The sequence below is a fragment of the Silanimonas lenta DSM 16282 genome, assembly GCF_000429065.1.
GTDB classification, from domain to species: domain Bacteria; phylum Pseudomonadota; class Gammaproteobacteria; order Xanthomonadales; family Xanthomonadaceae; genus Silanimonas; species Silanimonas lenta.
Map to the genome: position 1 here is coordinate 205,103 of NZ_KE386845.1, position 84,670 is coordinate 289,772.

The following is an 84,670-nucleotide window of genomic DNA, read 5'->3' on the forward strand; positions in this document are numbered from 1 at the left end:
ATCATCTCCTCCAGCGTGTGCGGCCCCGGGGCCATGGTGGTATTGGTCATGCGCGGCATGGGCAGGTGGGCGAAGCTCTCGCGGCGGCCGTTGCCGGTGCGCGCCACGCCCATCAGCCGGGCATTGAGGCTGTCCTGCATGTAGCCCTTGAGGATGCCGTCCTCGATCAGCACGGTGCGCTGGGTGGGCTCACCCTCGTCGTCGATGTTGAGCGAGCCGCGGCGTGCGTCCAGCGTGCCGTCATCGATCACGGTGACGCCCGGCGCGGCGACGCGCTCGCCGATGCAGCCAGAATAGATGGACGTGCCCTTGCGGTTGAAATCGCCCTCGAGGCCATGGCCCACGGCCTCGTGCAGCAGCACGCCGGGCCAGCCGGGGCCGAGCACCACCGGCATGGCGCCGGCCGGGGCCTCGATGGCCTCGAGGTTCACCAGCGCCTGGCGCAGCGCCTCCTTCGCGAGGCCTTCCGCGCGCCCCCCCGCGAACAGCTCGCGGTAATCGAAGCGCCCGCCGCCGCCGGCATAGCCGGATTCACGGCGCCCACCCTGCTCGACGATCACCTGCACATTGAAGCGCACCAGCGGCCGCACGTCGGCGGCGAGGGTGCCGTCGCCGCGGGCCACCAGCACGGTGTCCACCGTGGCCGAGAGCGAGACGCTGACCTGCACCACCCGCGGGTCGGCGGCCCGCACCCAGGCCTCGATCTCGCGCAGCTTCGAGAGCTTGGCCTCGGGACCGAGCCCTTCGATGGGGTCGATGGCCGGGTACAGCGCATGCCCGGCCACCACGATGCGCTGGCCGCGCACGGCCTCGGGGCCGCCGCGGCTGATGGCGCGGGCGGCGCGGGCCGATTCGCGCAGGGCCGGCAGCTCGAGCTCGTCGGTGTAGGCGAAGCCGGTCTTCTCGCCACTGATGGCGCGCACGCCCACGCCCTGCTCGATGCTGTGGGCGCCGTCCTTGACGATGCCGTCCTCCACCGTCCAGCTCTCGCGTCGGCTGTGCTGGAAATAGAGGTCGGCCTCGTCCACTCCCGGCCCCATCAGCTCGGCCAGCACCCGCTCGACATCGTCGAGGCCGAGGCCGGTGGGGGCGAGCAGGGTGCGTTCGGCAATGGCGAGACTGGACATGGCGGGAACCGCAGGCGACCGGACTGGCAAGGTGGGGGCGAAACCGCGCCCGGGCAAGCCCGGGCACGGCAAGGCTAGCGCGGGGCGCCGGGCGGCGGGCCTTCCGGCCCTTCGGCCGGACGCCGCGGGCCGCGCTCGACCACCGTCACCTCGGGCTGGGCCCAGGGGCCGTTCACCGCGTACACGGTGCGCGAGGCCTGCTTCAGCGGTGTCTGGAACACCGCCTGGGCCACGGCGCCGAGGGCCGCGCCGGCCGGGCCGCCGGTCACCGCGCCCAGGGCCGGCAGCACGCCGCCGGTCTTGGGCAGCACCTCGATGCGCTGCTCGTACTGCCGGGTGCCGAGGGCGGTGGTACCGCTCACCTGGATTTCGGCCGCCGGGCCGTCGATGCGCAGGTTGCGGGTGGTGGCCGCGCCGCCGGCGAAACTGAAATCGCCGTTCATGGCATTGAAGGCGAAGCCCTTGGCGAAAAAATCGCTGAAGTCGAGGCTCAGGCGCCGCGGCACCTCGGCGATGGAGACGAGGCCGAGCAGGCGGCCGGTGCCGGGCTCCACTTCCAGCAGGCGGCCCTTGCCCACGTCGAGGCGCAGGCTGCCGTCGAAGCGGTCGAGACGGAAGCTGCCGGGCGAACCGGGCCAGTCGCCGGCCATCCGGGCCTTGACCGGGCCATCCTCCACCATGCCGGCGAAGCCCAGGGCATCGAGCATGCTGCCGAGGCTGGGCGCGCTGAAGTCGAGATTGAAGCGCGAGCGGGTCTGGCCGCCGATGCGCGACCAGTGGCCACGGGCCAGCAGCGTGAGCGCCGGCGATTCGGTGCTGAAGCGGTCGACACGCAGGCCCTCGGGGGTGGGAAAGGCAATGAGTTCGGCGCGACCCAGGCGGGCCTCGCCGAGGCGGAAATCGTCGATGCGGAAGCGCAGGGGCGGCAGGCGGGTGGGATCGGTCTGGTCCACTGCCGGGGCCGCCTCCTCACTCCCGGTCATCGCCCGGGCATCCACCGGCGGCCAGTGCAGGCGGGCGAAACGCCCCTGCACCTCGCCGCCCTCGGCCTTGGGCACCCGGACTTCGCCGGCGATGGCCGGGCCGTCGAAGGCGAGGCGCAGGGCCTCCCCGCCACGCTCGAGGCGTACCCGGCCCTCGCCGAAGCTGCGGTCGAGCACATCGATGGCGCCCACCGCGACATCGACCGAGGCAAGCCCCCCCGCCCCTTCGCCGCCGCCCGCCGCCGCGGCCACCCAGCCGCCCACGTCGAGGCTGGGCAGGCGTCCGACCACGGCAATGCCGCTGGACGGCAGGGCAGGCGGGGCATCCTCGACCGCGCCGAACTCGGCCACCCCGGCAAACGGCCGCTCGCCCTCGGCGAGACGCCCACGCAGGCGCATCAGCCGGCCCAGGGCCAGGTCGAGCGTGCCGCCCGGCGCGTCGAGCGGCAGTTCCAGGCGCAGGGGCAGCGGAGTGGCGGCGCTCTTGCGCAGCGGCGCGGGCAGGCCGATCCGGGTGCCCACGAGATCGGAGCCGAGCCGAAGCCGCGGCCGCCCGCCCGCCGCCTTCGGCACATCGAGCCGCAGGTCCCAGAGGCTCTGGCCGCCAAGCCAGGGCTCCAGCCAGGCCACCCCCGGGGCACGCTCCAGCAACTGGGCCGGCCGGAGTTCCGCCTCCAGCCGCACTTCGGCCTGGTGGGCCGCGTCGCGCACCTGGTCGCCCACCCGCAGGGTGAAGACCGCCGGGGCATCGCCGATCCTGGCCGGCAGGGCATCGACGAGGAAGCCGCGCTCGGTGAACGGCACGCTGCCGCTCAGGCCCTCCAGCGTAAGGTCCCAGCGGCGGTCGCTGGCGCGGGTGCCGTCGATGGCCAGCACCCCTTCCACCCGGCGCTCGCCGATGCCGGCCTTGAGCGGCAGTTGCAGGCGAAGGTCGAGGGCCGCCGCGCCAGAAAGATCGATGGCATCGATGTGCGCCTTGTGCGCGGCATACAGCGGGCTTCGCGCCACCAGCCGGCGCAGGCCGCCGGCATCGCCGCCACCGCGGATCTCGAGCTCGAGCCGGGGCTCGCGGAAATCGGCGATCCGCCCCGAGGCCGCACTCACCCGGGCTTCCAGAAGCTGCCCGGAGAGGCCCTCGAGCACCATGCCCGGCCCGGTGAAGACGGCCTCGCCCCCCAGGCCGGTGGCCGCCGGCCAGCCCGGATGGAAGGCCAGTTCCAGCTCCGAGAGCTCGACCCGGGCATCGAACACGCCCTCGCCCCGGCGGAAAGGCCAGTCGTCGAGGTCGCCGCCGATCGCCACCCGGCCGTGGCGGCCCCGGCCCGATACCAGGGCCTCGTCCAGCCAGCGCTGCACCGGCTTTGGCATGGTGGTGCGTGGCCAGTAGCGCTTGGCGGCCACCACCTCGAAATCGTCCAGCGCGGCGGCGAGATCGAGTCGCGGGCGGCTGCCGTCGGCCTCGAGGGCCAGGCTGAAGCGGGTTTGCAGGGCCAGCCCCGGGCCGCGCAGGGCCAGGGCCTCGCTGCCCAGCACCCAGTTCTCCTCCTCGCGCCAGAGCACGAGCTCGCCGGTGAGGGAAAGCGGCAGGCGCTCGCCGAACTCGGGCGGCCAGTCGAAGCCGAGCGCCGGCGCCTCCAGCGCCAGCACCGCGCCCTGCGGGTCGAACTCGAGCCGGCCGGCCAGCCCGGACAGGCCGGGCCGGCGCCCGACCGGCGCGAAGCCCACCTCGCGCAGCAGGGCCGAGCCCCTGGCCTCACCGGCCGGGGCGAGCGGCACCTCGAGCCCGAGCACCGTGCCCTCCGGCCGCGCCTCGGCCAGCCAGGCGGCAAGGCCATCGGGCAGGCGGTTGCTCAGCGCCGCCAGCGCCAGCAGCGGGCCCATGTCGATCCGTCCGGCCTCGATGGCGAGGGACTCGCCGCCGGCCATCCAGAAATCTTCCACCCGCTGCCGCCGCGGGCCCTCGAGGAATTCGCCGGCCGGCACCGAGACCTGCCAGCCCTCGCCGCCGAGCTGCCAGCGGGCATCGAAACGGGCGCGGTCGAAACGCAGCGGCGGCAGGGCGGTGCCGGCGCGGCGCAGGCGCAGGGCCTGCAGCCGGGCATCCAGCTGCACCTCGACGATCCGCCGGTCGGCAAGGCGGGCCCAGGCCCCGAAGCCGCCGCCGCCCTCCAGCGCCTCTACGCCCAGCGTAGCGAGCAGGGGGGCCCAGGCCGGCAGCTCCACCTGTTCGCTGCCCAGCCACAGCCGGCCTTCGCCGCCATCGCGGGCCAGTTCCGCCACCAGGTCGAGCGGCGCCTGCCCGGCCTCGCTCCACAGCCGGGCGCCACCGCGCACGCGGGCGCCGTCCACCCGCATGCGGGCGTCGATGCGCGGCAGGGTATGGTCGATGCCCCAGCGCTCGGCCTCGATGCGCAGGCGCGCGTCCTGCACCCGAAGCTCGCCGAAACCCTCGAGCAGGTCGAAGGGGTCGCCCCCGTCCGCAGCCACGGCGCGCGGCAGGCCGCGCAAGCTCCAGCGCCCTTCGGCGTCCTGGTGCAGGGCCAGGGTGAGGCCATCCACGCTGAGCTCGGTGAGCGGCATGCCCGGGAACAGGCCGGAATAGATCGAGACCTGCAGGTCGGCGCGCTCGATGTGCAGGGTGCGCTCGCCCTCGCCGATGGCGAGCCGGCGCAGCGCGAAGCGCGGCCCGGCCCGCGACCAGCGCGCCTCCAGGCCGTCGAAGGCGATCGGCTGGCCGACCCGTGCCGACAGCCAGCGCGCCACCTCCTCCGGATGGCGCTCCACCACCGGCAGGAGCTGGCTCGCCAGGCCCACCAGGGTGGCGAGCAGGATCAGCGCCAGGAGCGCCCCGTAGCCAAGGCTGCGGCGCAGGCGGCGCAGGGAGCGGCGCTGGGGCGCCTGCATGGCTTCAGCCCCGGCTCACAGCAAGACCACGTCGTACTGTTCCTGGCCGTACTGCTCGTCGGCCTGGAAGCGCACCGACTTGCCGAGGAACTCCTCCAGCTCGGCCACCGCCACCGACTCTTCCTCGGTGATGCGGGTGACCACCGCCGGGGCGGCGATCACCAGGAGCCGCTCGGCCTCGAACTGCCGCACCGCCCGGGTCACCTCGCGGAAGATCTCGTAGCAGATCGTCTCGAGCGACTTCAGCACGCCCCGGCCGCTGCAGGTCGGGCAGGGCTCGCATAGCAGGCGCTCGAGGCTCTCGGTGGTGCGCTTGCGGGTCATTTCCACCAGCCCCAGCGGCGAGAAGTCGTAGACCGTGGTCTTGGCATGGTCGCGCGCCAGCGCCTTTTCCAGCGTGCGCAGCACCTGGCGGCGGTGGTCGGCATCGTGCATATCGATGAAGTCGATGATGATGATGCCGCCCAGGTTACGCAGCCTAAGTTGCCGGGCCACCGCCTGGGCGGCCTCGAGATTGGTGCGGAAGGCGGTCTCCTCGAGATTGCGCTGACCGAGGAAGGAGCCAGTGTTCACGTCCACCGTCGTCATCGCCTCGGTCTGGTCCACCACGAGGTAGCCCCCCGATTTCAGCGGCACTTCCTTCTGCAGCGCGCGGGAGATCTCGTCCTCCACGCCGTTCAGATCGAACAGCGGCCTCTCACCGGCGTAATGCTCGATCCGCGAGGCCAAATCAGGCATGAACTGGCCGGCGAAGCGCAGCAGCCGTTCATGGGTCTCGCGGGAATCCACCAGCACCCGCTCGATCTGCGCGCTCATCATGTCGCGCAGGGCGCGCATCGGCAGCGAGAGATCCTCGTAGATGCGCTCGCCCACCGCGGTGCTGGCGCTGGCCTCGCGGATCAGCTGCCAGGCGAGCCGCAGGTAGGCCACGTCGGCTTCCAGCGCCGGGCGCTCCAGGCCCTCGGCATTGGTACGGACGATGAAGCCCATGCCGGTGCCCTCGGCCAGTTCCGCCACCAGGGCCTTGAGGCGGGCGCGCTCGGCCTCGTCCTCGATCCGGGCGGAGACGCCGATCACCTTCGAATACGGCAGCAGCACGAGGTAGCGCGAGGGAATGCTCACCTGGGTGGTGAGCCGCGCCCCCTTGCTGCCGATCGGGTCCTTCACCACCTGCACCACGATCTCCTGGCCCTCGTGCACCAGGGAGGTGATCGAGGGCGGCGGCGCCGGCGATGCCAGTTCCTCGCCCTCGGCAGGCGGCACCTGCGGCAGACGCACGATGTCGGAAGCGTGGAGGAAGGCCGCGCGCTCGAGGCCGATGTCGACGAAGGCGGCCTGCATGCCCGGCATCACCCGCTGCACCCGGCCTTTGTAGAGGTTGCCCACCACCCCGCGGCGCAGGCTGCGCTCGATGTGCAGTTCCTGCAGCATGCCCTGCTCCACCAGGGCCACCCGGGTCTCGCGCGGGGTGACGTTGATCAGGATCTCCGCGCTCACGGCAGCAGCCCGGCCTGGCGCAGCAGCCGCGCGGTCTCGTGGAGCGGCAGCCCCATCACCCCGCTGTAGCTGCCGGAGAGGTACTCGATGAAGGTGGCGGCCCGGCCCTGGATGGCATAGGCCCCGGCCTTGCCCTGCCACTCGCCGCTCTCGAGATAGGCCGCGAGCTCGGCCTCGCCGATCTGGGAGAACCGCACTTCGCTGACACAGCAGGCCGAGTGCTCGCCGCCGGCCGAGAGCAGCCAGACCACGGTGGCCACCCGGTGGCTGCGGCCGGAGAGCCGCCGCAGCATGCGTCCGGCATCCGCGGCATCGGCGGGCTTGCCGAACACCTCATCGCCGAGGATCACCTCGGTATCCGCCCCCAGCACCAGGGCGCCGGGCACGGCAGCCACCTGCAGCAGGCCGGCGCCGGCCTTCTCCCGGGCCACCCGGCTCACGTAGTCGAGCGCCGGCTCGCCGGGCTGCCGCTGTTCCGGCACGTCCACGTCGAGGGGGCTGGGATCGAGGCCGATCTGCGCCAGCAGCGCGCGGCGGCGCGGGGATTGGGACGCGAGGAAGAGCATGGCCCAAGCATAGCCGCCCGTGACGACCGGGCGAACCGTGGCCGCAGACGGTCACGCCGGCCCCGGATGGCGGCGCTACCCTAGCCTCATGGCCAGCCCCCGCCGTGCCCGCCCCGCCTGCCCCTGCCCCATCCTGCGGGGCGGGCTGGCGCTCGCCCTGCTGGCCCTGCCCATGCTGGCGCTGGGCCTGAGCGAGCAGCGGCGCTTCAGCGATTTTGCGATCGACCACTGGACGGTGGCCGAGGGCCTGCCGCAGGTGGCGGTCTCGGCCCTGGGCCAGGACGGCGACGGCTATGTCTGGGTGGGCACCCAGAGTGCCGTGGCCCGCTTCGACGGCGTGCGCTTCGAGGTCTTCGACCGCCGGCGCAGCGGCGGCATCGACACCGCGCTCTCGGAAACCGCCTTCCGCGCCAGCGACGGCCATGTCTGGTTCGGCACCCGCAGCGGCGCCCTGCGCCTGCGCCGCGACCGGGTGAGCCACCATGCCGCCACCGGCACTCCGGTGCCAGTGCAGGCGATCGCCGAGTGGCCGGCCGGGCGCCTGCTGTTCGGCACGCCGCGCGGCCTGTACGTGCTGCAGGACGGGCGCCTGGTGCCGGAGGGCCTGGAGGGCACCGACGTGGGCGCCCTGCTGCAGGACGGCAAGCAGCTCTGGGTGGGCACGACCGGCCGCCTGCTGCGCCGGGAAGGCACCCAGCTGCGCAGCTTCGCCCTCGGCGATGGCGAGGCCCGGATAACCCGCCTGCTCAGGCGCGACGGAACCCTGTGGATCGGCACCAGCCGCGGCCTGTGGCGGCAGCAGGGCGATGCCGATCCGGTGCCGGTGGCCGGACCGCCCGAACTCGCGCGCCTGCCGGTCGAGGCCCTGTGCGCCGATGGCGGCGGCAGCCTGTGGGTGGGAACGGCGCCGCGGCTCTACCGGCTGCGCCGCGACGGCACGGTCGAGGCCATCCCCGATGCCCAGTTCGTGCGCAATGCCTGGGTGCGGACCTGCTTCGAGGACCGCGAGGGCAACCTCTGGCTCGGCAGCCAGACGGAGAGCCTGTTCCGCCTCTGGGACGGCCTGGTCTCGCGGCTCACCGAGCTCGACGGCCTTGCCGACCCCTTCGTCTGGTCGCTGGAAGACGATGGCCGCGGCGGGGTCTTCATCGGCAGCAACTCCGGGCTCTCGCATTACCGGGCCGGGCGCGTCACACCCCTGGTGGAAGGCAGCGCCCTGCCCGATGCCGCGGTCTATGAACTCGCCCGCCTGCCCGGCGACCGGCTGTGGCTCGGCACCCGGGGCGGCCTGCGCGAATGGACGGGCGGGCGGCTCTCGCGCCCGGCCGGGGCCGAGGCGCTGGAAGGGGCGCAGATCAATGCCATCGTGGCGGCCGGGCCGGTGACCTGGGTCGGCAGCAGCCGCGGGCTGTTCCGCCACCGTGCGGAGGAAGGCCTGCAGCCGGTGGCGGAAGGCGCCCTCGAGCCGGGGGCGCAGCGCATCCGCGCCCTGCTGCCGCTCGATGCCGAGACCGTGCTGCTCGGCACCGAGGACGGCCTGCGCGAGGTGCGCGGCGACGGGGTGCGGGTGCCGGAATGGGCGCAGGCCCTGCGGGGGCGGATGGTGACCAGCCTGCTCCGGCTGCCGAACGGCAGCCTGCTCGCCGGCACCCTGGATTCCGGCCTGCTCCTGGCCTCCGGCGAGCGCGCCCTGCTGCTCGACGACCGCCACGGCCTGCCCACGCTGAATGCCTGGACCCTGCAGGTCCGCCGCGACTGGCTGTACGTGAGCTCGATGGAAGGGCTCTACCGCCTGCCGCTGCAGGCCCTGCCCGATCCCGCCCGCCCCGGGGCCGAACCCGCCACGCTGGGCGCGAGCTGGGTGGTGTCGATGGCCGGCCGCCGCCAGAGCGGGCAGCGTGCCCGCTGCTGCAATGGCGGCGCGCGCTCGCGGGCCCTGCTCGTGGGCTCCCAGCTCTGGCTGCCGTCCATCTCCGGCGTGCTGCGGGTGGACCTCGAGGCGATCGGCAGCCCCGGCATCGAACCCATCGTACACATCGAGTCCGCCAGTCACGGCGGACGCCGCCTCCTGTCCGGCGACGGCCCCGTGGTGCTGGGCGAAGGCCCGCGCGACCTGCGCTTCGACTTCACCGCCCTCTACTTCCGCAGCCCGCAGGCCATGCGCTTCGAGTACCGGCTGGACGGCTACGACCGCGACTGGGTGGAGGCCGGCGAACGGCGCAGCGCCTTCTACACCAACCTGCCGCCGGGCGATTTCCAGTTCCGGGTGCGGGCCCGCGACGACGCCGGCCACACCGTGCAGTCCGCCGATGTGTTCGCGGTGCGGGTCGAGCCGCGGCTCCTCGAGCGCACCGGGGTCCGGCTGCTGGGCCTGTTCGCCCTGCTGCTCGCCGGCGCCGGCGCCACCCTGCTGGCGATGCGCCGGCAGCGCCGCCACACCGCCCGCCTCGAGGCCCTGGTGGAGGAACGCACCGCCCTGCTGCAGCGCGCCAACGAGCGCCTCGAGCAGGCCAATGAAGTGCTGGCGATGGAAAGCCAGACCGACGCCCTCACCGGCCTGCCGAACCGGCGTGCGGTGTTCCAGCAGATGCCGGCCATGCTGGCCGCGCATCCCGAAGGCGTGGTGCTGGCCCTGATCGACATCGACCATTTCAAGCGGATCAACGACGGCTTCGGCCATGCCGCTGGCGACCTCGTGCTGCGCGACTTCGCTGCCTTCCTGCGCCGCGCCACCCGCGAGGGCGATCTCCTGGCCCGCTGGGGGGGCGAGGAGTTCCTGGTGGTCTTCGCCGGCCTGCCCGACGAGGCGGTGCCGGCCCGCCTGCAACGCCTGCTGGAGGACGGCCGCAGCCTGCAGTTCGAACTCGGGCAGGAGCGGCCCCTGCCGGTGAGCTTCTCGGTGGGCTGGACCCGCCACCCGCTCGGTGGCAGCGCGCCGGGCGACTGGCTGCACACCCTCGAACTCGCCGACGCCGCGCTCTACCAGGCCAAGGCCAATGGCCGGAATACCTGGGTCGGCCTCGTTGCCGGGCCGGCGCTGGGCGATGCCGCGCTCGGCCCCCACCCGGGACGGCGGATCGCCGAACTGGTGGGCGATGGCCGGCTGCACTGGGTGAACCTGAAGGGCCGGCTGGCCGCGGTGCCGCGGGAGTCGCGGGCTCCCTGAAGCCCCGGCGGCCCCGCGGGCAGCACGCGCCGCGAGGCTCAGGCGCGGTGGTAGGGGTGGTTGCCGAGGATCGAACAGGCGCGGTAGAGCTGCTCGGCCACCAGCAGGCGCACCAGCATGTGCGGCAGGGTCAGGGGCCCCAGCGACCAGTGCTCGTCGGCGCGCTGCAGCACGGCCGGGGCATGGCCCTCGGGCCCGCCGACGAGGAAGGCGAGGTCGCGGCCCTGCTGCCGCCAGGCGGCGAGGCGCTGGGCCAGCTGTCCGGAGTCGTAGGCCCTGCCGCGACCATCGAGGGCCACCACCCAGGCGTGCTTCGGCAGGGCGGCGAGCACCCGCTCGCCCTCCTCCTGCATCGCGCGCAGCGGGTCGCGGCCCTTGCCGCGCAGGCCCGGGGGCACTTCCACCAGTTCCAGCGGCAGCTCGCGGGAGAGCCGCTTCAGGTAATCGGCGAAGCCCTCCGCCACCCAGCCGGGCGGCCGCTCACCGACGGCAACCAGCCTCGCCTTCAGGGCCTCAGCCCTCGGGCGGTTCGTCGCCCACCGTCCACAGGCGCTCGAGGGCGTAGAACTCGCGTACCCGCGGCAGCATCACGTGCACCACCACATCGCCGAGGTCCACCAGCACCCACTCGGCCTCGCGCTCGCCCTCCACGCCGAGCGGCTGGAAGCCGGCCTGCTTCGAGGCCTTCACCACCTCGTCGGCCAGCGACTTGACGTGCCGGGTGGAGGTGCCGGAGGCGATCACCATGTAGTCGCAGACCGAGGTCTTGCCGCGCACGTCGATCTCGACGAGATCCTTGGCCTTGATCTCCTCCAGCGCGCCCACGGCGAGCTTCAGCAGGTCGGCGGCGGCCGGAAGCGGGCTCGGGGGCTGGGGCTTGATGACGTGCTGCGGCTGCGACAAAGCGGTGTTCCGGGATGGACCGGCGGCCAGTATACGCCCGGACAGGGCCTCAGCCGCCCGCCGGCCGGCGGTACAGGCCGCGGCGGGCGATGGCCTCGGCCACCACGGGCGGCAGGTCGGCCGGGGCCGCGTCGCCCTCGCCCAGGGCGGCGCGGGCGCGGGTGGCGCTCTCCGGGCGCAGGGGCAGGTCGAGCAGGAACAGGCCACCGGCCGGGGCCGCGTGCAGGCGGGCAGGATGGTCCACCCGGCGCCCGGCGAAGGCCTCGGCCAAGGGCGGGGGCAGGGGCTCCAGCGGGCTGCCGGGGCGCCGGGCGACGATGAAGTGCGTGAGGTCCGGCAGGGCCTGCCACTCGCGCCAGCCGGCAAGCCCGAGGAAGGCATCGGCGCCCAGCACGAAGCCGAGCGGCGCCTCCGCACCATGCCCGCGCCGCCAGTCGCGCAGGGTATCGACGGTGAAGCTGGGGCCGGCGCGGCCGCCCTCGCGGCCGTCCACCCCCCAGCCGCCGTGCTCGGGCGGCGGCTCGGCGGCGAGGGCCAGTTCCAGCAAGGCGAGACGCTCGGCGAAGGGGGCGCCGGGCGGCGCCCGGTGCGGCGGATCGGCGGCCGGCAGGAAATCGAGCCATGCCGCCCCGGTGGCCGCCAGCGCGGCGCGCGCCACCGCGAGGTGCCCGCGGTGCACCGGGTCGAAGGTGCCGCCGTAGAGCAGGACGAGCCGGCTCACTTCGCCAGCAGCGCCGTGGCGGCGCGGGGCCGGGCGATGGCGAGCAGCAGGCGCTCCAGCGCCCGCCACGGGTCGCCCTCGGCGCGGCCCTTGGCCATGCGTTCCACCTCGCCGGCACCGATCGCGAAGCGCTCCCAGGCCGAGGGCGGGTGGCGGTCGAGGGCACGCTTGTACTGCGCCATCTTGGCGTCCCACAGCTTCGCCGCGCGCATCTCCGCCATCAGGTTGCCACCGCTGGCCTGCACCGCGGCGAAGCCGGCCAGGGTGCCGATCTCCTTCATGACGAAACCCAGCAGCCCGGCCACCTGCTCGCCCTCGCCGCGCAGGGCGGCGAGGATGCGCGGCACGCGGGCGGCCTCGCCGGCCAGCGCGGCGTCCACCAGCTTGAACACGTCGTAGCGCGAGCTCTCGGCCACCAGCCGCTCGAGGGTCGCAAGATCGATGGCTCCGGCTCCGGGCGGCAGCAGCAGGGCGAGCTTGTCGATCTCCTGTGCCGCGGCGAGGAGATTCCCCTCCACCCGTTCCACCAGCCGCTCGAGCGCCTCGGGCGTGGCCACGAGGCCGCGGCGGCGCAGCCGGGTGGAGAGCCAGTCGGGCAGTTCGCTGGCCTTGAGCGGCCAGACCGGCACGAGGTGCCCGGCGGCGGCGATGGCCTCGCTCCACTTGCCGGCATGCTGGCGGCTCCAGTCCTGGGCGGTGATCAGCAGCACGGTGTCGGGCGGCGGGTTCGCGCAGTACTCGCGGATCGCCTCGCCGCCCTCCTTGCCGGGCTTGCCACTCGGCAGGCGCAGGTCGAACAGGCGGCGGCTGGCGAACAGGCTGAGCGAGGCCATTCCCTGGGTCAGGCGGTTCCAGTCGAAACCGCCCTCGGCATGCAGCACTTCGCGCTCGGCATAGCCCTCGGCCCGGGCCTTCTCACGCACGGCATCGGCGCATTCCTGCACCACCAGCGGCTCGGCACCGGCCACCAGCACGACGGGCGGCAGGGCTTCGCCGGCCAGCCGGCGCAGGAACTGGTCGGGCCGGAGCTCCACGGGCCTTCAGTCGTCGCGCAGGGCGATGTCGATACGGCGCAGCAACGCGGCCTGCATGTCGCGGCGCAGTTCCTGCTGGATGATCTCCTGCTCGCCCGGGTTGCCGAAGCTTTCCGCGGCCTCGTAGACGTAGTCGCGGGCCAGTTCGATCCGGGCGCCGTCGAGGCGCTTGGCGCCCGCGGCATCCACCAGGTCGAACACCACCGTGTAGCGGGTCTCCACCTCGCGCACGGCCACGAAGGCATCCACCGAGATCGGCCGGGTCTCCCAGCGCTCCTCGCGGATGGCGAGCCTGGCCCCCGCCCCCTCCTCTCCCTCGGCCACCGCCAGCCCGGCGCGGGCGAGATCGCGGCGCAGGCCCTCGACGAGCGGGCTGTAGGGGTCGGCGGCGCTCACGGCCAGCGGGCCGAAGCCCGCCGGCAGTTTCAGCGCCCCGCGCGGGGCAAAGCCGCAGCCGGCAAGCACGAGCGCGGCGAGCAGCGCGGTAGCGGTAAGGCGGCGGGCAGGGCGCATGCAGCTCATCCGACGACGAGGTTGACGATCTTGCCAGGCACGACGACGACCTTCTTCACCGCCTGCCCGTCGATGAACTTCAGCACGTTCGGCTCGGCCAGCGCCAGCGCCTCGATGGCCGCCCTGTCGGCGCCGGCCGGCACCTCGATGGTGCCGCGCAGCTTGCCGTTCACCTGCACGGCCAGGGTCAGGGAGTCGCGCACCAGCGCCGCCGGGTCCACCTGCGGGAACGGCAGGGTCTCGAGCACCGTCTCCGGGTGGCCGAGCCGCTGCCACAGGGCGTGGCTGGTGTGCGGCGTGATGGGGTTGAGCAGCAGGGTCACCGCCTCGAAGGCCTCCTGCCGGAGCGCACGGGCGGCGTCAGTGGCCTCGTCGTACTTCGAGAGCGCGTTGAGCAGCTCCATCACGGCGGCGATCGCAGTATTGAAGCTGTAGCGGCGGCCGTAGTCGTCGGTCACCTTCTGGATGGTCTCGTGCAGCTGCCGGCGCAGGGCCTTGCCGGCGGGCGACAGGGCCGCGGCATCCAGCCCGGAACGCGGCAGGGCCGCCACCGGCCCGCCCTCGGCATGCTTCTGCACCTGGTTCCAGAGGCGGCGCAGGAAGCGCGCCATGCCCTCCACGCCAGACTCGTTCCAGTCCAGCGACTGCTCCGGCGGCGCGGCGAACATCGAGAACAGGCGCACGGTGTCGGCGCCGTAGCGGTCCACCATCACCTGCGGATCGACGCCGTTGTTCTTCGACTTCGACATCTTCTCGGTGCCGCCGATGTGCACCGGCTGGCCGTCGGCGCGCAGCCTGGCGGCCACCACGCGGCCGCGCTCGTCGCGCTCCACCTCGACATCGGCGGGGTTGAACCAGGTCTTCGAGCCGTCGGCCTCCTCGCGGTAGAAGGTCTCGGCCACCACCATGCCCTGGCAGAGGAGGTTGACCGCCGGCTCGTCGCTGTCCACATAGCCGGCATCGCGCAGCAGCTTGTGGAAGAAGCGGAAGTACATGAGGTGCATCACCGCATGCTCGATGCCGCCGATGTACTGGTCGACCGGCAGCCAGTACTTGGCGCGATCGTCGAGCATGTCATTGGCGCCAGGGCAGCAGTAGCGCGCGTAGTACCAGCTCGATTCCATGAAGGTATCGAAGGTGTCGGTCTCGCGCTCGAAGCGCTGGCCGGTGGCAGGATCGACGTATTCGCGCCAGGCCGGATCCTGCTTGATCGGCGAGGCCACGCCCTCGAAGCGCACGTCCTCCGGCAGCACCACCGGCAGCTGCTCCTCCGGTACCGGGTGCGCCCTGCCCTCGGCGTCGTACAGCATCGGGATCGGGCAGCCCCAGTAGCGCTGGCGGGAGACCCCCCAGTCGCGCAGGCGGTAGTTCACCCGCCGGACGGCCCTGTCGCCCAGCAGCTCGGCGGCCTTCTCGAAGGCCGCCTTGTGGTCGAGGCCGTCCATCGGCCCGGAGTTCACCGTGCGCAGGCCCGGCGCGGCCTTGTCGCCATACCAGTCCTGCCAGCGGGCGGGATCGTAGGTCTCGCCCTCGACGGCGATCACCTGCCGGATCGGCAGGCCGTACTTGCTGGCGAACTCGAAGTCGCGCTCGTCGTGGCCGGGCACGGCCATCACCGCGCCGGTGCCATAGCCCATCAGCACGAAGTTGGCCACCCAGACCGGCAGGCGCTCGCCGCTGAGCGGGTGCCGGGCGAACAGGCCGGTGGCGACGCCACGCTTCTCCTGGGTCTCCAGCTCGGCCTCGGAAACTCCGCCGCGCCGGCATTCGGCAACGAAGGCGGCGACCTCGGGATCCAGCGCCGCGGCCTTTGCCGCCAGCGGATGCTCGGCGGCCACGGCGAGGTAGGTCACGCCCATCAGGGTGTCGGGGCGGGTGGTGAACACCCGCAGCGGTTCTTCCGCGCCCTCGACGGCGAAGCTGATCTCCAGCCCCTCCGAGCGGCCGATCCAGTTGCGCTGCATGGTCTTCACCGATTCCGGCCAGCCCGGCAGGCGGTCGAGGCCGTCCAGCAGCTCCTGCGCGTAGTCGGTGATCTTGAGGAACCACTGCGGGATCTCGCGCTTCTCCACGAGGGCGCCGGAGCGCCAGCCGCGGCCGTCCACCACCTGCTCGTTGGCCAGCACGGTCTGGTCCACCGGGTCCCAGTTCACCACGCTGTTCTTGCGGTAGACGAGGCCCTTGGCATAGAGCCGGGTGAAGAACTGCTGCTCCCAGCGGTAGTACTCGGGGCGGCAGGTGGTGACCTCGCGCGACCAGTCGTAGGCATAGCCCAGCGCCTTGAGCTGGGCGCGCATGCGCTCGATGTTGGCGTAGGTCCACTTCGCCGGCGCGGTGTGGTTCTTGATCGCGGCATTCTCGGCCGGCAGGCCGAAGGCATCCCAGCCCATCGGCTGCAGCACGTTGAAGCCCTGCATGCGCTTGAAGCGGCTGATCACATCGCCGATGGTGTAGTTGCGCACATGGCCCATGTGCAGCGCGCCCGAGGGATAGGGCAGCATGCACAGCGCGTAGTACTTCGGCCGCGTGGGGTCCTCGACCACCTCGAAGGCCCGGGTGCGCTCCCAGCAGGCCTGGGCGGCGGCCTCGATGGCCTTGGGATTGAAGGAGCTGTCGGTGCTGGCGGTGTCGGGCTGGCTGGGGGCGTGCATGGGCGTGAGCAGGATTTCGGCCCGGCGCGGCGGGCGCCGGAAAGCCGCTAAGCGTACCGCAAGCCGCCGGCGCCCCTCCCGCTGGCCTTCACTGGCCGCCTGAGGGCGGCGTGGCTACAGTCGGCGCTCCTGACGGGAACGGAGCCCCACGATGCCCCCTGCCCTGCGTGCCCTGGCCGCCACCGGCCTGCTCGCCACCGCCGCGCCGGCCCTGGCCGGCACCACCGTCCTACACTGCGGCGACCTGTTCGATGCCGCCCGTGCCCGCCTCGCCGGGCCGAGCAGCGTGCTCATCGAAGGCGACCGGGTGAAGGAAGTGCGGCCGGGCCGGGTGGAACTGCCCGGAGCCACCACCATCGACCTTTCCGGCCATACCTGCTCGCCGGGCTGGATCGACCTGCACGTGCACGTGGGCAGCGAGTCGAACCCCGACAGCTACTCGGAAGGCTTCCGCCTCGACGATGTCGATCTTGCCCTGCGTGCCACCCGCTACGTGCGCCGCACCCTGGAGGCGGGCTTCACCACCGTGCGCGACCTCGGCGGCACCCTGGCCCCGCACCTGCGCGACGCCATCAATGCCGGCACCCTTCCCGGCCCGCGCATCTATGCGGCCGGCAAATCCATCGCCACTACCGGCGGCCACGCCGACCCCACCAACGGCCTGAACCGCCGCTTCGCCACCCTGGCAGGCCCGCCCGGCCCGACGGAGGGCGTGATCAACGGCGTCGACCAGGCCCGGCAGGCGGTGCGCCAGCGCTACAAGGAAGGCTCGGACACCATCAAGATCACCGCCACCGGCGGGGTGCTGAGCTACGCCCGCAGCGCCGACGCGCCGCAGTTCACCCTCGAGGAGATCCGCGCCATCGTCGAGACGGCGCGCGACTACGGCTACACCGTGGCCGCCCACGCCCACGGCGACGAGGGCATGCGCCGCGCCATCCTCGGCGGCGTCACCAGCATCGAGCATGGCACCTTCATGAGCGAGGCCACGATGCGGCTGATGAAGGAGCGCGGCACCTGGTACGTGCCGACCATCAGCGCCGGCCGCTTCGTCGGCGAGAAGGCCGAGGTGGAAGGCTATTTCCCCGCCATCGTCCGCCCCAAGGCCCGGGCGGTGGGCGTGCAGATCATGGATACCTTCGCCCGCGCCTACCGCATGGGCGTGCCGATCGCCTTCGGCACCGATGCCGGCGTCGGCCCGCATGGCGAGAACGCCCGCGAGTTCGAGTACATGGTGGAGGCCGGCATGCCCCCGGCCGAAGCCCTGCAGACGGCCACGGTGAACGCCGCCAGGGTGCTGGGGGCGGCCGACCTGGGCCAGCTCGCTCCGGGCTTCCGCGCCGACGTGGTGGCCGTGCCGGGCAATCCGCTGGACGACATCTCCGCCACCCGCCGGGTAGCGTTCGTGATGAAGGACGGGGTGGTGGTGAAGGCCCCCGGGGTCGCCGCAGGCTTGTAAAGCCGCCGCGCCGCCTCCATCTCGCGCCCGTCCCGATCCCGAGGGGCCGCCATCCGGCGGCCCCGTCCTGCCGGAGCCCCGCATGATCTCGCTCGACCCCCGTTCGCCCGCCGCTGCCGCGCCCGCCGGCGCCCACGTCTTCGATGCCAGCCTCGAGGGCTTTGAGCAGGAGGTGCTGCTGAAGTCGCGCGAGGTGCCGGTGCTGGTCGACTTCTGGGCCAGTTGGTGCGGCCCCTGCAAGGCGCTGGGGCCGATCCTCGAGAAGCTGGCCGCCGAGTACCGCGGCGCCTTCCTGCTCGCCAAGGTGGACGTGGACAAGGAGCAGCAGCTCGCCGCCTACTTCCAGATCCGCTCGGTGCCCACGGTGATGCTGCTCAAGGGCGGGCAGATCGTGGATGGCTTCCCCGGCGCCCTGCCCGAGGCGCAGCTGCGCCAGTTCCTCAGCCGCCACGGCATCGAACCTGCCGCCGCAGAAGCCGGTGCCGGCCCCGAGGCGACACCCGCCGATCCGGAAGCCGAGGTCATCCGCCTGCGCCAGGCGGTGGCTGCCAAGCCCGAAGACGAGGCGCTCAAGCTCGATCTGGTGCTGGCGCTGCTGAAAGTGGGGGCCGCCGCCGAGGCCGAGGCCCTGCTGGAGGCCCTGCCCGCCAATCTCGCCACCGACGAACGCGCGGTGAAGGCCCGGGCCCGGCTCGGCTTCGCCGCCCTGCTGAAGGAGGCCCCGCCGGCCGCCGTGCTGGAGCAGGCCCTGACCGCCGACCCGAACGACCTCCGGGCCCGCCATCTGCTGGGGGCGCGGAAGCTGGTGGAAGGCGATGCCGAAGGGGCGCTGGAGCAGTTCCTCGAGATGCTGCGGCGCGACCGCGGCTTCGAGGACGGCCTGCCGAAGAAGGCCCTGATCGACGCCTTCCGGGTGGTCGAGGACGAGGACCTGGTGGGCACCTACCGGCGCCGGATGGCCTCGCTGCTGTTCTGAGGCCCCGGGCCCGGGGCGGCGGCCCACTGCCCCCGCACGGGCGCCGCACGCCACCCATACGGCATGGTATGGTCTTTCCATGTCGCCCCGTCTGCTCCGCCACGTCTTCAACCTCTGGCCGCCCTTCCTGTTCTCCGGCATCCACGTCACCCGGCTGGAGGCCGACTGGCGCGGCGCGGAGGTGGAACTGCGCCTGCGCCCCTGGAACCGCAACTACGTCGGCACCCACTTCGGCGGCTCGCTGTTCGCCATGACCGACCCGTTCTGGATGATCCTGGTGATGCGTTCGCTGGGCCCCGATTACCTCGTCTGGGACCGGGCCGCCGAGATCGAGTTCGTGAAGCCGGGGCGCGGCACGGTGCGCTGCCGCTTCCAGCTCGAGGAGGCCCTGCTCGCCGACCTGCGGGAGGCCGCGGCCGGCGGTGGGCGGGTGCTGCGCTGGCTGGACTGCCCGGTGCTGGACGCCGAGGGCGAGCTGGTGGCCCGGGTACGCAAGCAGCTCTACGTGCGCCTGAAGCCGCGGGCCCGCCCCGGGGCCGCGGCCGGCGGGCCGGACCGGACGGCCCGGGCGGCCTGACCCCCGCCGCTGGACACTGCCCCGCCGACGCGAGAAGCTGCCCTCCCGAGCCGCCCAGCCCCCACGCCCACGCGCCGCCATGGCCATCCTTCGATTCACGCCGTCGCCCGACGAGGAGATGTCGCCGGAGGAACTCTCGGCCTTCCTGACCTCGATGATGCCGGACATCCCCGGCTACCGGGTGATGCGCCGCATCGGCAAGGGCGGCATGAGCTACGTCTACCTTGCGGTGCAGGAATCGCTCGACCGCCAGGTGGCGATCAAGATCACCGCGCCGGAGATCCTGCGCGACGAGATCAGCAAGCAGCGCTTCGAGCAGGAGGCGCGCACCATCGCCAAGCTCGAGCACCCCTGCATCGTCGGCATCTACGAGGTGGGGCGCTCGCCGCAGGGCCTGATGTACTACGTCATGCCCTACCTGTCGAAAGGCCACCTCGGCCAGCGCGACCTGCGCCACGACGAGGGCCGCATCATCGACGTGCTGCGCTCGCTGCTCTCGGCCCTCGGCTACGCCCACACCCGCGGCATCGTGCACCGCGACGTGAAGGCCGAGAACGTGCTGTTCGACAACGCCGACCGCCCGGTGCTGGCCGATTTCGGCATCGCCCTGCCCTTCCGCAGCTCCACCCGCATCACCAACACCGGCTTCGCCGTGGGCAGCGCCGCCTACATGGCGCCGGAACAGGCCCGTGGCGACGTGGTGGACGGCCGCGCCGACCTCTACTCGGTGGGCGTGCTGGCCTACGAGATGCTCACCGGCCACCTGCCTTTCCAGGCCAACGACGCCCTGGCCCTGGCGGTGATGCACGCCCACGACCCGATCCCGCCGCTGCCGGCCAACCGCCGCCACTGGCAGCCCTTCATCTCGGTGGCGATGGCGAAGGTGCGCGAGCAGCGCTTCCGCAATGCCGAGCAGATGCTCAATGCGCTGGACGAGCTCGAGCGCAAGCTGCGCCCCGGCGCCGTACCGCCGCCGGCAGCCCCGCTGCCGCCGGCGGCCGAGGCCGAGGCGCCGACACCGCTCGGCATCGAGGCCAGCCGCCGCGGATGGCCGCGCCTGCCCTGGCCCTGGCTGGGCGCGGGGGCGGCCGGCCTGCTGCTGGCCGCGGGCCTCGGCTGGTGGCTGAGCCGCCCGCCCGCGCCACCGGAGTTCTTCGGCGTCGAGCCCGCGGCCGAACGCCCCCCCATCCCCGATCCGATCGGCGCCGTGGCCGTGGCGGCCGGCACCGCGCCTGCCACGGGCGCGGCCCCCGAGGGCGACGCGCCGGCGAGCCCGGCCAGTCCTGCCGCGCCGGTCGCGACGGCAGAGCCCGAGCCCGCGCCGCCGGTGGCCGGCCCGGGCGAGGGCTTCCTCACCCGCGCCCTGCCCTACGACCCGCGGGTACCGGCGGCCCGCGAACTCGCCGCGGCGCAACGGCAGATCGCCCGCCTGCGCCTGAGCACGCCGGCCGGCGACAACGCCGCAGAATCGCTGCTTGCGGCCCGGGCCATCGCCCCGCGCGATCCAGCCCTGCCGGCGCTGGAAACCCGCCTCGTCGAGGCCTTCGGCAGCCAGTTCGGCAAGGCCCTGGAAAGCGGAGACGGCGCCAATGCCACTGCCCTGTGGCAGCGCCTGCGGCGCTTCGTCGAACAGGCCGGCATCGCCGACAACCCGGCCTGGACGGCCCTGCTCGCCGAGCGCGAGGCTGCCGTGCGCCAGCAGCTTGCCGAAGCCGCGCAGCGCCGCGATGCCCGCCTGCTGCGCCGGGCGAACGAGGAGATCGCGGCCTATGGCCTCGATGCCGCGCGCTTCGAGACCGAGGTGCAGGCCGCACGCCTTGCCCTGCTGCCGCGCCCGGGAACACGGCTCGAGGCCCGGGGGCCGGCCATGCGCCTGCTGGTGGCGCCCACCGAGGGCAGGCCGGGCCTCGCCGCCATGGAGACCCCGGTGACCCGCGCCGAGTACGAGGCCTTCGTCCAGGCCACCGGGCGGCCGGTCTCGCGCTGCCGTGGCGGCTTCCTCGAACGCCGCACCTGGCAGTCCCCGGGCTATGCCCAGAGCCCCCGCGATCCGGTGGTCTGCGTGACCCACGACGATGCCCTGGCCTACGCCGCCTGGCGCGGCCAGCGCGAGGGCCAGCGCTACCGCCTGCCCAGCGCCGCGGAATGGCCCCTGCTGGCGCAGGGCGCGGTGGCCGACTGCGCCTCGGCGCGCCTCGCCTGCGACCGCCGCGAGGGCACGGTGCCGGTGGGCGGCGGCAAGGCCACGCCGATGGGCCTGAGCGACATCGGCGGCAACACGCGCGAATGGCTGGCGGGCGGGGCCCAGGCCGGCGGGGCCGGCTGGCGCACCCCGCCGGCGCAGGCGAGGCCGGCCGCGGTGCAGGCCGTGCAGGACCCGCGCGGCGCCGACGACCTCGGCTTCCGGCTGGTGCGCGACGTGGCGCTCGGCGACCTGCTCGGCGAGCCCGCCGCCCGCGCCCGCTGACCGTTCGCCCGCCTTCGCATCCGCCTGCCATGGCAGGACGCTAGGATCGCGGCATGCGCAATCTCCGCACCTGGTTCCTCACCGGCCTGCTCACCCTGCTGCCGCTCTGGCTGGCCTGGCTGGTGGTGAGCTTCCTCTTCGGCCTGCTCGCCGACCTCTCCCGGCCCTGGGTGGGGCCGCTGCTCATCGGCCTGTCCCGGCTCAGCCCCGAGCTGTTCGGCTGGCTGCTCAACCCCTGGGTGCTGCCGGTGGTGGCGCTGGTGGGCACGCTCGCCGTGATCATCGGCGTCGGCGCCCTTACCCGGCGCGTGGTCGGCCAGACCCTGCTCGGCTTCGTCGAGGGCCTGATCGCCCGCGTGCCGCTGGTGAACGTGGTCTATTCCTCGGCGCGCAAGCTGCTCGACCTGCTGCAGCATCCGCCGGGCGGCAAGGGCCAGCGGGTGGTGCTGATCGACTTCCCCAACCGCGACATGAAGGCGGTGGGCTTCGTCACCCGCCTGCTGCGCGAGGAAGGCAGCGGCCGCGAGCTGGCCGCGGTGTACGTGCCCACCACCCCCAACCCCACCTCGGGCTACCTCGAGATCGTGCCGGTGGACCGGCTCACGCCCACCGACTGGAGCTTCGACGAAGCCATGGCCTTCATCATCTCCGGCGGCGCCGTGGCGCCCGAGGCCATCCCCTTCGAACGTCCGCGGGAATGAACCCGGAGGCCCGCGGCCGCCGCACGCCCCGCCGCCGCGACGATGCCGGCATCACCGGCCTGCCGCGGCCGCGCATGCTGCGCATCGACCGCGGCTTCGTGGTCGGGCTGCTGCTGGTGGGGCTCGGCTTCCTCTGGCTGAAAGGCGGCGCGCCGCCGGGCTTCCCCGGCGAACCCGATCTCGCCGGCTACCGCGGCGCGCCGCTGCTGGTGGTGTATGGCGCGCCCTGGTGCCGCGACTGCGAGGCGGAGTGGCGGCGCCTCGAGGCCGCCCTGCCCGAGGGACTGGCGGTGGTGCACCTCGTCACCAGCACCGAGGCCGGTTACGGCCACCCCGCCACGGCGGAAACTGCCGCGGCCTGGGCGGCCAGGCTCGGCGTGCCGCCGGGGCAGGTGCTGCCCGCCGGCCTCACGACGATGCCGCTGCCGGCCCTGTCGCTGCGCGATGGAAGCGGCCGCGAGCGCCTGCGGCTCTCGGGCCGCGCCGACCTCGAACGCCTGCGTGCCGAGTGGCGGCGCCTCGCGCCGCCCCCCGCCAGCGCCGGGGAGCTGGGCCTCAACGCGCCTGCGCCGCCTCGAAGCGGCGGCTGACGGCATTCCAGTCCACCACCTGCCACCAGGCGCCGATGTAGTCGCCGCGGCGGTTCTGGTAGCGCAGGTAGTAGGCATGCTCCCAGACATCGAGGCCGAGGATCGGCGTGCCGCGCACCTCGGCCACGTCCATCAGCGGGTTGTCCTGGTTCGGCGTGGAGGTGATGGCGAGGCTGCCGTCCTCGCGCCGCACCAGCCAGGCCCAGCCGGAGCCGAAGCGGGAGGCCGCGGCCTGCGAGAACTGCTGCTGCATGGCCTCCTGCGAGCCGAAGGCGGCCTCGATGGCCTTGCGCAGGGCCGGCGAGGGCTCGCCGCCCTGGCCCGCCGGGGCCATCACGGTCCAGAACAGGCTGTGGTTGTAGTGGCTGCCGAGGTTGTTGCGCACCGCCGGCGGCAGGGTGGAGATGCGGGCGAGCAGGGGCTCGATCTCGCCCCCGCGCAGCTCCGGCAGCTCGGCGGCGAGCTGGTTGAGCGTGGCCACCGCGCCGCCATGGTGACGCTGGTGGTGCAGGCGCATGGTCTCGGCATCGATCGCCGCCTCCAGCGCGTCCTCGGCGTAGGGCAGCGGCGGCAGGCGGTAGGGCCCCTCGGCCGCCGCGACAAGCCCGGACAGCACGAGGCAGGCCGCGGCCAGCAGGGGGCGGTGCCAGCGGGCACGGGGCGGGGCGATGGGAGCGGTGGCGGTGGGCAGCGAGGACATCGGCGGGCTCCTGTCGAAAGGCAGGCGCGTATCCTCGCACTTCGACCGTGGAGGAGGCATGCCGATGTGGTGGAAGCGCGCCCTGTTCTGGAGCCCGATGCCGCGGACTTGCGAAGGCGCGGTGGCATCATAGGCCGATGGACCTCGCCCACCACCACTTCCACGCCGCGTCCGTGCCCGAGGGCACCACGCTCGTCCTCGACCGTCCCGACGACTGGCACCTGCACCTGCGCGATGGCGAGCAGCTCGCCGCCGTGCTGCCGCACACCGCGGCGCAGTTCGGCCGCGCCATCGTCATGCCGAACCTGAAGCCGCCGGTCACCAGCACCGCGCTGGCCGCCGCCTACCGCAGGCGCATCCTCGAGGCCCGCCCCGAGGGCACCGGCTTCGAGCCGCTGATGACGCTCTACCTCACCGACAATACCCCGGCCGCCGAGATCCGCGAAGCGAAGGCGAGCGGCTTCGTGCATGCGGTGAAGCTCTATCCCGCCGGGGCGACCACCAACTCCGATTCCGGCGTCACCGACCTCAGGCATGCCTACAAGGCACTCGAGGCGATGCAGGAGACGGGCATGGTGCTCGCCATCCATGGCGAGGTGACCGACCGCGACATCGATGTGTTCGACCGCGAGAAAGCCTTCATCGAGCAGAAGCTGATCCCGCTGCGGCGCGATTTCCCGGCCCTGCGGGTGGTCTTCGAGCACATCACCACCCAGGACGCCGCCGACTACGTGCGCGAGGCCGAGGGCGACATCGCCGCCACCCTCACCGCGCACCACCTGCTCTACAACCGCAACGCGCTCTTCCAGGGCGGCATCCGGCCGCACTACTACTGCCTGCCGGTGCTGAAGCGCGAGCCCCACCGCCAGGCCCTGATCGCCGCCGCCACCTCGGGCAATCCGCGCTTCTTCCTCGGCACCGACTCGGCCCCGCACGCCAGGGGCGACAAGGAATCGGACTGCGGCTGCGCGGGCTGCTACACCGCCCTGCACGCGCTCGAGCTCTACGCCACCGCCTTCGAGGCCGCCGGCGCCCTGGACCGGCTGGAAGGGTTTGCCAGCCACTTCGGCGCCGATTTCTACCGCCTGCCGCGCAACACCGGCCGGGTGCGGCTGCGCAAGGAGGCCTGGACCCTGCCCTCCGACCTGCCTTACGGCGAACGGCGCATCGTGCCGCTCGGGGCCGGCGAGCGGCTGGGCTGGCGCTTCCTCGGCCCGGCCTGATCCCCTTCCCGACCCCCGACGCGGAACACCCCCCATGCCCGCCGATGCCAGCCACCTGCCCCTGCCCTTCCGCCAGCTCAAGCTGCGGCCGAAGACCCTGCTGCAGGTGGGACGCGAAGGCGACCCGGCCACGCCCAGTGAATGGCAGTTCTGTGCCGCCATCGAGGGCAAGGGCCTGATGCTGGCGCCGCTGCCCGGCGCCCGCATGCCGGCCCTGCCCCCGGGTGCCGGGCTGCAGGTGCAGGGCTTCACCGGGCAGTACGACTTCCACTTCCAGACCACGGCGCTCGGCACCTTCGAGGTGCCCTTCGCCTATACCCTGCTCGCCTGGCCCGGGGAGGTCAGGGGCCGCCTGGTGCGCCAGGCCCTGCGCGTGCGCACCCTGCTGCCGGCCCAGCTCTCCGCCCTGCCGGGCGGCGGCGAGCCGCGCGCCGCCGCGGTGCTCGACCTCAGCCTGACCGGCGCCCTGGTGGAGACGCCCGCGCCGGTGGGAGCGCTCGGCGAGTCCCTGCGCATCAGCTTCGTGGTCGAGGTCGAGGGCGAGCCCTCGCAGATCACCACCGAGGCGCGGATCTGCCACCACCGCGCCATGGAAGGCCCGAGCCGGGAGCGTCTGGGCCTGAGCTTCCGGGCCCTGCCGCGGCAGGAGCGGCTGGCGCTCGCGGCCTACCTGCACGGGCTGGCAGCGTCGCTCGACGCCTGAGGTCGTTCAGACCTCCACCACGTCGCCGGGACGGGCCAGCGCCACGCGGGCTCCGAAACGCTGGCGCAGGGCCTCGGCCATCGGCCGCCGTGCCTCGTCCTCGCCGTGCACCAGCCACACCGGCGGATGGCCGGGGATGCGCCCGTACCAGTCCAGCAGTCCGGGCTGGTCGGCATGGGCGGAAAGCCCGCCGATGGTATGGCGGCGCGCCCGCACCGCCACCTCGCTGCCGAGGATGCGCACGTAGCCGGCCCCGTCGACCAGGCGGCGGCCGAGGGTGCCGCGCGACTGGTAGCCGACGAAGACCACGTGGTTGCGTTCGACGGGCAGGCGCTGGCGCAGGTGGTGGCGCACCCGGCCGCCGTTGGCCATGCCGGAGCCGGCGATGATGATGGCACCGCGGTCGATGCGGTTGATGGCCATCGACTCCTCCACCGACACCGCGAAATGCAGGTTGGGCAGGCGGAGCGGGTGGGAGCGCTCGGCCCAGAGCCGCTTCGCCTCGGCATCGAACAGATCGGTGTGGCGCTCGTAGACCTCAGTGACCTTCGAGGCCATCGGGCTGTCGAGGAAGATCTGCCAGCGCCCGAGGCCCCAGTCCTCGAAATGCTGGGCGAACCAGTACAGCAGTTCCTGGGTGCGGCCGACGGCGAAGGCCGGGATCACCACATTGCCGCGGCCCTCCCAGGCCTCGCGGAACAGGGCGCCGAGCTCCGCCACGGTGGCGGCGCGCTCGCGGTGGGCGCGGCCGCCGTAGGTGGATTCGAGCAGCACCAGGTCGGCCTGCGGCACCGGAACGGCATCACGCAGGATCGGGGTGCCGCGCGGCCCGAGATCGCCCGAGAACACCAGGCGCCGGGAGCCGGTGGCACCGGCCTCGGCCAGCGCCACCGAGGCCGAGCCGAGGATGTGGCCGGCATCGCGCAGCACCAGCTCGAGGCCCGGAAAGAGCGTGACCGGGCGATCGTATTCCAGGGGCCGCAACTGCTGCGCCACCCGCGCCACGTCGGCGAGGGTGTAGAGCGGCTCCAGGTCCTCGGCATCGAACTCGCGGCCCTCGGCGCGGCGCCGGCGGGCGCGCTCGGCATCGGCCTCGGCGAGCCTCGCCGAGTCCTCCAGCATCACCGGCAGCAGATCGGCCGTGGCGCGGTGGGTGTAGATCGGACCGCGGAACCCGCGCTTCACCAGCAGGGGCAGGCGCCCGCTGTGATCGATGTGGGCATGGCTCAGCACCACGGCATCGAGGCTGGCCGCATCAAAAGGAAAATCCTCGCGGTTGCGGGCCTCGTCCTCGCGGCTGCCCTGGCGCAGGCCGCAGTCCAGCAGCAGCCGCCGGCCGGCCGCCTCCACCTCGTGGAAGGAGCCGGTCACCTCGCCGGCGGCGCCGTGGAAGCGGACCTTCACCGCCTTGCCCTCAGCGGGCCGGGGGCGGGGCCTGCATCTCCTCGAGCAGGGCCGGGGCCGGAAACACGTTCTCCATCACCCAGAGCATGTAGCGCGAGTCCACGGCGATCATGCGGGTCATCTTCGGGTCGAACACCCAGTTCGAGCTCACCGACTCCCAATTGCCATCGAAGGCCAGGCCCACCAGCCGGCCGCGGGCATCGAGCACCGGCGAGCCGGAATTGCCGCCGGTGATGTCGAGGTCGGAGAGGAAGTTCACCGGCACGCTGCCAAGCGCACTGTCCTCACGACCTCGGTACTCCCGCTCGCGGATCAGGTCGAGCTGCACCTGGGGCGAATCGAAGGGCTCCTTGCCGGTGTGCTTGGCGGCGAGCCCCTCCAGCGTGGTGAACGGGGTGTAGGCCACGCCGTCGCGCGGCACGTAGCCGGTCACGTTGCCGAAGGTGATACGCAGGCTGAGGTTGGCATCCGGGTAGACATGCCCGCCCTGCGACTTGCGGTAGGCCTGTACGGCGGCGAGGAAGGCCGGGCGGTGCAGCAGGTTTTCGCCGGCACGCGCCTTGGCCTCGTCCTCCATTGCCATGAAGGTGGGATGCAGGGCCACTACCAGCTTCAGCAGCGGGTCCTCGCTGGCCTCGAGTGCCGCGCGGTCGGCGCCGAGCAGGGCGAGCCGGGCCTCGGTCGATTCCAGCGTGGTCGCGCCGTAGAGCGCCTCGAGCCCGGCGCGGATCGAAGCCTCGCTGCCATCGCCCACCAGGGCATCGAGGGCCGGCACGCGCTGGGCGGCCGGCAGCCTGGCGTATTCGCCGAGCCAGTAGGCCATCAGCTGCAGTTCCATGGCGCGGGCATAGCGGCGCTCGAGCTGGCGCTGGCCGCCTTCGATGGCCGGCAGGTCGCGCTGCTGGAAGCCCGGCGCGCGCTCCAGGTCGGGCTTGGCCTTCTCGATCGAGAGGCGGTAGAGCTGGCGCACGCTGGCCAGCAGGCCGGTGTTGCCGATCTGGCCGAACACCAGGTCGCGCTCGCGGGTGGCCCGGGCCTTGGCGGCAAGCTCCACCAGGGCCCGGTAGGAGGCCAGGGCGGCGCGGGCATCGAGGCCCTCGGCACCGCGGGCGCCGGCGCGCAGCCAGTCGACCACGGCCTGCTCCTCGGCGCGCTTGGCGGCCTCGGCGTCGATACGGGCGAAACCCTCCAGCTGGCCGTCCCAGTTCTTGGTGGCGTTGTTCCAGTTGCGCACCGTGGCGGCGTACTTCACCGCGATGTCGGGATCGGCGGCGCCGGCCTTCTCGACCAGGGCGATCATGGCCTTGAGGTGCCTGCCCACCACCGGGTACTGCCACTCGGCCACGTTACGGAACTCGTCGAGCAGGGCGTAACGGTTGGTGGTGCCGGGGTAGCCCGCCACCATCACGAAGTCGCCCTCGCGCAGCGGCGTATCGGCCAGCTTCAGCCAGTGCTTCGGACGGTAGGGCACGTTGTCCTTCGAGTAGGGCGCGGGCTTGCCGTCCGGGCCGACGTAGGCGCGGTAGAAGGTGAAATCGCCGGTGTGGCGCGGCCACATCCAGTTGTCGATGTCGCCGCCGTAGGCGCCGATGGCATCCGGCGGCGCGTAGGCGAGGCGCACGTCGCGGATCTCGAGCTGGCGGAACAGGCGGAAGGTCTGGCCGCCGAAGAAGGAGTACAGGGTGCAGCGGTAGCCCGGCTCGCTCTCGCATTCGGCGATCAGGGCCTTCTGCTTCGCCTCCACCGCCGCCTGCCGCGACAGGCCATCCTTGGCGCCGCGGATCACCGCCTGCATGTCGGCGGTCACGTCGGTGATGCGGTCCATCACGAACACCCGCGCATTGGGGCCGGCCGACAGTTCATCGGCGCGGCTGGCCGCGTTGAAGCCGAGGGTCATCAGGTTCTTCTCGGCGGTGGAATTGAGCTGGATGGCGCCGTAGGCGCAGTGGTGGTTGGTGGCCACCAGGCCCTCCGGCGAGACGAAGCTGGCGGTGCAGCCGCCCAGCGCCACCACCGCGCCCATCGGGTCGCCGGTGAGGTCGGCGAGCTGCTCCGGCGGGAGCTCCAGCCCGGCGGCCTTCAGCGGGCCGGCGATCTCCGGCAGCTGCTGGGGCACCCACATGCCCTCGCGGGCAAGGCTGGCGGTGGCAAGGAGCGAGGCCGCGACGGCGGCAGCGAGCGGGAGTCGGCGCATGGGCGGTTCCATGGGAGGGGCGGAGGAAAACGGCCCGAGTCTACCCCCGCCCGGGGGCCATCCCCCCTGCCGGAAGTCCCGGGACCGGCTTCACGCCGGCCCGCCTTCCGGGCGGCGGGCGGCATGCCTAGACTGGCCAGGACCCGACCGGAGCCACCGCCCCCGCATGGATACCCTGCAGGTTCTCGTCCTGCTCACGGCCCTGCAGGCGCTGGCGGCCTTCGCCATGGGTGGCATCGCCCTGGCGGTGGGCGGCGAACGCCTGGCCCTCACCAAGTCCCTGGTGGCGCTCGGCTTCGCCGCCCTCGGTGGCTACTTCGCCCTCTCGCTCGCCTCCTTCCTGCTTGCCGGGGCCGGGCCGCAGTGGGCCAATACCCGCACCCTCTCCAGCCTGCTCGCGCAGTTCTCGAACCTGCTGCATCTCGGCCTGCTCGGGCTGGCGCTGTGGATCGCCCGCCACCGCCAGCCCCTGCGCAAGCGCCTCGTCGTCGCCGTGGTCCTGGCCGCCCTGGCGGGCGCGCTCATCCTCACCCTGCCCGGCGCCTTCGACCTGCAGGCCGGGGCCCTGCGCAACCTGCTGCGCCTCGGGGTGCGCTCGCTCATCACCGCGCTGGCCTACGCCGCCATCGCCCTCGTGATCCTGCGCCACCGGCCGCCGGAAGGCCGCAGCCTCGGCTACTGGCTGGTGCTCTGCGCCTTCGGCCTGCTGGCCCTCTTCAATGCCGTCAATGCCAGCCTGTTCTTCGTGCCGGACTGGCTGCCACTGGCCCCCGAGGCCTCGGCCTGGCTGCAGCTCGGGCTGCTGCTCTCCCTGCTGCTGCTCGCTATCGCCATGCTGGTCTGGCTGCAGGAACGCACCCAGGCCGTGGTGGAGGCACGCACCATCACCGCCGAACGCATGGTGCACCTCGACGAAGCGAGCGGCCTTGCCAACCGCAATGGCCTGCTAAAGCGGATCGAGGACAGCACCGGCCCCAATACCCCCCTCACCCTGCTGGTGCTGCACGTGCAGCGCTTCGCCCTGCTGGAACGCACCCTCGGCCCGGCCTGGGCCCTGGAAGCCCTGCGCCGGCTCGGCGAGGCCCTGGGCCGGGGCCGGCCGCACCAGCTGCTCGGCGTGGCCCGGGTCGACAGCGACCGGCTGGCCGTGGCCATCGCCGCCGACGGCTCGCTGGCCGATGCCGACGTGCTGGCCCGGCGCCGCGAGGCCGAGAACACCGCACTCACCCTCGGCCATCCGGTGGCGGTGAGCTTCGGCTATGCCGTGCGCCAGCAGCGCGAGGCCGCCGCCACCCTGCTGGCCTCGGCCTGCCTCGCCCAGGAGAAGGCCGAGGCTTCGGGCATGCGCATGCTGCGCTTCGAGCCCGAGCAGGCCCGCTCCGACGCCGACGAGGTGGAGATCGTCGGGGCGCTCTACCGGGCCCTCGGCGAGGACCAGCTCTTCCTCGAATTCCAGGGCATCTTCGAGGCCGGCAGCGGGGAGCTCGACAGCGTCGAGGCCCTGATCCGCTGGCGCCACCCCAGCCAGGGCCTGCTGCCTCCGGGGCGCTTCCTGCCGGCGGCGGAACGCAACGGCCTGATGGGCGAGATCGACGCCTGGGTGCTCGACCGCGTCTGCCGCCGCCTGCGCGAACGCCGCGAGCAGGGCCTGCCGCTGGTGCCGGTGGCGATGAACCTCTCGGCAGGTTCGCTGCTGGACGCCGGGCTGGTGGCGGCGGTAGAGGCCCAGCTCCGGCGCAACGGCCTGCCGCCTTCGCTGCTGGAGCTGGAGATCACCGAATCGGCGGCCATGCTCGACCCCGGGCGGGCGAGCAGCGTGATCGATGCCCTGCGTGCGCTGGGCGTGCGGGTGGCGCTGGACGACCTCGGCACCGGCTATTCCTCGCTCTCGCACCTGCGCGACCTGCGCAGCGACCGGCTGAAGATCGACCGCAGCTTCATCGGCGATCCCAAGCCCTTCGGCCGCGCCATCGCCGCGGCCATCGCTGCCCTGGGCCGGTCGCTCGGCACCGATGTGGTGGCCGAGGGCGTGGAAACCCCCGAGCAGCTCGCCTTCTGCCGCGCTGCCGGCGTGCCCAAGCTGCAGGGCTGGCTGCTGCATCGCCCCTCGACGGAGTGGCCGCCGCTGCGCGTCGCCCTGCCCGGACAGGCGGCCGGCGGCGACGCCCCCCCGATATAATCCGCGGCATCCGGGCACCGTGCCCGAGGGAGCAGCGAGCCGATGGGCATGATGATGAAGGCGCTGGTGAAGCGCCACGCCGAGAAGGGCATCTGGATGGAGGAGGTGCCGGTGCCGCAGCCCGGGCCCAACGAGGTGCTGATCAAGCTCGAGAAAACCGCCATCTGCGGCACCGATCTGCACATCTACAAGTGGGACGAATGGAGCCAGCGCACCATCCGGCCCGGCCTCGTCATCGGCCACGAGTTCGTCGGCCGCATCGTCGAGCTCGGTCCCGGCGTCACCGGCTACAGGGTGGGCGAGCGCGTCTCGGCCGAGGGCCACATCGTCTGCGGTCACTGCCGCAACTGCCGCGCCGGCCGCCAGCACCTGTGCCCCAATACCGTGGGCATCGGCGTGAACCGCGACGGCGCCTTCGCCGAATACATCGCCATGCCGGCCGCCAATCTCTGGCCGATCCCGGACCAGATCCCGAGCGAGCTCGCCGCCTTCTTCGATCCCTACGGCAACGCCGCGCACTGCGCGCTGGAGTTCGACGTGGTGGGCGAGGACGTGCTGATCACCGGCGCCGGTCCGATCGGCATCATCGCCGCCGGCATCTGCAAGCACATCGGCGCGCGCAACGTGGTGGTCACCGATGTCAACGACTACCGGCTCAAGCTGGCCGCCGACATGGGCGCCACCCGGGTGGTGAACGTCGCCAACCAGAGCATCAGGGACGTGATGAAGGACCTCCACATGGAGGGTTTCGACGTCGGCCTCGAGATGAGCGGCAACCCGCGCGCCTTCAACGACATGCTCGAGTGCATGTACCACGGCGGCAAGATCGCCCTGCTCGGCATCCTGCCCAAGGGCACCGGCGTGGACTGGGACAGGATCATCTTCAAGGGCCTCACCCTGCACGGCATCTACGGCCGGCGCATGTACGAGACCTGGTACAAGATGACCCAGATGGTGCTCACCGGCTTCCCGTTGCAGAAGGTGCTCACCCACCAGATCCACATCGACGACTTCCAGAAGGGCTTCGACCTGATGGAGGCCGGCACCTGCGGCAAGGTGGTCTGCAGCTGGAACTAAAGTCCCGCGGCGGCCCTGCGCCGCCGCTTTCCCACCCCCGGAGGGCCTTGCGCATGTGCCCTGCTTCCACCGTCAGGATCACGGTCGACCCGGACATGGACGGCGAGAAGGCGATGGCGATCCGCGAGATGCTGCGCGACTACAACGCGCGCTTCATCGGCCGCCCGGCCTGGGTACCGCTGGTGCTCACCGCGCTCGACTGCGAGGAGGAACTGGTGGGCGGCCTGGTCGGCGAATACGGCCTGGGCTGGCTGCACATCACCATGCTCGCCGTCGCGCCGGAGCGCCGGCGCACCGGCATCGGCGCCCAACTCATCGAACAGGCCGAGCACTGGGCCCGGGCCCGCGGGGCGCTGGGGGTGAACCTGGAGACCATCGAGTTCCAGGCGCTCGGCTTCTACGAGCGCCTCGGTTACCGGAAGTTCGGGGAGCAAGTGGACAATCCTCCGGGGTACGTCCGCTACTACCTCGAAAAACGTCTCGACTGACGATGCCCTCTGCCCGCCGTTTCCCGCCCGCGGCCTGCGCCGCGGGCCTGCTCCTCGCCGCCTGCCTGTCCGCCGCCCTGCCCATCCCGGCAGGGGCGGCTCCCGGCTGCGCCAGCGACGAGGTCCCCGCCGCCGAGCTGGTGCCCCCGGCCCTGCTCGGCGGCGAGGATTTCCGGGTCGATCCCTGCGCCCGCCTCACCGGCCACATGGCGCGCTTCACCCTGCGCCCTGCCGGCCCCGGCGCCGGGGCGGTGGAGCCGCCGGCCATCGTGGTGGAGAGCATCGACCTTCTGGAACTGCGGGTGCTGGAGATGGAACTGCTGCGCCGGCTGCGTGCCATCGGCCGCGCCAGCGCCGCCGGGCAGGCGGCGATGGGCTCGCTGCAGCAGACCGGCAACGCCGTGGGCAGCGTAGTGAGCCGCCCGGTGGAGAGCGTGGTGGGCCTGCCGGCCGGCGCCCTGCGCTTCTTCGGCCGGCAGGTGGAACGCGCCGGCCGCCAGGTGGCCGATGCCGGCGAACGGGCCTGGGAACACTTCGACACCCCCCTGCCGCCAGAGACCCGGCTGCGCCCGGAGGTGGAGGAAACCCTGCCTGCCGAACCCGAGCCCTGGTGGCGCCGGGGCAGCGGCCTTGCCTTCCAGCTCGGCAAGCGCTGGCTGGGCTATACCGCGGCCCGCCGCGATCTGGCCCGCCGCCTCGGCACCGACCCCTACACCCGCAACCCCTGGCTGGATGCCGAGATGGACCGCCTGGCCTGGGCGGCCCTGGTGGGGCGGCGCGGCGCGGGCTTCGGCCTCGGGCAGATCGGCGGGGCCGCCGGCATCGCCCTGTCGGAGAGCGGCCGCATCCACCGTATGGTCTGGGAACAGCCACCCGAGGAAGTGCGGCGCTGGAACGCCCGGCGCCTGGCCCCGCTCGCCTGCTCTCCCGAGGCCCAGGACGAGTTCTTCGACAACGGCCGCTTCAGCCCCACCCTGCAGACCCAGGCCGTGGATGCCCTGATGGAACTGGTGCCGCAGGCCGGCTGCGATGCCTTCCTGCAGCTCGCGGCCGGCGTCGAGCGCGAGGCCGAGGCACGCTACGTGGTCGACCTGCTGCAGCTCCTGGTGGCCGCACGCCCGCGCTTCCCGGTGCGTTTCGAGCCGGTGGGCAGCGCGCTGGTGCTGCGCGATGGCGAGGAACGGCTGTTCCTCGCCCTGCCGGTGGACAGGCTGCAGTGGACGCCGATGACCCGGGACTTCTTCGCCCAGCCGGGCTTCGCCAGCGCCCCGGACAAGCGCGCCCTGATCGGCCGCGAGGCCAGCCCGGAGGCGCGGGCCGCCCTGCTGGCGGCGGGCTGGAGCGTGTTCGAGCACGCCATCGGGCCGGCGCGCGAAGCCAGCGCCGCTATCGCGGCGCAGCGCGGGGACGGCTGAGGGCGGGGCTTCAGCCTGCGCTGGCCGGCACCTCGTCGGCCTCGTCGCTGCTGGTGCGCACCAGCCGGTAGCCGTGCTGGTAGATGCCCTCCAGCCGCCATTCGCTGTCGCCCTGCAGGCCAAGGCGCTTGCGCAGCCGGCTGACGTAGGTATCGACGCTGCGGGTGGCCACGTTCGGTCCCACCCGCCATACCTGCGAGAGCAGGGTCTCGCGGCTCACCACCTTGCCGCGGCGCTGGAACAGGAAGACCAGCAGGTCGAATTCGCGGTCGGTGAGTTCCACCGGCTCGCCATGCAGGGTGAGGCGGCGGCGCTCGAGGTCGAAGCCGAAGGGTTCGACCCCGTCGATCATGTGCATCTGGCTCGGCGGCGCGGCCCGGCGCAGGGCGGCATTGATGCGCGCCACCAGTTCGGCGGCCCTGGCCGGCTTGACGATGTAGTCGTCGGCCCCGGCCTGCAGCCCGGTGACGATGTCCTCCTCCTGGTCGTTGCCGGTGAGGAAGATCACCGGCAGCGTGGCATTCGACTGCCGCAGTTCCTTCAACAGTTCCAGCCCGGAAACGCCGGGCAGGTTCCAGTCGAGCAGGAGCAGGTCGATCGACTCCGGCCCCATGCGCCGGCGGAAATCCAGCTCGGTGGCGTAGTGGAGGCAATCCATGCCCGCGTTCTGGATCATCGTGGCGATGATCTTCGCCTGGGTGGGATCGTCCTCGACGAGTCCGATTTGGAGTGTGCGCGACATGGTCCCCTTGAGGTGGCCGGAAGAGGGCTCCGGCCCGCAACATGTTTGACAACTGTGAATTGTGTCAAGCATGGCGGCGCAGGGAAAGCCACGGCCCGGGGCGGCCCGTGAAGACCGGCTCGCCCTTCCCCGGCGGCCGGGGGCGATAATGCCCCCCTTTCTGCTACCCACTGCCAGCCCGCCGATGCCGACCCCCGCCCCGCGCTACCCCGCGCAAGCCCGCTATGCCGCCGAGCTCGCCGAGATCCAGTCCGCCGGCCTGTTCAAGGCCGAGCGCATCATCACGAGCCCGCAGTCGGCCGAGATCCGGCTGGCCGACGGGCGCACGGTGCTGAACTTCTGCGCCAACAACTACCTCGGCCTTGCCGACCACCCGGACATCATCGCCGCCGCCAAGGCCGCGCTCGATACCCATGGCTTCGGCATGGCCTCGGTGCGCTTCATCTGCGGCACCCAGGACCTGCACAAGGCCCTGGAGGCGAAGATCGCCCGCTTCTTCGGCACCGAGGACACCATCCTCTACGCCGCCTGCTTCGACGCCAACGGCGGCCTGTTCGAACCGCTGCTGGGCGAACAAGACGCCATCGTCTCGGACAGCCTCAACCACGCCTCGATCATCGACGGTGTGCGCCTGTGCAAGGCCAAGCGCTACCGCTACGCCAACTGCGACATGGCCGACCTCGAGAAGCAGCTGCAGCAGGCCCGCGCCGATGGCGTGCGCGACATCCTGATCACCACCGATGGCGTGTTCTCGATGGACGGCTTCATCGCCCCGCTCGACGAGATCACCACGCTGGCGGCGAAGTACGGGGCGATGGTGCACATCGACGAGTGCCACGCGACCGGCTTCCTTGGGCGCTCAGGCCGCGGCAGCGCCGAGGTGAAGGGCGTGATGGACCGGATCGACATTTTCACCGGCACCCTGGGCAAGGCCATGGGCGGCGCCCTGGGCGGCTTCACCACCGGCCGCAGGGAAGTGATCGAGCTGCTGCGCCAGCGATCGCGGCCTTATCTGTTCAGCAACTCGCTGCCGCCGCACGTGGTGGCCGCGGGCCTCAAGGCCTTCGACATGCTGGACGCCGCTGGCGAGCTGCGCGAGCGCCTCGCCGCCAACACCGCCTATTTCCGCGAACGCATGACCGCCGCCGGCTTCGAGCTCAAGCCGGGTCAGCATCCGATCTGCCCGGTGATGCTCTACGACGCCCCGCTGGCGCAACGCTTCGCCGAGCGCCTGCTGGAGGAAGGCATCTACGCCATCGGCTTCTTCTTCCCGGTGGTGCCCAAGGGCCAGGCCCGCATCCGCACCCAGATGAGCGCCGCGCATACCCGCGAGCACCTCGACCGCGCCATCGCCGCCTTCACCAAGGTCGGCCGCGAGCTCGGCGTCATCCAGGCCTGAGACCGGGCATCGCGCCCGGCTCAGCCGCGCAGCGCCGCCACCTCGCGGGCCTCGAGGTGGCGCCACGCCCCCTTCGGCAAGGTGCCGAGCACGAGCCCGCCGATCGCCACCCGCACGAGGCGGCGCACCGGAAAGCCCGCCGCCGCGGCAAGGCGGCGGATCTGCCGGTTGCGCCCCTCGTCCAGCACCACCTCCAGCCAGGCCGTCCTGCCGCCACTGCGCAACAGGCGCACCGCCTTGGCCGAGAGCCGCTCGCCACGGTCCTCGATACCGTCCTGCATGGCGGCCAGCACGGCCTCGTCCGGCACGCCCTCCACCTGCACGTGGTAGGTCTTGTCCGGCCCGCGGCGAGGATCGGTGATGGCCGCCGCCCAGCCGGGGTCATTGGTGAACAGCAGCAGGCCTTCGCTGGCCTGGTCGAGGCGCCCCACCGGGGCCACCCAGGGCAGGCCGGCGCCCTCGAGGCAGCGGTACACCGTCTCCCGCCCCTGCTCGTCGTCGGCCGTGGTGACGAGGCCACGCGGCTTGTTGAGTGCAAGGTAGACCCGCTCGACCGCGGCCAGCGGCCGGCCATCCACAGCCACGGCGTCCAGACCGGCACGCACCGGATGCTCCGGGTCGCGCACCACCCGCCCGTTCACGCTCACCCGGCCCGCACGCACCCAGGCGGCGGCCACCGTCCGGGAGGCCAGCCCCGCCTTCGAGAGCACCCGCGCTAGGCCATGGCGGGGCGGCAGCGGGGAAAAGGCACGGGCAGGCATGCCGGCATGATCCGAAAACCCCCGCGGCTTGGCTACGCTGTGGCACCTCCACCCACCCGAGGCCTGCCATGTCGGAACACACCGCCACCCTTGCCTGGAGCCGCGGCGATGCCGCGTTCACCTACGAAACCTATTCCCGCGACCACCGCCTGGTGTTCGAGAACGGCCTGGAGACCCTGGCCTCCTCGGCCCCGGCCTACGCCGGCAACCCCAAGGCCCTGAATCCGGAAACCCTGCTGGTCGGGGCACTGGCCTCCTGCCACATGCTCACCTTCCTCGCCGTGTGCGCGAAGCGCGGCTACGTGGTCGACCGCTACGAGGACAGCGCGAGCGGCCGGCTGGACAAGAACGCCGAGGAGCGGATGGCCATCACCCACATCACCCTGCGGCCGAAGGTGGCCTTCTCCGGCGAAAAGCAGCCCACGGCCGAGGAACTGGAACGGCTGCACGAGCGGGCGCATGCCAACTGTTTCATCGCCAACTCCGTGCGCGCCGAAGTCGAGGTGCTGCCCGGCTGAGCCGGGCCGCCCGGTTCACCGGCTTCTCACCGCCGCCCCGCGTAGAGTCGCGCCATGCAAGCCGCTCCCCCTCCCCCCTCGCTCTGGCGCCGGGCCGCCGTCGCCGTGGTCCGCTGGTTCGACACTGCCGCCGACGATCCCCTCGACGCTGCCGAGGCCGCGCGCATCGACTGGCTGCGTGTGCTGCCCTTCATCGGCCTGCACCTTGCCTGCCTCGGCGTGCTCTGGGTGGGGGTGAGCCCCTTCGCGGTGGGCGTGGCCATCGCTCTTTACGTGGTGCGGATGTTCGCCATCACCGGTTTCTACCACCGCTATTTCTCGCACAAGGCCTTCCGCACCTCGCGTCCGGTGCAGTTCCTGTTCGGCGTGCTCGGCGCCAGCAGCGTGCAGCGCGGGCCGCTGTGGTGGGCGGCGCACCACCGCCAGCACCACCGCGCCAGCGACACCGAGGCCGACCCGCATTCGCCGCGGCACAAGGGCTTCTGGTACAGCCACATGGGCTGGTTCCTCACCCGCGGCGCCTTCCGCACCAACCTCGAGGCGGTGAAGGACCTGGCGAAGTTCCCCGAGCTGCGCCTGCTCGACCGCTTCGACATTCTCGTGCCGGTGCTGCTGGCCTGCGGACTGTTCCTGCTCGGCGAGTGGCTGGAGACCGCAGCGCCCGGGCTCGGCACCAACGGCCCGCAACTCCTGGTCTGGGGCTTCTTCATCTCCACCGTGGTGCTGTTCCACGTCACCGTCACCATCAATTCCTTCGCCCACCGCTTCGGCCGCCGCCGCTTCCCCACCCGCGACGACTCGCGCAACAACTGGTTCCTCGCCCTGCTCACCTTCGGCGAGGGCTGGCACAACAACCACCACCACTACCCGGGCTCGGCGCGGCAGGGCTTCCGCTGGTGGGAATACGACTTCACCTACTACGGCTTGAAGCTGATGAGCTGGTGCCGCCTGGTCTGGGACCTCAAGCCGGTGCCCGAAGCCTTCCGCAAGCCGCGCCCGGAGGCCGCGTGAGGGTCGCCGTCGTCGGCAGCGGCATCGCCGGGCTTTCCGCCGCCTGGCTGCTCTCCCGCCAGCACGAGGTAGTGCTGTTCGAGGCCGAGGCGCGGCTGGGCGGCCATACCCACACGCACGAGGTAGAGCAGGCCGGCGTGCGCTACCGCGTGGATACCGGCTTCATCGTCCACAACCCGCACAACTACCCGCTGCTCACACGGCTGTTCGACGAACTCGGCGTGGCCTCGCAGGACACCACCATGAGCTTCGGCGTGCAGGTGGAAGCGACCGGCCTCGAATACAACGCCACCCGCCTCGATACCCTGTTCTGCCAGCGCCGCAACCTGTTCTTGCCGCGCTTCCTCGGCATGGTGCGCGACATCCTGCGCTTCTACCGCGAGGCCGGCGCCCTGCTGCGCGAGCCCGGCCCCGGCCCCTCGCTCGGCGAGTACCTGGAACAGAACCGCTACTCCGCCCTGTTCCGCGAGGCCCACCTGGTCCCGATGGCCTCGGCCCTGTGGTCCTCGCCCTCGGCGAAGATCCTCGAGTTCCCGGCGAAATACCTCGTGCGCTTCATGGACCACCACCGCATGCTGCAGGTGGAGGGCCGGCCGCAGTGGAAGGTGGTGAAGGGCGGCTCCTCAACCTATGTCGAGGCGATGAAGGCGCGCTGGACGGTCGAGACGCGGCTGGCCTGCCCGGTGCAGCGCGTCACCCGCGACGAAGAGGGCGTGCGGGTGAAGCACGTGGCCGGCGAGGACCGCTTCGATGCCATCGTCATCGCTACCCACAGCGACCAGGCGCTGGCCCTGCTGGGCGATGCCGATGCCCTCGAGCGTGAGGTGCTGGGCGCCATTCCCTACCAGCGCAACGAGGTGGTGCTGCATACCGACCGCCGAATGCTGCCGCGCCACCGCAAGGCCTGGGCGGCCTGGAACGCCTTCGTGCCGGCCGCCCCCGGGGCGGAATGCAGCGTGAGCTACTGCATGAACCTGCTGCAGGGCCTCGATTCGCCCGAGCCCTTCGTGGTCACGCTGAACCGCTCGGCGGCCATCGATCCTTCCCGGGTGCTGGCGCGCATGGTCTACCACCACCCGGTCTACACCCACGCCAGCGTCGCGGCCCAGGCCCGGGTGGGCGAGCTCAACGGCCGCCGCCACACCTGGTTCGCCGGAGCCTGGCAGGGCTTCGGCTTCCACGAGGACGGCATGCGCGCCGGCGTGGCGGCCGCCACCGGCCTCGGGGTGGTCTGGTGAGCCCTGGCGACGAACGCCGGGCGCCCGTGGGCGAAGCCCTGCGGAGCGCCGTCTACGAAGGCTGGGTGCGGCACCGGCGCTTCTCGCCAGCCATGCACCAGTTCCGCTACCGGCTCTTCCAGCCCTTCCTCGATCTTTCCGAACTGGACCGGGTATTCCAGGGGCGCTGGCTGTGGTCGGTGGGCCGCCGCAACCTCGCCGAGTTCCGCCGCAGCGACTACTTCGGCGATCCTGCCCTGCCCCTCGAGTCCGCCGTGCGCCGGCGCGTGGAAGCGGAACTGGGCCGCCCGGCGCCGGGGCCGGTCCGCCTGCTCACCCACCTGCGCTACTTCGGCTACGTGCAGAACCCGGTGAGCTTCTACTACGGCTACCGCGAGGACGGCGAAACCCTCGACTGGGTGCTGGCCGAGATCACCAACACGCCCTGGGGCCAGCACCATGCCTACCTGCTGCCGGTGGAGCGGGCCGAGGCACGCGGCCGCAGCCTGCACTTCGGCTTCGACAAGACCTTCCACGTGTCCCCCTTCCTGCCCATGGACCGGCGCTACCACTGGGTGTTCACCCCGCCCGGGGCAGACCTGCACGTGCACATGGAGGTGCTCGCCGGCGAGGCGCGCGAGTTCGACGCCACGCTCACGCTGGAGCGCCGTCCGCTGCAGGGCAACACGCTGGCTTCATGCCTCGCCCGGTATCCCTTCATGACCGCCAAGGTCCTCGCCGGCATCTACTGGCAGGCGCTCCGTCTCACCCTCAAGCGCGTGCCTTTCCACCCCCACCCCGACCCTGCCGCCCGCCTCTGAGCCCATGAGCCTGCCCGCCGACGCCATGCCGACCGACACCGCCCCCGTGTCCGCCAGCCAGCGCTGGCTGCGCGCCCGCCTGCTCGAGCGCCTGGCGCCGATCCGCCACGGCCAGCTGGTCATCGAGGACGCGCTGGGCACGGTGCGCCTCGGCGAGGCCGAGCCGGCCGCCGGAGCCCCGGTGGCCCGCCTGCAGGTGCAGGACCTCGAGACCTATGCCCGCATTGCCACCGGCGGCTCGGTGGGTGCCGCCGAGGCCTACATGGACGGGCTCTGGCGCTGCGCCGAGCTCGTCGACCTGGTGCGCCTGCTGGTGCTCAACCGCGACCTTCTGGACGCCATGGAGGGCGGCACCGCCCGCCTCGGCGGCTGGCTGATGAAGGGCCTGCACGCCCTGCGCCGCAATACCCGGGCCGGGGCGCGGAAGAACATCGCCGCCCACTACGACCTCGGCAACGCGCTGTTCCGGCTCTTCCTCTGCGAGGAGCTGATGTACTCCTCGGCGATCTTCGCCTCCCCCGACGAATCCCTCGAAATCGCCTCGCGGCGCAAGCTCGAGCGCATCGGCCGCAAGCTCGACCTCAAGCCTACCGACCACCTGGTCGAGATCGGCACCGGCTGGGGCGGCATGGCCCTGTATGCCGCGCGCCGCTTCGGCTGCCGGGTCACCACCACCACCATCTCGAAGGAACAGCACGCACTCGCTACCGAGCGGGTGGCGCGGGCCGGGCTCTCCGACCGCGTGACCGTGCTGCTCGAGGACTACCGCGATCTTTCCGGCACCTACGACAAACTGGTGTCGATCGAGATGATCGAGGCCATCGGCCACCAGTACCTCGATACCTACATGGCGAAGTGCGCCTCGCTGCTGAAGCCGGACGGCCTCGCCCTCGTCCAGGCCATCACCATCGAGGACCACCGTTACCCGCAGGCCATGCGCTCGGTGGACTTCATCAAGCGCCACATCTTCCCGGGTAGCTTCATCCCCTCGATCAGCGCCATCACTGGCGCCATGGCGCGCAGCACCGACCTGCGCCTCCTCTCGCAGGAGGATTTCGGGCCGAGCTACGCCCTCACCCTGCGCCACTGGCGCGAGCGTTTCCTCACCCGCCTGCCCGAGGTGCGCGCCCTCGGCTACGACGAGCGCTTCATCCGCATGTGGGAGTTCTATCTCGCCTACTGCGAAGGCGGTTTCCTCGAGCGCTCGATCGGCGTCTCGCAGTTGCTCTTCGCCCGGCCGCTGAACCGCCGCGCCCCCTGGCTCCCCGCCCCCGAGGCCACCTGATGGCCCTCGGGTTCCGCATCGCCAACCTGCTCGGCTTCCAGGCAGTCTGGTTCGCCAGCGTGTTCGGTGCCGGCAGCGGCCGGCCCTGGCTCGGACCGCTCGTCGCATCCGTCTTCGTGGCGGCGCACCTCGCCGCCAGCCCCGACCGCCGCGGCGATCTGCGCCTGCTGGCGCTGGCCCTCGCCCTGGGAGCGGTAGTCGATTCCCTGTTCGCCGCCAGCGGCCTTCTGCGCTACGCCGGGGCCTGGCCCTCCGATGCCCTGGCCCCGGGCTGGATCCTTGCCATGTGGGCCGGTTTCGCCCTCACCCTGCACCATTCCATGGCCTTCCTGCGCGGCCGCCCCGCCGCCGCGGCCGCCTTCGGTCTCGTCGGCGGCCCCCTGGCGTACTGGGCCGCCCAGCGCGGCTTCGGCGCCGTGGCCTTCGAGGCCGGCACCGCCCCGGCGCTGGCCCTCGTCGGCCTTGGCTGGGCTCTGGCCCTGCCCCTGCTCTACGCCACCGGTGCCCGCACTCCGCCCCCCCGGACCCGTGAGGCCACGGCATGAGCCTCTGGAGCATCGTCCTGCTCTGCTGGCTCGGCGCCGCCGTCGGTATGACGGTGGTCTGGCAGGTCTCGATGCGCCTGCGCAACGTCGGCTACGTCGACGTGGCCTGGGCGGGCTTCATGGCACTCGCAGCCCTGTTCGCCGGCCTCGTGGGTGAAGGCAATGTGCTGCCACGCACTCTGGTGGCGCTGATGGGCGGCATCTGGGGCGCCCGCCTCTGCCTGCATCTGCTGCACCGGGTGCTGCGCGAACCCGAAGATGGCCGCTACCAGGCCATGCGCGCCGCCATCGGCGATTCCCCGGCCCGCTGGTTCCTGTTCTTCCAGGCCCAGGCCCTGGTGGTCGGCCTGTTCTCCATCCCCTTCGCTGCCGCAGCCAGCGCCAATGCCGACCTGTTCGAGCCGCTGATGCTCGCCGCCGTGCTGGTCTGGCTGCTGTCGATCGGCGGCGAGACCCTGGCCGACCGCCAGCTCGATGCCTTCCGCGCCAACCCGGCCAACCGTAGCCGCACCTGCCGGGTCGGGCTCTGGGCCTGGTCGCGCCATCCCAACTACTTCTTCGAATGGCTGCACTGGTTCGCCTACCCGCTGCTGGCCTGGTGCGGGCCGGCTTTCGGCTGGAGCCTCATCGGCCCAGTGCTGATGCTGGCCTTCCTCTGGCGCGTCAGCGGCATCCCCTGGACCGAGGCCCAGGCGCTGCGCTCGCGCGGCGAGGACTACCGGCGCTACCAGCGCGAGGTCAGCGCCTTCTTCCCCTGGCCCCCCAAGACCCCGACCCCGGACTGACTCCCGAATGGCGTTGATCGACCTTTGCGAACGCGGCCTCGTGCCCGACGTCCTCACCCGGCTCGGCATCCGCCGCCTGTGCCGCCAGCGCCTCCGCGACGAACACGCCCACGACCTCGAGCGCGCCGATGCCCGCTTCCGCACCCTGCTCTCGGAGCTGCGCGGCAGCCCGATCGCCATCGAGGTGGCCGCCGCGAACGAGCAGCACTACGAGGTGCCGACGCGCTTCTTCGAGCTGTGCCTCGGCCGACGGCTGAAGTACTCGGCCTGCTACTACCCTGAGGGCAACGAGAGCCTCGACGAGGCTGAGGAGAAGATGCTCGCTCTGTACGGCGAGCGCGCCGAGCTGAAGGACGGCCAGCGCATCCTCGAGCTGGGCTGCGGCTGGGGCTCGCTCACCCTGTGGATGGCCGAGCGCTTCCCGAACGCGCGGATCACCGGTGTATCGAACTCACGCACCCAGCGCGAGCACATCCTTGCCCAGGCCACAGCGCGCGGCCTCGCCAACGTCGAGATCCTCACCACCGACGTGAACCGGCTCGACCTGGCCGCCGACACCTTCGACCGCTGCGTGTCGATCGAGATGTTCGAGCACATGCGCAACTACGAGGTGCTGCTCGGCAACATCGCCCGCTGGCTGAAGCCCGGCGGCAAGCTCTTCGTGCACATCTTCTGCCACCGCAGCCTGATGTACCCCTTCGAGACCGAGGGCGAGGACAACTGGATGGGCCGCTATTTCTTCACCGGCGGCCTGATGCCCTCGGCGGATACCCTGCTGCACTTCCAGAACGCCCTGCGCATCGAGCAGCGCTGGCTGCTCTCGGGCGTGCACTACCAGAAGACCGCCGACCACTGGCTGGCGAACCAGGACCTGCACGGCGAGGAAGTGCTGCGGGTGCTGGGCGAGGCCTATGGCGCGAAGGACGCCGCGCGCTGGGCGCAGCGCTGGCGCATGTTCTGGATGGCCTGCGCCGAGCTGTTCGGCTACGCCGGCGGCAGCGAGTGGGGCGTGGCCCACTACCGCTTCGTGCGGCGCTGAGGCCGCATTAGCAGGTGAGGGTAGCGCTCGGCTGGCAGGCCGCCGGCGCCGGGGCGCTGCCCGCCGCAGGCTGGGACGGCGCCGCGGCAGATTCTGCCGGGGCCGGGGTGGCCGGCTTGCCAGTGGCCACGCGAATGCCTCGGGCCTTCATCCAGGCATCGAACTCATCCGCCGTCATGCGGCGGCCGTTCTGCGTCATGTCGAAGCGGTAGGGGCTGTTGTCGTGCGCCGTGCGCGGCACGTAGCCCGCGGCGGGGCTGGCGGCGGCGGGCGCCGCGGCGGCCGGACGGCGGATGCGCTCGAGGAAGCCCTGCAGGGTGACTGGAGCAGCCGAGGCCGGCAGCGTCGGCACGGCGGCGAGTTCCGGGGCCGGAGCCGCCTGTGCCAGCGGGGCGAGGCCGAGGAGGAGGGAGGCGGAAAGCAGGACGGCGCGTCGGGCCACGGGCAGCACCCTTGGGATCAGGAACGTGGCGCCGAGCTTACGCAGCCACATCGCCGGCCACAAGGCGGCGCGGAAAAAAGAGAACGCCCCTTGCGGGGCGTTCTCGGTTGCCGTCAGGGCGAAACGTGTCAGTTCTGGACGTTCAGCTCGGTGCGGCGGTTCTTCTCGCTCTTGCAGGCCGGGAAGGTCTGCGGAGTGGGCTCGAGCGGACGGCTCTCGCCATAACCGATCGGACCCACGAGGCGCGAGGCGTCGATGCCGTTGCTGGTCATGTAGTTGTACACCGTGCGGGCACGGTTCTCCGACAGACGCTGGTTGTAGGCATCGTTACCGCAGAGGTCGGTGTGACCGGCCACTTCCACGCGGAGCTGCGGGTAGCGCTTCAGGATCTCGATGGCCTCGTTCAGCACCGCGACCGCATCCGGGCGCAGGGTGGCCTTGTCGAAGTCGAAGTTCACGCCGCGCAGGTCGATGGTCAGCGGCACCGGGCAGCCGTCCGGGCCCACGGCCGTGCCGGCCGGGGTGTTCGGGCAGCGGTCGACGCAGTTGTTCACGCCATCGCCGTCATCGTCCAGGTCCTCGCAGCGCGGGGCGGCCGGCGCGGGAGCCGGGGCCGGCGGCGCCGGCGGGGCGGCCTTGGCGCCCAGCGGGATCAGGATCGAGGTCTTGATGTAGGCATCATTGAAGTAGTCGCTGCTCGGCGAGACGCGCGACTGGTCGTCCATCGCCGTGCGGATGCCCGCCTCCAGGCGCATGCTGAAGTTCGAGTAGTCGGCCTGCAGACCGCCGCCGAGGTCGATGGCGAGATTGTTGTCCTTGCGCTGGCCGGGCGAGTTCGGGTTCGGGAAGGCGTTGAACTCCTCCTCGGCGCGCTGCATGCCGACGCCACCCTTCAGGTAGGGCCACCAAGTCTCGCCACCATCACGGAAGTGGTAGCGCAGGTCGGCGGCGAAGCCCCACTGGCTGAAGTTGAGGTCGCGGTTGGCGTCGAAGGCCGGGTTGGTCGAATAGACGCCAAAGTCCAGCGACCAGCGCTGGTCGAAGAACCGACCGACGCCAAAGCCGTACTCGCCCTTGTTCACGGTGGCGCGGTCATTGTCCTGCAGGTTCACGCCCACGGTACCCGACAGGTACCAGCGGTCATCGAACTCCTGCGCCATCGCCACATTCGCGAGCGCGGCGGCCGAAATGGCCACACACAGCAGATGCTTCTTCATGGAACGACTCCTCTTAGGGGGTATGGGCTGCCCTGCAGGCCTACCCCAATCCCGGGGGGCCTTGCCGGGGGGATGTTAACACCGCGCTAAGACGTGACAAGCGCCTCGAAGCTGAACGGCTCTCGCTGCCTTCACATCGCGGAATGGCCGTTCAGCCGCCGCCCCTCCGCTTGTGCGCCCGCGCCCGCGGCGGCATGCTGGGAGCTTCACCCTACGCCACCGTATTGACGATGACGGCCCGCTTCCCCCATCTCTTCCGCCCCCTCGACCTCGGCTTTTGCACCCTGCCCAACCGCGTGCTGATGGGCTCGATGCACACCGGCCTCGAGGACCGCTCGCGCGACTTCCCGAAACTGGCGGCCTACTTCGCGGAGCGCGCCCGCGGCGGCGTCGGCCTGATGGTGACGGGCGGCATCGCGCCCAATGTGGTGGGCTGGCTGAAACCCTTCTCCGGCAAGCTCTCCTGGCCCTGGGAAGTGCACAAGCACCGCATCGTCACCCAGGCCGTGCATGCCGAGGGCGGGAAGATCTGCCTGCAGATCCTGCATGCCGGCCGCTATGCCTACCACCCGCTCTCGGTCTCGGCCTCGGCCATCCAGGCGCCGATCAATCCCTTCAAGCCCCGCGCCCTCTCGGCCCGGGGGGTGGAGCGGCAGATCCGGGCCTTCGTCCGCACCGCCCGGCTGGCCCGCGAAGCCGGGTATGACGGCGTCGAGGTGATGGGCTCCGAGGGCTACCTCATCAACCAGTTCCTCTCCGCCCGCACCAACCAGCGCACGGATGAGTGGGGCGGCAGCCCGGAGAAGCGCATGCGCTTCGCGGTGGAGATCGTGCGCCGCATCCGCGAGGCGGTGGGCCCGGACTTCATCCTGATCTACCGGCTCTCGATGCTGGAACTGGTGGACGGCGGCGCGGCCTGGGACGAGATCGTGATGCAGGCCAAGGCCATCGAGGCTGCCGGCGCCACGATCATCAACACCGGCATCGGCTGGCACGAGGCGCGGGTGCCGACCATCGCCACCTCGGTGCCGCGCGCCGCCTTCGCGGGCGTCACCGCCAAGCTACGCCCGCACGTGAGGCTGCCGCTCGTCGCCACCAACCGCATCAACATGCCGGACGTGGCCGAGCGCATCCTCGCCGCGGGCGAGGTCGACCTCGTCTCCATGGCCCGCCCCCTGCTGGCCGACCCGGCCTGGGTGGCCAAGGCCCGCGAGGGCCGGGTGGACGAGATCAACACCTGCATCGCCTGCAACCAGGCCTGCCTCGACCATGTGTTCGAGAACAGGAAGGCGAGCTGCCTCGTGAACCCCCGGGCCTGCGCCGAGACCGAGCTGGTGATCCGCCCGGCCACGCAGAAGAAGCGGGTGGCCGTGGTCGGCGCCGGCCCGGCCGGGCTGGCGGCCGCCACCACTGCCGCCGAGCGCGGGCATGCGGTGACCCTGTTCGACGCCGCCCCGGAGATCGGCGGCCAGTTCAACCTGGCCAAGACCATCCCGGGCAAGGAGGAATTCCACGAGACCCTGCGCTACTTCCGCACCCTGCTGGCGAAACACGGCGTCGAACAGCGCCTTGGCACCCGGGTGGAGGCCGCCGACCTCGCCGGCTTCGACGAGGTGCTGCTGGCCACCGGCATCGTCCCGCGGCGGGTCGGTTTCCCCGGCCACGACCATCCCAAGGTGGTGGGCTATCTCGAGGTGCTCACCGGCCGGGTGCAGGTGGGCCGCAAGGTGGCCATCGTCGGCGCCGGCGGCATCGGCTTCGATGTGGCGGAATACCTCGTGCATGCCGGACCTTCGCCCAGCCTCGATCCGCAGGCCTGGATGGCGGAGTGGGGCGTGGACCCCGACTTCGAGCGCCCTGGCGGCCTTGCCAGGCCCCGCCCGGAGCAGGCGGCACGGGAGGTCTGGCTGCTGCAGCGCTCCCCCGGCCGCCCCGGCGCCCGGCTCGGCAAGACCACCGGCTGGATCCACCGGGCGGCACTGAAGATGAAGGGGGTGAAGGCCTTCGGCGGCGTGGAATACCTCAAGGTGGACGATGCCGGTTTCCATGTCCGGATCGAGGGCAGGGACACCCTGCTCCCGGTGGACCATGTGGTGATCTGTGCGGGCCAGGAACCGCAGCGGGAACTGGCCGACCCCCTGCGTGCGGCCGGGGTGCCGGTGCAGCTCATCGGCGGCGCCGACGTGGCGGCAGAGCTCGACGCCAAGCGGGCAATCGCCCAGGGCACCCGGGTGGCGGCGGCGCTCTAGAGCAAAAGCCCCAAGAAATTCAGTCACTTGGCATTTTCCCGTTCAGCCGGGGTTGGGAAAGCCCCGGGTACGGTTCGCCCCGCCTGCCCAGGCCCCTCGGCCGGGACGGGCAGTTCGTGACTCCCGGGCTCATGGCGCTTCGGGAGCTTCCCGCCCCGCAGGGCGGGAAGGCGGGTCAGGCCCTCTGGACCCGTTCGTCCCCATCACGCCAGGTCATTGGCTCCGCCCGCGCAGTAGAGCGCCCGGGATGCCAAGGACGCAACGGAGCAAGGAACGCCATGGAACTCTCGTTTCTGCTGTGGTTGGCCACCCTGCTGCCCCCGGCCCAGGCCGAGCCGCTCTGCCTCGCCACTACCGTCTATCTCGAGGCCCGCAACCAGTCCGAACTGGGCCAGCGTGCCGTTGCCGAAGTGGCCCTGCGCCGCCGAGATTCCGGCGTCTGGGGCGGGGATGTCTGCCAGGTGGTGAAAGCCCCGAAGCAGTTCGCCCCGTCCCTGCTGCCCCCGTCCACCCGGCTGAAGAACGTGAAAGCCTGGGAGAAGGCGGTGGCCGTGGCCTTCGCCGCCCAGAAGGAATGGAACCGGCCGCGCGGCGAGCGCCGCGAGGTGGTGCCCGGCGCCAGCCATTTCGCCGCCATGGACATCGCCAACCCGGCCTGGGCCCACTACCCGCAGGTGGCCACCATCGATGACCACACCTTCTTCCGGGTGAATCGCCTGCACCCGCGGGAAGACACGGCCGGCGAACGCCACTGACGGCGCCAGCGGGCGGCTGGCCGGACGGCCCCCGCCACTGCACGCGGCAGGGCCGCCGGCTGCAAGGCCGCCCCGGCCGGGGCGGCGCAGGGCGTCAACGACGCTCGATCGGCACGTAGGCCCGGTCCTCCGGGCCGATGTAGTTCGCGCTCGGACGGATGATCTTGCCGTCCTCGCGCTGCTCGATCACGTGCGCGCTCCAGCCCGTGGTGCGGGCGATGACGAACAGCGGGGTGAACATCGGCGTCGGGATGCCCATCATGTGGTAGGCCGAGGCCGAGTACCAGTCGAGATTGGGGAACATCTTCTTCATGTCCCACATCAGGGTCTCGATGCGCTCCGACACCTCGAACAGCACCGGGTTGCCGCCGTCCCGGCACAGGGCGCGCGAGATCTCCTTGATGATCGGGTTGCGCGGGTCGCCGATGGTGTACACCGGATGTCCGAAGCCGATCACGATCTCCTTGCGCTCGACACGGGCGCGGATGTCGGCCTCGGCCTCGTCGGCCGTGCGGTAGCGGGCGATGATGTCCATCGCCACCTCGTTGGCGCCGCCATGCTTCGGGCCGCGCAGGGCGCCGATGGCGCCGGTGATGCAGGAGTAGAGATCGGAGCCCGTGCCGGCGATCACACGGGCGGTGAAGGTACTGGCGTTGAACTCGTGCTCGGCATAAAGGATCAGCGAGCGATCGAGCGAGCGGGCATGCAGGGCGCTCGGCGGCTCGCCGTGCAGCAGGTGCAGGAAGTGCGCCGCGACGGAATCGTCGTCGGTGCGGGTCTCGATGCGGGTGCCATTGCGGGTGAAATGCCACCAGTACAGCAGCATGGAGCCGAAGCTGGCGATCAGCCGGTCGGCGATGTCGCGGGCCTCGGCCGGCGGGTGGCCCTCGCGCTCCGGCAGCACCGTGCCCAGCACCGAGCAGCCGGTGCGCAGCACGTCCATCGGGTGGGCGGCGGCGGGCACCAGCTCGAGGGCGTCGGTGACGATGGCCGGCAGGCCGCGCAGGCGCTTCAGCTTGGTCTTGTAGGCGGCAAGTTGGCTGGCCGTGGGCAGGCTGCCATGCACCAGCAGATGGGCCACCTCCTCGAAGCTGGCCTGCTCGGCGAGGTCCTTGATGTCATAGCCGCGGTAGTGCAGGTCGTTGCCGCTGCGGCCCACGGTGCACAGGGCGGTGTTGCCCGCCGCCGTGCCGGAGAGGGCGACGGACTTCTTGGCCTTGGGAAGGACTTGCTCGGTCATGGGTGGCCTCCGGAGAAAACCCGATTATAGGAGTCGCCCCCAGGGCCGCGCGGCCTAGAATCACGCCCCGCCCATACCACCCCCGCCGGGACGCCGCCCGGCGCCAGCCACCGGAGCCGCCGCCGAATGACCGCCCTGCTCGAACGCCTGCTCGCCCACCGCTTCACCGAACGCTTCATCCTCGGCCTGATCCTCGTGAACGCCGTGGTGCTCGGCCTCGAGACCGAGCCCGCCGTGGTCGCCCGCTTCGGCGGCCTGCTCGCCGCGGTGGACCGCTTCGCCCTCTCGGTGTTCGTGGTGGAACTGCTGGCGAAGCTGCTGGTGCAGCGCGGGCGCTTCGTGCGCGATCCGTGGAACCTGTTCGACTTCGTGGTGGTGGCGATCGCCCTGCTGCCCACCACCGGCCCGCTGGCGGTGCTGCGCGCCCTGCGCGTGCTGCGCGTTCTCCGGCTCGTCACCGTGGTGCCCTCGCTGCGCCGCGTGGTGGGCGCCCTGCTCGGCGCCCTGCCCGGCATGGGCTCGATCGTGCTGCTGCTCGGACTGCTGTTCTATGTCGGCGCGGTGATGGCCACCAAGCTCTACGGCGAGAGCTTCCCCGACTGGTTCGGCTCGGTGCCGGCCTCGCTCTACACCCTGTTCCAGGTGATGACCCTCGAATCCTGGTCGATGGGCATCGTGCGGCCAGTGATGGAGCAGCACCCGGGGGCCTGGCTGTTCTTCGTGCCCTTCATCCTCGCCACCAGCTTCACCGCCCTCAACCTCTTCATCGGCGTGGTGGTCTCGGCCATGCAGTCGGAGGTGGATGCCGAGCGCAAGAAAACGGTGGAGGCGGCCGTGGCCCAGGCCGAGGAACCGCTGCTGGCAGAGGTGCGCGCCCTGCGCGCCGAGCTGGCGCAACTCGCGCGGCGGCTGGACGGGGATCAGCCGAAAAAGGCGTAGCAGACGGCGATGGCGGCGAGGATGCCGGCGAGATCGGCGGTGAGCGCGCAGCCCACCGCGTGGCGGGCGCGGCGGATGCCCACGGCGCCGAAATACACCGCCAGCACGTAGAAGGTGGTCTCGGTGCTGCCCTGCACCATGGCCGCCAGCAGGGCCGGGAAGCTGTCCACGCCGTGCGTCTGCATGGTCTCGATCAGCAGGGCGCGGGCCGCGCTGCCGGAGAAGGGCTTGGCGAAGGCAGTGGGCAGGGCGTCGACGAAACGGGTATCGGTGCCGAGCCAGCCGAACACCGCGCGCACGCCCTCGAGGGCGAAGTCGAGCGCCCCGGAGGCGCGCAGCACGCCGATGGCGCAGAGCATGGCCACGAGGTAAGGCAGCAGGTCGCGGGCTACCTCGAAGCCCTGCTTCGCGCCCTCCACGAAGGCCTCGTACACCGGCACCCGGCGCAGGGCCCCGCCGAGCAGGAAGGCGATCACCACCGCGAACAGGGCGAGGTTGCCGGCCAGGGTGGAGGTGGCGGCCAGTGCCGCCGCCCCCATGCCCGCGAGCAGGGCCATGAGCCCGCCCAGCAGCAGGGCCACGCCGCCCAGCCAGGCCAGCACCACCGGGTCCCAGAGCCGCAGGCGCTGCACCAGGGCCACCGCCAGCAGCCCGGCGAGGGTGGAGGCCGAGGTGGCGAGCAGGATCGGCAGGAAGACCAGGGTGGGATCGGGCGCGCCTTGCTGCAACCGGTACATGAAGATCGTCACCGGCAGCACGGTGAGCCCGGAGGTGTTCAGCACCAGGAACAGGATCTGGGCGTTGCTGGCACTCTCCGGGCTCGGGTTCAGCGTCTGCAGCTCGCGCATGGCCTTGAGGCCGATCGGCGTGGCGGCGTTGTCGATGCTGAGCGCGTTGGCGGCGAAGTTGAGGGTGACAAGGCCGAGCGCGGGATGGCCCTTCGGCACCTCCGGCATCAGCCGGGTGAACAGCGGCGAGAGCAGGCGCGCGAGGACTTCCACCAGCCCGGCACGCTCGCCGATGCGCAGCAGGCCGAGCCAGAGCGTGAGGGTGCCGAAGAGCAGTACCATCACTTCCACCGAGAGCCGCGCCATGTCGAACAGCGCGGCCACCATGGCCGAGAACACGTCGCCGTCGCCGCCCACCAGCCAGCGGGCCAGGCCCGCCACCGCGGCGGCGAGGAAGAAGCCGAGCCAGAGCCAGTTCAGCACGGCGCGACGCGGGGCGTCAGCCGGCGTTGCGGGCGAACAGGGCGTCGAGGCGCTGCTCGAAGGCGTGGTAGCCGATGCGCTCGTACAGTTCCTCGCGGGTCTGCATGAGGTCGAGCACGGCCTTCTGGTGGCCGTCGCGGCGGATGGCGGTGTACACCACCTCGGCCGCCTTGTTCATCGCGCGGAAGGCCGAGAGCGGATAGAGCTGGATGGCCACGCCCACCGAGGCCAGCTCCTCGCGGGTGAACAGCGGGGTCTTGCCGAACTCGGTGATGTTGGCCAGCACCGGCACCTTCACCGCCTCGACGAAGCGCCGGTACGTGTCGAGGTCATAGGAGGCCTCGGCGAAGATACCGTCGGCCCCGGCCTCGACGCAGCGCACGGCGCGCTCGATGGCGGCGTCCACGCCATGCACCTGGATGGCGTCGGTGCGCGCGATCAGGAAGAAGTCCGGATCGGTCTTGGCATCGGCCGCGGCCTTGACGCGGTCCACCATCTCCTCGGTCGAGACCACCTCCTTGCCGGGGCGGTGGCCGCAACGCTTGGCCCCCACCTGGTCCTCGATGTGGCAGGCGGCGGCGCCGGCCTTGATCAGGCTCTTCACCGTGCGCTCGATGTTGAAGGCGCTGGGGCCGAAGCCGGTATCGATGTCGACCAGGAGCGGCAGGTCGCAGACATCGGTGATGCGGCGGGTGTCGATCAGCACGTCCTCGAGCCCGCTGATGCCAAGATCGGGCAGGCCGAGCGATCCCGCGGCCACGCCACCACCGCTGAGGTAGATGGCGCGGTAGCCGGCGCGCTTCGCCAGCAGGGCGTGGTTGGCGTTGATGGCGCCGATCACCTGCAGCGGCGATTCGGCGGCGAGGGCGGCGCGGAAGCGGGCGCCGGGGGAGTTCGTGCTCATCGTGTTTCCTTGGTGCAGTGACGAGAAAGGCGGCCTTGGCCGCCTTTCCCGGGTTCCCGGCCTCAGCCGAGGAGGTGCGCGACGCCCGAGCGCTCTTCCTCGAGCTCGGCCAGGGTCTTGTCCATCATGGCGCGCGAGAACTCGTCGACCGGCAGGCCCTGCACGATCTCGTACTGGCCGTTGGCACAGGTCACCGGGAAGCCGTACATCACGTCCTGCGGGATGCCGTAGCTGCCGTCCGAGGGAATGCCCATCGTGACCCACTTGCCATTCGTGCCCAGCACCCAGTCGCGGATGTGGTCGATGGCGGCATTCGCCGCCGAGGCCGCCGAGGACAGGCCGCGGGCCTCGATGATGGCCGCACCGCGCTTGCCCACCTTGGGGATGAACTCCTCGCGGTTCCAGGCCTCGTCGGCCACCTTGTCCTTGAGCGAAACGCCGCCGGCGGTGGCGAAGCGGTAATCGGGGTACATGGTCGGGCTGTGGTTGCCCCAGACCACGAGCTTCTCGATGTCGCCCACCGCCACGCCGGCCTTCGCCGCCAGCTGCGAGAGCGCGCGGTTGTGGTCGAGGCGCAGCATCGCGGTGAAGTTCTTCTTCGGAAGCCCGGGCGCCGACTTCATGGCGATGTAGGCATTGGTGTTGGCCGGGTTGCCGACCACCAGCACCTTGACGTCGCGCGAGGCCACGGCATCCAGCGCCTTGCCCTGCACGGTGAAGATCTCGGCGTTCTTCAGCAGCAGGTCCTTGCGCTCCATGCCCGGGCCGCGCGGCATGGCGCCCACCAGCAGGGCGATGTCGGCATCCTTGAAGGCCACCATCGGGTCGCTGGTGCCGACCATGCCGGCCAGCAGCGGGAAGGCGCAGTCCTCGAGCTCCATCATCACGCCCTTGAGCGCGGCCTGGGCCTTCTCCATCGGCAGCTCGAGCAGCTGCAGGATGACCGGCTGGTCCTTGCCCAGCATCTCGCCGGAGGCGATGCGGAACAGCAGCGAATAACCGATCTGGCCGGCAGCACCGGTGACGGCGACGCGGACGGGCTTCTTCATGGGGTGGGCTCCTGGCGGGGCGGGATGTGGGGAAGAGGGAGGAGGGGCTTACTGCAGGGCGGCGAAGAAGGCCTGGATGCGGCGCAGGCCCTCCTTCAGCTGGGCATCGGGGCAGGTGTAGCTGATGCGCAGGGCATTGGGCTCGCCGAAGGCCGAGCCGGGCACGCAGGCCACGCCCTCCGCCTCCAGCAGCAGGTTGCAGAGCTCGACGTCGTTGGCCACCAGCCTGCCGCCATGCGACTTGCCAAAAGCGCAGCTGATGTCCGGGAAGACGTAGAAGGCGCCCTGCGGGCGCGGGCACTTCACGCCGGGGATGGCGGCGAGCGCCTCGAGCACGATGTCGCGCTTGGCCTCGAACTCGCGGCACTTCTGCTGCGGCACGTCCTGGGGCCCGGCGAGCGCGGCCACCGCGGCGGCGGTGACGATCTCCGGCAGGTTGGTGATGTGGTTGGAATTGAGCGTGGTCACCGCCTGTGCCACCACCTCCGGCCCGGCCATCAGGCCGACGCGCCAGCCCGGCATGCCGTAGGTCTTGGAAAGCGAATCGACGAACACCGTGCGCTCGCGCAGCTCCGGACGGGCGTTGACGATGTTGTGGTAGCCGATGCCGTCGAACACCAGCGTGTTGTAGATGTCGTCGCTGATGATCCAGGTGTCGGGGTGCTTCGCGAACACCTCGGCCAGCGCGGCGATCTCGTCCCTGGTGTAGACCATGCCCGTCGGGTTCGACGGGTTGTTGAACAGGTAGACCTTGGGCTTCTTCGCCAGGGCCTCGTCGAGCTGGGCCGGGGTGATCTTGTAATCCTGCGAGGCCGGGGCCGGCAGCAGCAGGGTCTTCGCCCCGACGATGTCGGCGATGTCGACGTAGGTGGTCCAGTAGGGCGTGGCAAAGGCGATGGTATCGCCCGGGTCGAGCAGGGCCTCGGCCAGGTTGTACAGCAGGTGCTTGGCACCGACACCGGTGGCGCAGTGCCTGCGCGTGTAACCGGAAAGGCCGAGGCGTTCGATGTGGCCGAGGAAGGCATCGAGCAGCGCATCGGCGCCGCGGTTGCTGCCGTACTGGCCGCTGTCCCTGGCCAGCGCCTCGCGGGCGGCGGCGTAGACGTGCTCGCCGGGCAGGAAGTTCGGCACGCCGATCGAGAAGCTGATGATGTCGCGGCCCTGGGCCTTCAGGGCTTTCGCCTTCTCCGCCACCGCCATGATGGCGCTCGGCTTGGCGTGGCCCATGCGACGACTCAACTGCGGCATCTGGATTCCCTCACGGCGGCGGCGAAGCCCGGCATTCTAGCACCGCGCCCGTGCCTGCCCCGGGGCTTGCCCGGGCCGCGCGGGCCACGCCACCATCGGGCCTGCGCCCCCCGCCCCACCCGTCTGCCATGGCCCTGCCACGACTGCTCCCGGCGCTGCTGCTCGCCGCCAGCCTCGTCCTTCCCACCGCCTCGGCCCAGACCCGCCCCGCCACCGCCCGCGATGCCAGCGGCGCCGAGCTGCGGGTGGCCGGCAGCGTGGTGCTGGTGGAACCCGACATCGAGCTCTCCCTGCTCACCGCCGGCGGCCTTCTGGAGCCGCGCGAGGCCTGGACCCGCGATGCCCGCCGCCACTACGCCGCCGCGGTGCGCGAGGTGCTGGCGGCCGCCGGCACCGCGCAGCGCCCCGACTTCGACCTGCCCGACGACCTCGACCCCGATTCCCGGCTCGGTCAGGTGGTACGCCTCAACGAGGCGGTGGCCCTGTCGATCAGCCAGTTCTCGATGCCCGGCGGGGCGCTCGCCACCAAGCGCGATGCCCGTGGCCGACCGCGCCTCGACTGGACTCTGGGCGAGGGCGTGGCCAGCCTGCGCGAGGCCACCGGTGCCGACTACGCCCTGTTCACCTATGTACGCGACAGCTACGCCAGCGGCGGGCGCACCGCCCTGCGCGTGCTCGGCTTCATCGCCGGGGCCGCCATGGGCACCGGGCTCGACATCGGCGGCGGCCTGCAGCTCGGCGTGGCCACCCTGGTCGACCTGCGCACCGGGCAGGTGGTGTGGTTCAACCTGATGGCGCGGCAGAGCGGCGACCTGCGCGAGGCCGAGGGGGCGAAAAAGACCGTGGCCCTGCTGCTCGAGGACCTGCCGCTGTGAACCGCCTCCGGTGGCGGCACGCCGCCGTCCCGTCCCTCCTGCTCACCGGCGGCCTGGCGCTGGCCGGAGTGGCCCCGATCGCCCCCGGGGAACGCCCCGTCCCCGGCAGCACCGAGGCCGAGCTGTGGTACGCCATGGACCGGGCCGAGCGCGAGCTGCGGCAGATGCCGCTGGTGCTGGAAGACGCCGCCCTGAACCGCTACCTGCGCGGGCAGCTCTGCGCCGTGGCCGGCCCGCACTGCGACGATCTGCGCCTGTACGTGCTCGAGGTGCCGGAGTTCAATGCCTCGATGGCGCCCAACGGCGCCACCCTGCTCTTCACCGGCGCCCTGCTGCGCCTGCGCGACGAATCGGAGCTGGCCTTCCTGCTCGGCCACGAGTTCGCCCACTACCGGCAGCGGCATTCGCTGCAGCAGTGGGAGAGCGCCAAGCGCAGCACGGCTGCGCTCGGGGCCTTCAGCCTCGTCACCTTCGGCGCCGGAGTGGGGCTGGCCGGCAGCGTGGCGCAGCTCGCGGGCTACGCCGGGATGGCCGGCTTCTCCCGCGAACACGAACGCGAGGCCGACCGCATCGGGCTTGCCGCCGCCGCGGCCTCGGGCTTCGACCCCGCCGCCGGCGCCCGGCTCTGGGCCCGGCTGGCCGAGGAGGAGCGGGCCACGGCGGGGCGCCGGCACAACCCGGTGTTCGCCTCCCACCCGCGCACCGCCGAACGCCTGGAAGACACCCGCCGCCTCGCCGAAGCCCAGTCCGCCCCGCCCCCCGATCCGGCCGAGGCCGCGGCGCGCCGGCAGCGCTACCTCGCGGCGATCGGCCCGCATCTCGACCGGCTGCTGCGCGGCGAGCTCTCGCGCCGCCGCTTCGCCACCTCGGTGGTGGTGATCGGCGGCCTGCACGCCGATGCCCCGCCGGAATGGCGCGGCCACACCGCCTTCTACCTCGGCGAGGCTTACCGCCAGCGTCGCCAGCCTGGCGATGCCGAACGCGCCGCGGCGCTCTATGCCGAGGCCGTGGCCAGCCCTGCCCCGCCGCCTGCGGCCTTCCGTGAGCACGGCTTCGCCCTGCGCGAGGCCGGCGACTACGCCGGGGCCGCGGAGGCCCTGCGCCACTACCTCGCCCTCAGCCCCGAGGCTCCCGACCGGGCCTTCGTCGAACGCGATCTCGAGCGCCTCACGCCATGAGCCCACTGCCCCGCCTGCGTCTTACCCTGACCGCCCTGCTTGCCGCCCTGCTGCTCGCCGCCTGCGCCACCGGCGGGCGGCTGCAGAGCGCCGGGCGCACCCAGGTACTGGGCATGGAACTCGAGACCACGCTCGACTGGGCGCGCTACAAGGGCCCGCGGCAGGAGACCTGGACCATCGACGGCACGCCGCTGAACGCCCTGCACCTGATCGCCGGCATCAAGCCGAAGGAGCACGTGTTCCAGACCGGCCGCGAGCGCCGCGACTCCCCGCACCGCGCCTGGTACCGGCCCGGTCTGCGCCCCGACGAGCAGCAGGAACTGCTGCTCGCCGCCCTGCGCGAGGAAGGCTGGACCGACGTGGAGGGCGAGAACCTGCGGCCGGCCCGCTTCGGCAGCGCCGAGGGCCTGCGCTTCGAGTTCCGCATGGCTTCGGCGCACGGCCTGCGCTATGCCGGCACCGCGGCGATGTTCGAACGCGCCGGGAAGCTCACCCTGGTGTACTGGCGGGCCCCCCTCGAGCACTACCACGGCCGCGACGCGGCCGCGGTGGCGGCACTGATGGACTCGATCCGCGTGCCCTGAGGCCCTCAGGGGCGGGCCGCGGCGTCCAGCACCCGGTTCCACTCGGCCACGCGCTCGGCCTGAGCGGCCAGCACGGCGTCCACGTCGCCCTCGAGGGTGATCCTCTCGATGCCGTCGCCGGCCTTGATGCCGTCCACCACCTCCTGGCCCGAAAGCACCGTGCCGAACACCGTGTGCTTGCCATCCAGCCACGGGCAGGGCACGTGGGTGATGAAGAACTGGCTGCCATTGGTCCTGGGCCCGGCATTGGCCATCGAGAGCACCCCGCGCTGGTGGGTGAGGCCGGTATCCACCTCGTCCTCGAAGCGGTAGCCGGGGCCGCCGCGGCCGGTCCCCTCGGGGCAGCCGCCCTGGATCATGAAATCACTGATCACGCGGTGGAAACTGAGCCCGTCGTAGAAGCGACGCCGGGCCAGGTTCACGAAATTGGCCACGGTGAGCGGGGCCTTGTCGGCGTGCAGGGCCACGGTGATCGGGCCGCGGGTGGTATGGAAGGTGGCGGTGAGGGTCATGGCCGGCTCCGGCGCTTGTGTCGGGCGCGCAGTGTACCCCGGGGGCGCCGTCCCGGCCGGGCGCCGTTAACGTCGCGCCAGACCGGCCCGGTATACTCGCCGGCTTCCTTCCCTGCCCGTTTACGCGCGCCCACCGTGGCGCCGCCTGCCCATGTCCATCCAGAACCTCCGCAACATCGCCATCGTGGCCCACGTCGACCATGGCAAGACCACGCTGGTCGACTGCCTGCTCAAGCAGTCCGGCACCTTCGGCGAGCGCGACAAGGTCGGCGAGCGGGTGATGGACAGCAACGACCTCGAGAAGGAACGCGGCATCACCATCCTCTCGAAGAACACTGCCATCCGCTGGACCGCCCCGGACGGCCAGGAGTACCGCATCAACATCGTCGACACCCCGGGCCACGCCGACTTCGGCGGCGAGGTCGAGCGCGTGCTGTCGATGGTGGATTCGGTGCTGATCCTGGTCGATGCGATGGATGGCCCGATGCCGCAGACCCGCTTCGTGACCCAGAAAGCCTTCGCGATGGGCTTCAAGCCGATCGTGGTGGTGAACAAGATCGACCGCCCGGGCGCCCGTCCCGACTGGGTGCTGAACCAGACCTTCGACCTCTTCGACCGCCTCGGCGCCACCGACGAGCAGCTCGATTTCCCGGTGGTCTACGCCTCCGCCCTGCACGGCTATGCCGGTCTTTCCGCCGACGTGCGCGGCGGCGACATGACTCCGCTGTTCCAGGCCATCGTCGACAAGGTCGGCCCGCCCCCGGTCGACCTCGACGGCCCCTTCCAGATGCGCATCACCTCGCTCGACTACAACAACTACGTCGGCGTGATCGGCGTCGGCCGGGTGCAGCGCGGCCGGGTGCGGCCGAACATGCCGGTGACGGTGATCGACCGCGAGGGCAAGGCCCGCAGCGGCAAGGTGCTGCAGGTGATGGGCTTCCACGGCCTCGAACGCATCGAGGTGAAGGAGGCCCAGGCCGGCGACATCATCGCCATTTCCGGCATCGAGAAGCTCGGCATCTCCGAGACGGTGTGCGATCCCTCGGCCCCCGAGGCGCTGCCAGTGCTGACGGTGGACGAGCCCACCATCTCGATGACCTTCCAGGTCAACGATTCGCCCTTCGCCGGCCACAAGGAACGCTCGGGCGGCAAGTTCCTCACCAGCCGCCAGCTGCGCGACCGCCTGCTGCGCGAATGCGCGCACAACGTGGCGCTGAAGGTGGAGGACACCGAGGAAGCCGACAAGTTCAAGGTCTCCGGCCGCGGCGAGCTGCACCTGTCGATCCTCATCGAGACCATGCGCCGCGAAGGCTACGAGCTCGCGGTGTCGCGTCCCGAGGTGATCGTGCGCGAGATCGATGGCGTGCTGCAGGAACCCTACGAGTCGCTGGTGGTCGATCTCGAGGAGCAGTACCAGGGCGGCGTGATGTCGCGCCTGGGCGAGCGCAAGGCGCTGCTGCAGAACATGGAGCCCGACGGCAAGGGCCGGGTGCGCATGGAGTTCATCATCCCGGCCCGCGGCCTGATCGGCTTCCAGACCGAGTTCCGCACCCTCACCGCCGGCACCGGCCTGCTGTTCCACGTCTTCGACCACTACGGCCCGAAGGCCGAGGGCGACATCGGCCAGCGCAGCAACGGCGTGCTGATCGCCAACGAGGGCGGCACCTCCACCGCCTACGCCCAGTTCGCCATGCAGGAGCGCGGAAGGCTGATGGTGGAGCCCGGCGAGGAGATCTACGAGGGCCAGATCGTCGGCATCCATGCCAAGGACAACGACCTCACGGTCAACGCCATCCGCAGCAAGCAGCTCACCAACTTCCGCGCGGCCGGCAAGGACGATGCCCTCGCCCTCACCCCGCCGGTGAAGATGTCGCTGGAGCAGGCGCTCGAGTTCATCAACGACGACGAGCTCGTCGAAGTCACCCCCAACCAGATCCGCCTGCGCAAGAAGCTGCGCAGCGAGACCGACCGCAAGCGCGCCAGCCGCGCCGGCTGAAGCCCTCCCGCCGCCATGACCGATCCGGCCAGTCCCGAGCCCCGATCGTCCGCCGCCCCCGCCGCTCCGGCGGGTGGCGGCCTCCCTTCCCTTCTGCTGGTCCTCGCCGTCGCCCTGCTCAACATCGGGCTGTGGGCGGCGCTGAACCGCCCGGTGCACCCGCCGGACTGGACCGGCCCGGTCGGCGGCTTTGCCTTCTCCGCCTACCAGCGCGACCAAAGCCCGCTGGAACAGGACGTGCCGAGCGAGGACGAGATCGGGGCCGACCTCGCCCTGCTCGCCACCCTCACCCGGCGGGTCCGCAGCTACACCGCCTCGGAGATGCCGGCGCTGCCGGCACTGGCCGCCCGCCATGGGCTGTCGCTCACCGCGGGCGCCTGGCTGGACCGCCGCCGCAGCAACAACCGGCGCGAGATCGAGGCCTTGATCGAGCAGGCGCGCACCCACTCCAGCATCGAGCGGGTGATCGTCGGCAATGAGGTGCTGCTGCGCGGGGACCTCAGCCCGCGGCGCCTGGCCGAGTATCTCGACGAGGTGCGCGCCGCGGTCGGGCAGCCGGTGAGCACGGCCGAGCCCTGGCACGTCTGGCTAAAGCATCCGGAACTGGCCGAACACGTCGATTTCATCACCATCCACCTGCTGCCCTACTGGGAGGGCATCCGCCGCAGCCAGGCCGTGGGCGACGTGCTGCACAAGTACGAGCTGGTGCGGAAACGCTTCCCCGGCAAGCCGGTGGTGATCGGCGAAGTGGGCTGGCCCACCGACGGCGACCGCTTCCGGCAGGCCCGGGCCTCGACCAGCGATGCCGCCCTGTTCCTGCGCCGCTTCCTGCACGCCGCCGCGGAGCATGGCCTCGACTACTACGTGATGGAGGCCTTCGACCAGCCCTGGAAGGAAGCCACCGGCGGCCGCGTCGAGGCCTACTGGGGCGTGTTCGATGCCGGCCGGCAGCCGAAGTACCCGCTCACCGGCCCGGTGCAGGAGGACCCCGACTGGTGGCTGAAGGCCCTCGCCGCGGTTCTTCTCGCCCTGCCGCTGATGCTCTGGTGGGCGCGGCGTTTCGCCGGCCTTTCCCTGTGGGGGCGGCTGGCCTACCTCGGCCTCGTCCAGCTCGGTGCCTCCACCCTGGTCTGGTCGCTCACCCTGCCGCTCGAGTTCTACCTCGGCCCCGCCGACTGGGCGGCCTACGCCCTGCTGGTGCCGGCCCAGCTGATGATGATCGCCATCCTGCTGATCCTCGGCTTCGAGTTCATCGAGGCCCTGGCCCAGCCCGACTGGCGCCGCCGCTTCCGGCCGCTCGAGCGCCTGCCCGATCCGCCGCCGCGGGTGTCGATCCACCTCGCCTGCCACAACGAACCGCCGGAGATGGTGATCCAGACCCTGGACAGCCTGGCCGCGCTCGATTACCCGGATTTCGAAGTGCTGGTGATCGACAACAACACCGCCGACGAAGCCGTCTGGCGACCGGTGGAGGCGCACTGCGCCCGGCTCGGTCCGCGCTTCCGTTTCTTCCACCTGCGCCCCTGGCCGGGCTTCAAGGCCGGCGCCCTCAACTTCGGGCTCGAACAGACCGATCCGGCCGCCGCGATCATCGCCGTGATCGACGCCGACTACGTGGTCGACCCCCGCTGGCTGCGCGAGCTCGTGGGGCACTTCGAGGACCCGCGGGTGGGCGTGGTGCAGGCGCCGCAGGCGCACCGCGAGTTCGAGGGCAATGCCTTCCGGCGCATGGCCAACTGGGAGTACGAGGGCTTCTTCCGGATCGGCATGCACCACCGCAACGAGCGCGATGCCATCATCCAGCACGGCACCATGACCCTGGTGCGCGCCGGGCTGCTCAAGCGCCTGCGCTGGTCGGAGTGGTGCATCTGCGAGGACGCCGAGCTCGGCCTGCGGGTGATGGAGGAAGGATTCACCACCGTCTACGTCGACAGGGTCTATGGCCGCGGCGTGACCCCGGCGGATTTCGCCGCCTTCAAGTCGCAGCGCTTCCGCTGGGCCTTCGGGGCCATGCAGATCCTGAAGGCGCATCTGGGCGAGCTCCTGGCCGGCTTCCGCCTGAGCCCCGGGCAGCGCTACCACTTCCTCACCGGCTGGTTCGGCTGGTTCGCCGACGCCCTGCACCTCGGCTTCTCGCTGCTCGCCATCGCCTGGACCCTGGGACTGCTCTGGGCGCCCGGTGCCTTCAGCCTGCCGCACAGCCTGTTCCTGGTGCCGGTGCTGGGTTTCGTGCTCGCCAAGGGCGCCTTCGGCATCCTGCTCTACCGCCGGCTCGTGCCCTGTGGCTGGCGCGATACCCTGGGCGCCGCCCTCGCCAGCATGGCGCTCTCGCACGCCATCGCCCGAGGCGTGCTGCGCGGCCTGGTGGCCCGCGAGCACCCCTTCACCCGCACCGCCAAGCAGCGCCGGCTGCGCCGGCAGCCTGGCGCCTTCCAGGCCGTGCGCGAGGAGGCCGGCCTGCTCCTTGCCCTGCTGCTCGGCCTGCTGGCCGTTGGCGGCATCGCCGGGGCCGGCAGTCTCGAGGCCCGGCTCTGGCAGCTGGTGCTGGCCGCCCAGGCCCTGCCCTATGCGGCCACCGTGAGCGTGGCCTGGGTGGCCGCCCGTGCCGGGGAGCGGCCGGGCTGAGGCACTGTGCGGCAGGCCGTCCCGGCGGGAAAAGGCGAAGGCGCCGGGGAGTCCCTCCGGCGCCTTCGTGGTCGTCTCAAACCCCCTGGAACTCCTCGATCCCGCCCTCCCTGACGGAATCGCCCCGGGAAGCGGACGGCGTCGGCGGCTTCCCTGCTGGCATCCTGCCCTCCGGGCGTTGCCGCCCGCGAACCGGCGCAGTCCGACCCGAGGCCGAGCCAGCCTAGACCCGCGGCCAGGGCGGGGCTTTCCCCAAGGCTGGCGAGTTCTGAAATCTTCTGAATCGCTTGCCGATCAATGGCCTGCGATGGGGCCACCGGCCAGCGGACGGTGGCCCTCGGCATCGATGGCCCGCTCTGCCTCGGCCAGGAAGCGGCGGCGGAAGTCTCCGGGCGGCAACCGGGCGAGGCCCGTCCGGCAGGCGTTCAGGGCCGCTCCTGCCTGGGAGAACGCCCCGACGGCCATGGCCAGCCGGCTGCGCACGCACTGGGCAATGGCCCGCCGTGGGTGCGCCTCGGGCAGTTCCCGACGGGCCAGGATCTCGAAAGCCTCCAGTTCGCGCTGCGCCTCGGGCAGGCGGCCCAGGGCCAGCAGGGCCTGGGCCCAGAGCTCGTGCAGGTCGAGGGCACGCCCGGGCTGCTCGGCGAGCAGGGGCTCGGCGGCGAACCGCAGTTCGGCGAGCAGGCGTTCCGCGCCCCGGCGTTCGCCGAGCCGAGCCTGGGCCCGGGCCAGTTCCGAGCCTGCCAGCAGGGTCCAGGCATGGTCCCTGCCCAGCGTGGCGGCCCAGCCACGATGGGCATGGGTAAACTGCCGCGCTGCCTCGGCCTCGTCGCCCCGGGCGAGGGCCACGAGTCCGCGCCGGTAAGCCACGGCCAGGGTGTCCGGGTGCTCCGGCCCGAGTCGGGCGAGCACCACCGATTCCATGCGGTCCAGCACGGCCTCGGCCTCGACCAGCCGGCCGGAGCGGGCCAAAGCCTCGGCAAAGTCGGCCAGGGCCCAGGCCGTGCTCGGGTGCTCCATCCCGAACCGTTCCTCCTGCCGCGCCACCAGCGCCCGGAACGAGGCCACGGCCGCCGCGTCCTCGCCGAGCCGGCTCTGGCACAGGCCGAGGAACCAGTAGGCCTCGGCCTCAGCGGCAGGCGGAAGGGGTTCGCGCCGGACCCGAGCATCGACCAGGGGCCGCAGGGCATCGACCGCGGCGCCGCAGCGGCCGGCGGCATGGTCGAGCTTGGCCCGCTCGACACGGCCGGCATCGCTCACCCGGCCGCGGGCGGCGAGCTCCAGAGCATCGCCGCGGTCGCAGGCCTCGGTGGCTTCGACGAGCCGCCCGGCCTGCCGTTCGAGGTGGCAGAGCCGGCGGTAGTGCACCGCCTGCTCCGCCCCCTCCGTGGCGCTGGCCGTCTCCAGCGCAGCGATCGCCTCGCGCTGGTGGGCCGCCGCCCTGGCGTAGGCGCCCCAGGCCTCGTAGGCCCCGGCCACGGCCAGATGCACCGCCGCCGCGGTGGCCGGCCGGTCGCCGAGCCGCTGGCCGATGCGCTCGGCGGCGGCATCCAGGGAGGCCCGCAGGCTGATGGCGCGGTCGCCGCCGCGGTAGGGGTCCCCCCGGCTCAGCACATCCTCGGTGAGGAAGGCCAGCACCGCCTGTGCCTCCTCACGCCGCGCCCGCTCCTGCGTCCGCGCCTCGAGGGCCAGCCAGCCGGCGAAGGCCGCCACGCCGAGGCCCAGCACCAGGGCCACGGTGGCTGCGCCCAGCAGGCGCAGGCGGCTGGCCTGGCGCCGCAGCTGCTGCTCTGCCGCCCGCTGCCGGGCCTCGGCCGCCGCCTGCCGGCACCGGGCTTCGTGGCGCTGGGGCAGCTCGCGCAGGTGCCGTGCCAGCTGGCTCGCCCCCAACGTGCGCTCATCGGGGCGGAGGGCCGCCAGGACGCGGATGTCCTCGCGCAGCAGGGGGTCCTCCACCTCGCTCTCCCAGCCCGGGGCCAGCGGCCGCCGGAGATCCCCCACCACCATCTGGTAGAGCAGCACGCCAAGGGCGAAAAGATCGCTGCGCTGGGTGGCGATGCCCCCGGCCAGCACCTCGGGCGCCAGATGCAGCGCATGGTGGGCCCGCAGCCACTCGGCACGGGCGGTGGGTTCCAGCAGTTCGGCCTCCGGCGGGCGTTCGCCGGCCAAGGTGATCGGCGTGGCATGGCCGCCGCCCAGGCCCCCCAGCACCAGGCGCCAGCCCGAAGGCAGTTCGGCCTCGGGACGCAGGAACAGGTTGCCCGGCCGCAGGTCCTGATGCACCACGCCGGCGGCATGCAGTTCGCCCACGGTCTCGGCGAGCTGGGCCAGGAGTTCCAGGCGCTGATCCAGCGGCAGCAGGCCGCGCAGCATCTGCCCCAGCATCCAGCGCGGCAGGTCGCCGGATTCGTAGTAGGGGTATTCGAAGAAGAACGGCGGCTCCTCCAGCCGCCACGACAGCAGCGGGGCCAGGCCGCGCAGGTCGCGCCGGGCCGCCGCGAGATGGCGCTGCAGGGCCACTTCGCGGCGCACCTGGGCGAGGCCCTCCTCGCTCACCGCGAGCTTCACCACCCGCGGCGCCAGGCCGGCGGAGGATTCCGCCAGCAGGGTGAGGCAGGGGCCGCCCTCGCCGAGCAGCCGGGTGAAGGTCCAGCCCTCGCGCCCCGGCACCGGGCGCCCCACCCAGGCCGCGCCGGGTTCTCCGTGCGGGGGGGCGCCGGCCGCGGCCTCCAGCCACTGCACCTCGCCCGCCCAGCGGTAGCCATAGCCGTGCACCGACTGCAGGGGCGCACCGGCCAGTTCGCCAAGCTCGCGCCGCAGGCGGCTGATGGCCTTGGCCAGCGAGTTCTCCGACACCACCCGGCCGGGCCAGCCGGCCTCCAGCAGGTCGTCCTTGCCCACCACCTGCCCGGCGCGCAGCAGCAGGGCCAGCAGCACCTCGTAGGAGGAGCGGTCGAGTGCCAGCGGCACCCCGGCCACCCGCACTTGGGCCGTGCGCAGGTCGAGCTCGGCCCCGGGCCAACGCAGCCGCCCTGCCCCACGCCCCGCGGCGGCCGCGGGCGCCCCCTCCCCCGCCCCCTGGTTCACCGCGCCCCCTGCACCACCAGGCCGATCAGGTCACCGATCCGGCAGTGCTGCTCCAGCGGGTGGCGCAGCGGCAGGGAGAGATCGAGGCGGTAGCGGTTGCGCCGGCCCTCGCGCTCGCGGGTCAGCACGCCGGCGGCTTCCAGTTCGGCGACGATGCGCTGCACTGCGCGCTCGGTGATGCCGACCTGGGCCGCCACATCGCGCAGGGTCTGCTCCGGATCGGCGGCAAGGCAGACCAACACATGGGTGTGGTTGCTGAGGAAGGTCCAGCCGGCGGCCGGGGGCTCAGCGGCCGCCGCAGACCCGGACGGCGGCGCGCGGTGCGAACGGCCCTGCTTCGCCGCCGCGCGCCCTCCGGGTTTCACGCCAGCCTCACCCCGGGGCTTGCCCCGAGGTACTTTTCGCGCTTCAATATTCACGACACTTTTTTCGTGTTTTGGAGATCGCAATGTCCGCCGTCCTCGCCGAATCCGCCGCTCCCGTCCACTACGTCCCCGCCCGGCTGCCCGCCACCACCGTGCCGGTGGCTGCCGGCGACGGCATCGGGCCCGAGATCATGGAGGCCACGCTCGCCATCCTGCGCGCCGCCGATCCCGCGCTCAGCTTCCACCATGTCACCGTGGGCCTCAAGGCCTACGAATCCGGGCTGATGGCCGGCATCGGCGAGGACACCTGGAAGGCCATCGAGGCGCACAGGGTGCTCCTCAAGGGCCCGATCACCACGCCACAGGGCGGCGGTTACAAGTCGGTGAACGTCACCCTGCGCAAGACCCTGGGGCTGTACGCCAACCTGCGCCCCTGCGTGTCCTACCACCCCTACGTGCGCGCCCTGCACCCACGGATGGACGTGGTGATCGTGCGCGAGAACGAGGAAGACACCTACGCCGGCATCGAGCACCGGCAGAGCGACGAGGTGGTGCAGTGCCTGAAGCTGATCACCCGCCCGGGCTGCGAGCGCATCGTGCGCTACGCCTTCGAGTACGCCCGCGCGCATGGGCGGAAGAAGGTCACCTGCATGACCAAGGACAACATCATGAAGCTCACCGACGGCCTGTTCCACCGGGTCTTCGACGAGATCGCGCCGCAGTATCCGGAGATCGAGGCCAACCACATGATCATCGACATCGGCACCGCGCGCATCGCCAGCCGCCCGACCGATTTCGACGTGGTGGTGACCCCCAACCTCTACGGCGACATCCTCTCCGACGTCGCGGCCGAAGTGGCCGGTTCCATCGGGCTTGCCGGCTCGTCCAACATCGGCCATGGCTGTGCCATGTTCGAGGCGGTGCATGGCTCGGCCCCGGACATCGCCGGGCGCGATATCGCCAATCCCTCGGGCCTGCTGCTCTCGGCGGTGATGATGCTGGTGCACCTCGGCCGCGCGAAGCCGGCCACCGACATCCACAATGCCTGGCTGTGCGCGCTCGAGGATGGCGTGCACACCGCCGACATCTTCCGCGAGGGCAGCAGCACCCGGAAGGTCGGCACCCGCGATTTCGCCCGCGCCGTGATCGAGCGCCTGGGGCGTCGCCCGGCGAAGATGGCCGCGGTGGCCTACCCGGAGCGCGAGCCAGACTCGCTGGTGCACCCCGATGTGAGCCTCCCGCCGCGCACGCCGGCGCAGAAGGCCCTGGTGGGCGTGGACGTGTTCCTCAACTGGGACAGCCCCACCCGCGATCCCAACGAACTCGGGGCCGCCCTGGAGGCGCTGGCCGGCGAAGAGTTCCGCCTCGCCCTGATCACCAACCGCGGCGTGAAGGTCTACCCGGACGGCAATCCGCAGACCCTGCGCACCGACCACTGGCGCTGCCGCTTCCCGGCCAGGGGCGAGCGGGTCGATGGCCAGGCCATCTCGCGCCTGCTGCTGCGCATCGCCGAGGCCGGCTTCGACGCGGTGAAGACCGAGAACCTCTACACCTTCGACGGCGTGCGCGGCTACTCGCAGGCGCAGGGCGAGTAAGCGCCCCGCCTCAGAGCGGGGCCGGCTGGGCGATCTGCGCCTGCTTGCGGACGATGAGCATCGCGATCTCCAGCGACTGCTCGTAGTTCAGGCGCGGATCGACGGTGCTGCGGTAATCGCGGGCGAGATCGGCATCGGCCAGCTCGCGCGCGCCGCCGGTGCACTCGGTGACGTTCTCGCCGGTGAGCTCGAGATGCACGCCGGCCAGCCGGGTGCCGGCCGCGGCATGGGCGTCGAAGGCCTGCTCCACCTCGGCGCGGATGTTCTCGAAACGCCGCGTCTTGTAGCCGCTGGCCGCGGTCTCGGTATTCCCGTGCATCGGATCGCACATCCAGGCCACACGCCGGCCTTCGCGCTTCATCGCCTCCAGCAGCGGCGGCAGGGCCTCCAGCACCCTGCCGGCACCCATGCGGTGGATGTAGACCAGCCGGCCCGGCTCGTTGCCCGGGTTCAGGGCCTCGGCAAGGCGCAGGGCCTGGTCGGGGGTCACCGAAGGGCCGAGCTTCACCCCGATCGGGTTGCGGATGCCGCGGAAGTACTCCACGTGGGCACCGTCGAGCTGCGCCGTGCGCATGCCGATCCAGGGGAAGTGCGTGCTGAGGTTGAACCAGCCCCACTGCCGCGGCACCTGGCGGGTCATCGCCTCCTCGTAGGGCAGCAGCAGGGCCTCGTGCGAGGTGTAGAACTCCACCCGGTTCAGGCTGTCGATCGAGCTGCCGGTCACCGTCTCCATGAAGCGCACGGCATCGCCGATGCCGTCCACCATCTTCTGGTACTCCTCGGCGAGCGGCGAGCGTGCCACCCAGCCCAGATCCCAGTACTCCGGGTGGTGCAGGTCGGCAAACCCGCCATCGATCAGGGCCCGCACGAAGTTCATGGTCATGGCCGAGCGGGCATGGCCCTTCACCATGCGCCGCGGGTCGGGCGTGCGCGCCTCGGGGGTGAACTCCGGGGCATTGATGAAATCGCCGCGGTAGCTCGGCAGGCTCACGCCGTCGCGCTCCTCCATGTCGGCGGAGCGCGGCTTGGCGTACTGCCCGGCGAAGCGGCCGATGCGCACCACCGGCAGGCGCAGGCCGTGCACCAGCACCAGGCTCATCTGCAGCAGCACCTTGAGGCGGTTCGAGATGGTGCCGCTCTCGCACTCGGCGAAGCTCTCGGCGCAGTCGCCGCCCTGCAGGATGAAGCGCTTGCCGGCCTCGGCCTCGGCGAGCTGGCGGCGCAGCGCCAGCACCTCCCAGGAAGTGACGAGCGGCGGCAGGGCCTGCAGCTCGGCCAGCACGCCCTCGAGGGCGGCGGCATCGGGGTAGCTCGGCTGCTGCAGGGCCGGCTTGCCGCGCCACGACGAACGCGTCCAGCCCTCGGGCGCGTTGACGGGGGTGACGGGGCGGTCCTGCGCGTTCATCGTGGCTCTCGGAAAAGGAACGGCCTTCGACTATGCCACGCGGCGATTCGAGCCGCGACTCGAGGGCTTCGCCTGCTCATGACATCCAGCGATGAGCCATGCCGCGGCGGGCATGGCGGCCATGGGCCCGGCTCAGCGGCGGCGCAGCCCCGCCACCAGGGCCCCGGCACCGAGCAGCACGAAGCAGAACAGGGTCCAGGCCGGCATCGACAGGCCGAGGAAGGTCCAGTCGATCTTCGAGCAGTCGGCCGAACCCGACAGGGCCGTGGCCAGGGCATCGATCGGCCCCAGGGATTCCCACAGGTAGCCGAGGCCCATGCCGCCACAGCTGGCGAAGCCCGACGGCGGCTGCAGCTGTAGCCAGACATGGCGGCCGGCGACCAGGGCGCCCGCCAGGGCGAACAGGGCGGCGGCGATGCCATAGGCGGCACGCGCGCCGCGCCCGCGCGGGGCATGCAGCGCGCCCACGAGGCCGACGAGGCCGATCCCGGCGAAGGCGAATCGCTGCAGGATGCACAGCGGGCAGGGCAGCATGAACAGGCCGCGCTCGACGTACAGCGCATAGCCGAGCAGCGCGGCGCAGACCGCGGCGCCGAAGGCCATCTGCCAGCGGAAGGGCCAGGCGAAGGGATTGGGCAGCATCGGGCATTCCACGCAGTGGGTGAGGGAATTTGACCGCGCCCCGGAGGGAAGTTCCAGACGGGCAATGAAAAACCCCGGCCGAAGCCGGGGTTTTTCGGACGCGGCAGGAGAAGCCGGCCTTACTCGGCCGCCGCAGCCTCGCTGGCGCGCGGGCGGTCGACGAGCTCGACATAGGCCATCGGCGCATTGTCGCCGGGCCGGAAGCCGCACTTCAGGATGCGCAGGTAGCCGCCCGGACGGGCCTGGTAGCGGGGGCCCAGCTCGACGAACAGCTTGCCCACCGCTTCCTTGTCGCGCAGGCGGGCGAAGGCCAGGCGGCGGTTGGCCACGCCATCGGTCTTGGCCAGGGTGATGAGCGGCTCGGCGATGCGGCGCAGCTCCTTGGCCTTCGGCAGGGTGGTACGGATCAGCTCGTGCTTGAACAGCGACGAGGCCATGTTGCGGAACATCGCTTCGCGATGCGCGCTGGTGCGGCTGAACTTGCGGCCGGCGTTGAGGTGACGCATGGTCTGGGTTCCTTATGGATCGTGGGCCTTAGCCCATCATCACGCCCTGGGTGAGACCGGCCGGCGGCCAGTTCTCGAGCTTCATACCGAGCGAAAGGCCGCGCTGGGCCAGCACTTCCTTGATCTCGGTGAGCGACTTCTTGCCCAGGTTCGGCGTCTTGAGCAGCTCCACTTCCGTGCGCTGGATCAGATCGCCGATGTAGTAGATGTTCTCGGCCTTGAGGCAGTTGGCCGAACGCACCGTCAGCTCGAGATCGTCGATCGGGCGCAGCAGAGTCGGATCGACACCGCCGGCCGCGCTCTTGCTCGAGGCCGGGCCACGGACGACGAAGTCACCGAACACCGAGAGCTGGTCGGTGAGGATGCTGGCCGCAGTGCGGATCGCCTCCTCGGCATCGATCGTGCCGTTGGTCTCGATGTCGAGCACCAGCTTGTCGAGGTCGGTGCGCTGCTCGACGCGGGCCGCCTCCACGGCGTAGGCCACGCGGCGGACCGGGGCGAAGCTGGCGTCCAGCATCAGCCGGCCGATGGCGCGCGCCTCCTCGTCCGGGCGGCGGCGGGCGGCGGCCGGCTGGTAGCCGAAGCCGCGCTCCACCTTGAGCCGCATGTTGAGCGAGGTGTCCTTGGTGAGCGTGCAGATCACGTGGTCGCCGTTGACGATCTCGACGTTGTGGTCGGCCTTGATGTCAGCGGCGGTGACCACGCCCGGCCCCTGCTTCTGCAGGCTGAGCATGGTCGAATCCACGTTGTGCATGCGGATCGCCACGTCCTTGAGGTTCAGCAGCACCTCGAGCACGTCCTCCTGCAGACCCTCGAGCGTGGTGTACTCGTGCAGCACGCCGTCGATCTCGACTTCGGTGATGGCGCAACCCGGGATCGAGGACAGCAGCACGCGGCGCAGCGCATTGCCGATGGTGTGGCCATAGCCACGCTCCAGGGGCTCGATGACCACGCGCGCACGGGTCGTCGAAAGGCGCTCGATCTGCGGGCCCTTGGGCCGCAGCATCTGGATGGCAGTTACCGTCATGGGCGGCGTTCTCCGGAAGATTACTTCGAGTACAGCTCGACGATCAGCGCTTCGTTGATGTCGGCCGGCAGGTCGGAACGGTCGGGAACCGCCTTGAAGGTGCCGGAGAACTTGTTGGCATCCACCTCGCACCAGGAGGGCACCAGGTCCATCTGCTGGGCCTGGGCCACCGCTTCCTTGACGCGCAGCTGGGCCGCGGCCTTCTCGGTCAGGGTGATCTGGTCGCCGGCACGCACCTGGAAGGACGGCAGGTTCACCGACTTGCCGTTCACCAGCACGCCGCGGTGCGAGACCAGCTGGCGGGCCTGCGGGCGGGTCACGGCGAAGCCCATGCGGTAGACGACGTTGTCGAGGCGCTGCTCGAGCATCTGCAGCAGGTTCTCGCCGGTGTTGCCCTTCCGGTTCGCGGCCTTCTTGTAGTAGTTGCGGAACTGGCGCTCCAGCAGGCCGTAGATGCGCTTGACCTTCTGCTTCTCGCGCAGCTGGGTGGCGTAGTCGGAGAGCTTGCCGCGCTTGGCGTTGGCGCCGTGCACGCCGGGCTTCTGCTCCAGCTTGCACTTGCTGTCCAGCGCACGCGCCGGGGACTTGAGGCCGAGGTCGGCGCCTTCACGGCGCGCGAGCTTGCAGGTAGGACCGATATAACGAGCCATGTGTTCTTCCCCTTGCCCTTAGACGCGACGCTTCTTGGGCGGACGGCAGCCGTTGTGCGGAATCGGCGTGACGTCGATGATGTTGGTCACCTTGTAGCCGACGTTGTTCAGCGCGCGCACCGAGGACTCACGGCCCGGGCCGGGGCCCTTGACGTGGACCTCGAGGGTCTTCAGCCCGTAGTCGAGCGCGGCCTTGCCGGCCTTTTCGGCGGCGACCTGCGCCGCGAACGGCGTCGACTTGCGCGAGCCGCGGAAGCCGGCGCCACCCGAGGTGGCCCAGCTCAGGGTGTTGCCCTGGCGGTCGGTGATGGTGACGATGGTGTTGTTGAAGGACGCCTGGATGTGGGCGATGCCGTCGGTGACGACGCGCTTGACCTTCTTCTTGCCTTTGGTGGCGGCAGCCGGCTTGTTCATCGGGGCTGATCCTTACTTCTTGATGGCCTTGCGCGGGCCCTTGCGGGTCCGGGCGTTGGTGCGGGTGCGCTGGCCGCGCAGCGGCAGGCCGCGGCGGTGACGGACGCCCCGGTAGCAGCCGAGGTCCATCAGGCGCTTGATCGACATGCCCACCTCGCGGCGCAGATCGCCCTCGACGGTGTACTTGCCGACCTCGGCGCGCAGGCGCTCGATCTCCGGCTCCGACAGCTCACGGATCTTGGTCTGCGGGCTCACGCCCGCGGCTTCGCAGATCTGGCGGGAACGGGTACGCCCGATCCCATAGATGCTCTGCAGGCCCACCCAGACATGCTTCTGGACGGGCAGGTTCACACCCGCAATACGCGCCATGACGCGGTCTCCACTGGTTCTTGGCCGCCCAAGGCGGCTCGAAGGAATCGAAAATTGTACACAGGCTCGGGGTTGCAATGAAGCCCACCCCCTGAAGGGGGGGTGAACCCGGCATGGGGAGTGTGCCCATGCTCCGGCGACGAACCGGGGTTGGCGGAAGAGCCCTGAAGGCCCTCTCGCCGCCCGCGCTACTCTGGCGCGGGCCCGCCTCGGTTCATCCGCGCGCCAAGCCGCCGCGCGGACCGCCCTTCAGATTCGCCTTCTTGAGAAGGCTGTCGTACTGGTGCGAATAGAGGTGCGCCTGCACCTGGGCGGTGAAGTCCATCACCACCACCACCACGATCAGCAGCGAGGTGCCGCCGAAGTAGAACGGAACCTGCCAGGCGCCCTTCAGGATCTCCGGCAGCAGGCAGACCGCCACCAGATAGAGCGAGCCGATCAGGGTCAGGCGGGTCAGCACACCGTCGATGTACTCACCGGTGGCGCGGCCGGGGCGAATGCCCGGGATCAGCGCGCCCGACTTCTTCAGGTTGTCGGCGGTTTCCTGGCTGTTGAAGACCAGGGCCGTGTAGAAGAAGGCGAAGCCGATGATCAGCACCGCGAACAGGATCATGTGCAGCGGCTCGTTCGGGGCCAGCGAGGTGGCAAGCTTCTGCAGCATCAGGGTGAACTGGGCCTGCCAGCCGGCGTCGGTGGCCGCGGCGGCGGCCTGGGCCGCCCCCTGGTTGCCGGTCCAGTGGGTGATCGTGGCCGGCAGCATGATCAGGCTGCTGGCGAAGATCGGCGGGATCACGCCGGCCATGTTGAGCTTCAGCGGCAGGTGCGAGCTCTGGTTGTTGTAGCCCTGCCGGCCGCCCTGGCGACGGGCGTAGTTCACCGTGATGCGGCGCTGGCCGCGCTCGACGAACACCACGAAGTACACGGTGGCGAGCACCAGCACGGCGATCACCAGCAGCGCGAACCAGGAAAGCTCGCCGCTACCGACGTTGCGCATGGTGTTGATCACCGCACCGGGCAGGCCGGCGACGATGCCAGCGAAGATGATCAGCGAGATGCCGTTGCCGATGCCGCGCTCGGTGATCTGCTCGCCGAGCCACATCAGGAACATGGTGCCAGCGGTGAGCGAGACGATGGCGGTGAAGACGAAGCCGATGCCGGGGTTGTAGACCACCGGGGCGCCGCCGGCCACCTGGCCCTGCAGGGCGGTGGCGATGCTGCCGGCCTGCACGATCGCAAGCAGCACCGCGCCGTAGCGCGAGTACTGGGTGAGCTTGCGGCGGCCAGCCTCGCCCTCCTTCTTCAGCGCCTTCCACGGCTCGTACACCTGCCCGAGCAGCTGCACGACGATCGACGCCGAGATGTAGGGAATGACGTTCAGCGCGAAGATGCTGAAGCGCGACAGGGCGCCACCGGAGAACATGTTGAACATGTCCACGATGCCGCCCTGCGCCTCGAACAGCGAGAGCATCGCCTCCGGGTTGACGCCGGGCACCGGGATGAAGCTGCCGATGCGGTAGACGATCAGGGCCAGGAGGACGAACAGCAGCCGGTCCCGGAGTTCCGCGAACTTGCCAAGACCGCCCAACATGGATGCCGCGCTGGATGCCAAGGGATTACTCCACCGAACCGCCGGCAGCCTCGATGGCCGCCTTCGCGCCCGCCGTCACCAGCAGGCCCTTGATGGTCAGCTTCTTGGTGATCTCGCCCTTCTTGACGATCTTCACCTTCTTGGCGTCGCCCGAAACCAGCTTGGCGGCACGCAGGGCGAACAGGTCGACCACCTCGGTGTCGAGCAGGCCGAGCTGGTAGAGCAGGACCTCGGCCGACTCGTGGGCCTTGCGCGAGCGGAAGCCGATCTTCGGCAGACGGCGCTGCATGGGCATCTGGCCGCCTTCGAAGCCCGGCTTGATCTTGCCCTTGCCGGTACGGGCGTAGGAGCCCTTGTGGCCGCGGCCGCAGGTCTTGCCGAGGCCGGAGCCGATGCCGCGGCCGACGCGGGTGCGCTCCTTGCGGGCGCCCTCGGCGTGGGTGAGAGTGTTGAGACGCATGGTTTGCTCCTTCAGGCCTCGACGCGCACCAGGTAGTGCAACTGGTTGATGAGGCCACGCACCTGCGGGGAATCCGGCAGTTCGCGGACGTCATTGAGCTTGTTCAGGCCGAGCGCGCGCACCGAGACGCGGTGGCGCTGCTGGCAGCCACGGAGGCCGCGCACCAGGCGGACCTTGACCGTCTTGTTAGCCATGGAGGATCTCCTCGAGCTTCTTGCCACGCTTGGCGGCGATCTTGGCCGGCGAATGCATGGCCGACAGGCCCTTCACGGTGGCGCGGACGAGGTTGATCGGGTTGCGCGAACCGGTGGCCTTGGCCAGCACGTTCTTCACGCCTACCGCTTCCAGCACGGCGCGCATGGCGCCGCCGGCGATCACGCCGGTACCTTCCGAGGCCGGCTGCATGTACACCGAGGCGGCGCCGTGATGGGCCTTGACCGGGTGCCACAGGGTGCCCTCGTTGAGGTCGACGGAGACCATCGCCTTGCGGGCGTACTCCATCGACTTCTGGATGGCCACCGGCACTTCCTTGGCCTTGCCGTAGCCGAAGCCGATCTTGCCGGCGCCGTCGCCGACGACGGTCAGCGCGGTGAAGGTGAACTGACGACCGCCCTTGACCGTCTTGGAGACGCGGTTCACGGCGATCAGCTTCTCGATCATGCCGTCATCGGCGCCTTCGCGGTCGCGGCGATCCCGGCTTTCGTTGCTGCTCATGATGGTTTCTCGGCGTGGATGGGGAAGTTACGGCGCGATGCCGCTTATTGTTGTGTGAGGCGCGGGGTGCACTCCGCGCCTGGTCCACGAGGATGGGCCGCAGCCCTTCCTCAGAACTGCAGGCCGCCTTCGCGGGCGGCGTCGGCCAGGGCCTTGATGCGGCCGTGGTAGCGGTAGCCCGAGCGGTCGAAGGCGACCGTCTCGATGCCGGCGGCCTTGGCCTTGGCGGCGATGGCCTTGCCGACCTTGGCGGCGGCCTCGATGTTCTTGCCGCTCTTCAGGCCGGCCTTGACCTCGGCCTCGAGGGTCGAGGCCGCCGCCAGCACCTTCGAGCCGTCGGCCGTGAAGATCTGGGCATAGAGGTGCTGGCCGGTGCGCAGCACCGACAGGCGCGGCACGCCGAGCGTACGGATGTGGAGGCGCGTCGACTTGGCGCGACGCAGGCGGGCGATCTTCTTTTCCATGGTGCGGTCTCCGAAGCTGAAGCGCCCTTAGGCCTTCTTGGCTTCCTTCATGATGACGTTCTCGCCCGCGTAGCGGACACCCTTGCCCTTGTAGGGCTCCGGCGAACGGTAGGCGCGGATCTTGGCGGCCACCTGGCCCACCAGCTGGGCATCGGCGCCGGCCACCACGATCTCGGTCTGCGAGGGCGTGGTGATGGTGATGCCTTCCGGCGGGGTGAAGGTGACGGGGTGCGAGAACCCGAGCGAAAGGCTCAGGTCCTTGCCCTGCATGGCGGCGCGGTAGCCCACGCCCACCAGCTCCAGCTTGCGCTGGAAGCCCTCCGACACGCCCTTCACCATATTGGCGAGGATCGCGCGGGCGGTACCGGCCATCGGGATGGCCTCGGCGTTGGCGGCCACCATGGTGACGACGCCGTTCTCGTTCTTCAGGTCGACGCCCTGCGGCCTGGCCAGGGTCAGGGTGCCCTTCGGGCCCTTGACGCTGAACTGCTCGGCAGTGGCGGTGATCTCGACGCCCTTCGGCAGGGCGATCGGCTTCTTGGCGACGCGGGACATGGTCAGTTCTCCTGCATCAGGCCACGAGGCACAGGACTTCGCCGCCGACGCCCGCGTTGCGGGCCTCGCGGTCGGTCATGATGCCCTTGGAGGTGGAGACGATGGCGATGCCGAGGCCGCCCAGCACCTTCGGCAGCTCGGCCTTGCCGCGGTACTGGCGCAGGCCGGAACGGGAGAACCGCTCCATGCGCTCGATCACCGGCTTGCCTTCGAAGTACTTGAGGACGATCTCGAGTTCCGGCTTCTTCGCGTCACCGACCTGGCGGACGTCGAGGATGTAGCCCTCGGCCTTCAGGACGTTGGCGATGGCCAGCTTGATCTTGGACGCCGGCACTTTCACCGAGGTCTTGCGGACAGCCAGGGCGTTCTTGATGCGCACCAGCATGTCGGCGATGGGATCAGTCATGCTCATGGGTGGTTCCTTTGAGTAGCACCGATATCCGCTTTCGCGAATGGTCGAATGGAAACCCGGCCGTCACCGGCCGGGTCGGGGAAGCGTGGCAGTATAGCAGGTCTTTACCAGCTTGCCTTGCGCAGGCCCGGCACGTCGCCGCGCATGGTGGCCTCGCGCAGCTTGTTGCGGCCCAGGCCGAACTTGCGGTAGACGCCGCGCGGGCGGCCGGAGATCTCGCAGCGGTTGCGCTGGCGGCACTCCGAGGAGTCGCGGGGCAGCTTGTTCAGCTTGGCGACGGCCTCCATGCGCTCTTCGTAGCTGGCGGTCGTGCTGGAGATGATCTTCTTCAGCTCGGCGCGCTTCGCGGCATAACGCTTGGCAAGCTTGGCGCGCTTGACCTCGCGGTTGACCATGCTGGTCTTGGCCATGATTCGGTCCTTAAGGTCAGTTGCGGAACGGGAAGTTGAAGGCGGCCAGCAGGGCCTTGGCCTCGGCGTCGGTCTTCGCGGTCGTGGTGATCGCGATGTCCATGCCGCGCAGCGCATCGACCTGGTCGAAGTTGATCTCCGGGAAGATGATCTGCTCCTTCACGCCCATGTTGTAGTTGCCGCGGCCGTCGAAGGCGCGGCCCGACACGCCGCGGAAGTCGCGGACGCGCGGCAGGGCCACGTTGATCAGGCGGTCGAGGAACTCGTACATCTTGGCGCGGCGCAGGGTCACCTTGGCGCCGATCGGCCAGCCCTCGCGGATCTTGAAGCTCGCCACCGAGACGCGGGCCTTGGTGGTCACCGGCTTCTGGCCGGTGATGGTGGCCAGGTCGGCCACGGCGTTCTCGAGGATCTTCTTGTTGCCGACCGCCTCGCCCACGCCCATGTTGAGCGTGATCTTGGTGATCTTCGGCACCTGCATCGGGTTCGTGTAGCCGAAGTCCTTCATCAGCTTCGGCACCACGGTTTCCTTGTAGATTTTTTCAAGCCGGGTCATCGGGGCATTCCTCAGGCGTCGACCGCCTCACCGCTCGAGCGGAACACGCGCACTTTGCGTCCATCCTCGAGCACCTTGAAGCCAACGCGGTCGCCCTTGCCCGTCGCCGGGTTGAACAGCATCACGTTGGAGATGTGGATCGGGGCCTCGCGCTCGACGATGCCGCCGGCCTGACCGGCCTGCGGGTTCGCCTTGGTGTGGCGCTTGACCAGGTTGACGTTGGCGACGACGACGCGATCGCCCGCCACGCGGATGATCTCGCCCTGCTTGCCCTTGTCCTTGCCGGTGATGACGACCACCTGGTCGCCCTTGCGAATACGGTTCATGGTTCTCGTCTCCGGCTTACAGCACTTCCGGGGCCAGGGACACGATCTTCATGAACTTCTCGCTGCGGAGTTCACGGGTCACGGGCCCGAAGATGCGGGTACCGATCGGCTCCTCCTTGTTGTTGAGGAGGACGGCGGCGTTGGCGTCGAAGCGGATCAACGAGCCATCGGCACGGCGCACGCCCTTGCGGGTACGCACGACGACGGCGTTGTAGACCTCGCCCTTCTTCACCTTGCCGCGGGGAATCGCTTCCTTCACGGTCACCTTGATGATGTCGCCGATGTGGGCGTAGCGGCGCTTGGAGCCGCCGAGCACCTTGATGCACATCAGCTCCTTGGCGCCCGAGTTGTCGGCGACTTCGAGGTAGCTCTGGGTCTGGATCATGGCTCAGGCTCCTTACTCGGCCGACTTCGAGACGATCTCGACGACGCGCCAGTTCTTGGTCTTCGACAGCGGGCGGCACTCGGCCACGCGCACCACGTCGCCCTCGTTGCAGGCGTTCTGCTCGTCGTGGGCGTGCAGCTTGGTCGAGCGGCGGATGTACTTGCCGTACAGCGGATGCTTGACCTGGCGCTCGACCAGGACCGTCACCGTCTTGTTCATCTTGTTGCTGACGACGCGGCCTTCGACCGTGCGCAGCGGGGTGGCGTTCTCGCTCATGGCCTGTCCCTTAGTTTTTCTGTGCCAGCAGCATGTTGACGCGGGCGATCTCGCGCCGCACGCGGCTGATCTCGTGGGTCTTCGCCAGCTGGTTGGTGCTCTTCTGCATGCGCAGGTTGAACTGCTCCTTGCGGAGCTCCAGCAGGTGGGCCTTCAGCTCTTCGGCCGACTTCTGACGCAGTTCCTGGAGTTCCATCAGCGCACCGTCCGGGTCACGAAAGTGGTCTTGACCGAGAGCTTGGCGGCCGCGAGGCGCATGGCCTCGCGGGCCTGCTCCTCGGAAACGCCTTCCATCTCGTACAGCATGCGGCCGGGCTGGACCTGGGCCACCCAGTACTCGACGTTGCCCTTGCCGGCGCCCATTCGCACTTCGATCGGCTTCTGGGTGATCGGCTTGTCCGGGAACACGCGGATCCAGAGCTTGCCGCCGCGCTTCACATAGCGGCTGATCGTACGGCGGGCCGACTCGATCTGGCGGGCGGTGAGGCGGCCGTGTTCGGTGGCCTTGAGACCGTACTCGCCGAAGCTGACGGCGTTCGCCGACCAGCTCAGGCCCTCGTTACGGCCCTTGAACACCTTGCGGTATTTGGTTCGCTTGGGTTGCAACATGGCTCGTTACCTCACTTGGCCTGACCACGCGACGGACGTTCCGCGCGCTCTTCGGTCTTTTCCTGGCCCACTTGCGAGAAGTCGAAGACCTCGCCCTTGTAGACCCACACCTTGACGCCGATGACGCCATAGGTGGTGCGGGCCTCGGCGAAACCGTAGTCGACGTCGGCACGCAGGGTGTGCAGGGGCACGCGGCCCTCGCGGTACCACTCGGAACGCGCGATCTCGGCGCCGTTCAGGCGGCCGGCGACATTGACCTTGATGCCGAGCGCGCCGAGGCGCATGGCATTGCCCACGGCGCGCTTCATCGCGCGGCGGAACATGATGCGGCGCTCGAGCTGCTGGGCGATCGACTCGGCCACCAGCTGGGCGTCGAGCTCCGGCTTGCGGACCTCGGAGACGTTGATGTGCGCCGGCACGCCCATGATGTCGGAGACCTGCTTGCGCAGCTTCTCGATGTCCTCGCCGCGCTTGCCGATCACCACGCCCGGACGGGCGGTGTGGATGGTGACGCGCGCCGACTTGCTCGGACGCTCGATCAGGATCTTCGAGATGCCGGCCTGGGCCAGCTTCTCGCGCAGCATCTGGCGCACCTTGAGGTCGGCGGCGAGGAAGCCCGCGAACTCCTTCTTGTTCGCGTACCACTTGGAGTTCCAGTCCTTGGCGATGCCAAGACGGATACCGGTCGGATGAACTTTGTGACCCATCGTTCTTGTCCTTCGCCTTACTTGCCGGAGCCCACGACCACGGTGATGTGGCTGGTGCGCTTGAGGATGCGGGTGCCGCGGCCCTTGGCGCGGGCGCCGAAGCGCTTCAGCACCGGACCCTCGTCGACCATGATGGTCGCCACCTTGAGCTCGTCGACGTCGGCGCCAAGGTTGTTTTCGGCGTTCGAGGCAGCCGAGTAGACCACCTTGCGGATGATCCCGGCGGCCTTCTTGTCGCTGAACTTCAGGAGATCGAGGGCGCGGGCGACCGGCAGGCCGCGCACCTGGTCGGCGACCAGGCGGGCCTTCTGCGGCGAGATGCGCGTGGCGCGGAGGATGGCTTTCGCTTCCATGGTCATCTCCCTCACTTGCCCGACTTCTTGTCGCCGCCGTGACCCTTGAAGGTCCGGGTGAGGGCGAACTCGCCGAGCTTGTGCCCGATCATGTTCTCGTTGATCAGGACCGGGATGTGCGCCTTGCCGTTGTGCACGGCGATGGTCAGGCCGATCATCTCGGGCAGGATCATCGAACGGCGCGACCAGGTCTTGATCGGCTTCTTGCTGTTGGCCGCGGCGGCCGCCTCCACCTTCTTGGCGAGGTGGTGGTCGACGAACGGGCCCTTCTTGAGTGAACGTGGCATGGCCTATCAACCCCTACGATCGCGCACGATGAACTTGTCGGTGCGCTTGTTCTTGCGCGTCTTGTAACCCTTCGACGGCTGGCCCCACGGGCTGACCGGGTGCGGGTTACCCTGGCCCGAGCGGCCCTCACCACCACCGTGCGGGTGGTCGACCGGGTTCATGGCGGCGCCGCGGACGGTCGGCTTGATGCCGCGCCAGCGCGAGGCACCGGCCTTGCCCAGCTTCTCGAGGTTGTGCTCGGTGTTGCCCACCTCGCCGATGGTGGCGCGGCAGTCCACCGGCACCTTGCGCATCTCGCCGGAGCGCAGGCGCAGGGTGGCATAGCCATGCTCGCGGCCGATCAGCTGCACGCCGGCACCGGCGGCACGGGCGAGCTGCGCGCCCTTGCCGGGCTTCATCTCGACGCAGTGCACGGTGGCACCGATCGGCATGTTGAGCAGCGGCAGGGCGTTGCCCACCTTGATCGGCGCATCCTTGCCGGAGAGCAGCTGGTCGCCGACCTGCAGGCCCTTCGGGGCGATGATGTAGCGGCGCTCACCGTCGGCATAGCACAGCAGCGCGATGTGCGCGGTGCGGTTCGGATCGTACTCCAGGCGCTCGACGCGGGCGGGGATGCCTTCCTTGTCGCGCTTGAAGTCGATGATGCGGTAGTGCTGCTTGTGGCCACCGCCGATGTGGCGGGTGGTGATGCGGCCATAGTTGTTGCGGCCGCCGGTCTTGCCCTTCTTCTCCACCAGGGCCGCGAACGGAGCGCCCTTGTGCAGCTCAGGGTTGACGACCTTGACCATGGCGCGACGGCCAGGCGAGGTCGGCTTGAAAGTCATGACTGCCATGGGTCTCTATCCTCAGGCCTTGGCGGTGACGTCGATGGTCTGGCCCTCGGCCAGGCGGACATACGCCTTGCGCTTGTCGGAGCGACGGCCCGCGCGGAAGCGGAACGACTTCGACTTGCCCTTGGTGTTGGCAACATTGACCGCCAGCACCTTGACGTTGAACAGGTGCTCGACGGCCGCCTTCACCTCGTCCTTGGTCGCCGTCTTGGCGACCTCGAAGACGTACTGGTTGCTCTCGGCAAGGCGGGCGGTCTTCTCCGACACCTTCGGCGCGCGGAGGACCGAATACAGGCTCTCGTTGATCATGCCAGCCACTCCTCGATCAGCTTCACGGCCTCGGTGGTGATGACCACCGAGTCGGCGCCGACCAGCGACACCGGATCCAGACCCTGCACGTCGCGCACCTCCACGTAGGGGATGTTGCGGGCGGCAAGATAGAGGTTCTCACTGGCCTGCTCGGAGACGATCAGGGTGCGGGCACCCACCTTCATCTCGGCGAGCTTGGCCACGAGGCCCTTGGTCTTCGGCGCGTCGACATCGAAGCCCTCGACCACCATCAGGCGGCCCTGGCGGGCCAGCTCCGACAGGATCACGGCCATGGCGCCGCGGTACATCTTCTTGTTGACCTTCTGGGCGAAGCTGCGCGGCCGGGCGGCAAAGGTGACACCACCGCCGACGAAGATCGGGGCGCGGTAGTCGCCGTGGCGGGCGCCGCCACCCTTCTGCTTCTTGAACTTCTTGGTCGTGCCGGACACGTCCGAGCGCGACAGCTGCGCCTTGGTGCCGGCGCGGCCCGCGTTGCGGTAGGCGACGACGACCTGGTGCACGAGGTCCTGATTGAATTCGCGGCCGAAGACGGCGTCGTTGACCGACAGCGCCTTGCCGTTGATGACGGACAGTTCCATCGTCTACTCCTTAGGCCTTGCTGGCCGGGCGGACGACCACGTCGCCACCGGGCGCACCCGGAACGGCGCCGCGGACGGCGATCAGGCCACGCTCGACGTCGACCTTCATGACCTCGAGGTTCTGGACGCTGAGCACCTCGGCACCCATGTGGCCGGCCATCTTCTTGCCCGGGAACACGCGGCCCGGGGTCTGGCGCTGGCCGATCGAGCCCGGGGCGCGGTGGCTCAGCGAGTTACCGTGGCTGGCATCACCCATGGTGAAGTTCCAGCGCTTGATCGTGCCCTGGAAGCCCTTGCCCTTGGTCACGCCCTGCACGTCGACCTTCTGGCCGACCGAGAAGACGTCGGCCTTGATCTCGCCGCCGACCTGGTAGGCGCCGAGATCCTTGGGCTCGACGCGGAACTCCCACAGGCCACGACCCGGAGCCACCTTGGCCTTGGCGAAGTGGCCGCCTTCCGGCTTGTTCACCAGCGAGGCGCGCTTCTCGCCCGTGGTGACCTGCACGGCGGTGTAACCGTCGGTCTCGACGGTCTTGATCTGGGTGATGCGGTTGGGGGTGGCCTCGATCAGGGTGACCGGGACGGAAACACCGTCCGCGGTGAAGATCCGGCTCATGCCCGCCTTGCGCCCGACGATACCGATGCTGTGCTTCATGGTCGCGTACCTCAGGCCAGCTTGATCTGCACGTCCACGCCGGCGGCGAGTTCGAGCTTCATCAGGGCGTCGACGGTCTTGTCGTTGGGATCGACGATGTCCAGGACGCGCTTGTGGGTGCGGGTCTCGTACTGGTCACGCGCGTCCTTGTCGACGTGCGGGGAGACGAGGACGGTGTAACGCTCGATCTTGGTCGGCAGCGGGATCGGGCCGCGCACTTGCGCGCCGGTCCGCTTGGCCGTCTCGACGATCTCGCTCGCCGAACGATCGATCAGGCGGTGATCGAACGCCTTCAATCGAATACGGATTTTCTGGTCCGCCATGGCCGGTTTCCTAGGTTAAAGAGCGACGGGCCGCGCGCGACTGGCGCGAACCCCAAAAAAACATCGACAGAACCCGGGAAAGGTCCTGCCGAGACGGGGGAGTATAAGGGGGCCGCAAGGCTACCGTCAACAACGGCACCTTAACGAGCCACGCTTCCCTGTCCGGCGAAGACGAAGCGCCTCCCTGCGCCTCATTTCGCTTGGTACCCGCCCGGCCGGGGCCGGGCGGGGTGTCGCGGTTTACTTGACGATCTTGGCGACGACGCCGGCGCCGACCGTGCGGCCGCCCTCGCGGATCGCGAAGCGCAGACCCTCGTCCATCGCCACCGGGGCGATCAGCGTCACCGTCATCTTGATGTTGTCGCCCGGCATCACCATCTCCACGCCCTCCGGAAGCTCGATCGAGCCCGTCACGTCGGTCGTGCG

Annotated in this window: 86 protein-coding genes (1 of these 86 only partly in view); 31 read left to right on the forward strand and 55 right to left on the reverse strand. The window is 71.0% G+C overall.

Going from position 1 to position 84,670, the window contains the following annotated elements:
- From tldD to G408_RS0111940, 4 genes are all read right to left on the reverse strand, one after another.
- Positions 1 to 1,127, reverse strand: the 5' portion of a protein-coding gene (tldD, locus tag G408_RS0111925) for a metalloprotease TldD (protein ID WP_028771271.1). Its footprint begins 313 nt before the window's first position; only the first 1,127 of its 1,440 coding nucleotides appear in the window; the start codon lies at positions 1,125 to 1,127; its stop codon lies beyond the left edge, outside the window.
- A gap of 74 nt (positions 1,128 to 1,201) precedes the next feature.
- Positions 1,202 to 5,014, reverse strand: a complete 3,813-nt coding sequence (locus G408_RS0111930) for a YhdP family protein (protein WP_028771272.1) — start codon at positions 5,012 to 5,014, stop codon at positions 1,202 to 1,204.
- Between the two features lie 15 nt (positions 5,015 to 5,029).
- Complete coding sequence (gene rng, locus G408_RS0111935) at positions 5,030 to 6,511, reverse strand: ribonuclease G (protein ID WP_028771273.1); 1,482 nt, start codon at positions 6,509 to 6,511, stop codon at positions 5,030 to 5,032.
- The gene (locus G408_RS0111940; protein WP_028771274.1) at positions 6,508 to 7,077 is read right to left on the reverse strand and encodes a Maf family protein; all 570 of its coding nucleotides are present in this window, start codon (positions 7,075 to 7,077) and stop codon (positions 6,508 to 6,510) included. The genes rng and G408_RS0111940 overlap by 4 nt, the downstream gene beginning before the upstream one ends.
- Positions 7,078 to 7,165: 88 nt before the next feature.
- Between G408_RS0111940 and G408_RS0111945 the strand changes: the two genes are divergently transcribed.
- Positions 7,166 to 10,243, forward strand: coding sequence for a ligand-binding sensor domain-containing diguanylate cyclase (locus G408_RS0111945; RefSeq protein WP_028771275.1), 3,078 nt, complete (start codon positions 7,166 to 7,168; stop codon positions 10,241 to 10,243).
- Between the two features lie 38 nt (positions 10,244 to 10,281).
- Here G408_RS0111945 and rlmH read toward each other — a convergent pair whose 3' ends face one another.
- The 6 genes from rlmH to leuS are packed head-to-tail and all read right to left on the reverse strand — an operon-like array spanning position 10,282 to position 16,065.
- Entirely contained in the window at positions 10,282 to 10,752 is a 471-nt protein-coding gene (rlmH, locus tag G408_RS0111950; protein ID WP_028771276.1) for a 23S rRNA (pseudouridine(1915)-N(3))-methyltransferase RlmH, read from the reverse strand.
- A gap of 4 nt (positions 10,753 to 10,756) precedes the next feature.
- Complete coding sequence (gene rsfS, locus G408_RS0111955) at positions 10,757 to 11,146, reverse strand: ribosome silencing factor (RefSeq protein ID WP_028771277.1); 390 nt, start codon at positions 11,144 to 11,146, stop codon at positions 10,757 to 10,759.
- Between the two features lie 49 nt (positions 11,147 to 11,195).
- Positions 11,196 to 11,867, reverse strand: a complete 672-nt coding sequence (nadD, locus tag G408_RS0111960; protein ID WP_028771278.1) for a nicotinate-nucleotide adenylyltransferase — start codon at positions 11,865 to 11,867, stop codon at positions 11,196 to 11,198.
- Complete coding sequence (gene holA / locus G408_RS0111965; protein WP_028771279.1) at positions 11,864 to 12,901, reverse strand: DNA polymerase III subunit delta; 1,038 nt, start codon at positions 12,899 to 12,901, stop codon at positions 11,864 to 11,866. The genes nadD and holA overlap by 4 nt, the downstream gene beginning before the upstream one ends.
- A 6-nt stretch (positions 12,902 to 12,907) precedes the next feature.
- Entirely contained in the window at positions 12,908 to 13,414 is a 507-nt protein-coding gene (locus tag G408_RS14580) for an LPS-assembly lipoprotein LptE (protein WP_037413182.1), read from the reverse strand.
- Between the two features lie 5 nt (positions 13,415 to 13,419).
- Entirely contained in the window at positions 13,420 to 16,065 is a 2,646-nt protein-coding gene (leuS, locus tag G408_RS0111975; RefSeq protein WP_028771280.1) for a leucine--tRNA ligase, read from the reverse strand.
- Between the two features lie 151 nt (positions 16,066 to 16,216).
- Here leuS and G408_RS0111980 point away from each other — a divergent pair, with 151 nt between their 5' ends.
- The 6 genes from G408_RS0111980 (at position 16,217) to G408_RS0112005 (ending at position 22,835) form a co-directional block, all read left to right on the forward strand.
- Positions 16,217 to 17,524, forward strand: coding sequence for a metal-dependent hydrolase family protein (locus tag G408_RS0111980; RefSeq protein WP_028771281.1), 1,308 nt, complete (start codon positions 16,217 to 16,219; stop codon positions 17,522 to 17,524).
- An 82-nt stretch (positions 17,525 to 17,606) separates the two neighbouring features.
- The gene (trxA, locus tag G408_RS0111985; protein ID WP_051282956.1) at positions 17,607 to 18,500 is read left to right on the forward strand and encodes a thioredoxin; all 894 of its coding nucleotides are present in this window, start codon (positions 17,607 to 17,609) and stop codon (positions 18,498 to 18,500) included.
- A gap of 79 nt (positions 18,501 to 18,579) precedes the next feature.
- On the forward strand, positions 18,580 to 19,077 hold the full coding sequence (locus G408_RS14585) for a DUF4442 domain-containing protein (RefSeq protein ID WP_037413105.1): 498 nt from the start codon (positions 18,580 to 18,582) through the stop codon (positions 19,075 to 19,077).
- 79 nt (positions 19,078 to 19,156) lie between these two features.
- Positions 19,157 to 21,544, forward strand: a complete 2,388-nt coding sequence (locus G408_RS14945; protein ID WP_084628267.1) for a bifunctional serine/threonine-protein kinase/formylglycine-generating enzyme family protein — start codon at positions 19,157 to 19,159, stop codon at positions 21,542 to 21,544.
- 53 nt (positions 21,545 to 21,597) lie between these two features.
- On the forward strand, positions 21,598 to 22,245 hold the full coding sequence (locus G408_RS0112000; protein WP_028771284.1) for a DUF502 domain-containing protein: 648 nt from the start codon (positions 21,598 to 21,600) through the stop codon (positions 22,243 to 22,245).
- Positions 22,242 to 22,835: a TlpA family protein disulfide reductase gene (locus G408_RS0112005; protein WP_028771285.1), complete on the forward strand. Its 594-nt coding sequence runs from the start codon at positions 22,242 to 22,244 to the stop codon at positions 22,833 to 22,835. The genes G408_RS0112000 and G408_RS0112005 overlap by 4 nt, the downstream gene beginning before the upstream one ends.
- Here the strand turns inward: G408_RS0112005 and G408_RS0112010 are convergent.
- Positions 22,801 to 23,535 carry a superoxide dismutase gene (locus G408_RS0112010; RefSeq protein ID WP_051282957.1) on the reverse strand — a complete coding sequence of 245 codons (735 nt, stop codon included), beginning with the start codon at positions 23,533 to 23,535 and terminating at the stop codon, positions 22,801 to 22,803. The genes G408_RS0112005 and G408_RS0112010 overlap by 35 nt on opposite strands.
- 137 nt (positions 23,536 to 23,672) lie before the next feature.
- Here G408_RS0112010 and pyrC point away from each other — a divergent pair, with 137 nt between their 5' ends.
- Together pyrC and G408_RS0112020 are read left to right on the forward strand one after the other, a co-directional pair.
- A complete protein-coding gene (gene pyrC / locus G408_RS0112015; RefSeq protein WP_051282958.1) occupies positions 23,673 to 24,758 on the forward strand; it encodes a dihydroorotase in 1,086 nt (361 codons plus the stop codon).
- Between the two features lie 34 nt (positions 24,759 to 24,792).
- On the forward strand, positions 24,793 to 25,461 hold the full coding sequence (locus tag G408_RS0112020; RefSeq protein ID WP_028771288.1) for a PilZ domain-containing protein: 669 nt from the start codon (positions 24,793 to 24,795) through the stop codon (positions 25,459 to 25,461).
- Positions 25,462 to 25,467: 6 nt separating this feature from the next.
- On the opposite strand, the gene G408_RS0112025 is transcribed toward G408_RS0112020, so the two are convergent.
- Both G408_RS0112025 and G408_RS0112030 read right to left on the reverse strand, forming a co-directional pair.
- Entirely contained in the window at positions 25,468 to 26,865 is a 1,398-nt protein-coding gene (locus tag G408_RS0112025) for an MBL fold metallo-hydrolase RNA specificity domain-containing protein (RefSeq protein WP_028771289.1), read from the reverse strand.
- 10 nt (positions 26,866 to 26,875) lie between these two features.
- Positions 26,876 to 28,987, reverse strand: a complete 2,112-nt coding sequence (locus G408_RS0112030; protein WP_028771290.1) for a S46 family peptidase — start codon at positions 28,985 to 28,987, stop codon at positions 26,876 to 26,878.
- A gap of 238 nt (positions 28,988 to 29,225) precedes the next feature.
- Here G408_RS0112030 and G408_RS14950 point away from each other — a divergent pair, with 238 nt between their 5' ends.
- Genes G408_RS14950 through G408_RS0112050 form a run of 4 tightly spaced genes read left to right on the forward strand, consistent with a single transcriptional unit; the run spans position 29,226 to position 34,218 of the window.
- On the forward strand, positions 29,226 to 31,238 hold the full coding sequence (locus G408_RS14950) for a GGDEF domain-containing phosphodiesterase (RefSeq protein ID WP_051282959.1): 2,013 nt from the start codon (positions 29,226 to 29,228) through the stop codon (positions 31,236 to 31,238).
- Between the two features lie 54 nt (positions 31,239 to 31,292).
- A complete protein-coding gene (gene tdh / locus G408_RS0112040) occupies positions 31,293 to 32,315 on the forward strand; it encodes an L-threonine 3-dehydrogenase (RefSeq protein ID WP_037413192.1) in 1,023 nt (340 codons plus the stop codon).
- Positions 32,316 to 32,368: 53 nt separating this feature from the next.
- Positions 32,369 to 32,803: a GNAT family N-acetyltransferase gene (locus tag G408_RS0112045; protein WP_037413106.1), complete on the forward strand. Its 435-nt coding sequence runs from the start codon at positions 32,369 to 32,371 to the stop codon at positions 32,801 to 32,803.
- Between the two features lie 2 nt (positions 32,804 to 32,805).
- Positions 32,806 to 34,218 carry a hypothetical protein gene (locus tag G408_RS0112050; protein WP_028771293.1) on the forward strand — a complete coding sequence of 471 codons (1,413 nt, stop codon included), beginning with the start codon at positions 32,806 to 32,808 and terminating at the stop codon, positions 34,216 to 34,218.
- Positions 34,219 to 34,228: 10 nt separating this feature from the next.
- Here the strand turns inward: G408_RS0112050 and G408_RS0112055 are convergent, their stop codons facing one another.
- Positions 34,229 to 34,960 (reverse strand): response regulator transcription factor, encoded by a 732-nt coding sequence (locus G408_RS0112055; RefSeq protein ID WP_028771294.1) that lies wholly within the window; start codon positions 34,958 to 34,960, stop codon positions 34,229 to 34,231.
- A gap of 184 nt (positions 34,961 to 35,144) precedes the next feature.
- Here G408_RS0112055 and kbl point away from each other — a divergent pair, with 184 nt between their 5' ends.
- A complete protein-coding gene (gene kbl / locus G408_RS0112060; RefSeq protein WP_028771295.1) occupies positions 35,145 to 36,359 on the forward strand; it encodes a glycine C-acetyltransferase in 1,215 nt (404 codons plus the stop codon).
- Positions 36,360 to 36,379: 20 nt separating this feature from the next.
- On the opposite strand, the gene G408_RS0112065 is transcribed toward kbl, so the two are convergent.
- Positions 36,380 to 37,120 (reverse strand): pseudouridine synthase, encoded by a 741-nt coding sequence (locus tag G408_RS0112065; protein ID WP_028771296.1) that lies wholly within the window; start codon positions 37,118 to 37,120, stop codon positions 36,380 to 36,382.
- A 68-nt stretch (positions 37,121 to 37,188) separates the two neighbouring features.
- Between G408_RS0112065 and G408_RS0112070 the strand changes: the two genes are divergently transcribed.
- The 8 genes from G408_RS0112070 to G408_RS14605 are packed head-to-tail and all read left to right on the forward strand — an operon-like array spanning position 37,189 to position 44,341.
- Positions 37,189 to 37,638 (forward strand): OsmC family protein, encoded by a 450-nt coding sequence (locus tag G408_RS0112070; protein ID WP_028771297.1) that lies wholly within the window; start codon positions 37,189 to 37,191, stop codon positions 37,636 to 37,638.
- A 54-nt stretch (positions 37,639 to 37,692) separates the two neighbouring features.
- On the forward strand, positions 37,693 to 38,649 hold the full coding sequence (locus tag G408_RS0112075; RefSeq protein WP_211226675.1) for an acyl-CoA desaturase: 957 nt from the start codon (positions 37,693 to 37,695) through the stop codon (positions 38,647 to 38,649).
- Positions 38,646 to 39,887: an NAD(P)/FAD-dependent oxidoreductase gene (locus G408_RS0112080; protein ID WP_028771299.1), complete on the forward strand. Its 1,242-nt coding sequence runs from the start codon at positions 38,646 to 38,648 to the stop codon at positions 39,885 to 39,887. Before G408_RS0112075 ends, G408_RS0112080 begins: the two co-directional genes overlap by 4 nt.
- Positions 39,884 to 40,687: a DUF1365 domain-containing protein gene (locus tag G408_RS0112085; RefSeq protein WP_425423354.1), complete on the forward strand. Its 804-nt coding sequence runs from the start codon at positions 39,884 to 39,886 to the stop codon at positions 40,685 to 40,687. Before G408_RS0112080 ends, G408_RS0112085 begins: the two co-directional genes overlap by 4 nt.
- A 4-nt stretch (positions 40,688 to 40,691) precedes the next feature.
- Positions 40,692 to 41,972: an SAM-dependent methyltransferase gene (locus tag G408_RS0112090; RefSeq protein WP_037413108.1), complete on the forward strand. Its 1,281-nt coding sequence runs from the start codon at positions 40,692 to 40,694 to the stop codon at positions 41,970 to 41,972.
- Positions 41,972 to 42,517: a DUF2878 domain-containing protein gene (locus G408_RS14600; protein WP_037413110.1), complete on the forward strand. Its 546-nt coding sequence runs from the start codon at positions 41,972 to 41,974 to the stop codon at positions 42,515 to 42,517. Before G408_RS0112090 ends, G408_RS14600 begins: the two co-directional genes overlap by 1 nt.
- Positions 42,514 to 43,302, forward strand: coding sequence for a DUF1295 domain-containing protein (locus G408_RS0112100; RefSeq protein WP_028771302.1), 789 nt, complete (start codon positions 42,514 to 42,516; stop codon positions 43,300 to 43,302). The genes G408_RS14600 and G408_RS0112100 overlap by 4 nt, the downstream gene beginning before the upstream one ends.
- A 7-nt stretch (positions 43,303 to 43,309) precedes the next feature.
- The gene (locus tag G408_RS14605; RefSeq protein ID WP_051282961.1) at positions 43,310 to 44,341 is read left to right on the forward strand and encodes an SAM-dependent methyltransferase; all 1,032 of its coding nucleotides are present in this window, start codon (positions 43,310 to 43,312) and stop codon (positions 44,339 to 44,341) included.
- Between the two features lie 7 nt (positions 44,342 to 44,348).
- On the opposite strand, the gene G408_RS14610 is transcribed toward G408_RS14605, so the two are convergent.
- Both G408_RS14610 and G408_RS0112115 read right to left on the reverse strand, forming a co-directional pair.
- Positions 44,349 to 44,783, reverse strand: a complete 435-nt coding sequence (locus G408_RS14610) for a hypothetical protein (RefSeq protein ID WP_156890145.1) — start codon at positions 44,781 to 44,783, stop codon at positions 44,349 to 44,351.
- 128 nt (positions 44,784 to 44,911) lie between these two features.
- Positions 44,912 to 46,000 (reverse strand): OmpA family protein, encoded by a 1,089-nt coding sequence (locus tag G408_RS0112115; RefSeq protein WP_028771303.1) that lies wholly within the window; start codon positions 45,998 to 46,000, stop codon positions 44,912 to 44,914.
- A 230-nt stretch (positions 46,001 to 46,230) separates the two neighbouring features.
- On the opposite strand from G408_RS0112115, the gene G408_RS0112120 reads away from it, so the two are divergent.
- Positions 46,231 to 48,249 (forward strand): NADPH-dependent 2,4-dienoyl-CoA reductase, encoded by a 2,019-nt coding sequence (locus G408_RS0112120; protein ID WP_037413112.1) that lies wholly within the window; start codon positions 46,231 to 46,233, stop codon positions 48,247 to 48,249.
- Between the two features lie 278 nt (positions 48,250 to 48,527).
- Complete coding sequence (locus tag G408_RS0112125) at positions 48,528 to 49,004, forward strand: cell wall hydrolase (protein ID WP_028771305.1); 477 nt, start codon at positions 48,528 to 48,530, stop codon at positions 49,002 to 49,004.
- Between the two features lie 94 nt (positions 49,005 to 49,098).
- On the opposite strand, the gene prpC is transcribed toward G408_RS0112125, so the two are convergent.
- A complete protein-coding gene (prpC, locus tag G408_RS0112130; protein ID WP_028771306.1) occupies positions 49,099 to 50,244 on the reverse strand; it encodes a bifunctional 2-methylcitrate synthase/citrate synthase in 1,146 nt (381 codons plus the stop codon).
- 126 nt (positions 50,245 to 50,370) lie between these two features.
- Here prpC and G408_RS0112135 point away from each other — a divergent pair, with 126 nt between their 5' ends.
- Entirely contained in the window at positions 50,371 to 51,183 is an 813-nt protein-coding gene (locus G408_RS0112135) for an ion transporter (protein ID WP_028771307.1), read from the forward strand.
- Here the strand turns inward: G408_RS0112135 and G408_RS0112140 are convergent.
- From G408_RS0112140 to G408_RS0112155, 4 genes are all read right to left on the reverse strand, one after another.
- Positions 51,165 to 52,394, reverse strand: a complete 1,230-nt coding sequence (locus tag G408_RS0112140) for a nucleoside recognition domain-containing protein (RefSeq protein WP_028771308.1) — start codon at positions 52,392 to 52,394, stop codon at positions 51,165 to 51,167. The two genes, G408_RS0112135 and G408_RS0112140, sit on opposite strands and share 19 nt — an antisense overlap.
- Positions 52,395 to 52,410: 16 nt before the next feature.
- Positions 52,411 to 53,298: a methylisocitrate lyase gene (gene prpB, locus G408_RS0112145; protein ID WP_028771309.1), complete on the reverse strand. Its 888-nt coding sequence runs from the start codon at positions 53,296 to 53,298 to the stop codon at positions 52,411 to 52,413.
- Between the two features lie 62 nt (positions 53,299 to 53,360).
- The gene (locus G408_RS0112150; protein ID WP_028771310.1) at positions 53,361 to 54,347 is read right to left on the reverse strand and encodes a malate dehydrogenase; all 987 of its coding nucleotides are present in this window, start codon (positions 54,345 to 54,347) and stop codon (positions 53,361 to 53,363) included.
- 48 nt (positions 54,348 to 54,395) lie between these two features.
- Positions 54,396 to 55,574 (reverse strand): aminotransferase class I/II-fold pyridoxal phosphate-dependent enzyme, encoded by a 1,179-nt coding sequence (locus G408_RS0112155; RefSeq protein ID WP_245584316.1) that lies wholly within the window; start codon positions 55,572 to 55,574, stop codon positions 54,396 to 54,398.
- A 149-nt stretch (positions 55,575 to 55,723) separates the two neighbouring features.
- Here G408_RS0112155 and G408_RS14955 point away from each other — a divergent pair, with 149 nt between their 5' ends.
- The 3 genes from G408_RS14955 to G408_RS14620 are packed head-to-tail and all read left to right on the forward strand — an operon-like array spanning position 55,724 to position 58,232.
- The gene (locus G408_RS14955; RefSeq protein WP_051282963.1) at positions 55,724 to 56,470 is read left to right on the forward strand and encodes a hypothetical protein; all 747 of its coding nucleotides are present in this window, start codon (positions 55,724 to 55,726) and stop codon (positions 56,468 to 56,470) included.
- Positions 56,467 to 57,648 carry a M48 family metallopeptidase gene (locus G408_RS0112165; RefSeq protein ID WP_028771312.1) on the forward strand — a complete coding sequence of 394 codons (1,182 nt, stop codon included), beginning with the start codon at positions 56,467 to 56,469 and terminating at the stop codon, positions 57,646 to 57,648. Before G408_RS14955 ends, G408_RS0112165 begins: the two co-directional genes overlap by 4 nt.
- Positions 57,645 to 58,232, forward strand: coding sequence for a hypothetical protein (locus G408_RS14620; protein WP_037413114.1), 588 nt, complete (start codon positions 57,645 to 57,647; stop codon positions 58,230 to 58,232). Before G408_RS0112165 ends, G408_RS14620 begins: the two co-directional genes overlap by 4 nt.
- A 5-nt stretch (positions 58,233 to 58,237) precedes the next feature.
- On the opposite strand, the gene G408_RS0112175 is transcribed toward G408_RS14620, so the two are convergent.
- Positions 58,238 to 58,744 carry a peptidylprolyl isomerase gene (locus tag G408_RS0112175; RefSeq protein WP_028771313.1) on the reverse strand — a complete coding sequence of 169 codons (507 nt, stop codon included), beginning with the start codon at positions 58,742 to 58,744 and terminating at the stop codon, positions 58,238 to 58,240.
- A 151-nt stretch (positions 58,745 to 58,895) separates the two neighbouring features.
- Between G408_RS0112175 and typA the strand changes: the two genes are divergently transcribed.
- Positions 58,896 to 60,740: a translational GTPase TypA gene (gene typA, locus G408_RS0112180; RefSeq protein WP_028771314.1), complete on the forward strand. Its 1,845-nt coding sequence runs from the start codon at positions 58,896 to 58,898 to the stop codon at positions 60,738 to 60,740.
- A 15-nt stretch (positions 60,741 to 60,755) separates the two neighbouring features.
- On the forward strand, positions 60,756 to 63,365 hold the full coding sequence (locus G408_RS0112185; protein ID WP_028771315.1) for a glycosyltransferase: 2,610 nt from the start codon (positions 60,756 to 60,758) through the stop codon (positions 63,363 to 63,365).
- A gap of 294 nt (positions 63,366 to 63,659) precedes the next feature.
- Here the strand turns inward: G408_RS0112185 and G408_RS0112190 are convergent, their stop codons facing one another.
- Together G408_RS0112190 and G408_RS14625 are read right to left on the reverse strand one after the other, a co-directional pair.
- Positions 63,660 to 66,452, reverse strand: a complete 2,793-nt coding sequence (locus G408_RS0112190) for a winged helix-turn-helix domain-containing protein (RefSeq protein WP_084628270.1) — start codon at positions 66,450 to 66,452, stop codon at positions 63,660 to 63,662.
- Complete coding sequence (locus G408_RS14625; protein ID WP_084628272.1) at positions 66,449 to 66,817, reverse strand: helix-turn-helix transcriptional regulator; 369 nt, start codon at positions 66,815 to 66,817, stop codon at positions 66,449 to 66,451. The genes G408_RS0112190 and G408_RS14625 overlap by 4 nt, the downstream gene beginning before the upstream one ends.
- 83 nt (positions 66,818 to 66,900) lie before the next feature.
- On the opposite strand from G408_RS14625, the gene G408_RS0112200 reads away from it, so the two are divergent.
- Positions 66,901 to 68,412, forward strand: a complete 1,512-nt coding sequence (locus G408_RS0112200; RefSeq protein ID WP_084628273.1) for an NADP-dependent isocitrate dehydrogenase — start codon at positions 66,901 to 66,903, stop codon at positions 68,410 to 68,412.
- 10 nt (positions 68,413 to 68,422) lie between these two features.
- Here the strand turns inward: G408_RS0112200 and G408_RS0112205 are convergent, their stop codons facing one another.
- The 30 genes from G408_RS0112205 to G408_RS0112350 all read right to left on the reverse strand — a co-directional run.
- A complete protein-coding gene (locus tag G408_RS0112205) occupies positions 68,423 to 69,817 on the reverse strand; it encodes a class II 3-deoxy-7-phosphoheptulonate synthase (protein ID WP_028771318.1) in 1,395 nt (464 codons plus the stop codon).
- A gap of 132 nt (positions 69,818 to 69,949) precedes the next feature.
- Positions 69,950 to 70,459, reverse strand: a complete 510-nt coding sequence (locus tag G408_RS0112210) for a disulfide bond formation protein B (protein WP_037413116.1) — start codon at positions 70,457 to 70,459, stop codon at positions 69,950 to 69,952.
- A 119-nt stretch (positions 70,460 to 70,578) separates the two neighbouring features.
- Positions 70,579 to 70,965 carry a 50S ribosomal protein L17 gene (rplQ, locus tag G408_RS0112215; protein ID WP_028771320.1) on the reverse strand — a complete coding sequence of 129 codons (387 nt, stop codon included), beginning with the start codon at positions 70,963 to 70,965 and terminating at the stop codon, positions 70,579 to 70,581.
- Positions 70,966 to 70,993: 28 nt separating this feature from the next.
- Positions 70,994 to 71,992: a DNA-directed RNA polymerase subunit alpha gene (locus G408_RS0112220; protein WP_028771321.1), complete on the reverse strand. Its 999-nt coding sequence runs from the start codon at positions 71,990 to 71,992 to the stop codon at positions 70,994 to 70,996.
- A 20-nt stretch (positions 71,993 to 72,012) separates the two neighbouring features.
- Positions 72,013 to 72,642 carry a 30S ribosomal protein S4 gene (gene rpsD / locus G408_RS0112225; RefSeq protein ID WP_028771322.1) on the reverse strand — a complete coding sequence of 210 codons (630 nt, stop codon included), beginning with the start codon at positions 72,640 to 72,642 and terminating at the stop codon, positions 72,013 to 72,015.
- An 18-nt stretch (positions 72,643 to 72,660) separates the two neighbouring features.
- Positions 72,661 to 73,056: a 30S ribosomal protein S11 gene (gene rpsK / locus G408_RS0112230; RefSeq protein ID WP_028771323.1), complete on the reverse strand. Its 396-nt coding sequence runs from the start codon at positions 73,054 to 73,056 to the stop codon at positions 72,661 to 72,663.
- A 12-nt stretch (positions 73,057 to 73,068) separates the two neighbouring features.
- Entirely contained in the window at positions 73,069 to 73,425 is a 357-nt protein-coding gene (gene rpsM / locus G408_RS0112235) for a 30S ribosomal protein S13 (RefSeq protein WP_028771324.1), read from the reverse strand.
- 214 nt (positions 73,426 to 73,639) lie between these two features.
- The gene (gene secY, locus G408_RS0112240; RefSeq protein WP_037413117.1) at positions 73,640 to 75,013 is read right to left on the reverse strand and encodes a preprotein translocase subunit SecY; all 1,374 of its coding nucleotides are present in this window, start codon (positions 75,011 to 75,013) and stop codon (positions 73,640 to 73,642) included.
- 25 nt (positions 75,014 to 75,038) lie between these two features.
- Positions 75,039 to 75,473: a 50S ribosomal protein L15 gene (rplO, locus tag G408_RS0112245; RefSeq protein WP_028771326.1), complete on the reverse strand. Its 435-nt coding sequence runs from the start codon at positions 75,471 to 75,473 to the stop codon at positions 75,039 to 75,041.
- Positions 75,474 to 75,484: 11 nt separating this feature from the next.
- On the reverse strand, positions 75,485 to 75,667 hold the full coding sequence (gene rpmD / locus G408_RS0112250; RefSeq protein ID WP_028771327.1) for a 50S ribosomal protein L30: 183 nt from the start codon (positions 75,665 to 75,667) through the stop codon (positions 75,485 to 75,487).
- Positions 75,660 to 76,187: a 30S ribosomal protein S5 gene (gene rpsE, locus G408_RS0112255; RefSeq protein ID WP_028771328.1), complete on the reverse strand. Its 528-nt coding sequence runs from the start codon at positions 76,185 to 76,187 to the stop codon at positions 75,660 to 75,662. The genes rpmD and rpsE overlap by 8 nt, the downstream gene beginning before the upstream one ends.
- Before the next feature lie 110 nt (positions 76,188 to 76,297).
- The gene (gene rplR, locus G408_RS0112260) at positions 76,298 to 76,651 is read right to left on the reverse strand and encodes a 50S ribosomal protein L18 (protein ID WP_028771329.1); all 354 of its coding nucleotides are present in this window, start codon (positions 76,649 to 76,651) and stop codon (positions 76,298 to 76,300) included.
- A gap of 27 nt (positions 76,652 to 76,678) precedes the next feature.
- Positions 76,679 to 77,206 (reverse strand): 50S ribosomal protein L6, encoded by a 528-nt coding sequence (gene rplF / locus G408_RS0112265; protein ID WP_028771330.1) that lies wholly within the window; start codon positions 77,204 to 77,206, stop codon positions 76,679 to 76,681.
- 16 nt (positions 77,207 to 77,222) lie between these two features.
- Complete coding sequence (rpsH, locus tag G408_RS0112270) at positions 77,223 to 77,618, reverse strand: 30S ribosomal protein S8 (protein WP_028771331.1); 396 nt, start codon at positions 77,616 to 77,618, stop codon at positions 77,223 to 77,225.
- A 104-nt stretch (positions 77,619 to 77,722) separates the two neighbouring features.
- Complete coding sequence (rpsN, locus tag G408_RS0112275; protein ID WP_028771332.1) at positions 77,723 to 78,028, reverse strand: 30S ribosomal protein S14; 306 nt, start codon at positions 78,026 to 78,028, stop codon at positions 77,723 to 77,725.
- A 16-nt stretch (positions 78,029 to 78,044) separates the two neighbouring features.
- Complete coding sequence (gene rplE / locus G408_RS0112280; RefSeq protein ID WP_028771333.1) at positions 78,045 to 78,584, reverse strand: 50S ribosomal protein L5; 540 nt, start codon at positions 78,582 to 78,584, stop codon at positions 78,045 to 78,047.
- Between the two features lie 11 nt (positions 78,585 to 78,595).
- Positions 78,596 to 78,910: a 50S ribosomal protein L24 gene (rplX, locus tag G408_RS0112285; protein ID WP_028771334.1), complete on the reverse strand. Its 315-nt coding sequence runs from the start codon at positions 78,908 to 78,910 to the stop codon at positions 78,596 to 78,598.
- Between the two features lie 16 nt (positions 78,911 to 78,926).
- Positions 78,927 to 79,295, reverse strand: a complete 369-nt coding sequence (rplN, locus tag G408_RS0112290; protein ID WP_028771335.1) for a 50S ribosomal protein L14 — start codon at positions 79,293 to 79,295, stop codon at positions 78,927 to 78,929.
- A gap of 12 nt (positions 79,296 to 79,307) precedes the next feature.
- Positions 79,308 to 79,571 carry a 30S ribosomal protein S17 gene (gene rpsQ / locus G408_RS0112295; RefSeq protein WP_028771336.1) on the reverse strand — a complete coding sequence of 88 codons (264 nt, stop codon included), beginning with the start codon at positions 79,569 to 79,571 and terminating at the stop codon, positions 79,308 to 79,310.
- A 10-nt stretch (positions 79,572 to 79,581) separates the two neighbouring features.
- Entirely contained in the window at positions 79,582 to 79,767 is a 186-nt protein-coding gene (gene rpmC / locus G408_RS0112300) for a 50S ribosomal protein L29 (protein ID WP_028771337.1), read from the reverse strand.
- Positions 79,767 to 80,180, reverse strand: a complete 414-nt coding sequence (rplP, locus tag G408_RS0112305; protein ID WP_028771338.1) for a 50S ribosomal protein L16 — start codon at positions 80,178 to 80,180, stop codon at positions 79,767 to 79,769. The genes rpmC and rplP overlap by 1 nt, the downstream gene beginning before the upstream one ends.
- Positions 80,181 to 80,191: 11 nt before the next feature.
- A complete protein-coding gene (gene rpsC / locus G408_RS0112310; RefSeq protein ID WP_028771339.1) occupies positions 80,192 to 80,887 on the reverse strand; it encodes a 30S ribosomal protein S3 in 696 nt (231 codons plus the stop codon).
- A gap of 17 nt (positions 80,888 to 80,904) precedes the next feature.
- Positions 80,905 to 81,240, reverse strand: a complete 336-nt coding sequence (gene rplV / locus G408_RS0112315; RefSeq protein ID WP_028771340.1) for a 50S ribosomal protein L22 — start codon at positions 81,238 to 81,240, stop codon at positions 80,905 to 80,907.
- Between the two features lie 11 nt (positions 81,241 to 81,251).
- Entirely contained in the window at positions 81,252 to 81,527 is a 276-nt protein-coding gene (rpsS, locus tag G408_RS0112320; protein WP_028771341.1) for a 30S ribosomal protein S19, read from the reverse strand.
- A gap of 6 nt (positions 81,528 to 81,533) precedes the next feature.
- Positions 81,534 to 82,361 (reverse strand): 50S ribosomal protein L2, encoded by an 828-nt coding sequence (rplB, locus tag G408_RS0112325; protein WP_028771342.1) that lies wholly within the window; start codon positions 82,359 to 82,361, stop codon positions 81,534 to 81,536.
- 12 nt (positions 82,362 to 82,373) lie between these two features.
- Positions 82,374 to 82,667 (reverse strand): 50S ribosomal protein L23, encoded by a 294-nt coding sequence (gene rplW / locus G408_RS0112330; RefSeq protein ID WP_028771343.1) that lies wholly within the window; start codon positions 82,665 to 82,667, stop codon positions 82,374 to 82,376.
- On the reverse strand, positions 82,664 to 83,266 hold the full coding sequence (gene rplD, locus G408_RS0112335; protein ID WP_028771344.1) for a 50S ribosomal protein L4: 603 nt from the start codon (positions 83,264 to 83,266) through the stop codon (positions 82,664 to 82,666). The genes rplW and rplD overlap by 4 nt, the downstream gene beginning before the upstream one ends.
- A gap of 10 nt (positions 83,267 to 83,276) precedes the next feature.
- Entirely contained in the window at positions 83,277 to 83,921 is a 645-nt protein-coding gene (gene rplC / locus G408_RS0112340) for a 50S ribosomal protein L3 (RefSeq protein ID WP_028771345.1), read from the reverse strand.
- An 11-nt stretch (positions 83,922 to 83,932) separates the two neighbouring features.
- Complete coding sequence (rpsJ, locus tag G408_RS0112345; RefSeq protein WP_028771346.1) at positions 83,933 to 84,244, reverse strand: 30S ribosomal protein S10; 312 nt, start codon at positions 84,242 to 84,244, stop codon at positions 83,933 to 83,935.
- Between the two features lie 240 nt (positions 84,245 to 84,484).
- Positions 84,485 to 84,670 (reverse strand): EF-Tu C-terminal domain-related protein (locus tag G408_RS0112350; protein WP_028771347.1); only part of this gene is annotated, 186 nt, incomplete at its 5' end.

Bases quoted from the DNA above. Each gene is read 5' to 3' on its own strand.
- rpsN (WP_028771332.1), bottom strand. From the start codon at position 78,028: ATGGCCAAGACCAGCATGGTCAACCGCGAGGTCAAGCGCGCCAAGCTT.
- G408_RS14620 (WP_037413114.1), top strand. From the start codon at position 57,645: ATGAGCCCACTGCCCCGCCTGCGTCTTACCCTGACCGCCCTGCTTGCC.
- rplV (WP_028771340.1), bottom strand. From the start codon at position 81,240: ATGGAAGCGAAAGCCATCCTCCGCGCCACGCGCATCTCGCCGCAGAAG.
- G408_RS0112010 (WP_051282957.1), bottom strand. From the start codon at position 23,535: ATGTCCTCGCTGCCCACCGCCACCGCTCCCATCGCCCCGCCCCGTGCC.
- G408_RS14950 (WP_051282959.1), top strand. From the start codon at position 29,226: ATGGATACCCTGCAGGTTCTCGTCCTGCTCACGGCCCTGCAGGCGCTG.
- rpsD (WP_028771322.1), bottom strand. From the start codon at position 72,642: ATGGCTCGTTATATCGGTCCTACCTGCAAGCTCGCGCGCCGTGAAGGC.
- G408_RS0112185 (WP_028771315.1), top strand. From the start codon at position 60,756: ATGACCGATCCGGCCAGTCCCGAGCCCCGATCGTCCGCCGCCCCCGCC.
- G408_RS0112070 (WP_028771297.1), top strand. From the start codon at position 37,189: ATGTCGGAACACACCGCCACCCTTGCCTGGAGCCGCGGCGATGCCGCG.
- rpsK (WP_028771323.1), bottom strand. From the start codon at position 73,056: ATGAACAAGCCGGCTGCCGCCACCAAAGGCAAGAAGAAGGTCAAGCGC.
- rplP (WP_028771338.1), bottom strand. From the start codon at position 80,180: ATGTTGCAACCCAAGCGAACCAAATACCGCAAGGTGTTCAAGGGCCGT.
- G408_RS0112030 (WP_028771290.1), bottom strand. From the start codon at position 28,987: ATGTGGGTGCCCCAGCAGCTGCCGGAGATCGCCGGCCCGCTGAAGGCC.
- G408_RS0112005 (WP_028771285.1), top strand. From the start codon at position 22,242: ATGAACCCGGAGGCCCGCGGCCGCCGCACGCCCCGCCGCCGCGACGAT.
- G408_RS0111945 (WP_028771275.1), top strand. From the start codon at position 7,166: ATGGCCAGCCCCCGCCGTGCCCGCCCCGCCTGCCCCTGCCCCATCCTG.
- G408_RS0112125 (WP_028771305.1), top strand. From the start codon at position 48,528: ATGGAACTCTCGTTTCTGCTGTGGTTGGCCACCCTGCTGCCCCCGGCC.
- G408_RS0112075 (WP_211226675.1), top strand. From the start codon at position 37,693: ATGCAAGCCGCTCCCCCTCCCCCCTCGCTCTGGCGCCGGGCCGCCGTC.
- G408_RS0112000 (WP_028771284.1), top strand. From the start codon at position 21,598: ATGCGCAATCTCCGCACCTGGTTCCTCACCGGCCTGCTCACCCTGCTG.
- G408_RS0112045 (WP_037413106.1), top strand. From the start codon at position 32,369: ATGTGCCCTGCTTCCACCGTCAGGATCACGGTCGACCCGGACATGGAC.
- typA (WP_028771314.1), top strand. From the start codon at position 58,896: ATGTCCATCCAGAACCTCCGCAACATCGCCATCGTGGCCCACGTCGAC.
- G408_RS0112135 (WP_028771307.1), top strand. From the start codon at position 50,371: ATGACCGCCCTGCTCGAACGCCTGCTCGCCCACCGCTTCACCGAACGC.
- rpmC (WP_028771337.1), bottom strand. From the start codon at position 79,767: ATGGAACTCCAGGAACTGCGTCAGAAGTCGGCCGAAGAGCTGAAGGCC.
- rpsH (WP_028771331.1), bottom strand. From the start codon at position 77,618: ATGAGCATGACTGATCCCATCGCCGACATGCTGGTGCGCATCAAGAAC.
- trxA (WP_051282956.1), top strand. From the start codon at position 17,607: ATGATCTCGCTCGACCCCCGTTCGCCCGCCGCTGCCGCGCCCGCCGGC.
- rpmD (WP_028771327.1), bottom strand. From the start codon at position 75,667: ATGGCTAACAAGACGGTCAAGGTCCGCCTGGTGCGCGGCCTCCGTGGC.
- G408_RS0112220 (WP_028771321.1), bottom strand. From the start codon at position 71,992: ATGACGGTAACTGCCATCCAGATGCTGCGGCCCAAGGGCCCGCAGATC.
- G408_RS14605 (WP_051282961.1), top strand. From the start codon at position 43,310: ATGGCGTTGATCGACCTTTGCGAACGCGGCCTCGTGCCCGACGTCCTC.
- G408_RS0112150 (WP_028771310.1), bottom strand. From the start codon at position 54,347: ATGAAGAAGCCCGTCCGCGTCGCCGTCACCGGTGCTGCCGGCCAGATC.
- G408_RS0112115 (WP_028771303.1), bottom strand. From the start codon at position 46,000: ATGAAGAAGCATCTGCTGTGTGTGGCCATTTCGGCCGCCGCGCTCGCG.
- G408_RS0112020 (WP_028771288.1), top strand. From the start codon at position 24,793: ATGCCCGCCGATGCCAGCCACCTGCCCCTGCCCTTCCGCCAGCTCAAG.
- rplE (WP_028771333.1), bottom strand. From the start codon at position 78,584: ATGACCCGGCTTGAAAAAATCTACAAGGAAACCGTGGTGCCGAAGCTG.
- G408_RS0112200 (WP_084628273.1), top strand. From the start codon at position 66,901: ATGTCCGCCGTCCTCGCCGAATCCGCCGCTCCCGTCCACTACGTCCCC.
- G408_RS0112090 (WP_037413108.1), top strand. From the start codon at position 40,692: ATGAGCCTGCCCGCCGACGCCATGCCGACCGACACCGCCCCCGTGTCC.
- rplX (WP_028771334.1), bottom strand. From the start codon at position 78,910: ATGAACCGTATTCGCAAGGGCGACCAGGTGGTCGTCATCACCGGCAAG.
- rplO (WP_028771326.1), bottom strand. From the start codon at position 75,473: ATGCGTCTCAACACTCTCACCCACGCCGAGGGCGCCCGCAAGGAGCGC.
- prpC (WP_028771306.1), bottom strand. From the start codon at position 50,244: ATGACCGAGCAAGTCCTTCCCAAGGCCAAGAAGTCCGTCGCCCTCTCC.
- rplQ (WP_028771320.1), bottom strand. From the start codon at position 70,965: ATGCGTCACCTCAACGCCGGCCGCAAGTTCAGCCGCACCAGCGCGCAT.
- G408_RS0112050 (WP_028771293.1), top strand. From the start codon at position 32,806: ATGCCCTCTGCCCGCCGTTTCCCGCCCGCGGCCTGCGCCGCGGGCCTG.
- G408_RS0112065 (WP_028771296.1), bottom strand. From the start codon at position 37,120: ATGCCTGCCCGTGCCTTTTCCCCGCTGCCGCCCCGCCATGGCCTAGCG.
- leuS (WP_028771280.1), bottom strand. From the start codon at position 16,065: ATGCACGCCCCCAGCCAGCCCGACACCGCCAGCACCGACAGCTCCTTC.
- G408_RS0112055 (WP_028771294.1), bottom strand. From the start codon at position 34,960: ATGTCGCGCACACTCCAAATCGGACTCGTCGAGGACGATCCCACCCAG.
- rplD (WP_028771344.1), bottom strand. From the start codon at position 83,266: ATGGAACTGTCCGTCATCAACGGCAAGGCGCTGTCGGTCAACGACGCC.
- rplW (WP_028771343.1), bottom strand. From the start codon at position 82,667: ATGATCAACGAGAGCCTGTATTCGGTCCTCCGCGCGCCGAAGGTGTCG.
- G408_RS0112155 (WP_245584316.1), bottom strand. From the start codon at position 55,574: ATGGGCCACGCCAAGCCGAGCGCCATCATGGCGGTGGCGGAGAAGGCG.
- G408_RS14600 (WP_037413110.1), top strand. From the start codon at position 41,972: ATGGCCCTCGGGTTCCGCATCGCCAACCTGCTCGGCTTCCAGGCAGTC.
- tdh (WP_037413192.1), top strand. From the start codon at position 31,293: ATGAAGGCGCTGGTGAAGCGCCACGCCGAGAAGGGCATCTGGATGGAG.
- rpsJ (WP_028771346.1), bottom strand. From the start codon at position 84,244: ATGGCGGACCAGAAAATCCGTATTCGATTGAAGGCGTTCGATCACCGC.
- G408_RS14945 (WP_084628267.1), top strand. From the start codon at position 19,157: ATGGCCATCCTTCGATTCACGCCGTCGCCCGACGAGGAGATGTCGCCG.
- G408_RS14580 (WP_037413182.1), bottom strand. From the start codon at position 13,414: ATGCGCCCTGCCCGCCGCCTTACCGCTACCGCGCTGCTCGCCGCGCTC.
- G408_RS0112100 (WP_028771302.1), top strand. From the start codon at position 42,514: ATGAGCCTCTGGAGCATCGTCCTGCTCTGCTGGCTCGGCGCCGCCGTC.
- G408_RS0111930 (WP_028771272.1), bottom strand. From the start codon at position 5,014: ATGCAGGCGCCCCAGCGCCGCTCCCTGCGCCGCCTGCGCCGCAGCCTT.
- rpsC (WP_028771339.1), bottom strand. From the start codon at position 80,887: ATGGGTCACAAAGTTCATCCGACCGGTATCCGTCTTGGCATCGCCAAG.
- prpB (WP_028771309.1), bottom strand. From the start codon at position 53,298: ATGAGCACGAACTCCCCCGGCGCCCGCTTCCGCGCCGCCCTCGCCGCC.
- G408_RS0112210 (WP_037413116.1), bottom strand. From the start codon at position 70,459: ATGCTGCCCAATCCCTTCGCCTGGCCCTTCCGCTGGCAGATGGCCTTC.
- rpsE (WP_028771328.1), bottom strand. From the start codon at position 76,187: ATGAGCAGCAACGAAAGCCGGGATCGCCGCGACCGCGAAGGCGCCGAT.
- rplB (WP_028771342.1), bottom strand. From the start codon at position 82,361: ATGGCAGTCATGACTTTCAAGCCGACCTCGCCTGGCCGTCGCGCCATG.
- rplC (WP_028771345.1), bottom strand. From the start codon at position 83,921: ATGAAGCACAGCATCGGTATCGTCGGGCGCAAGGCGGGCATGAGCCGG.
- rpsM (WP_028771324.1), bottom strand. From the start codon at position 73,425: ATGGCGCGTATTGCGGGTGTGAACCTGCCCGTCCAGAAGCATGTCTGG.
- G408_RS0112175 (WP_028771313.1), bottom strand. From the start codon at position 58,744: ATGACCCTCACCGCCACCTTCCATACCACCCGCGGCCCGATCACCGTG.
- rplN (WP_028771335.1), bottom strand. From the start codon at position 79,295: ATGATCCAGACCCAGAGCTACCTCGAAGTCGCCGACAACTCGGGCGCC.
- G408_RS0112120 (WP_037413112.1), top strand. From the start codon at position 46,231: ATGACGGCCCGCTTCCCCCATCTCTTCCGCCCCCTCGACCTCGGCTTT.
- rplR (WP_028771329.1), bottom strand. From the start codon at position 76,651: ATGGAAAAGAAGATCGCCCGCCTGCGTCGCGCCAAGTCGACGCGCCTC.
- pyrC (WP_051282958.1), top strand. From the start codon at position 23,673: ATGGACCTCGCCCACCACCACTTCCACGCCGCGTCCGTGCCCGAGGGC.
- rplF (WP_028771330.1), bottom strand. From the start codon at position 77,206: ATGTCCCGCGTCGCCAAGAAGCCGATCGCCCTGCCGAAGGGCGTCGAG.
- G408_RS0111940 (WP_028771274.1), bottom strand. From the start codon at position 7,077: ATGCTCTTCCTCGCGTCCCAATCCCCGCGCCGCCGCGCGCTGCTGGCG.
- G408_RS14585 (WP_037413105.1), top strand. From the start codon at position 18,580: ATGTCGCCCCGTCTGCTCCGCCACGTCTTCAACCTCTGGCCGCCCTTC.
- G408_RS0112205 (WP_028771318.1), bottom strand. From the start codon at position 69,817: ATGAACGCGCAGGACCGCCCCGTCACCCCCGTCAACGCGCCCGAGGGC.
- rpsQ (WP_028771336.1), bottom strand. From the start codon at position 79,571: ATGAGCGAGAACGCCACCCCGCTGCGCACGGTCGAAGGCCGCGTCGTC.
- G408_RS0111980 (WP_028771281.1), top strand. From the start codon at position 16,217: ATGCCCCCTGCCCTGCGTGCCCTGGCCGCCACCGGCCTGCTCGCCACC.
- secY (WP_037413117.1), bottom strand. From the start codon at position 75,013: ATGTTGGGCGGTCTTGGCAAGTTCGCGGAACTCCGGGACCGGCTGCTG.
- rpsS (WP_028771341.1), bottom strand. From the start codon at position 81,527: ATGCCACGTTCACTCAAGAAGGGCCCGTTCGTCGACCACCACCTCGCC.
- kbl (WP_028771295.1), top strand. From the start codon at position 35,145: ATGCCGACCCCCGCCCCGCGCTACCCCGCGCAAGCCCGCTATGCCGCC.
- G408_RS14955 (WP_051282963.1), top strand. From the start codon at position 55,724: ATGGCCCTGCCACGACTGCTCCCGGCGCTGCTGCTCGCCGCCAGCCTC.